The following is a 91,350-nucleotide window of genomic DNA, read 5'->3' on the forward strand; positions in this document are numbered from 1 at the left end:
CCCAGGACCTGGCCGAGGCGGTGCGGCAGCCGGTGGACTTCCAGGGCCAGGCGCTCGCCGTGGGTGTCAGCACGGGCATCGCCTGCAGCCCCCGGGATGGCCACACGCTCACGGCGCTGATGCGCAGCGCCGACCAGGCGATGTACCAGGCCAAGCAAACGCGCAGCGGGTACGCGTTTCAAACGGCCTCCTGAGCCGCCACGCCGCGCCGCTCCGATAGCAAAATCAGGCCCCGGCCCGCTTTACAAACAGGAAATATGTGCGCCGCACAATACCGTGGCGCCCCCAACGACTCCGTACCACTTTCTATGCACGATGCCGCGCCCCCTCCGCTGCGCCCCCACCCGCCCGCGCGGCGCCTCCCGGCCTCACGGCCCCAACGCGGCAAGGGCCGCGCGGCACTGTGCATGCTGCTGCTCGCGGGCGCGCTCGGCGCCTGCTCGAAGCAGGGCGAGGCGCCCGCCCCCGCCGAGGCCGCGCCCGAGGTGGGCGTGGTCACGCTGCAGCAGCAGAACCAGCGGCTCGACACCGCGCTGCCCGGGCGCACGCGCGCCTCGCTGAGCGCCGAGGTGCGCCCCCAGGTCTCGGGCATCCTGCAAAAGCGCCTGTTCACCGAAGGCGCGCTGGTGCGCCAGGGCCAGCCGCTGTACCAGATCGACGATGCCGCGCTGCGCGCCGCCGAGGCCAGCGCCCAGGCCGCGCTGGCCAGGGCCGAGGCCAGCGCGCGCACGCTGGAGGCCACGGCCCGGCGCAACGCGGAGCTGGTGAAGATCGACGCCATCAGCCAGCAGGCGCATGACGAAAGCCAGGCCGCGGCGGCGCAGGCGCGCTCCGACGTGGCGGTGGCCCGTGCCAGCCTGGAGACCGCGCGCATCAACCTCAAGTACAGCCGCATCGAGGCGCCGATCGCCGGCCGCACGGCGCTGTCCGCCGTGACGCCCGGCGCGCTGGTCACGGCCAACCAGGCGGGCGCCCTGACCACCATCGTGCAGCTCGACCCGCTGTACGTGGACTTCACGCAGTCGAGCACCGAGCTGCTGCAGCTGCAGCGCGAGATCGCGGCGGGGCGCTACGCCAGGGTGGACGGCGACAAGATCCCCGTGCGCATCCGCCTGGACGACGGCACCGAATACGCGCACCAGGGCAAGCTGGCGTTCTCGGGCGTGATCGTCAACGACACCATGGGCACCGTCACGCTGCGCGCCGTGGTGCCCAACCCGAAGGGCGAACTCATGCCCGGCATGTACGTGCAGGCGCTGCTGCCCACGGCGCTGGCGCCCGACGCGCTGCTGGTGCCCCAGCAGTCGGTGACGCGCGACCTCACAGGCCGCCCCAGCGTGCTCGTGGTCAAGGCGGGCGACGTGGTCGAGAAGCGCGACGTGGCGCTGGACCGCGCCATCGGCAGCCAGTGGCTGGTGCAGGACGGCCTGAAGACGGGCGAGCGCGTGGTGGTGGAGGGCTTCCAGCGCGTCAAGCCGGGCAGCGCGGTCAGGCCGGTGGAAATGGACATGAGCGCCAAGGCCGAGCGCAAGAGCCCGCCCGGCCAGCCGCCCGCATCCAGCAGCGCGGCCCGGTAGACGAGGTACGGCCATGGCGCAGTTCTTCATCAACCGGCCCATCTTCGCCTGGGTCATTGCCATCGTCATCATGCTCGCCGGGGCCCTGTCGATCAAGACGCTGCCCCTGGAGCAATACCCCGAGATCGCGCCGCCGCGCGTGACCATCGGCACGCAGTACACCGGCGCGTCGGCCGAGACGGTGGAAAACTCGGTCACGCAGATCCTGGAGCAGCAGATCAAGGGCATCGACAACATGCTCTACATGAACTCGACCAGCAATGCCTCGGGCCAGTCGCGCATCACGCTGACCTTCGCGCCAGGCACCAACATCGACGTGGCCCAGGTGCAGGTGCAGAACAAGATCCAGGGCGCGGTCAACCGCCTGCCCGACACCGTCAAGAGCCGGGGGGTGTTCATCAACAAGGGCGGGCAGGACTTCCTCGTTACCTACAGCTTCTATTCGGCCGATCCGGACATGGACGAGGTGGACATCGGCGACTACATCAACAGCAACCTCGTCGATGTGATCGGCCGCATCGAGGGCGTGGGCGACATCAACGTCTTCGGCACCTTCTACGCCATGCGCATCTGGATGGACCCGGCGAAGATGGAGAAGTACCGCCTGATGCCATCGGATCTGGTGAACGCGCTGAACAACCAGAACGCCCAGGTCTCGGCGGGCCAGCTGGGCGCGCTGCCGGCGGTGAAGAACCAGCAGCTCAACGCCACCATCACGGCGCGCACCAAGCTCAAGACGCCCGAGCAGTTCGAGGCCATCGTGCTCAAGACCGCCACCGACGGCGCGGTCGTGACCATCAAGGACGTGGCGCGCGTCGAACTCGCGGCCGACAACCTGTCCATCCAGGCCAAGCTCAACGGCATGCGCGGCGCGGGCATGGGCATCATCCTGGCCGACGGCGCGAACGCCATGGCCGTGTCCGACGCGGTGGCCGCCAAGCTGGCCGAGCTCAAGCCCTACTTCCCGAACAAGATCGACTACTTCGTCAGCTCCGACTCCACGCCCTTCGTGCGCGCGTCCATCCACGAGGTGGCCGTGGCGCTGGCCGAGGCCATGGCGCTGGTGGTGCTGGTGATGTTCCTGTTCCTGCAGAACCTGCGCGCCACGCTGATCCCGGCCATCGCCGTGCCAGTGGTGCTGCTGGGCACCTTCGGCGTGCTGTCGGCGGCGGGCTATTCCATCAACACGCTGACCATGTTCGCCATGGTGCTAGCCATCGGCCTGCTGGTGGACGACGCCATCGTCGTCGTCGAGAACGTGGAGCGCGTGATGCACGACACGGGCCAGTCGGCCAAGGAGGCCACGCGCGCCTCGATGAAGGAGATCACGCCGGCGCTGGTGGGCATCGGCGTCACGCTCTCCGCCGTGTTCGTGCCCATGGCCTTCTTCGGCGGCTCCACGGGGGTGATCTACCGCCAGTTCTCCATCACCATCGTCGCCGCCATGGCGCTGTCGGTGTTCGTGGCGCTCACGCTCACCCCGGCGCTGTGCGCCACCATCCTGAAGCCGCCGGTGGCCCAGGGCCACGGGCCGCTGCGCACCGGGCTGCTGGGCGTGTCGGACCGCTTCTTCCGCTGGTTCAACCACGGCTTCGACGCCACGGCCGCGCGCTACCAGGGCACCGTGGCCTACACGCTGCGCCGCACCAGGCGCATGGTGCTGGTCTTCATCGGCGTGTGCGCGGCGGTGGCACTGCTGATGCACCGGCTGCCCACCTCGTTCCTGCCCGACGAGGACCAGGGCTTCCTGTACGTGAACGTCAACCTGCCCTCCGGCGCCGCCGATGCGCGGCTGCAGGACGTGCTCGACCAGACGCGCGCGTACCTGCTGCGGCAGCCGGAGATCCTGAGCTTCTACCAGGTCTCGGGCCTGAACGGCGACCAGAGCTCGGCGCGCGGCTTCATCCGCCTCAAGCCCTGGAGCGAGCGCCCGCTGGCCGCGCAGTCGGCCGCCGCCGTGGCCCAGCGCGCGACCAAGGAGCTCGGCGCGATCCGCGACGCGCGCGTGATCATCGTGCTGCCGCCCGCCGTGCGCGGCCTGGGCGCGAGCTCGGGCTTCAACTTCATGCTCAAGGACATCAACGCCGTGGGCCACGAGGCGCTGCTGGCCGCGCGCGACCGCGTACTCGACGCCATGCGCCAGCATGGCGAGCTGACCGGCGTGCGCACCACCAACCTGGAGGACGCGACCGAGCTGCGCCTGGACATCGACGACCGCAAGGCCGCGGCCCTGGGCCTGTCGTACAGCGACATCAACAGCGTGCTCTCCAGCGCCATGGGGGGCACCTACGTGAACGACTTCCTGAACAACAGCCGCGTCAAGCGCGTCTACATCCAGGGCGACGCGCCGCACCGCATGCTGCCGCAGGACATCGCCAAATGGACGGTGCGCAACCAGAACGGCGAAATGGTGCCCTTCGGCGCCTTCTCCCGCACCTACTGGGCCTACGGCTCGCCGCAGCTCATGCGCTACAACGGCAGCCCGGCCTACGAGTTCGAGGGCCGCGCCGCGCCCGGCGTCAGCTCGGGCACGGCCATGCAGATCGTGGAAGACATCCTCAAGACCCTGCCGCCCGGCATTGGCTACGAGTGGACCGGCGCCTCGCTGCAGGAGCGCCAGTCGGGCGCGCAGGCACCGCTGCTCTACGCCATCTCGATCCTGTTCGTGTTCCTTTGCCTGGCGGCGCTGTACGAGAGCTGGACCGTGCCGCTGTCGGTGATGCTGGCCGTGCCGCTGGGCGTGGTGGGCGCGCTGCTGTTCACCTCGCTGCGCGGCCTGACCAACGACGTGTACTTCCAGGTGGGCCTGCTGACCACCGTGGGCCTGGCGGCGAAGAACGCCATCCTGATCGTCGAATTCGCCGTGCAGTTGCAGGAGCAGGGCCGGAGCGTGTTCGACGCCACGGTGGCGGCCGTGCGGCTGCGCCTGCGCCCCATCCTGATGACCTCGCTGGCCTTCGGCTTCGGCGTGATTCCGCTGGCCATCGGCACCGGCGCGGGCGCGGGCGGGCGCAACGCCATCGGCACGGCCGTGCTCGGCGGCATGGCCGCCTCCACGGTACTGGGCATCTTCCTGGTGCCGGTGTTCTTCCTGCTGGTGCGCAGCTGGTTCAAGAGCCGCTCGCGCCACGACGACGCACCGGAGAGCGCGGCATGACGGCGAAACCCCTTCTTTGCACGGCAGCGCTGCTGCTCGCGGGCTGCAACCTCGCGCCCACGCACCAGACGCCGCCGCTGCCCGTTCCGGAGACCGTCTCCGCCCAGGACGCGCCCGCGCAGGCGGGCGAAGCCGCCCTGCAGGAAGCCCACGGCATGCAGTGGCTGCAAGCGGCCGAGCTGCGCGAGGTCGTGGCCCTGGCGCTGACGCACAACCGCGACCTGCGCGTGGCGGTGGAAAACATCGAGAAGGCCCGCGCCCAGTACGGCATCACCCGCGCCGACCTGCTGCCCGGCGTCAACGCCCAGGCCCAGGCCAGCCGCGCCCGCACCGCCGCCGACCTGAACGCCAGCGGCAGCGCCACGCTGGCCACGCAGTACACGGCGCAGCTCGGCTTCGCCAGCTACGAGCTCGACCTGTGGGGGCGCGTGCGCAACCTGAACGAAGCGGCGCTGCAGCAATTCCTGCAAAGCCAGGAGAACCAGCGCAACGTGCGCATCGGCCTGGTGGCCGACGTGGCCAATGCCTGGCTCACCCTCGCGGCCGACCAGGCGCGCCTGCAACTGGCCCGCGACACCCTGGCCAGCCGCGCCAAGGCGCTGGAACTGACGCAGCGCATGCACCAGCTCGGCGCCACCTCGGGCCTGGTGCTGGCGCAGAACCAGACCACGGTGGACACCGCGCGCGGCGACGTGGCCAGCACCACCGCCCAGGTCGAGCGCGACCGCAACGTGCTGCAACTGCTGGCGGGCGGACCCGTGCCGGAACGCCTGCTGCCCACCGCCCAAACCCTGGGGCTGCGGGAATCGGCCGACGTGGCCGCGCTGCGCCCCGTGCCAGTCCCGCTGCCCTCCAGCGTGCTGCTGCAGCGCCCCGACGTACAGGCGGCCGAGAGCGCCCTGCGCGCCATGGACGCCAACATCGGCGCGGCGCGCGCGGCACTGCTCCCCACCATCAGCCTCACGGCCAGCATGGGCACGGGCAGCACCGAACTGGAGCGCCTGTTCAGCAGCGGCAACGGCACCTGGAGCTTCGTGCCGCTGGTGCGCCTGCCCCTCTTCGACGCGGGGCGCAACCGCGCCGGCGTGCAGGTGGCCGAAAGCAACCAGCGCATCGCCGTGGCGCAGTACGAGAAAGCGGTGCAGACGGCGTTCCGCGAAACCGCCGACGTGCTGGCCGACCGGGCGCAGTGGAGCGAGCGCCTGGCGGCCCAGGCCAGCATGGTGGCGAATACGCAGAAGGCGTTCGACCTGTCGGACGCGCGCTTCAAGGCCGGGGTGGACAACTACCTCGCGGTGCTGGACGCGCAGCGCAGCCTCTACGCCGCGCAGCAGACGCTGATCGGCCTGCGCCTGTCGGAACAGGTCAACCGCGTGACGCTGTGGAAGGTGCTCGGCGGGGAGTGAACTACCGCGCCATTTTTGAATGAAAATGGCTTCCAGCCCTTGCCAGGCAAGCGCTAGCAGCTATTAAATCAGGAGTTCTTCACCCCGCGCGCTTGTTCAGCAGCGCCACGGCCACGCGCGAGCCGCTCTTGCGGCCGAGGAAATCGCTGATGTACGCGCCCGCATCGACCAGCTTGTCCAGGTCGATGCCGGTCTCGATGCCCATGCCGTGCAGCAGGTACACCAGGTCCTCGGTGGCCACGTTGCCCGTGGCGCCCTTGGCATAGGGGCAGCCGCCCAGGCCCGCCACCGAGGACTGGAAGTTCCACACGCCCAGCTCCAGCGCCGCCAGCGTGTTCGACAGCGCCTGGCCGTAGGTGTCGTGGAAGTGGCCCGACACGGCATCGAGTTCGTAGTGCTGCAGCGCCGCCGCGATGGCGCGCTGCACCTTCAGCGGCGTGCCCACGCCGATGGTGTCGGCCACGTCCACGCGCTGCACGCCGATGCCCTTCATCAGCCCCGCCAGGTAGGCCACGCGCTCGGGCGCGATCTCGCCCTCGTAGGGGCAGCCCACGGTGCAGCTCATGGCGCCGCGCACGGCCACGCCCGCGGCGCGCGCCGCCTCGGCCACCGGCGCGAAGCGCTCGATGCTCTCGGCGATGGAGCAGTTGATGTTTTTCTGGCTGAACGCCTCGCTGGCGGCGCCGAAGACGACGATTTCGTCGGGCCGGTCGGCCACGGCCGCCTCCCAGCCCTTGAGGTTGGGCGTGAGCACGCTGTAGCGCACGCCCGCCCGGCGCGCGATGCCGGACATGACGGCGTGGTTGTCCGCCATCTGCGGCACCCACTTGGGGCTGACGTAGCTGGTCACCTCGATCTCGCGCAGACCGGCGTCCTGCAGGCGCTGCACCAGGCCGATCTTGACGTCGCTGGGCACGGCCTGCTTCTCATTCTGCAGGCCGTCGCGCGGGCCTACGTCGATGATGCGTACGCGGGAGGGGGTGTTCATGGTCGGGCTCCTGGAGGGGGTCAATGCGGCGGCCCGCCCTGGGCGCGCACGTCGCAGGCATCGGCCTGGGCGCGCGCGCGGTAGGGCTGGCCGCCGAGCAGGGGTTCGGGCGCATCCTGCGGTGCGCCCAGCGAGGGGTAGCCGGTGGCGCTGCCGTAGCCCAGCAGGTCGGCCACGGTGGCGGCGAAGACGCGGTTGTCCAGGCGCGGCAGGCCGTCGGGCGCGGGCTGCGCGTGGCGCGCCAGTTGTGCGGCCCAGGCGGGCTGGGCGGCGCGGAAGGCGGCGTTGCTCCAGGCCAGCAGCGGCACCTCGTAGGCGCTGCGCGCGCTGCCGTGGGTGTAGTTGCCGCCGCAGTCGAGCAGGTTCAGGCCGTGGTCGGACAGGTACAGCAGCACCGCGCGGCGGCCCTGGCCCTCGGCCTGCAGCAGGCCGATCCACTGCGCCAGCAGTTCGCTGGCGTAGGCGATGCTGTTGTCGTACACGTCGTCCCAGTGCGCGCGCTCGGGCGGATAGCGCTTGCCGGTGCGCGGGTGGCTGCCGTAGGTGTGCACGGTCACCAGCAGCGGCTGGCTGCTGGCGCGCGCCTCGGCCAGCGCCTGCTGCAGCAGCGGGGTGAGGGCGCCGTCGTACTCGCCGTCGGGCAGGTTCACGTACCAGTCGGAGCGCTGGCGGTAGGCGGCGTGGAAGAACGTCTCCGCGGTGCCCGAAGTGCTCTGGTTGCTGAACGTGGCGACGCGGAAGCCCGCCGCGCGCGCCCAGTCCAGGTAGGTGGGCAGGCCCTGCGGCGGCAGGTGCTCCAGCCCCTGGCCGCTGAGCAGCACGGGCAGCGCGAGCGCGGTGTTGTTGCCGTTGGCCAGCACGGGCAGCGCCTGCACATCCGCCTGCAGGGGGCGCAGGGCGGCGTTGGTGTCGTGCCCGCCGTAGCCCAGCAGCGACCAGCGGTGCGCGCTGGCGCTCTCGCCGATCACCAGCACGATCAGGTCGGCGCGCGCCGGCGCGGCGGGCGCGGCCACGCGCGGCACGGCGAAGATCTGGTGCGACGCCACCTGCTGGCGCGCATAGGACTCGAACATGGCCACGGGGTAGACGCGGTTGATCTTGCGCAGCGTGGCCTCGACGCTGTCGCCCTTGAACGCCGACACCACGCCCCAGGCCACCCAGACCAGCCCCAGCAGCGCCAGCACGCGGCGCCAGGCCTTGCGCCGCACCGGCCGCGCGCGCCGCGCCAGCCACCAGGCCACGGCGGCGGCGGGCGCCAGCCAGGCCAGCAGCCACAGCGCATCGCGCCAGCGCCACGAGGCGGCGTACTCCACCGCCTCCTGCGCATGCGAGCCGAACAGCGTGAACCAGAAGTATTCGTCGGGCGCGGAGCGCACGGCCAGGAAGTAGCCCAGGTACACGGCGCCGATCAGCACCAGCAGCCACGCCGCCGCCTGCCCCGCGCGGCGCCACAGGAACACCGGCGCCAGCACCGCGGCCGACACCACGGTATCGAGCAGGGTGCGCCCGCTGGGCCACATCCACAGCACGGGGCTGCACAGGAACCACCAGGCCAGCGCCAGCCGCCACAGCGGCGGCGCCGGAGAATCGTCCTGGGAGGGAGGGGTCGGGAGTAACTGCATAAACGATCGGCCGCGCCGCGCCGGGCAAAAAAGCAACCCCCGAGCGTACCGCGCCGTCAGAGCGTGTTCACGCTCTCAGGCGGCGCAGAGCTTGAGCAGCTCCGCGCCCTCGGCCACCTGGTCGCCAGGCGCGTAGAGCAGCTCCTGCACCACGCCGTCGGCCGGCGCGGCGATGGTGTGCTCCATCTTCATGGCCTCCATCACGGCCAGCGGCTGGCCCTTGGCCACCTTATCGCCGGCCTGCACGGCGAACGACACCACCTTGCCTGGCATGGGCGCCGTGAGGCGCCCGCCCTCGCCCTGGGCATCGCCCGCGTGGGCCAGCAGGTCGATGGCCTCGATGCGCGTGGCGCCCTGGGGCGTGAACACGTGGTCGGTCTCGCCCTGGGCGTAGACGGTGGCGCGCGTGCGCTGGCCGGCGAACTGCAGGTCGATGGCGCCATCGGCCAGCGGCGCGAACGCCAGCGGGCCGGCCACGGCAGCGTCGCCCTCGCCCACGCGCAAGGCCAGCGCGCCGCCGCGTCCGTAGGTCAGCCACGCCTTGGCGTGCGCGCCGCCGAAGTCGAACTCGAAGCGGCGCGCCAGTTCGGCGTGCGAGTGGAAGCCGTCGCGGCGGCTGAACGGGTCGGCGCTCTCGGCCGCGCGCTCGCGCAGCAGCGTTTGCGCCACGGCGGCGGCCGCCGCCAGCGGCAGGCCCACGCGCTCCTGCTGGAACAGCACGGCCTGCTCGCGCGGGATCAGCGCGGTGTCGAGCCGCCCCTGGGCGAACGAGTCGCTGCGTGCCACCAGGCGCAGGAACTGCACGTTGGTCGCCAGGCCGACGATGTGCGTCTGCGCCAGCGCGTCGTCCAGGCGCGCCAGCGCCTGTTCGCGCGTGTCGCCGTGCACGATGAGCTTGGCCACCATGGAGTCGTAGAACGGGCTGATGGCGTCGCCCTCGCGCACGCCGTCGTCCACGCGCACGGCACCGCGTTCAAAGCTGGTGCAGGCGGGCTTGCGGTAGACGGCCAGCGTGCCGGTGGCGGGCAGGAACTGGTTGTCCGGGTTCTCGGCGCAGATGCGCGCCTCGATGGCGTGGCCGGTGATGCGCAGTTCGTCCTGGCGCAGCGGCAGCGGCTCGCCCGAGGCCACGCGCAGCTGCCACTCCACCAGGTCCAGGCCGGTGATGGCCTCGGTCACCGGGTGCTCCACCTGCAGGCGGGTGTTCATCTCCATGAAGTAGAACTTCATCTGCTCCGGCGCATCGTAGCCGCCGGGCTGCTCGACGATGAACTCCACCGTGCCCGCGCCCACGTAGTTCACGGCCTTGGCGGCGGCCACGGCGGCCTCGCCCATCTGCTGGCGCAGCGCGGGCGTCATGCCGGGGGCGGGGGCTTCTTCGAGCACCTTCTGGTGGCGGCGCTGCACCGAGCAGTCGCGCTCGAACAGGTAGACGCAGTTGCCGTGCGTGTCGCCGAACACCTGGATCTCGATGTGGCGCGGGCGCAGCACGTATTTCTCGACCAGCACGGCATCGTTGCCGAAGCTGTTGATGGCCTCGCGCTTGCACGACTCCAGGGCCGCGGCGAAGTCCTCGGACTTTTCCACCAGGCGCATGCCCTTGCCGCCGCCGCCCGCGCTGGCCTTGATGAGCACGGGGTAGCCGATGCCGTCGGCCTCGCGCTGCAGCAGGGCGGGGTCCTGGTCCTCGCCCTGGTAGCCCGGCACCAGCGGCACGCTGGCCTTGGCCATCAGGCGCTTGGATTCGGCCTTCAGGCCCATGGCGTTGATGGCGCTGGCCGGCGGGCCGATGAACACCAGGCCGGCGTTGGCGCAGGCCTGGGCGAAGTCCTCGTTCTCGCTCAGGAAGCCGTAGCCGGGGTGGATGGCCTGCGCGCCCGTGGCCTTGGCCGCGTCGATGATGCGCTGCCACTGCAGGTAGCTGTCCTTGGGCGCGTTGCCGCCCACGTGCACGGCCTCATCGCACGCCGCCACATGCTTGGCCTGCGCGTCGGCATCGGAATAGACGGCGACGGTCTTGACGCCCATGCGGCGCGCGGTCGCGGCGACACGGCAGGCGATCTCGCCACGGTTCGCAATCAGGATTTTTTTGAACATTTACGCCACCTTGGCAGAAGCAGAAAAGAAAGAGGAAAGACGCCGCACCACGGCGCGCAGGAACTTGAAGAGCACCACCATCAGCAGCACGGACACGGCCACCATCACCACCAGGGCCATGCCAAAGGCCACCGGGTGCTGCGTGGCCAGCCAGACCACGGCCACGACGAGGCCGTCCTCGAAGAACGACAGCCCCCAGTTGGAGAACGGCTCGGGCGAGGTGTTGGCCGCCGCGCGCGTGGTCATCTTGGTGGCCAGCGCCGTGGCCGAGAGCGAGCCGCCCAGCAGCCCTGCGGCCACGGCCATGGCGGCGTTGTCGGCACCGAACACGCCAGCGGCCAGCACCGCCCCGGCCGGCACGCGGATGAAGGCGTGCACGGCGTCCCAGGCGCTGTCGAGCCAGGGCACCTTGTCGGCAAAGAACTCCACCAGCAGCATGCAGCCGCTGGCGATCAGCACCACGGGGCTTTGCAGCACGGCCAGCCCCGGCGGCAACGCGATCCAGCCCGCCACGCCCATCATGCCCACGAGGAACACCACGGCATACAGCCGGAAGCCGCTGGCCCAGCCCAGCGCCGCCGCCAGGGCCAGCAGGCTGGGCATGTCCAGGGCCGCCGTGGCGCGTGCGGCGCCCTCGGCCACGTCACGCGCAGTGCCTGCATCGACGTGCAGGCCCACGGTGTGCAGCCACTGGACGAAGGCGAGCCAGAGCGCGTCCATGGTCAGAGCCAGTTCGGCTTGCGCTTTTGCAGGAAGGACTGCACGCCTTCACGGCCCTCGTCGCTGGCACGGATGTCGGCAATGCCCTCCACCGTGGCGGCGATCAAGGCCGCATCGATCTCGCGCTCCGCCACGTCCTGCACGAGCCGCTTGCACGCGCGCACGGCGTTGGGGCTGGCGCTGGTCAGGGCCTTGAGCAGTTCATCGACCTTGGCGTCGAGCTGGTCCGCCGCCACCACCGCGTGCACGAAGCCGGTGCGCAGCGCCTCGGCGGCATCGAAGCGCTCGGCGGTGAGGAAGTAGCGGTGCGCGGCACGCGCGCCCATGGCGCGGATGACGTAGGGGCTGATGGTGGCGGGAATCAGGCCCAGCTTCACTTCGCTGAGGCAGAAGCCCGCTGTGTCCACCGCCACCGCCATGTCGCACGCGGCCACCAGGCCCATGCCGCCGGCGTACACGTCGCCCTGCACGCGGGCGATGGTCGGCTTGGGGCACGCGTAGATCACGCGCAGCATCTCGGCGAGCTTGCCCGCGTCGGCGAGGTTCTCCTCGCGCGTGTAGTCGGCCATGCGGCGCATCCAGTTGAGGTTGGCGCCAGCGCAGAAGGCCGGGCCTTCGGCCGCGAGCACCACGGCGCGCACGCCGGGGCGCGCGCCTACCTCGATGAAAGCCGCCGTCAGCTCGGCAATGACTTCATCACTGAAAGCGTTGCGGATCTCGGGCTGCGTGAGCGTGATGCGCGCCACGGCGCCGGACTGGGTGATGGAAAGGTTTTGGCTCATGGCGATCTCAGGGCTGCGAGGGGTTCTGCAGGTAGTAGACGAAATCGAGCACCGGGCAGGGCTGGCCCAGTGCGGTGAGCGCCGCCGTGATCTGGCCCCGATGGTGCGTTCCGTGGTTGAACACATGGGCCAGGGTGGCGGCGAATGGCAGCGTGGCAGCGGTTCCACGCGTGGTGGTGTAGCTCAACGTGCCGCTCCAAAGGTCGGCGGAGAAGGTGGCGATCAGCGGCTCCCAGCGCGCCGCGCCCTCGCGCAAGCGGGCGTCGAGCCGGGCACGGTCACTCTCCACCTCGGCATCGAGCGCCAGGCGTGGGGAGACGCCTTCGGCAAAGCGCACGTACCAGATCTGGTGCTCCCCCACCAGCAGGTGATTGAGCGTGCCGTGGATGCTTTGGAAGAACAGGCCCAGGTCGCGGCGGTAGTCTTCTTCTTCCAGGGCGTGCACGGCGTTGAGCAGGCGCGCGGTGGCCCACACGTTGTAGCGGGCAAGCTGGATGAAATGGGCAACGGCGTCCATGGCAGCTCCTGAGACGCCTACATGCGAAAGACGCCGAACTTGGTGTCTTCGATCGGCGCATTGCGCGTGGCCGACAGGCCCAGCGCCAGCACGCGGCGCGTATCGGCGGGGTCGATCACGCCGTCGTCCCACAGGCGCGCGGTGGCGTAGTAGGGGTGGCCCTGCTCCTCGTATTGCTGGCGGATCGGTGCCTTGAAGCTTTCCTCTTCCTCCGCGCTCCAGCTGCCGCCCTTGGACTCGATGCCGTCGCGCTTGACGGTGGCCAGCACGCTGGCGGCCTGCTCGCCGCCCATGACCGAAATGCGCGCGTTCGGCCACATCCACAGGAAGCGCGGGCTGTACGCCCGGCCGCACATGCCGTAGTTGCCGGCGCCGAAGCTGCCGCCGATGATGATGGTGAACTTGGGCACGCTGGCCGTGGCCACGGCCGTGACCAGCTTGGCGCCGTGGCGCGCGATGCCCTCGTTTTCGTACTTGCGGCCGACCATGAAGCCGGTGATGTTCTGCAGGAACACCAGCGGGATCTTGCGCTGGCAGCACAGCTCGATGAAGTGCGCGCCCTTCTGCGCGCTCTCGCTGAACAGGATGCCGTTGTTGGCGATGATGCCGACCTGCATGCCCTCGATGCGCGCGAAGCCGCACACCAGGGTGCTGCCAAAGCGCGCCTTGAATTCGTCGAACGCGCTGCTATCGACGATGCGCGCGATGATCTCGCGCACGTCGAAGGGCTTGCGCGTATCGGTGGGGATCACGCCGTACAGCTCGTCTGCTGCATATTTAGGAGCTGCTGGCGCTTGATCGGCAGGGTTTTGCGCCTTGTTTTTATTCAAATTGGCCACCGCCGCGCGCGCCAGCGCCAGGGCGTGCATGTCGTTCTGCGCCAAGTGGTCCGCCACGCCGGACAGGCGCGTGTGCACGTCACCGCCGCCCAGGTCTTCGGCGCTGACCACCTCGCCCGTGGCGGCCTTCACCAGCGGCGGGCCGCCCAGGAAGATAGTGCCCTGGTTCTTGACGATGATGGATTCGTCGCTCATCGCCGGCACATAGGCGCCGCCAGCCGTGCAACTGCCCATGACCACGGCGATCTGCGCGATGCCCTGGGCACTCATGTTGGCCTGGTTGAAGAAGATGCGGCCGAAGTGGTCGCGGTCGGGGAACACGTCGTCCTGGTTGGGCAGGTTGGCGCCGCCCGAGTCCACCAGGTAGATGCAGGGCAGGCGGTTCTGCGCCGCCACTTCCTGCGCGCGCAGGTGCTTCTTCACCGTCATGGGATAGTAGGTGCCGCCCTTCACCGTGGCGTCGTTGCACACCACCATGCAGTCCACGCCATTCACGCGGCCAATGCCGGCGATGACGCCTGCGCCCAGCGCGTCGTTGTTGTACATGTTCAGCGCCGCCAGCGGGGCCAGCTCCAGGAAGGGCGTGCCGGGGTCGAGCAGCATTTGCACGCGCTCGCGCGGCAGCAGCTTGCCGCGCGCCACGTGCTTGGCGCGCGCGGCCTCGCCGCCGCCCTGGGCCACCTTGGCCAATTGGGCGCGCAGGTCCTCCACCACGGCGCGCATGGCAGCGGCGTTGGCCTGGAAGTCGGCGGAACGGGGGTTGAGTTGGGATTCGAGGATCATGGCGGGTGTCTTCTCAAGCGGTTCTTTCCTCGGCCAGGCCAAGGCTGTTTTTCATTTCGTCGCGGATCTTGAACTTCTGGATCTTGCCCGTGACGGTCATGGGGAAGCCGGGGACGAAGCGGATGTAGCGCGGCACCTTGTAGTGCGCGATCTGGCCCTTGCAGAAGGCGCGGATGTCGTCCTCGGTGGGCTGCGTGCCGGGCTTGGCGATGATCCAGGCGCACAGCTCCTCGCCGTAGCGCGCATCGGGCACGCCCACCACCTGCACGTCCTGCACCTGCGGGTGGCGGTACAGAAACTCCTCGATCTCGCGCGGGTAGATGTTCTCGCCGCCACGGATCACCATGTCCTTGATGCGGCCGACGATGTTCACGTAGCCCTCGGCGTCCATGGTGGCCAGGTCGCCGGTGTGCATCCAGCCGTCTTCGTCGATCGCCTCGCGGGTTTTCTCGGCATCGCCCCAGTAGCCATGCATCACCGAGTAGCCCCGCGTGCACAGCTCGCCGCTTTGCCCCACGGGCACGACCTCGCCGGTTTCGGGGTGCACGATCTTCACCTGCAGGTGCGGCTGCACCTGGCCCACGGTGGCCACGCGCTTTTCCAGCGGCGTCTCGGTGCTGCTCTGGCAGCTCACCGGACTGGTCTCGGTCATGCCGTAGGCAATGGTGATCTGCGACAGGTGCATGTCGCTCACCACGCGCTTCATCACCTCGATCGGGCAGGGCGAGCCGGCCATGATGCCGGTGCGCAGCGTGGAGAGGTCGAACTCGGCGAAGCGCGGATGCTGAAGCTCGGCGATGAACATGGTGGGCACGCCGTGCAGGCCGGTGCAGCGCTCGGCCTGCACCGTCTCCAGCACCAGCAGCGGGTCGAACCCGTCGTTGGGGTAGACGATGGTGGCGCCGTGCGTCACGCAGGCCAGGTTGCCCAGCACCATGCCGAAGCAGTGGTACAGCGGCACGGGAATGCACAGCCGGTCCTCGGGCGTGAGCTGCATGCACTCGCCGATGAAGAAGCCGTTGTTCAGGATGTTGCGGTGCGTCAGCGTGGCGCCCTTGGGAAAGCCCGTGGTGCCGCTGGTGAACTGGATGTTGATCGGGTCGGTGTTGGCCAGCGTGGCGGCCACGGCGTCAATGCGCGCGTCCTGCGCGTCGCCGCGGGCCAGGAGCGCGGAAAAGCGCTGCATGCCGGAAATTTCGTCGCCCTGCCCCGGCGTGTCGATCCAGAAGATGTGCTGCAGCTGCGGCAGCCGCGCGCAGCCCAGCGCCTGCAGCATGCCCGCGTAGTCGCTGGTCTTGAAGCGCGCCATGGTCACCAGCGCCTTGCAGCCCACCTTGTTGAGCGCGTACTCCACCTCGCTGGTGCGGTAGGCCGGGTTGATGTTGACCAGCACCAGGCCCACCTGGGCCGTGGCGAACTGCATCAGCACCCATTCGGCGTTGTTGTGCGACCAGATGCCGATGCGGTCGCCCTTTTCCAGCCCCAGGCCCAGCAGCGCGCTGGCCAGGCGGCGCACCTCGGCGTGCAACTGGGCATAGGTGTAGCGCAGCCCCTGGTGGCGGCACACCAGCGCCTCGCGCGCGCCCTGGCGCACAGCCATGGCATCGAAGAACTGGCCGATGGTCTGCGCGATCAGGGGCGTATCGGTGCGGCCCTGGGCCTGGCTCAAGGAAAGGGGTACGGTCATCCAGCGGTCTCCTGTGCGTGCGGGTGCCATCCCGCCTGGGCGCAGCATACGCCGCCAGGTGCTGCAGATGGGGCCAGCAAGGTTGCAATAATTGCCACCCAAGCCCTCCATCATGTACACGCCCGCCCTGACCTCCCCCACCGCGCACCGGCCCCTGCCGCGCGCCAGCGCCGCCGCCACGCCCATGGCCTTCGTGCAGGCCATCGTGCGCGCCTACGCGCTGCGCGGCATGGATGCCGCAGGCGTGCTGCGGCAGGCACAAATCGCGCCAGAGGAAGTGGCCAACGCCCAGGCCCGCATCACCGCCTGGCAGATGGAGGCGCTGTGCGATGGCGCCATGCGCGAGCTGGACGACGAAGCCCTGGGCTGGTTCGCGCGCCGCCTGCCCTGGGGCAGCTACGGGATGCTGGCGCGCGCCTCCATCACCGCGCCGCACCTGGGCGTGGCGCTGGCGCGCTGGTGCCGCCACCACGGCCTGCTGACCGACAGCATTGCCCTCACCCTGTCCACCGAGGGCGCCACGGCCCAGGTCACGCTGCAGGAGCGCGACCCGCCCGGCGGCGACGGCGCGCTGCGCGAGTTCTGCCTGGTGTCGGTGCTGCGCAACCTGCATGGCGTGGCGTGCTGGCTGATCGACTCGCGCCTGCCGCTGCAGGAGGCGCGCTTTCCGTTCGCGGCGCCCGCGCACGCCGGGGTGTACCCGCTGCTGTTCCCCGGCCCGGTGGCGTTCGGCGCGCCGCACGCCGCCATCCGCTTCGACGCGCGCTACCTGCAACTGCCCCTGGCGCGCGACGAAGCGGCGCTGCGCCAGATGCTGCAGCGCGCCCTGCCGCTGACCGTGCTGCAGTACCGGCGCGACCGCCTGCTGGTGCAGCGCGTGCGCCAGTTGCTGACCAGCGACCCGGCCGCACTGCACAGCGCCGGGCTGATCGCCGAGCGGCTGCACCTGTCGGCGCGCACGCTGCACCGCCAGCTCAAGGAGGAAGGCGCCTCGCTGCAGGCGCTGAAGGACGAAGTGCGCCAGGCGCGCGCCGTGGAGCTGCTGCAGCGCACCGACCGCCCGGTCAAGCAGGTGGCGCAGGCGGCAGGGTTCGGCAACGAAAAGAGCTTCATCCGCGCCTTCCGCGCCTGGACCGGGCAATCGCCCGCCGCGTTCCGGCGGCAATCGCGCCCAGGGTGAGCGAAAAGATTCAGTTTTGATAGCTGCCAGCGCTTGCTGGGCGTGCGTTTGAGGCCGATTTGACCTTTATTTCATACGCCGCGCCAGCCCTGGGCAAGCCCCACGCATTGACGCGGCCCAGCCCAGCAGACGCCGCGCAAGGGCCGCCCCGCCGCGCTGGCGTCGTCCCCCTTCCCGAATGGCGCAGCCATTCGAGAGAAGGGGGAAGCGGCGCAAGCCGCTCAGGGGGATGCCCTCTACCGCACCCGCTGCACATCCTCCAGCGAGCGCAGCAGCCCCTGGTAGTCGGGCGACTGGCGCAGCACGCGGCGGCCAGCCTCGATGAGCTGGGTGACTTCGTCCGGCGCGATGGTGAACGCCGTGGGCACCTGCAGCAGGCGGCGGCGCACGTGCGGGTCGTTCACGTCGCGCAGGTTCACCTGGATCACGTGCAGCTCGGCGTGGGCGGCGAAGGCGTCGGTGCCGTCCTGCGCGGCGCGGGACAGCTCGTTGCGCCACTGCTGCGTGATGTCGCGCAGGAACTCCTGCGTCTCCAGCGTGGCGCGCGCTCCAGCGCCGAACAGCAGTTGGTCCACCACCTGCCAGGTGGTGGGCACGGTGTCCATGCGGTCGATGTTCTCCGACGGGTCGCGCTCCGAGTTGACCACCACCAGCACCAGCTTGCGGATGGCGCCGGGCGGCAGGCCCATGTCGCGCATGCTGGCGCGCAGGCCGCCGTCGGCCAGCGAGCGGTCGAGCAGGCGCACCACGCCCAGGTTGTCGGCCAGGCCGCCATCGACCAGGTGGATGTAGGGGCGCTCGTCCGCGTCCAGGTAGCTGCGCACGTGCGAGCGGAACATGCGCGCGCGGTAGTTGGCGGCGCTGGTGTCGCGCGCCGCGGTGCGCGTGGGCCGCACCAGGTCCACCGGCGGCGGGCACTGCGGCGCGTAGTTGTGCAGCGTGACCGGGCTGAGCAGCAGCGGCACGGCCGACGAGGCCGCCACCGCGAACGACAGCGGCACGCTGCGCAGGTCCGAGCAGATGGGCAGGAACTGGTCCCACGAGAACTCGAACGCCGTGCCGCGCGACAGGTCGGTGGCCGTGACCAGCAGCTGCGGCTGGCGCGGGCGCTTTTCCAGGTCGCCAAAGGTCATGCCGCCGTACAGCGCGTCGAGCTGGCGCGCCAGCAGGTGCGTGCGGCCGAACCAGGGCGAGCTCAGCTCCACCATGTTGGCCGGCAGCAGAGCCAGGTTGACGAGGCCGCGCTGGAAGTCCTGGCGCAGGAAGTCGCGCTCGAAGCGCGGCAGCCCCTCGGCGCCGTGCACGGCGTAGTAGGTGGCGATGATGCTGCCGCCCGACACGCCGCTGACCACGTCGGTGGCTTCCAGCAGGTTCAGGCGGCGGCCGTCCCAGGCGAACTCGGTGTCGCGCAGCTCGCTCAGCACGCCGAAGCCGAAGGCCGCCGCGCGCGCGCCGCCGCCCGAGAGGGTGACGGCCATGAGCATGCTCGGGTCGCGCCCGTCGGCCAGGCGCATGGTGGGAGGCTCGCCGCCGTGCAGCGGCTCGTTGATCCAGGGCCGCAGCGACGAACAGCCCGCCAGCAGCGCGGCGCATGCCAGCAGCGCCGCGCGGCGCAGCCAGGCGCTCAGCACCGCCGCGCCTCCAGCCAGGCGGGCAGGCCGCCCATGTGGGGCAGGATGTCGGCCGCCCCGGCGGCGCGCAGCGCAGCGGGCGAGCCGTGCCCCGCGCCCTCTGCTCCGCCCGGGCTGTAGCCCAGCACCGTGGCGCCGGCGGCCACGCCGGCCGTGACGCCGGTCACCGTGTCCTCGACCACCAGGCAGCGTGCCGGCGCCACGCCCAGCGCCGCGGCGGCAGCCAGGTACACGTCCGGCGCGGGCTTGGTGGCCGGCATTTCGTGCCCGCTGAACACGTACCCGGCGAAGTACGGCGCCATGCCCACCTGGCGCAGCTGCATCTCCACCTTGTGGCGGTCGGCCCCCGAGGCGCAGGCGATGCGCCCCTGCAGCCGCGCGTGCACGGCGCGCACGGCGTCGAGCGCGCCGTCGATGGGCTGCAGCTCGGCCTGCAGGCGCGCGTTGCGGCGCGCGTAGAAGGCGGCCATCCAGTCGTCGGTGAGCGGCCGGCCGGTATGGGCCTCGATGCGCGCGGCCTCGCTGCGCACGGTCTTGCCGATGAACAGCGCCATGCATTCCTGCGCGGACAAGGCCCAGCCCGCCTCGTTGAGCATGGCGCACAGCACGCCGTTGGTAATAGCTTCGCTGTCGACGAGCACGCCGTCGCAGTCGAACAAGATGGCTTCGAATGTCATGCGGGAAGAAAAAAAGAATGCGGTGCCAGGCCCGATTAGAGCGTGATTCTTCCAGGGCGTTGGCGGGGGTTCAGCCAGCGTCTGGCGGCGGCGCGGCCTGCACGTCCGCGCCGTACAGCGCCACGCGGTCGCGCCCGGCCTGCTTGGCGCGGTACAGCGCCTCGTCGGCCTGCTGGAACAGCGTGGTCTGCGCGTGCTCCAGCGGCTGGCCTCCGGCCGGGCGCACGCAGGCCACGCCCACGCTGATGGTGACCAGCGCGCCGCACGGGCTGGCCTGGTGCTCCAGCACCAGCTCGCGCACGGCCTCGCGCAGGCGGTGCGCCACGGCCACGGCGCGCAGTTCGTCGGAGTCGGGCAGCAGCACGGCGAATTCCTCGCCGCCATAGCGCGCCGCCAGTTCGCCCGCGCGCTGCACCGCGCCGGCCAGCGCCTGGGCCACGCGCTGCAGGCAGCGGTCGCCCGCGACGTGGCCGTAGTGGTCGTTGTAGGCCTTGAAATGGTCCACGTCGATCATCAGCAGCGCCAGCGGCATGCCGCGCAGCCGCGCCTGCTCCCACTCGCGCTGCATGGCCTCGCCCAGGGCCAGGCGGTTGGCCACCTGGGTCAGCGGGTCCAGGCGCACGCGCTCCTCCAGCGCGTCGCGGTAGCGCGCCAGCTGCTGCTCGGCCTGCTTGCGCTCGGTGATGTCCTGCACCGTGCCGGTCATGCGCAGCGCATCGGCATCGGCGCCAGAACTGGTGCCCGTGCCGTATTCGCCCCACACCTGAAGCCAGCGCTGCGCGCGGTCGCCGGCGCGCACGATGCGGTACTGCATGCGCAGCGGCGTGCGCGCCGCCATGGCATCGGCGTGCACCCGCAGGACATGCGCGCGGTCCTCGGGGTGCAGCATGTCCATCCACTGCTGCAGCGTCATGCATTCCTGCGGCGGCAGCCCGAAGATGGTGTTGGCGATGCTGGACATGAAGAACTGCCGGTGCTCGGCGTCGTAGGCGAAGTAGCCCGCGCTGGCGGCCTTCTGCGCGCTGTCGAGCCAGCGCATGTTGCGCTCCAGCGCCAGCTTGAGGCCGCGCTCGCGCCGCCAGGCGCGCCATTGCCACGCCGCAGCGGCGCAGCCCCCGGACAGCAGCGCCAGGCTGGCGAGCAGCGCCAGGGCCAGCCACTCGCCACGCTGGGCATCGACGAAGGCCTCGTCCACGTCGAGCTTGGACACCAGCACCCACGGCGAATCGGGCACCGCGCTGGCCATGGCCAGCACCTCCTGGCCGCGGTAGTCGCTGCCGTAGACCACGCCGCGCGCGCCCGCCACGGCCTGCACCACGACGTCGCGCCCCGGCGCCATGGCCTGGCGCAGGCTCAGGGGCGCGTCGCTGCGGTGGCGCAGCGGGCTCAGGTACACCAGTTCGTCGCCATCGCGCTCCACCAGCAGCGATTCGGCCGAGCGGCTGGCGCTGGGCCAGGTCTCGACCTGGGGATAGAGCTGGGTGCGCGCGTCGCTCACCAGCCACACCGCGCCCAGGGGCGTGTCGCCGTCGAACACGGGCGCGAGCACGCCGAAGATGGCGAAGGCGAAGGCCGCGTCCCGGTGCAGCTCCACCGCCGCCGGCTCGGCCGCGGCCAGCGCCTGGCGCAGGGCCTGCCGCTCGGGCGGCGCCAGCGTGCCCTGCAGCGCCCCTTGCGGCCCGAGCCGCAAGGCCCCCTGGAGATCGACCCAGAAAGCCGCGCTGTAGCGTCCATGCTCAACGAAGCTGCGCAGGCGTTCGCGCAGCGGCTCCTGCAGCGCCTCGCCGGGCGCGGCGTGCCAGCGCGCCGCGGCCTGGGCGAACAGGCTGTCGTCGGTCAGGGCGGCGGCATCGGCGATGTGCTGGCGGCGCCAGTCGGCCACGTTGCGCACCTGCAGCAGGCTGATGGCGCGCAGCCCGCCCTCCACCTGGTGGTGGTAGCGCTGCGCGCGCTGGTGGTACAGGCCGCGCACGCCCCAGGCCATGGACAGCAGCAGCCACAGCGCCAGCCCCGCGAACAGCCACCGCGCCCAGCGAAAAGGGCGCAGACGGATCGGAGCGGCAGTCAGGGGCATATGGAGCAAGCCGGCCCCGGGGCCGGAAATGTTTTTTGACTACGATGTAGTTTCATTTTGTCGCAATTTCGGGCCACGCCATGCGCCATTCCGTACTTTCCCGGCCCCTCACGCGCCGCGCCAGCCTGGCGCACACCCTGGCCCTGGCCGCCGTCCCGGGGCTGGCCGGGGCCTCGCAGCGCGCCAGCCAGCGCTGGGTGGTCATCAACCTGTCGCTGGAGCCCGACAGCCTGGACCCGACCATGGCCCCTTCGGCCGCCGTGGGCGAGGTGGTGCACTACAACGTGCTGGAGGGCCTGACGCGCATCGAGGAGAACGGCAGCGTGGCGCCCCTGCTGGCACAGAGCTGGCAGATGGACGCGCGCCAGCGCACCTGCACGCTGCGGCTGCGCCAGGGCGTGCGCTTCCACGACGGCACGCCCTTCGACGCCGCGGCGGTGCGCTTCAGCTTCGAGCGCGCCCGCGCGCCGGGTTCGACCAACAAGGCGCGCAAGACGCTGTTCGACAACATCGCGCACATCGCCACGCCCGACGCGCACACCGTGGTGCTGGGGCTGCACCATGCCGATGCGCACCTGCCCTTCCGCCTGGGCGAGAACACGGCCGTCATCCTCAGCCCGGCAAGCGCCGCCACGGCCGCCGCCGCCCCCGTGGGCACCGGCCCGTACCGCGTGCGGCAATGGCAGCGCGGCCACAGCATCACGCTGGAGCCCGCCAGCACCTACCGCCATGCCCAGACGCTGTACATGCGCGGCGCCACGTTCCGCTTCCTCTACGCGCCCGAGGCGCAGGCCGCGGCGCTGCAGGGCGAGGAGATGGACCTGTTCCTGCACTTCGCCACCAACTCGGTGCGCGGCCTGGTGGCCGACAGCCGCTACCAGCTGCTGCTGGGCACCTCCAGCAGCAAGGGCCTGCTGGCGCTGAACCACCGGCGCGCGCCGCTGGCCGACCGGCGCGTGCGCCGCGCCATCACGCACGCCATCGACCGCGAGGCCTTCATCCGCACCGTGTTCGAGGGGCGCGGCACCGTGATCGGCAGCCATTTTTCGCCGTCCGACCCCGGCTACGTGCACCTGGCCCACCGCTACCCGTACGACCCGGACCGCGCCCGCGCCCTGCTGCGCGAGGCCCTGGGGCCGGCGCCGCTGCGCCTGTCGCTGGCGCTGCCGCCCCCGGCCTACGCGCGCCTGGGCGGCCCGGTGCTGGCGGCCGACCTGGAGCGCGTGGGCATCGCGGTGGAGCCCCAGCCGCTGGAGTGGGCGCAATGGCTGGCGGGCCCGTTCCAGGGCGACTTCGACATGACGCTGATCACCCACGTGGAGCCGCTGGACTACCCCATCTACACCGACCCGGGCTACTACTTCGGCTACGACAGCGCGGCGTTCCGGCAACTGGCGCAGCGCCATGCGCAGGCCGAAAGCCCGCGCGAACGCGCGCGCCTGTTCGCCCAGATGCAGCGCCACCTGGCCGAGGACGCGGTGAATGCCTGGCTGTTCGCCTCGCAGGTCGGCACCGTGGCGCGCAAGGGGCTGCGCGGGGTGTGGATGCACTACCCCATCTTCGTGCACGACATTGCCGCGCTGCGCTGGGAAAGCGAAGAGAAACCGGCCTGAGGTTGCTATTCAATGAATAGCTGCTTGCGCTTGCTGGCAAAGGGCCGGAGGCCGATTTGGCTCAAAACTGATCGCCATCGACGTAGTACCAGCGCCCGCCTTCGCGCACGAAGCGGCTGCGCTCGTGCAGGCGCACGGCGCGCCCGCCGACGCGCCAGCGGGCGACGAACTCGACCTCGGCGCTGTCCGGGCCGGTGGGCTGGTGGCGGCGCACCTCCAGGCCCAGCCACTTCGCGCCCGCGTCGAAGTCGATGGCGGGCGGACGGCGCGACGGGTGCCAGGTGGCGAGCAGGTAGTCGCCGCGCCCGCCCACGAAGGCGCTGTAGCGCGAGCGCATGAGGCGCTCGGCGTCGGGCGCATCCTCGGCGCCCTCCAGGAAGCGCCCGCAGCAACCGGCCAGCGGCGCGCCGCTGCCGCAAGGGCAGGCGGGCGCGGCGGGCGCGCGGCGGTTCATCGCGCGCCGAAGACCTTCTGCAGCAGCGCGCTGCCGGTGCCCACGGGGTCGTTGCGGATCTTGCGCTCTTCCTCGCCGATCATGAAGTACAGGCCATCCAGCGTCTTGCCGGTCACGTACTGCTGCAGGTTGGCGTCCTCGGCCTTGAGCAGGCCGAAGCCCGCGGCCTTGCCGGCGAAGGCGTTGTACTGCTGCGCCAGGCCCACCTTGTCGGTGGCCTGGGTGACCACGGGCAGGAAGCGCTCGCCCAGCGGCGCGCGCGTCTTGCCGGCGAAGAACTGCGTCACGGCCGTGTCGCCGCCGGTGAGGATGTTCTTCGCGTCCTGCACGCTCATGCTCTGCACCGCGCCCACGAGCAGGTCCTTGCCCATGGGCACGGCTGTCTCGGCGGCACGGTTGATGGTGGTGACCAGTTCGTCGATGCGCTGGCCCTGGCCGAAGCGGCGCATGAGCTTGGCCGCGTCTTCGAGCTGCCCCGGCAGGCCGATGCGCACCTGCGGGTTGCCCAGGAAGCCATCGGTGCGCCCCAGCAGGTCCACCGCCACCTCGGCGCCGCGCGCCAGCGCGGCCTTGACGCCGCTGGCCGCGTCGGCATTGGACAACTGCGCCAGCGACACGGCCAGCGCCCGCTGGTGCGCGGCCAGCAGCAGCAGGCCGAGCGCGCTGGCTCGATGGATGAATGCGCGACGAGACGACATGGAAAAGCCCCCCAGGGTTCAGCAAAGGGCGCCATTCTTGCAGAACCGGCGGCGCGGTGCAGGGCTAGCCGTGCGCCCTGCCGACGATCAGCGTGTCGAGCCTGCCAATGGTCTTGAGCGACTTGTTCGCATAGGGCAGCTTGTGCAGCACGTAGCGCATGGCGTTGAGGCGCGCGCGCTTCTTGCAGTCGCTCTTGACCACGGTCCAGGGCGAATCGGCCGTGTCGGTCTCGAAGAACATGGCCTCCTTGGCGCGGGTGTAGTCGTCCCACTTGTCGAGCGAGGCCAGGTCCACGGGGCTGAGCTTCCACTGCTTGAGCGGGTGGACCTCGCGCTCCTTGAAGCGCCGGCGCTGCTCGGCGCGCGTGACGGAGAACCAGAACTTGACCACATGGATGCCGCTGCGCACCAGATGGCGCTCGAACTCGGGCGCCTGGTGCATGAACTCGTGGTACTCGGCGTCGGAGCAAAAGCCCATGACGCGCTCGACGCCCGCGCGGTTGTACCAGCTGCGGTCGAACATCACGATCTCGCCCGCCGTGGGCAGGTGCTGGATGTAGCGCTGGAAGTACCACTGCCCGCGCTCCACCTCGCTGGGCTTTTCCAGCGCCACCACGCGCGCGCCGCGCGGGTTCAGGTGCTCCATGAAGCGCTTGATGGTGCCGCCCTTGCCGGCGGCGTCGCGCCCCTCGAACAGGATCACCACGCGCTGCCCGGTCTCCTTCACCCAGGCCTGCAGCTTGAGCAGCTCCACCTGCAGGTTGTACTTCTGCGTCTCGTAGGTGGCGCGGCGCATCAAGTGCTTGTAGGGGTAGCCGCCCTCGCGCCAGTCGTCGGACAGCTCGTCGTCGGGATGGCCCTTGAACAGCGGCGTCTCATGGCCCTCCTCGTTGTCCAGCAGCACCTGGCGCAGCATCTGGCGGTCGTCCTCGGAGGCGCCCTCGATCAGCGCGCGCAGGGCCGCCGCGCGCTGCTGCGCGGGCAGGGCCTCGCGCTCCAGCAGGGCCTGCACCACCGCCAGGCGGCGCCCCTGCGCCGCCTGGGCGGCCTCGGCCTGGACGTGGCGCGGCACGGCCTTGGGGCTCAGCGTGGGCAGGGTGTCGCCCTGCTGCACGGCGCGCGCGCGCGGCTGGGCACGCTTGCGCCGGGGCGCGGGAGCGGTGGAAGGAGAGGTGGAGGCAGCGGCGGCAGGCGCCACGGAAGGCGATGAAGCGGGGGTGGATGCGGTCATGGTTGAAAGCCCATCTGGGAAATGCATGTCACCATTTTGTCACCGTGGTTTTCGCCGCTCCTATTGCGGCAAACCCACCCGCGCGGCACGGCACAGATAATCCCGGCCATGAGCTTGTTTGCGGAAGGCATTCTCAACACCCACTGGGACCAGTCCGTGCCCGTCAACCTGGCGCATATCGCCAAGGCCATGGGCATCGCCGTGGCCGTGGGCGACACCGGCGCGGCCTGCGCGGTGCTGGAGATCTCGCGCCAGCGCAAGGCGCGCATCACCATCAATGCCTCGCACAGCTTCATGCGCCAGCGCTACGGCGTGGCGCACGCCCTGGGCCACATCGCGCTGCACCACCTGCGCCCCGGCATGCGCCGCGAGATCATGGTGTCGGAGAGCTACCACGTGGACTACGGCCAGCGCATGGAGAGCGAGGCCAACGATTTCGCGCTGCGCCTGCTCATTCCGACGCAGGTGCTGCAGTTCACGCTGACCGAGGGCCACGCCGAAAGCCTGCAGGAGCTGGCGCATCTGTTCGAGGTGCCGGACATCCTGGTCAAGCAGCGCCTGGCCGACCTGGACCTGCGCCTGCCGCAGCCGCTGGTGCGGCAGCTGCGCGCGGAAGCACGCTGGGATGACTGAAACCGCTCCGTGGCACTCATGCATTGGCATCCCGTCGTGCCTTTGTCCGCCATGCCACGTGGCAAGTCCTTGCTACAGCTACAGCGTTGTGGCGCCCAACTGCGCACTGATCTTGCGGGCCACGCCCTGCACCAAGGGAATCACCTCGCGCATGCGCGCCTCATCGGTATAGACGTCGGTGCTGGTAACGCTGATCGAGGCCACGATGGTTCCGCTCGCATCACGCACCGGCGCCCCGACACAGCGGATGCCGGGAATGTTTTCGTCCATGTCAAAGGTGTAGTCCTGTGCTGCATACGTTGCCATCGCCTCCAGCCAGACATCCAACGGCAACGATCCGGCCAGGCCCTTGGCGGCCTCTTGCTCGTAGCGCTTTTTCCAGGCGGCACGCCCCTGGTCGAGAATCAGTGCCTTGCCGACGCTGGTGCAGCACACGGGCTTGCGCCCGCCGATGCGGGTATTGACTTCGATCGGGCGTTTACCGCCGATCTTGTCAAGGTAGATGATGCCTTCATCCTCATCCAGCGCCGCCAGATGCACCGTATCCTGCGTCTGCGCTGCCAGCTCCTCCAGAAACGGACGTGCGGTGGTCATCAGCGGCGACTCACGGTAGGCCATGAAGCCGAGCTCCACCAGCCGACTGCCCAGGCGGTAGCCCTTGCGCGGCTCGAAACGCAGGTAGCGGATTTGCACCAGCGCCGAAGCCAAGCGGTGCGTGGTGCTGAAGGTAATACCCGTCTTGTCGGAGATTTCCTTGACCGTCCGACAGCCATCGGCCACGGCACTCACGATGTCGAGGCCCCGGAACAGCGTCTGGCTGGCGAGCGGCTTGGCGGCTTTTTTGGGGGGGCTGGTCGTTTCGGCTGGGGCGGTCATGGTGAGGGGGAGGGTGCGCGATGAGACCTGCGGTCACCGGCACCCACGCCTCGCACACGCCTCGAGATTACGAATCCAACGGCTGGCCGGTGCGATCCTTGGTGAAGCTGATGGCGATCAGCGATACCAGCGCGCACAGGGCGATGAAGATGGCCACCGGCACATAGCTGCCATGATAGCGGGCCACCAGCGCCGTGGCGATCAGCGGCATGGGACCGCCGACCAGCGCCGCGCCCACCTGATAGCCCAGCGAGATGCCGGTGTAACGCACGTTGGGCGGGAAGCTTTCGGCGAAAAAAGTGCCAAGCACAGAGCCATAAGTGGACCAGATGATGGAGAAGCCGATCACCACGGCAACCGTTGCGACCAACGAGGAGCCCTGGTTCAGCAGCCAGAAATAGGGACCGGCGTAGACGGCGATGGCGACCGTGCCCAGGATGAACAGCTTCTTGCGGCCAATGCGGTCGGACAACGCGCCGAAATACAGCATCACCGGCACCGCAATCAGCGCGGCGATCAGCACCACGTTGAGCGCGTCCACGCGCTTGTAGCCCAGACCCACCAGGTACGAGATGGTGAACGTGGCGAACAGGAAGAAAGTCGAGGTTTCGACGAACTTGGCGCCAATGGCGATCAGCACCGGGCGCCAGTGCTTGGTGAGCGTCTCCATCAGGGGCATCCGCTGGTGCTGCGAGCCCTTGGGATTGGCCTTGGCCTCGGCGGCCACCTTGCGGAACGACGGCGTTTCCTCCACCTTGTTGCGGATCCACATGCCAATCAGCACCAGCACGATGGACAGCACGAACGGAATGCGCCAGCCATAGGACAAGAAGGCCTCCTCCGAGAACACGGTGCTCAGGCCCGAGGTCGCCAGATTGCCCAGCGCCAGGCCGAACAGTGCGCCCGTCTGCGGCACTGCGCCAAAGAAGCCGCGCTTGTTGGCGGGCGAATACTCCACCGCCAGCAACACACCGCCACCCCACTCACCGCCCAGCGCCAGGCCTTGCAGCAGGCGCAGGATGGTCAGCAGAATCGGCGCCCAGACGCCGATCTGGTCGTAGGTGGGCGTCAGGCCGATCAGCACAGTGGACAGGCCCATGATGGACAGCGTGATGACCAGCGTCTTCTTGCGGCCGACCCGGTCGCCGACGTGGGCGAACACGATCCCGCCGATGGGCCGGATCAGGAACGCCAGAGCGAACGAGGCGAGCGCCAGCAACTGGCTGGTGATCGGGTCGCCGGACGGGAAAAATAGCTTGGCAAAAACGATGGACGACATGGTTCCGTAGAGAAAATAGTCGTACCACTCGATGGTGCTGCCCACGGCGCTGCCGAAAAGCGCGCGGCGGCGATCGGCATCGCTGATGGCGGTCTGCGCGCCGTGCGCTTGTGCCGGCTGGCCAAGTTGTTGTGCGGTCATGTTGCTTGTCTCACAGGTGTTTGACCCGGCCGCGAGAGCCACTGCCGGGCCTGCCGAAGCGGCCGCCCACGACACCGCCGGGGCACATCGCAGGGATGTGCCCAGCCAGAATCGCAGGCGCCTGCCCGGCTTCTTAGAGCGTGTCTACGCTCTTGGGGAAAGGTCTCGGCCGCGGCGCTGCTTCAGCAGATCCAACGCCACGTCGACGATCATGTCTTCCTGCCCGCCCACCATGCGCCGGCGGCCCAGTTCCACGAGGATGTCCACCGTCTTGAGGCCGTATTTGGCTGCGGCCGCCTCGCTGTGGCGCAAGAAGCTGCTGTACACGCCGGCGTAGCCCAGTGCCAGCGTCTCGCGGTCCACGCGCACCGGGCGATCCTGCAGCGGGCGCACGATGTCGTCGGCCGCGTCGAGCAGTTTGTAGAGGTCAGTGCCGTGGTTCCAGCCCATGCGGTCGATGGCGGCAATGAATGCCTCCAGCGGCGCATTGCCGGCGCCCGCGCCCATGCCGGCCAGGCTGGCATCCACGCGGTCGCAGCCTTCTTCCACAGCCACGATGGAGTTGGCCACGCCCAAGCTCAGGTTGTGGTGAGCGTGCATGCCCGTCTGGGTTTCCGGCTTGAGCGTGTCTTTGAAGGCCCGGAAGCGCTCGCGCACATCCTGCATGCCCAGCGCACCGCCCGAGTCGACCACGTAGCAGCAGGTGGCGCCATAGCTCTCCATGAGCTTGGCCTGCTGTGCCAGCGCTTGCGGCGTGGTCATGTGACTCATCATGAGGAAACCCACGGCTTCCATGCCGAGGTTGCGGGCGTACTCGATATGCTGCTTGGACACGTCGGCCTCCGTGCAGTGGGTGGCGACCCGCACCACGCGCACGCCGGCGTCGTAGGCGTTCTTCAGGTCGTGCACGGTGCCGATGCCCGGCAGCAGTAGCGTGGCGATCTCCGCGTGCTTGACCACGCTGGCGACAGCCTCGATCCACTCCAGATCGGTATGCGCGCCGAAGCCGTAATTGAAACTGCTGCCTTGCAGGCCGTCTCCGTGGGCGACCTCAATCGAGTCCACGCGGGCTTCGTCCAGCGCACGGGCGATTTGCTGGGCTTGCGCCACGCTGTACTGGTGGCGGATGGCGTGGCTGCCGTCGCGCAGCGTCACGTCGGAGATATAGATCTTCTTGTTGGGGATCATGGCGCAGAGCCTCCTCAAGCGTTTGCGGCGGCCAGCATGCGCGCGGCCATGTGTTCTGCGGTACGCAGGCCGGCGCTGGTCATGATGTCCAGGTTGCCGGCATAGGCTGGCAGGTAGTGCGCGGCCCCTTCGACCTCCAGGAAGATGGAGGTCTTCAGTCCGGTGAGCGCATCGCCCACGCCCGGAATGCGGATAGGCCTGTCGACACGGTCGAACTGCACTTGCTGCTTCAGACGGTAACCAGGCACGTAGGCCTGCACCGCGGCGGCCACCTCTTCCACCGAGCGGGCAATGGCATCTTCGTCGGCCCATGCACTCAGCGTATAGACGGTGTCACGCATGATCAGCGGCGGCTCGGCAGGGTTCAGCACGATGATGGCCTTGCCCTTGCGGGCGCCCCCCACCACCTCGATGGCCTTGGAGGTGGTTTCGGTGAATTCATCGATGTTCGCGCGCGTGCCTGGACCCGCACTCTTGCTGGAAATGGAGGCGACGATCTCACCGTAGTGCACAACAGCCACGCGCGAGACGGCGGCCACCATCGGGATCGTGGCCTGGCCGCCGCAGGTGACCATGTTCACGTTCAGTGCATCGAGGTGTTTCTCACCATTCACCACCGGAATGCAGTAAGGGCCAATGGCCGCTGGCGTGAGGTCGATCATGCGCAGACCGGGCTTGAGGCTGCGCAGGAAGGCATCGTTGTGCACATGCGCGCCCGCACTGGTGGCGTCGAACACGAAGTCGATGTCGTCGAACACCGGCAGGCGCGCCAGCCCCTCCACCCCTTCATGGGTGGTGGCCACGCCCATGCGCGCAGCGCGTGCCAGGCCGTCCGAAGCGGCATCAATCCCGACCATGGCGCCCATTTCGATGTTCTGTCCATGGCGCAGGATCTTGATCATCAAGTCCGTACCGATGTTGCCGCTGCCGATGACCGCGGCCTTGAGTTTCTTGCGAGCGTTTGACACGTCACTCCTGTAGCAGGGCCAAGCCCCGTTTCGACACAGCCGCGAGTGTAGGGAGTTTTTTTCAAAAGTTCAATATATGAATACACATCTCAATAAATGAGAAATAAACACCATAGGCAAAAAAACCGCCAACGCTTGACCGGCAAGCGTTGGCGGCTTCTGCGTCGAAAGCGCCTGGGTACAGCCTCTGCGGCGAGGACGATGCAAAACGCGTGGATGAATCCAGCGTACCGGCTTCTCTTACATAGTCCGTCCTGAACAATTCCGTTCTCAGCCGCAAGCGGGACGGCGATCACCGGATGCGGGGATCAGTGCAACGCTGACCGCCCGCATCGACAGCCCGAATCGGGCGCAACAAAGCAGCAGCGCGGCCAGGATCAGGCGCAGGTCGCGCCCAGCGCCGCACATCACTGCATGCAGCGCATCGCCCAGCGCGCCCTTGAGCGGGTTGCGGGCGAGGCGCCCGTCCATCTTCATGTGCCCGATGGCCGGCTCGATGGCACTGCGCCTCTTGATCATGGCCTTGAGCGTTCGGGTGACGCCTCGCTTCTGGCCTGACATCAGGATGCGCACGCCTTCGATTGCCACGCCCCGGTAGCCCTTGTCCACGATGGCCGTGGCCGCCAGCCTGTCCGTGCCGGTGAGGATGCCCACCGTCTCGGCCAGGGTGTGGCCGTCGTAGGGGTTGCCCGGCATGGAGCGCATGCCCACCACCAGACCTTCCTTCAACGTAGTGGCGATGCTGACCTTCACGCCGAACTCGTACGGGGTCCTGGCCTTGCCTTTGCTGATGCATTCGACCTCGGGCGCGTGCAACGCGTACAGCTTGTTCTTGTCCTTCGTGCGCTGCGCCAGTATGCGGCCAGTGCGCTGCAGCAGATCCTGCACCTTGGCCCTGGCCGCCTCGGGCAGCACGTGCAGTTGGCGAGCCACCTCGCGGTGCACGCGGCCCACGCGGGTGCGCAGCGTGCGCACGGCCCGGCGCATGCGCTTGTACTGCTTGGCGTGCGCGTAGCGCCCGATCTGTGCGGCCAAGCGTACCAGCGGGTGGCGCATGTTGATCTGCTCGTCCTGGCGCGCGCGGAACAACTCGCCGGTCTGGGGCTGGGGAGGCTTTGAGCGCATCGGATTGCTCGGAGATATTTGGGAACCTCTCACAACCCCATGATTGACGGATCCGAATAGGCACAATTGGACGCCAGCCGTTTTGAATGCGCGATGAGGCCTTACGGCGGTCTGCACCTCGTGCATTGAGGGGCCTTGCAGCCCCGATGGCTCAGGCTTTCGCCGTTTGCAGGCGCACCTGTGCCTTGGTGGTCGCCGGTTTGAAGAACGCATCCACGCCTCGCTCAAGGAACGAGGCCAGGCGCTTCATGTTGTAGCAGGCAGCCATCATCGTCATCGCCACCGTGGCCCGCGCCTGCCCGATCGTGCGCACGAACTTGCCGCCCATGTGCCGGATGCCGGCAAACGCATGTTCGACCCGGGCACGCTTGCTGGCAATGCGCTGGTTGCGCCGCTTCTGGCACTCGCTCAGGGGCTGGCCCGGCTGGGCCCTGCGCTGCATCGCATCCACGAATCCCAGCACTTGCAGCATCTGGCGCCTTTGGCGGCTCGGGTAGGCCTTGTCCGCATGCACTGCCCGCCCGGTGTTGTGCATGTCCAGCACCTCGTCGAAGTGGTGTCCGTCGTGCTCGCTGGCCGTGCCCGTGGCGATGCGGCGGATGAAGCCGTGCTTGAGGTCCACGCTCACGCTGAGCTTGTAGCCGAAGTAGCTCTTGCCGTGCTTCTTCGTGTGCGTGGCATCCACATCCCTTTGCCGGCGCTCGGCCTCGCTCCAATCGGGCGTTCTGCCTTCGGCCAGGGCCTCGCGCTCCGGCCTGTCCAGGCGCTGGCGCGGCGCGGGCACCAGCGTCGCATCGATGGCTTGTCCGCCCCGGGCCATGTAGCCATGGCGGTGCAGTTGCGCATCCACTCCCTGGAACAGCACCGTGGCCCCATCCACGCCCAGCCGCTCGCCGAAGCGCCAGATCGTGTTGCGGTCCGGCACGTTCATCGCATCCTGCAGCAGGCAAAAGCGCTGGTAGCTCGCCCGATCCAGCAACTGGTACTCCATCTGCTCATCGGACAGGTTGTACAGCCGCTTCAAGACCAGGATGCGCACCATCACCTCGGTGGGATAGGCCGGCCGGCCACCCCGGCGGCCATCGCCACGCTCGATCAAGGCATCCACCAGCCCGGCCAGGGCTCCGAAGTCGATGTGCCGCGCGATCACCTGCAGCGGATCGCCCACCTCGTCCCTCTTGTGCTGGCGCGAGGCCTCGGCGAACAGGTCAAACTTCAGCGCGCTGCGGGGTGTGATCATGGCAAGGGGCGGGTCAGGCTTCTCGGGTCAGGAAGAGAGCGGATGGGTTTTGAGAGGTTCCCAATTGCAAGAAAACAGGGACTGGCAAAACCATACCTTGCAAATACTGCGCCCTTTAATCAGAAAAACTACGAGTCAGATCAACGGTTTGCAGTTTTTTCAGGGCGGACTATTTACCACAAATCGCTGGGCTGTAAAAACCATCAGAACAAACAAATCGCATCAAAAGTAAAAAACAAGGCACCCAATTCGCAATTTTTTGTAAAAACAATTTGCATCTGAAAACGCCGCCGCCGGCTTTTGACAAGCAATTTTTTTTCATCAAGAATCGCTCGCAAATAATTGCAATCACAAGCCATGACGCATAGAAAAAAGCACGCAAACATGTGCAAATGGGGTGGGAGGATTTCGCAACTGCTGTCATCAGCGTTGCTTTTTTTATTGCTGGGCATGCAATTTCTATTGCCTGCCCATGCCGGCAACTCAGAAACCGCGAGAGGAGTCGCCTGGCTTCAAGGACAGGTATCCGCCAGCGGCGCTGTGGTAACGCGCTCGCGTTTCGCGACATCGGCCCAATCGCAATGCGAAGCGGCACAAACACTGCTTGGCCTTGCAGGCAACAATATGCAGGTCGCGGCCATCATTCATGCGATGCCCGAGACAGGGGATGACGTTCCCACCGAATCCCTCGCCTGCAAGGCCGCACTGCAGCGCCAGCAAGGCAGCGCTCCCGGAGCGGCACTTGCCACACGCTATATTGCCGACAAGGGTTTCGCCACATATGCCGACGAATGGGTTCCTGGCGTGATCGACACCGCCTGGGGTTTCATCGCGACCGAGAATCCATCCGCCATCCAGCGCAAGGGCACGCTTGAATGGCTGGCGTCCAAACAGGCCGCAGGCTTCTTCAAGGTCGGGGGCCATTCCAATATCTACGCCACCGCCATCGTTTTGCGCGCCTTGAACGCCGATGCGCTCAAAAGCGCCACCACCCTGGCACTGGCAAGACCCGCAGCCCAGGCACTGCTCGGCAAACAGAAAGTGGCGGGGAACTGGGCGGACAGCCCCATGCTCACCGCATTGGCATTCGAAGCGGTACATCCCTACACCGCCGCGCTGCCGCAATTGGGGCCTGCAGTCGAGGCCTTTCTGCTCGCACAGCAAAAACCGAATGGCTCCTGGAACGATGACCCCTACACCACCGCTCTGGCCCTGCGGGCCTTGGCGCTCGTCGGCGTGAAGCCCACGGATCCGGAACAGCAGGCCAACTCCGCCATCGTCAAAGGCACGGTTTACGACGAAGCCACGAATTCGCCATTGGCGGGCGCCTCGATCGCCGCGCTCTCCTCGTCCGGCGGAACGCCAGTCGTGGCGCAGTCCGATGCCAACGGCCACTACACGCTGCAGATTTCACCGGCGGGGCAACTCGTCATTTCCGTCACGAAAGACGGCTACAGCCTGGTGACGGCCCATGCATACGTCCCGCCGCAAGAGACGCTATTGTTCTCACCATCGCTGGCGGCAGTCATTGGCAGCGCACCGGGAGGCGGCGCCACACCCACCACCGCCGCACTGTCCGGCAGCGTGACCCAGGCATCCGACGGGCAGCCGCTGGCCGCCGTCCTGATCACCGCGCGCGACAGCAGCACCGGCACGACCTACTCTGCCACCACGGATGCCTTGGGCGCCTTCAGCATCACGGGCATCCCCCCCGGCACGCTGGTCGTTTCCGCTGAAAAAACCGGCTGGCAAACCATCTCGGCATCCGCCACGCTGCAGGCCAACACCACCGGCCTGTTCTCCCCGGCGCTGCAGTTGTCCTCCGCCGCAGGCGCCAGCCCGGTTCCCATCGAAGGCAAGGTGATCGACGCCCAGAGCAAGTCCCCCCTGGAAAGCGTCAAGGTCCGCATCAAGAGCCCGGCGGGCACGATCGACGTCTCCACCGATGCCAACGGCTTCTTCTCCGCCACCACATCGCCGGGTGAAGTTCTCGTCAGCTACAGCAAGGACGGGTACGGCCCAGCCACCCAGTCCGCCTTCGTCACGGCCGGTGCACGCATCGACGCCGGCGTGGTGGAGCTTGCCGCGGCCACACTCATCAGCACGCTGCACGGCCGCGTGCTCGACACCGCCGGCGCGCCGATCGCGTCGGCCACGGTCACCATTGGAGCGCTGAGCGCCACCACGGGCGCAGCGGGCGCCTACGTGCTCGACGGACTTTCCGGCACCCAATGGTCGGTGGAAGTCGCGGCGGCAGGCTATGCAACGCGCACGTTCGAGCTGCGCATCAGCGCGCCTGGCGCCATTGCCCAGGACTTCGTGCTTCCGTCATCCGCCGGCGAGGCCTATCTCGACCTCTCGAACCTGACCGCAAGCCCCTGGTCCGCCACGATCAACCAGGTCATCCAGGCCAGCCTGCGCATCGGCAACACCTCCGCCCTGCCCATGACCAGCAGCGTTGCCATGGAAGTGCAGGCCAGCAGCGGCGCCGTGGTGGCGACGCTACCCGTACTCGACGCCACCGGCATTCCCCACGGGGACGTCACCCTGCAACCCGGCGAGAGCATCGACGTGGCATTCCGCTGGAACACCACCACCAACGCGGCGGGCAGCTACAGCCTGATCGCCAAGCTCATCGAGCCCGGCTCGCGCAGCAAGGACAACCCGACCGGCAACGTCACCGGCAGCTTGCGCACGGCCGTTGCGCTTACCGAAACGGCGCTGTTCGCCGGCGCCGTCAACGCCGACCCGCCCGTGGTGCAAAGCGGCGCCAACACGCCCGTGCGCTTCAGCGCCATTCTCAAGAACACCGGCAACGTCCCATTGCCCGCAGGCGCCTACACCCTCAAGGTCTCCAACGCCACCAGCAACGCACTGGCGCACCAAGCCGCCGTCCAAGTGCCCGCCATCGCGCTCGACGGCTACCAGGAGGTCGATTTCGGCACATGGACGCCCACCAAGGCCGCGAGCCTGAAAGTGGAAGTCGTCGCGGGCCATGCGCCAGGGGCCGCCATCCAGACCACGCTGTACGTCGGCGACCTCGCCAAGGCGGACTTCACGGTGGATAAAACCATCGTCCCCCCGGGCGACCAGACCGCCAAGGGCAAGATCCGCATCACCGGGCTCGACATGGCGTCCGGCAGCAGCACCGACTCGTTCGCGCCGCTCATACGCGACGCCGTGACCAAGGCCGTGCGCTACGGCGACGACTACGCCTACGCCCACCACGTGGCCGACCTCAAATGCTTTGCCTGCCACGTGCAAACGCAGTCCCTCGTGGGTGGCGAGCGAAACCTGCGCTTCGTCCAGCCCCTGGACTGGAACAAGCGCACCGAACTGCTCAACGCCACGCTGCAGGCCATGGACCAGAACGGCGTGGTGCAAAGCTCCACCGGCCCGCAGACCAACACCATGCTCGGCCTCTGGGCCACCAAGGAATGGCACAACCCGCAGGAAGTCGCGTCGAGCAACCGCAAGCTGGCCGAGGCCCTGATGAACTTCGCCAGCAATGGCCGCTGGAACACCGACTACACCGGCTACTGGTGGGGCAGCACCGGCCAGTCCACGGGCATCAACGTCACCACCCTGGTGGACTACGCCCGCCAGGCCAGAAAACACGGCGCGGGCACCGTCAAGACCGTCGCTGCGCAAAGCTTCGCCGACCTCGCGCCCACGGGCGAGAAGCGCCTCGCCGCCCTGGATGACGGCACGCTGTACGTGGCCGACAAGACGAACGGCACGCTCCACGCCATCGCTCCCGGTGCGGCCAGCGCCGTCAAGCTGGCCAGCATGGCGAGCCTGCAAAACGTGCGCGCCATTTCCAGCAACCGCCTGCTCGTGGCCACGCTGGGCGGCGTCTTCCTGCACGACCTCGCCACGGGCACGCAAACCCTGCTCAACGCCCAGCCCAGCACCGACGCACTGGAACTGGCCGACGGCACCTTCCTCGTACGCCCCAACTACCAGGCCAAAGTGCTGGCGGTCACCGCGCAAGGCGTGGCCAGCGATTTCATCAACAACGCCGCCATCGGCACCTCGGGCGGCCAGCTCGAACAGCAGGCCGATGGCGCCCTGCTCGTCACCAACCCCGGGCTCAAGCGCATCCTGCGCTTCGAGCGCAACGGCACCCTGCGCGACACCCCGGCCGCCTACACGGCCGGCACGCCGCTACAGCTGACCCGCTACGGCAGCCAGGGCTACCTGCTGAGTACCGACACCGGCCTCTACTGGTACAACGAGAACTGGGTGGTCGAGCGCCTCACCTTCGGCATGACCCACTCCGCCGTGCGCCTGCCCGACGCCAGCGTCCTGCTCAGCGACAGCGGCGCCATCCGGCGCATGGCGTTCACCCCGGCCGACGCTGCGGCCCTCGCCACGCGCATCGACAACACCCTGGCGCAGTCCGCCACCCTGCTGGCCAGCGGCACCATCTTCAACGCCAGCAACAACATGGACGTGGCCTACCGCATGCAGGCCCTGGCCAAGCTGCGCGAGCACTACCAGGGCACCGCGCGCGCCCAGGAGTTCGACACCCTCATCGACACCCTGGCCCAGACCCTGTGGGCACGCCAGCGCAGCGACGGCGGCTGGGAAGTGCAAAACGGCTGGTACAACCGCAGCGACCCGGTGGTGACCGCCATCGTCGGCGTGGCGCTGGACGCCACCAACCCCTCGCGCAACGACAAACGCCTGCGCGACGCCATCCAGTACATCCTGACCACCCAGCGGCCCGACGGCACCTGGCTCAGCACCAATAACCTCGGCGGCGCGCTGCTGTCGTCCACCTGGATCGAAATCTGGCTGCCCACCATGCTCGACCGCATGGGTGCGCTCGACGCCGACCTCTCCGTCACCTTCGCGCCCGACGTGCTGCCCTCGGCCTTCTCGTACCCGCCCGCCCAGGCGCAGCCCCTGGCCGACGGCAGCACCCGCTACACGTGGTCATTCACCGGGGTGACGCAGGAGGGACGCGAACTCACTTTCGACCTGGCCCTGCAAGGCATGGGCCTGCAGGAAGTGCGCCCCGCCGCCGTGCAGGCCGAGCTGGTGTTCCAGAACAGCTTCGTCGCGGGCGAAGTGGTCAGCCCCCTGGTGGTGCCGCGCATCGCCGCCGACGCCCACACCACCATCGCGGCCCAGACCGACAAGCCCATCTATCAAGACCAGGACACGGCCGAGTTCCTCGCCCCCGTGACCAACGCCGGCGTGGGCGCGATCGACGCGCAAGTGCGCCTGACCGTGCTCGACGCCGACGGCGCCACCGTGGCCGCGCTGCCCCTGCCCGCCCCCTTTGCCCTGCCCGCTGGCGCCACGCAGGCCGCCAGCAGCCCCTGGAACGTGGCAGGCGTGTTCGCGGGCGAATACGTGCTGCGCGCTGAACTGCTGGCCCCCGACGGCGCCGTCTATGGCAGCGCCGAAGCCCCCTTCCAGGTGGTGGGCGGCAGCAGCCAGGGCAACGCCACGCGCATCACCACCAGCCGGGGCGAATACCTGCGCAGCGAAGCCGTCCACGTCACGTCGCGGGCGGGCAACACTTCGTCCATTGCAGTGCAAAGCGACCTGCGCGCCCAAACCACCATCACCGCCGTGGCCACCCCGGGCACGCCCAGCTTCACGCGCACCGAAACCATCGCGCAGTTGCTGCCCGCCAACGTGCGCGAATACGGCTACACCCTGCCCGCAGGCAGCCTGGCGGCGGGCACCTACCAGGCGCAGCTGCAGCTTTTGGACGGCGCGGGCCAGTTGCTCTCCGAAAGCATGGCCAGCTTCCAGGTTCGCGCGGCCCGCAGCGCCTGCGTGCCCGGCCTGCAAGGCACGCTGCACGCCTCGCCCGGCAGTGCCGCCCGGGGCGCCACCGTGCAACTGCACCTAGCCCTGGACAACCCCGCCGCACAGGCCCTGAACGCCGCCACCGTCACGCTGCGCCTGGTGGATCCCGACAGCGGCACCGTGCTGCACCAGGACGCGCACCAGGGCGTGGCCATCGCCGCATCGGGGCAATGGAGCCAGGACTACCCGGTGGCGCTGGCGCAGGACTTCCCGGCACGCGTGCTGGCCATCGCCAGCGTGGACACCGGGGCCTGTGAAGACACCCTGGCCACCACCCACATCAGCGTCACGCAAAGCCCGGCCCCTGACCCGGATCCAGGCCCCGGTCCCGGGCCGGGTTCTGGCCCGGGCTCGGGTCCGGGCTCGGGCCCATCCACCGGCCCAGGCGGCTCCGTCACACCAACCGCCATTCCCGTGGGCGGCGCCTGGTTCGCCCCGCTGCTCGGCGCCGCCCTGGCCCTGGCCGCCACGCTGCGTGCAGGCCGTCGGCGCAAGCGCCAGGCCCATGCACACCCCGGGCCTGGCACGCCCGCTCCGGCACGCGGAAGCGGGCCCGGGTGAAGGCCCCGGCATGCACACGCGGAGCATGCATCAATTCCAATAAAAACAGCCTCCAGCCCTTTACCAGAAAGCGCTGGAAGCTATCAAAACAAAAGCATCGCCAGCCCCATGACGGCCCTGGCACACAAGAGAGAAGAAAGCACCAACATGGCAACGAACCCCTTGCCCGCCTGCTCCACCGAGGGAGGCCGCCCCGAGGCTACCGTACTGCGCGGCCTCAAGGCCATCGTGCGGCCCGTGGCCCGCGTGGTCGTGCTCGCGCACCTGGCCCTGGCGCTGCAGCCGCTGAGCGCACTGGCGCACGACGGAGCCCCCCCTGGCTTCAACCCTGCCGCCACGCAGCAAATGCAGCGCCTGCAGCAATGGAACGCCAAGATGCAGGCGGCCCGCCACGAGCGCCAGCAAAGCGCGCTGGGTGCCAGTGCAGAGCTGGCGCAACTAACGGCACTCGCCAGCAGCCAGGCAAGCGACCTGCTCGCGCAGCAAGGCATGCCGGGCCTGCAGGCCAAGAGTGCCAGCGCCGCCCCGCCCCTCTACGACAGCCAGACCACCGCCGCCCAACTGCACGCCACGCTGCGCCAGATCGCAACCGCAAACGCCGCCGTGCGCGCCGAATTCGCCCCCGCGCGGCAAGCCCTCGAAGCCAAGGGCGTCCCCACGCAAATCCTCGCCCGCCACGACCAGGCAGTGGCCCGCTTCGATACCCGCGTGGCCGCGTTCGACGAAATCGCCACACGCATCCTGCCCGGCGCCAGCGCCTTCACCAAGGCATCGGCCCTGCCGCTGCCCGCCGACCTGCAAGCGCTGCAGGACTTGCTGCACGTGGACCAGCCCGCCAGAAAAGCCTCTGCCACCCCTGCCCGACTGCCCTGGCGCACCCCCGACCCCACCACGCGCGCACCGGCCGCGAGCGCCGCTGCCTGGGCCGAAGCCGTTGCCACCCCCGTGGCCCTGGCCGCCCGGGCCAAGTCCAGCATCGCCGGCCTGGCGTTCGATGTCGATCCGCCCGCCGACGAAGCCCCCACGGCCGACGACCTCGCCGCCACCGACGAAGCCGTGCTCTCCCCCGCCATCCGCGCCAAGGCGCAGGAGCTGGAGCACAACCCGCTGGCCATCCAGAACTGGGTGCGCAACCACATCGAGTGGATGCCCACCTGGGGCGCCGTGCAGAACGCCGACACCGTACTCGCCAGCGGGCGCGGCAACGCCTTCGACATCGCCAGCCTCACCATCGCCCTGCTGCGCGCCTCGGGCATTCCGGCGCGCTACCAGTTCGGCACCATCCAACTGCCCGCCAGCGCCGTGCGCAACTGGACAGGCGGCTTCACCCAGACCCCTGCCGCCCAAGCCTTCATGGGCCAGGGCGGCATCGCCAACCAGGGCCTGACCAGCGCGGGCACCATCACCCACGTGCGCATGGAACACGTATGGGTGCGCGCCTACGTCCACTACGCCGCCAGCCGAGGCGCCGTGAACGCCAGCGACACCCGCCACACCAGCCCCAATGCCCTCCACAACGCCTGGGTGCCGCTGGACGCCAGCTACAAGCAATACACCTACAGCCAGGGCATAGACCTGCAGGCCCAGGTGCCCCTGGATGCCCAGGCCCTGCTCGACGCCGCCCGCCAGGGCGCCAGCGTCAACGAAGCCGAAGGCTGGGTGCAGAACCTCGACCAGAGCGCCGTGCAGGCCCAGCTCGACCAGTACCAGCGCCGGCTCAAGCAGTACATCGACAGCCAGAACCCCAACGCCACCGTCGGCCAGGTCATCGGCAAGAAGATCGTCACCGAGCGCCTGCCCCAAACCCTCAGCGGCCACCTGCCCTACGAAGTGGTCGCCGAAGGCGCCCTGCACACCCGCATACCGGCGCAACTGCAGCACCGCTTCAGCTACAGCCTGAGCAACAGCTGGGGCGATGGACTGCTCACCTACAGCGCCAAGACCAGCGAACTGGTCGGCAAGCGCCTGACCCTGCACTACGCGCCCGCCGACCAGGCCACCGCCGACCTCATCGCCAGCTATCTGCCCAAGCCCCATGCCGACGGCAGCCCCATCCAGCCAAGCGAACTGCCCACCAGCCTGCCCGGCTACCTCATCCGCCTCAAGCCCCAGCTCACCCTGGACGGCCAGACCGTCGCCCAGGGCACCAGCGACATCGGCATGGGCGAAGAGCTGCAGGGCCTGGGCGGCTTCACGCAGTACTACAACCCCAGCCAGTGGGACTACACCACCGACGACAGCCATATTGCCGGACAGGCCACCGCCATCGGCATCAGTGCCGGGGGGATCAACGCCAGGCAATTGGCCGACCTGAAAACCCGGCTGGAAGCCACCAAGAGCCAGCTGCAGGCCAACAACGTGCAAAGCCTGACGGGCGAACAGATATCCGGCGACCTGCTCACCGCCGTGATCTGGAGCTGGTTCGCCGCTGCCGAGAGCCACAACCGCCTGAGCCAGAACCAGGCTGGCATCGTGGAGAACCCGGGGCTGTCCTACGGCCTGTTCCACGCCGTGGCCCGCCCCGCCTACAGCTGGGGCATGGTCTTCAAGGTGACCTTCCCCGGGGTGAACCTGGACATCGGCCATGTGCGCAATATCACCTGGGCCAAGGACAATGACCGGCAGACGTGGATTGGGTACAACAAGCTACGGGGGCAGTACATGAGTGCGCTGGAGCATGCCGTGCCGGAACGGTTCTTCAATGACCCCAACCAGTGCAATGACTATGCAACCCCCAATCCGATCGCGGGGCTCCCGGATTGCCCACGGGGCATCAGCGCCATGAGTGCCCTGGGCATCGCTGCCGCTCAAGGACAGAAAATCTTCGTGATAACTCCAAAGATCTATGCGAATAATCCAAACATTGTAAATAGCGTACTCAATGCCCATTCCTTGGACACAAAACAAAGAGTACAGGAGGCACTACATTTTGGTTATGAAGTAACGATTCATGAACGCCCGATATTGGAGAGCGGATGGAAAGGGGCTGGATATACAAAAATCGATCCAACAACGGGAGCCGGAGGATACATGATAGATGGCGGCAGTAATGGTGCCGCTCTAATTTTGATGGTTACATTGATTTCCTTCCTAATTATCCCACTGGCAATGCTTGTTGCAGGCGCCACTATCACATCCATAGCAACAGCCGGAGCATTCCTAATAATCGCCATAAAGCAATTCATAGAAAAAGTGGATGAGATTCTGAAAAAGGAAAACCTAACAGAATACCAAAAAAATGGGGCAATAGGTCTACTATCCGCCTTAACACTCCTTACCAATGTCTTTGCCATATTTAAAGCTGGATCAACAGCAGCAGTGGTAGCCTCTCTATTCCTACTAAATGTGATGCTTTCTGTTTTCAAGACTGCATTAGACTGGATAATCGCCCTCTATGAAAATTTACCAGAATACAAGAAAAATAATTCATAAATATACCGAAGAAAGCGCAAAATCCCTCACAGAATTAATTTCAATTATATTTTCGGCATTATTTTTGGCAAATACACTAACCGGCCCAGTAGAATTGAAATCAATACTTTCGATCAGCACTATATTTATAGTTATATTCAAAAAAAAAGAAACCGCATGGATTGGCCATGGAATAATAATATCAGGCCTTATTGCCGCAACGATAGACTCCATCGTCAATGGCTGGAAAAATCTATTTATTGATATATTCTGGCTTTCAGCCAAAGATTACTTTGAAATAAACAAGGAATATGCAATATTCTTCACTGCAGCATTTTTTTTTATCTTCTCCCTAAGAAAAATTCTCTTTAATTTCAAAAAACAGCCCAACCCAGATGCTGACTAACCCCCAGGATACGACGTCGGTCAATGCAGGAAAATTGATTGGCGCAATTTTCCTCACATAACTGGACACAGATGGAAATAAAATGAATCTCCTTAGATTCCATTTAATGATTGGCAGCAACAAATTACAAGCAGAAGCCTATAACAAAGAAGCTCATAAAAATGGCATAATTAATAGCAAATTTAGCTACATAAAGAAAGCAGCAGAAACCCCAAAAAAATGCATTCTCCCCACGTCCAATAAAAAAATTGACTCTGGATTCCCCGGCACCGATGGGGATGGCTTTTTCCTATGGCAAACAGAACCCATAGATTACGCCACCAACAAAGAGAAGTTTTACAAACAAAATCATCCGCTACTCAAATCGGAATACACCCAGTTATGGTTAAAAGAAGAAACCGCAATATTTAACTTCCTAGAACACATTCAACCCCGACTGCCGTGCATTACGGAATTTTGCAACGGGGATTTCTTCTCGCTATTGAAATGCATCTATGCAGACATGGGGCACGGCACATCAGTCGCACTCCCATGCTTCTCATCAAAACTAATATCCAAACTAAATGAAATAAATGCAGGATTTGATTGCGACGTAGAATTAGAGGATGTGCACTTTTCCAGAGTTTCAAGCAAATATCAGAAAAAATAGAGCATCGATTTTATTTTGAATAAGTGCCCACCAGCCTGCCCGGCTACCTCATCCGCCTCAAGCCCCAGCTCACCCTGGACGGCCAGACCGTCGCCCAGGGCACCAGCGACATCGGCATGGGCGAAGAGCTGCAGGGCCTGGGCGGCTTCACGCAGTACTACAACCCCAGCCAGTGGGACTACACCACCGACGACAGCCATATTGCCGGACAGGCCACCGCCATCGGCATCAGTGCCGGGGGGATCAACGCCAGGCAATTGGCCGACCTGAAAACCCGGCTGGAAGCCACCAAGAGCCAGCTGCAGGCCAACAACGTGCAAAGCCTGACGGGCGAACAGATATCCGGCGACCTGCTCACCGCCGTGATCTGGAGCTGGTTCGCCGCTGCCGAGAGCCACAACCGCCTGAGCCAGAACCAGGCTGGCATCGTGGAGAACCCGGGGCTGTCCTACGGCCTGTTCCACGCCGTGGCCCGCCCCGCCTACAGCTGGGGCATGGTCTTCAAGGTGACCTTCCCCGGGGTGAACCTGGACATCGGCCATGTGCGCAATATCACCTGGGCCAAGGACAATGACCGGCAAACGTGGATTGGGTACAACAAGCTGCGGGGGCAGTACATGAGTGCGCTGGAGCATGCCGTGCCGGAACGGTTTTTCCATGACCCGGCGCAATGCAACAGCTACGGGACAACAACTCCGATCGCAGGGTTGCCAGACTGCCCACGGGGCATCAGCGCCATGAGCGCCCTGGGTGCGCCACCCCAAACACCCGAAGCCGGGTGCAGCAGGCCTTGGATGCTGGGCACGAGGTGACGATCCACGAGCGGCCCATTATGGAAAGCGGATGGAAAGGGGCTGAATATACGCTGATAGACCCGACCACGGGAGCAGGGGCTTATCTTATTGATGGAGGGAGTAATGGGGGGGGGGCTTTCAGGAGCAACACAAGGAGCCGCATTCTCCTTCGTCGCAATCTCATTTACATTCCTCGCCCCACTAGTTGCGGGGGGGGGCTTGCAATATTCTGGTTTCTTTTTGCCACCATTGTGATAGCAAATATTCTAGCCACAATATATGTACTAACAAACATTAACGATCAAGAAGTGAAAAATTGCCACCTTGGAGGACTGGCGATGGGCTTGGGGCTTGGTGGACTATTCAACATAGCTGCATGGATAGGAAGAATTATGTCCGCCATTGGGCTCTGAATCGGTGGAGTGACCGATGCCACGACCAATCCAACCGCATGCGGAGTATAAATTGAGGCCTAACTGTCCAAAATGCAACACATCACTACCCTTATGGCGAATCTGGCTGGGGTTCAATGTTGAATGCCAGAAATGCCACGTCACATGCACAAAAGTCCTGACGCCTGCCTCTTATTTTTTCGGATGGTCACTCGGATTACTTGCATTTTGGGTAGGATTTGAATTCAAAACCCTCTGGTCATTCTTAATTCTTTTTATCGCCTGGGTTGTCGCGGATCATTTCTCGGAAATTAAAACAATTCCAGAGGAAAATTCATGAATGTTCCACACGCGTCTGGAACACGTCTGGGTACACACCTGCATCCACTACAGGCCAGACCGGGAACCTCTCACAACCCCATGATTGACGGATCCGAATAGGCACGATTGGACGCCAGCCGTTTTGAATGCGCGATGAGGCCTTACGGCGGTCTGCACCTCGTGCATTGAGGGGCCTTGCAGCCCCGATGGCTCAGGCTTTCGCCGTTTGCAGGCGCACCTGTGCCTTGGTGGTCGCCGGTTTGAAGAACGCATCCACGCCTCGCTCAAGGAACGAGGCCAGGCGCTTCATGTTGTAGCAGGCAGCCATCATCGTCATCGCCACCGTGGCCCGCGCCTGCCCGATCGTGCGTACGAACTTGCCGCCCAGGTGCCGGATGCCGGCAAACGCATGTTCGACCCGGGCACGCTTGCTGGCAATGCGCTGGTTGCGCCGCTTCTGGCACTCGCTCAGGGGCTGGCCCGGCTGGGCCCGGCGCTGCATCGCGTCCACGAAGCCCAGCACTTGCAGCATCTGCCGGCGCTGCCGGCTCGCGTAGGCCTTGTCCGTGTGCACGCTGCGCCCGGTGTTGTGCATGTCCAGCACCTCGTCGAAGTGGTGTCCGTCGTGCTCGCTGGCCGTGCCCGTGGCGATGCGGCGGATGAAGCCGTGCTTGAGATCCACGCTCACGCTGAGCTTGTAGCCGAAGTAGCTCTTGCCGTGCTTCTTCGTGTGCGTGGCATCCACATCCCTTTGCCGGCGCTCGGCCTCACTCCAATCGGGCGTTCTGCCTTCGGCCAGGGCCTCGCGCTCCGGCCTGTCCAGGCGCTGGCGCGGCGCGGGCACCAGCGTCGCATCGATGGCTTGTCCGCCCCGGGCCATGTAGCCATGGCGGTGCAGTTGCGCATCCACTCCCTGGAACAGCACCGTGGCCCCATCCACGCCCAGCCGCTCGCCGAAGCGCCAGATCGTGTTGCGGTCCGGCACGTTCATCGCATCCTGCAGCAGGCAAAAGCGCTGGTAGCTCGCCCGATCCAGCAACTGGTACTCCATCTGCTCGTGCGAGAGGTTGTACAGCTGCTTCAAGACCAGGATGCGCACCATCACCTCGGTGGGATAGGCCGGCCGGCCACCCTTGCGGCCATCGCCGCGCTCGATCAAGGCATCCACCAGCCCGGCCAGGGCTCCGAAGTCGATGTGCCGCGCGATCACCTGCAGCGGATCGCCCACCTCATCTCTCTTGTGTTGGCGCGAGGCCTGGGCGAACAGGTCGAACTTCAGCGCGCTGCGGGGTGTGATCATGGCAAGGGGCGGGTCAGGCTTCTCGGGTCAGGAAGAGAGCGGATGGGTTTTGAGAGGTTCCCGACCGTCGCCCAGGGCACCAGCGACATCGGCATGGGCGAAGAGCTGCAGGGCCTGGGCGGCTTCACGCAGTACTACAACGCAAGACGAAGCGCCGCGAACGCCGACGACACCCGTCACACTAGCGCAGGCCTGATGCACACTGCTCGATAGAGCGTTGCTGAAAGGACGTGCCATGCTGGATTTGAGCGTTCCCTGGTGGGAATTCGTCGTGCGCGCGCTGGTGGTCTATGCCTTCCTGCTGGTGTTCCTGCGCGTCACCGGGCGGCGACAGGTAGGGCAGTACGCGCCGTTCGACCTGGTGCTGCTGCTCATCCTCTCGAACGCGGTGCAGAACTCCATGAATGCGGGCGACAACTCGCTGGTGGGCGGGCTGATTTCCGCCGCCACGCTGGTGCTGTGCCACACGCTGATCGCCCGGCTGGGCTACCGCTTTCCGCGCCTGGGGCGCTGGATCGACGGGCGCCCGCGCGTGCTGATAAAGGGCGGCGTGGTGAACGAGCCGGTGATGCGCGCCGAGGCGCTGACCGCCGATGACGTGGCCGCGGCCCTGCGCTCGGCCGGATGCCTGCATGCCCACGAGGTGGAGCGCGCCACCATCGAAACCAACGGCCAAATCACCGTGGTACTGCGCCAGCGCAGCACCGATCACAGCCAAAACGGCCTCTAGCGCCCACCCAGCAAGCGCCAGAAGCTCCTATTTCAAGAGCAAAAACCACTCACGCCAGCGCGCGCTGGATGATGATCTTCTGCACGTCGCTCGTGCCTTCGTATATCTGGCACACGCGCACGTCGCGGTAGATGCGCTCCACCGGGAAGTCGTTCACCACGCCATAGCCGCCCAGCGTCTGGATGGCGGCGCTGCACACGCGCTCGGCCATCTCGCTGGCGAACAGCTTGGCCATGGCGGCTTCCTTCAGGCAGGGCTGGCCGGCGTCGCGCAGGCTGGCGGCGTGCCAGATGAGCTGGCGCGCGGCCTCGATCTGCGTGGCGCACTCGGCCAGGCGAAAGCCCACGGCCTGGTGGTTGAAGATGGGCTGGCCGAAGCTCTCGCGCTCCTTGCTGTATTGCAGCGCGCACTCGAACGCCGCGCGCGCCATGCCCACGCTTTGCGCGGCGATGCCGATGCGCCCGCCCTCGAGCGCCGACAGCGCGATCTTGTAGCCCTCGCCCTCGGCGCCGATCAGGTTGGCGGCGGGAATGCGGCAGTTGTCGAAGTTGATCTGCGCCGTGTCGCTGCTGTGCTGGCCCAGCTTGTCTTCCAGCCGCGCCACCACGTAGCCCGGGGTGTCCGTGGGCACCAGGAAGGCGCTCATGCCCTTCTTGCCCGCGGCCTTGTCGGTCACGGCGATGACGATGGCCACCTGGCCGTTGCGGCCGCTGGTGATGAACTGCTTGACGCCGTTGAGGACGTAGCCGTCGCCCTCCTTCGCCGCCGTGGTGCGCAGCGCGGAGGCGTCCGAGCCGACGTGCGGCTCGGTCAGGCAGAACGCGCCGAGCATTTCGCCGCGCGCCAGCGGCCCGAGCCACGCGGCTTTCTGCGCCTCGCTGCCGTAGCGCATCAGGATGGCGTTGACCGGGCAGTTGGTCACGCTGATGGCGGTGCTGGTGCCGCCGTCGCCCGCGGCGATTTCTTCCAGCACCAGCGCCAGCGTCACGTAGTCCAGCCCGGCGCCGCCGTACTGCTCGGGCACGCAGATGCCGTAGGCGCCGAGCTGCGCCAGGCCCTGGTGCACGTCGCGCGGGAAGTGGTGCTCCTTGTCCCAGCGCGCGGCGTGCGGGGTGATCTGGTCGCGCACGAAGTCGCGCACGGCGTCGCGCACCATGGTCTGGTCCTGCGTCAGCAGCATGGGAGTCTCCTTGGGATTTGTTTTAGGTATAAAAAGCACGCCAGCGCTTTCCTGGCAAGCGCTGGCAGCTATTACTATGGGAGCAAAATCAGAAGCGGGCCAGGGCCTCGGCGCGCGTGGGCTCGACGTTCAGGATGGCCAGGAAGCCGCTGATGTCGAACACCTCGCGCACGTGCGGCTGCATGCCGCACAGCACCAGCAGGCCGCCTTCCTGCTTCAGGCGCTTGGCCACCACCAGCACCATGCGCAGCCCCGCGCTGGAGATGTAGTCCAGCGCCGAGAAGTCGAACACCAGGTTGCGGGCGCCGCCATCGACGATGGCCAGCACCTGCGCTTCCATGGCGGTGGCGTTGGCGCTGTTGATCTGCCCCTGCAGGGACACGATGGTGGCGGAAGCGGTGGTTTCGGTGGCAATCGTCATGGCAAAAAATCTCTGTGGGCGAAGGCGTGGTTTATCGCAGAATGCAAGCCGCCGCGATGATAGCGCGGCGTTTTTACTTTCCACGCCGCCACTGTCCCATGCCCTTGCCCGCCCTGCGCCTGCCTGCCCTGCCCGTGCGGCGCCGCCCGCCCGACCTGGTGTACGCCGCCGGCGAACGCCCGCCCCTGGCCACGCTGCTGGTGCTGGGCGCGCAGCACGCGGCCACGGCCATGGCCTTCATCGCCTACGTGCTGGTCACGGCGCGCATGGCCGGGCTGGACCGCTGGGGCACGCAGTCCATGGTGGCCATGACGCTGCTGGGCATGGCCCTGTGCACCGCGCTGCAGGCCTGGGGCGGGCGCTGGGGCAGCGGCGCGCTGCTGGTGCACATGCCTAACCCGTTCATGATCGCCTTCGGCGCCGCGCTGGTGGCCGCGCACGGCCCGGGCGGCATGGCGGCGGCGGCGCTGGTCTACGGCCTGGTGGCGCTGGCCATGGCGCCGCTGGTGCGCCACATGCGCGCGCTGTTCCCGCCGCCCGTGGTGGGCGTGGTGATCTGCATGGGCGGCATGGCGCTGGTGTCTTCGTCGGTGCGCCACGCCCTGGGCGTGGGCGACGGCCAATGGCACGTGGACGGCGCCAGCGCCCTGGTGGCGGGGGTGACGCTGGGCGGCATCGTGGTGCTGTCGGTGTGGGGCCGGCGCCTGCGCCTCATGGCGCTGCTGCTGGCCATCGGCGCCGGCGTGGCGCTGGCCGCGCTGCTGGGGCGGCTCGAAGGCGCGCAGGCGCTGCAGGGCGTGCCGCTGGTGGCGCTGCCCGCCGTGGCGGCGCCCGTGTTCAGCCTGGACGCCGGGATGATGGTGGCGGTGGCCCTGGTGGCCGTCCTCACGCAGCTGGACATGCTGGGCAGCGTCATCATGCTCGACAAGATGGACGACGCCGACTGGAAGCGCGCCAACATGCAGGCCGTGGCCAGCGGCATCAAGGCCAACGGCCTGGGCGACCTGGCCATGGGCCTGCTGGGCGGCTTTCCCACCTGCGTCAGCTCGGCCAACATCGCGCTGGTGTACGCCACGCGCTCCACGGCGCGCGTGGTGGGCTTCGCCGCCGCGGCGCTGCTGGCGCTGATCGCCTTCCTGCCGCAGCTGACCATGGCGCTGACGCTGATCCCCGAGCCCGTGCTGGGCGCGGTGGGGCTGTACGCGGCGGGCTTTCTGATGGTGTCGGGCATGGAACTGGTGGCCTCGCGCGCCATGGACAGCCGCGCCATCTTCGCCGTGGGCCTGTCGCTCAGCGCCGGGCTGGCGCTGCTGCAGCTGCCGCAGCTGGCCCAGCACGTGCCGCAGTCGCTGCATTTCCTGGTGGGCGACGGCTTCGTGGTCGCGGGCATCCTGGTCATCGTGCTGAACCTGGTGCTGCGCATCGGCACCGGGCAGCGCGCCGCGCAGCCGCTGCAGGCCGGCAGCCCGCAGTTGCACGCCGACATCACCGGCTTCGTCGAGACCCGTGGCGCCGCCTGGGGGGCGCGCCGCGCCGTGGTGCAGCGCGCCGCGCTGGCCGCGCTGGAGGCGGCCGAGGCCATTGCCGCCAGCGCGGGCGGGCCGCGCCAGGTCACCGGCATCCGCGGCAGCTTCGACGAATTCAACCTGGACCTGGAGCTGCTGCACAGCGGCGCCCCGCTGCTTCTGCCCACCGCCACACCCGGCATGCCGGCACCGGCCGGCCTGCTGGACGGCGACGACAGCGCCATCGACGCAGCGCTGGCGCAGATGTCCGGCCTGCTGCTGCGCCACCTGGCCGACGGCGTGAGCGCCAGCGCGGGCAGCGGCGCCGACGCGGGCCAGTCCGTGCTGCGCCTGCACTTCGAACACTGAGCGTGAAAGAACCTGCCATGACCACAGCCCCCACCGACCCGCCGTGGCCGCCCTGGACGGCCGAGCCCGACCGGCTGGCGCCCGGCAGCGGCGCGCCGGCCGTGGCCAGCGCCCTGGCCTGGCTCGAAGCCCTGGGCGCGCAGCACGGCTGGCCGCCCAAGGCCCTGTTCGCGCTCACCCTGTGCGCCGACGAGGCGCTGGCCAACGTCGCCTCCCACGCCCGGCGCGCCGACGGCCAGGACGCCCGGCTGTGGCTGGCCTGCGGCCCGACGCCCGGCGGCCTGGCGCTGCGCATCGAGGACGACGGCGAGGCCTTCGACCCCACGGCCCAGGCCTCGCCGGAGCTGGCCGCGTCGCTGGACGACGCCGAAATCGGCGGCCACGGCCTGCGCCTGATGCGCCACTACCTGCGCCAGCTGCTGTACCGGCGCGAGGGGCAGCGCAACGTGCTGCTGCTGGAGCTGGAGCTGGAGCTGGCCACTTAAAAACATCGCCCCGATTCATCCATTCCCGCCGGCTGCCGTGGCAGCATTCGCACCCGTACCGACCGACCCTTGGAGAAACCATCTTGGCCCATCACGACCATACGCACGCTCCCGGCGCCGCCTGCCGCGACATCAGCCACCTGTTCGAAGGCATCAAGCACTTCCGCCAGCGCTTCTATGAAAAGAACAACGACCTGATGCGCCGCCTGGTCGATCTCGGCCAGGCCCCGCCGGCGCTGGTGATCTCGTGCAGCGACTCGCGCGTGGACCCGACGCTGCTGTCCGACGCCGACCCGGGCCAGCTCTTCGTGGTGCGCAACGTGGCCAACCTGGTGCCACCCTACGACCCCGAGCGCCACTTCGACGGCGCGGGCGCGGCCATCGAATACGCGGTGCTCCACCTGAAGGTGGACCACATCATCGTGCTGGGCCACGCGCACTGCGGCGGCATCAAGGCCATGCTGGGCGCTGCGGGCGGCCAGTTGCTGCAGAGCGACTTCATCGGCAACTGGGTGTCGATGGCGCTGGACGCCAGCCGCCTGCAGTTGTCCGAGAAGGACGCCCAGGGCCAGCCCCTGCTGGCCCCGCTGGAGCGCCTGAAGGACAACCCTGCGCTGGTCGAGCGCGCCTCGGTGGCCGGCTCGCTGAAGAACCTCATGACCTACCCCTGGGTGCGCGAGCGCGTCGAGGCAGGCAACCTGGTGCTGCACGGCTGGTGGTTCGACCTGGACACGGGCGACCTCTGGGCCACCGAGCCCGGCGGCACGCAGCTGATGCCCGTGCTCGACTGACAGAGGTTGGCGCATGAGGCGTCCCGACAACATCGCCTTCGGCGTCAACGACCCGCTGCCCGCCCGGCTGGCGCTGGGGCTGGCGCTGCAGCAGCTCGCCTTCCTGGGCGCGCTCATGGTCATCCCCGACATCTACGCGCGCGCCAGCGGGCTGCCCGAGCCGGGCGGGTTCCTGAACATCGCCTCGGCCACGCTGCTGGTGTCGGCGCTGGTCATCGTGCTGCAGGTGCGGGCGCTGCGCTACCTCGGCGCGGGCTACTACTACCCGCTGCAGACCACGGGCGCAGTGCTGCCGGGCATGTACCTGGTGGCCAGCCTGCCCGGCAGCGGGCTGGACGCGGTGTTCGGCATGGTCTGGGTGGTGGGGCTGACGCAGATCGGCTTCAGCTTCCTCATCCTGCGCATGCGCAACGTCTTCACCACCGAGGTCTCGGGCGTGGCGGTGATGCTCATCGGCCTGGGCCTGGGCGCGCTGGGCCTGCAGCAGATGTTCGGCGCCAGCGCCTACAGCCAGCCGCTGTCGGGCACGTCGCTGCTGGCGGGCGCGCTGGCCCTGGCCACCATGGTGGGCTGCAACGTCTGGGCCAGGGGCCTGCTCAAGCTGCTGGCGCCGCTGGCCGGGCTGCTGATGGGCATGGCCCTGAGCCTGCTGCTGGGCCTGCTGCCCGAGCAGGTGCAGGCCTGGCAGGCGCTGCCCTGGCTGCGCCTGCCGCAGCTGCCGGCGTTCGGCTGGCGCTTCGAGGCCGGGGCCATCGTGCCGTATGCGGTGACCGGGTTCGCGCTGGCGCTCACCTCCATGGGAACGCAGACCATCGTGCAGCGCAGCGCCGACGCCGACTGGGTGCGCCCGCACCTGCGCCCGCTGGCGCGCGGCGTGCGCGCCGAGGGCGTGGCGCACCTGTTCGCCGCGCTGGTCAACGGCCTGCCGCTGGCCGCCAGCGGCGGCGCGGTGAGCCTGGCCGCCGCCTCGGGCAGCGCCAGCCGCTACCTGGGCTACTGGACCGCCGCCCTGCTGCTGCTGGCGGCGCTGGTGCCCAAGCTCATCGGCGCCTGGCTGCTGCTGCCCGCGCCGGTGATGGGCGCGCTGCTGCTGTACCTGGCCACCTTCACCACCCTGAGCGGCCTGCAGCTCATCGCCTCGCGCATGCTGGACAACCGGCGCGTGCTGGCCGTGGGCCTGGGGCTGGTGGTGGGCACGGGCATGCCGGTCATCCAGCCGGCCATCCAGAAGCTCTGGCCCGCGCTGGCCTACGTGGCGCTGTCGGGCCTGGCCGCGGGGGTGTGCGTGACGGTGCTGATGTCCTCGGTGTTCCGCCTGGGCATCCGCCAGGGCACGCGCAAGCGCTTCGTGCTGGCCAGCACCACGCTGGACGACATCACCGAATTCCTCGAAGGCCAGGGCCGGCTCTGGGGCGCGCGCCACGAGCCCGTGCGGCGCGCCGAGCTGGTGGGCTGGCAGGTGGTGGAAGCGCTCACCAGCCACCACCTGGTGGCCGGCCCGCTGAGCGAGATCGAAGTGGAGACGGGCTTCGACGAATACATCTTCACCCTCATCGTGCGCTACCGCGGCGGCCTGCTGCCGCTGGCCAAGCAGCCCCCCTCGGCCGAGGAGCTGATGGCCAGCACCGAGGCCGAGCTGCAGATGGCCGGCTACCTGGTCGGCCAGTCGGCCCACAGCGCCCGCGCCAGCAGCAACGCCGATGGGCTGTGCACGCTGCGGCTGACGTTCGAGAATTGAACCTAGATTCGGCAGTTGAACGCGCTCGTCAGTGCCGTGATCGGCGTGCCAGGCAAGGCGCGACGACGCGGCGGGCTCCTGCCCGCAAGGAGGAGCAACGCCGCATGGCGCGCCGAGCGCGGTGCTGGCGAGTGCGTAGCGCTCTCACCCAACAGGTGAACGCCAGCGAAGCAGCGAAAGTCAGTATCCATACGGCTCTCCTGACGATTGCAAGCGGTCAACTGCCGAATCTAGGTTGAAGCACCCCCTGAGCGGCTGCGCCGCTTCCCCCTCTCTCTGCGCGCTGCGCGCTCCGGGAGGGGGACGCAGCCAGCGGCCTGGCAAAGCCAGCTCCGCGGCTGCCTGGCCTGGGCCGTGCCAGTTTCATACGGCGCTCTCAAAAAAGGAGCTGCCAGCGCTTTCCACGCAAGTCATTCAGACACAAAAGCATCTGAATTCCTTGTACAACAAGCGCTGGCAGCTCCTTATTCAATAGCACCTACAGCAGCTCCTGCGCCCGGTAGGCCGTGAAGACCGCGCTGCGCAGGGCCTCGGCGGCGGGGCCCACGGCGCATACGCGCGCTTCCTCCAGCGTCTGGTTGTTCAGGTACTGCAGGCACAGCGTGGCGGGCCAGGGCATGAAGGGCGTGAGCCCGGCCGCGATGAAGCCCTGCGCCAGCGCCTCGGCGCAGGCCGCGCCGGTGGCGCGCTGGCCCAGGTCCAGGCTCAGGTACACCGCGTCCACGTGCGCGCGGCACAGCTGGCGCAGCGTGCGGCGCAGCACGGGCGCCAGGTCGGCGCCGGCGTGGCGCAGGGTCAGGAAGGCCGCGTTGAGCGCGGCCTCGGCCTGCACCTGCAGGTCGGTGGCGCCCTCCAGCGGCGCCGCGGGCAGGGGCTGGGGCTGCAGCGGCAGGCCGATGTCGTGCGCGCGCGGCAGCACCAGCGGCTGCAGCGCTTCGGGCAGGTACACGGGCTGCGGCGCGGCGGGGCGCAGCAGCTTGCAGGCGTAGTAGACGCTGCCGCGCTCGCCCGTGGGGCGCGCGCCGATGCTGCGAAAGCGCAGGCTGGCCGGCGTGTAGGCCAGCAGCAGCGCCGTGGGCAGGTAGCCCAGGCGGCCGAAGGTTTTCTGCGTGAAGGGGTGCGCCGTGACGGCGTGCACGAAGGCCGCGCGCTCGGGGCGCTGGCGCAGCGCCTCGGTGGCGGTGGACAGCAGCGCGCCCAGCAGCCCGCCGCCGCGCTGCTGCGGCGCCACCACGGCGGCGCCGACTTCGAGCGTGTCGTCGTCGCGGTGCGCCTTCATGAAGGCGATGTGGCCCACGGGAGCCGCCTCGCCGGGCACGGCGGCCACCCAGGAGGTGAGGCGCCCGTCGCCCACGCGCGCCAGGATGCGCTCGGCGATGTACATGTCGGGGTTGACGTAGGAGTAGCCGTAGCTGCGGTACATCAGCCGCGCCAGGTGGATGGCGTCGGGCGCCCGCAGCGGGCGGATCGCGGGCGCCTGGGCCGCGGGCGCGGGCAGCTCCGGCACGTCGGCGCCGTCGCCGGCCAGCGCATCCTCCGCCGCAGCGTCGGGCAGGCGCCAGTGCAGTTCCACGTGGTGGCCCTGCTGCCCCTGGTTAAGCACCTGGCAGCGGTCGGCGAGCTTTTGCATCAGGAAGGCCGCCAGGCCCGCCGCGTCCTCGCGCGCCTGCTCGGGCCGGCGCGGGTTGTAGGACGGCAGCAGGCTCATGTCGTAGGGCAGGCCGTTGTCGCACAGGCGCAGCAGCAGCGCGCCGTCTTCCACGCCCAGGTGCGCCTGCAGCACGTTGTCGGCATCGGCGCTGGCGTCGTGGCTCAGGCGCAGGATGGTGGCCAGGGCCTCGTCGCAGGCGGCGCGCATGCGCTGCTGCGCGACGTGCCCGAAGCCCAGCGCCTGCGCCTGGGCCAGCACCAGCGCCTGCAGCGGGCCGAGCGCCCGCGCGGTGGCGGGCAGGCTCAGATGCAGCCAGGGGGCGATGGCGGCGGGATCAGCCATGGCGCTGGTCCACCACGCGCAGCAGCTTGCCGGTGCGCGGGTTGGTGTGCAGCGCGGACAGCGCCACCCACTGCACCTCCAGCGGATGCACCAGCGCCTGCGCCAGCAGGTCGTGGAACATGGGGCGCGCGGCGTAGATGCCGTCCGCCACGCGCTGGCTCGCGGCCGCGCCATGCGCCTGCGGCTCGGCCACGGCGATGCGCAGGCAGCAGGCGTCGCGCCGGGCGTGGTGCGTGACCACGAGCTGGAAGTCCTTGAGCCCCAGCGGCGTGCCGGAATGCTCCAGCGCGTGCAGCGCCTGGCGCACGTCGTCGATGTACAGCGTCATGGGGCCGATGCGCGCGCCCTCCTCGGTGCGCCCGAGCAGGCGAAAGCGCCGTGCCGGCGTGCCGGGCGGATCGAGCCACTCGCCCTGGTCGCCCACCGGGTAACGCACGATGGGCATGAGCCGGCGGTGCAGGTTGGTGAGCACGATGCGCCCGGGCTGGCCCGTGGCCTCGATGGGCTGGCCGTGCTCGTCCAGCAGTTCCATGACGGTGCTCTCGTCGAAGCAGTGGTGCACGCCCGGCGCGCCGCCGGGGCTGGCCCAGCCGAGCTCGCCGTAGTCCACCCCGGCCACGCCGATGGAGCGCACCTGGCAGCCGGGGAACACAGCCTGCACGGCGGCGATCTGGTCTTCGAACATGGGCTCGCCGCCGTACAGAAAGGTCTGCAGGCGCAGGCGCGCGCGGTCCTCGGGCGTGAGCTGCTCCAGCAGCTTCATGAGCGTGGTCGGCACGCCGGCGAGCACGTTCAGGTCGAACTGGCGCCAGGTGGCGAGGATTTCGTCGAGGTCGTCGCCCGCCACGGGGTAGCAGATGCCCACGCCCGCCGCCTCGATGGAGCGCGCGATGAACAGGAACGACGCGTACAGCTTGCCGGCGTAGAACAGGTTGCCGATGCGGTCGCCGGGCTGCAGCCCGGCGCGGCGCATGCCCTGCCCGAAGGCGTCGGTGAAGCGGCGCCACTCAGCGTGCGTGAACACCGAGTACTTGGGCTGGCCGGTGGTGCCGCCGCTCTTGAAGGTGATGCCTTCGGTGACCGGCGCGGTGAACACCTGGTTGCCCTGCACGGTGTTGGCGGCCCAGAAGCGCTGGCTGTCGAGCACGGGGTAGTCGGCCAGCCGCGTGCTGCCTGGGGGGACAGCCGCGTAGAAGTCTCTATAAAACGGCGAGTGCGCGCGGGCGAAGGCCAGCAGCTCGCCCAAGGCACGGTCGGGGGACAGAGAAGACATGGTTCAGGCTCCGGCGCGGTGGTCGCAGACATGGATGAGCTTGCCGCTGGCCGCGTTGCGCACAAAGTCGGCATCGGGCACGCGGCGGATGCGCAGCACGAACGGCAGCGCGGCCTCGGCCACGCACTGCAGCGGCTCGTAGCTGGCGAACAGCTCGGCCACCACGGCATCGCTGCGGCGGTCGTCCCACAGATCGCTGACCCAGATGTCGAGCAGCGTGCGCGGGCCATCGCTCTGCACGTGCAACTGCACCGCCCCGGCGTAGCCGAAGCGCTGGCCCAGCGTATCGGCGAAATGGCGGTAGTTCATCAGCGGGCCGGCCTTGAACACGTCGCCCAGGCGCCCGAGCAGCTCGAAGCGCGGCTCCTGGCGGCCGCAGGCGCAGGGGCCGCTCACCCAGCGGCCCATGTCGCCGATCTCGTAGCGCTCGATGCGCGGGGCGCTACGCGCCAGCGGCGTGAACAGCAGGCGGCCCACGGCGTCGCCCTGCACCGGGGCGTCGCGCTCCAGCTCGACGATCTCCAGCGTCTGCAGCCGCGTGTGCAGGTGGTGCACGGTGCCGCCGCTGTGCAGGCACTGGTAGCCCATGGGGCCGGCGTCGTTGGAGCCGTAGGCGGCCGAGCGCACCAGCGCCACGCCGCATTCCGCGGTCAAAAAGCGCTCCTGCGCGGCCGACAGCGGCTCGCCGCCGTAGAAGATCTTCTTCACCCCGCCCCAGGCGCGCAGGCGCTCGCCCTGCGCGGTGAACAGCGCCAGCAGGTGCGGCGGCACGCCGACCAGGGTGTTGGCCTGGTGCTCGATGATCTGCTCGGCGATCAGCTCGTAGTCCGGCAGCAGCGCCATGGGCAGCTGCAGCACGCGCAGGTGCTCCAGGATGGTCCAGAAGCTGATGAAGCCGCCGTACAGGTGGCCCGCGGCGAACAGGTTCATCACGCGGTCGGTGGCCGGGTCGAGCCCGGCGGCCACCATGCCGTCGGCGGTGGCGGCCATCTGCGCGTGGTAGTCGGCCCAGCGGAAGCTGGAGTACGCCACCTTGCCGCTGGAGCCGCCGCTGCGCACCACCAGGCCGGCCTGCGGGTCGCGCGCCTCCAGGGACTGGAAGCCGCTCTTGTCCAGGATGGGCCCGCGCGGCGCGGGCAGCCTCTGCGGCGGCTCCAGCGCGTCGAGCTGGCCGAAGTGCTGGAGCACGGGCGGCCCATCGACCGACACGCGCCGCGCCAGTTGCTGCAGGGCGTACACGCCGTCGTGCGGCGCGCCCAGGTAGCTGTCCACCATCTCGCCGGGGCGGGTGATGCGGCTCACGCCCGCCGACAGCAGCACGCGCGCCAGCGGCGCCACGCTGGCCAGGCCCGCGGCCAGCCCGCAGGTCTGCAGCCAGGCGCGCATGGGGCGCAGCAGGGCGGCGAGCTGCGCGCGCTGCACCGGTTTGAGCCAGATGGTGCGAAACAGCGGCGAGGGGCGCAGCCCTGGGCGCGTGTCGAGCACGATGCGCCACTGGCCCTGCGGGTCTTCAGTGACCGCCGTGAGGCCCAGCGGCGCCTCGCAGCGCGCCACACTGAGCACGGTGGTGATCTCGGCCTGCTCGGCGCTGTCGGGCTGCTGGCCGGGAATCTGGGGCGAGACGCGCGCCAGCAGCGCCGCCAGGCGCGCGGCCACGGCGTGCAGGCCGGCCGCGTCGGTCTCCACCATCAGGGTCTGCGGGCTGGAGCAGGCCTGCTGGTCGAGGCGGCAGATGTCGCGCGCGAAGCCCTCCAGCGCGGTGTCGTCGTCCAGGCAGTCGGCCGCCAGATAGCCGAACGAGACCTTGTGCCCCCAGGTCACCAGGCGCGCATGCGCCGGCACCAGCGCGCGCACGGCGGCCACGGCCTTCTCGCCGCCCCAGGCCGAGACCACGTCGGCGCAGGCGAAGAGCTGGCGCAGCGCGCCCTGGTCGCTCGACGGCAGGCGCAGCACGGCCATGTAGGCGGCGAGCTGGCCAGACGGGTCGGCACCGGCCAGCGCGGCGGCGAACAGCGCGGCCACGCGGCCGTCGCGCGCGCTGGTCTTGACCACGTTGACGTTGCCCGCCATCAGCCCCTCGACCAGGCCCATGGCGGCGGCCGTGAAGACGTTGGACGGCGCCACGTGCACCACGCAGCCGCAGGGCGCCCAGGCCTCGTACTGGCGCCCGGGGTAGCGCCGCTGCAGCGCGCCGGGGTGGGCGCTGCCGAGTTCGCTGCGCAGCTTCTCCTGCATGGCGTCGCGCGCCAGCATGGCGGCCATGGCCTGCAGCATGGCGTCGGCGTCCTCGGGCGGGCAGGTGCGGCAGGCTTCCTCGAACAGCGCGGCATGGCAGCCGCTGCGCGCCTGCAATTGCTGCGCCAGGCGGTCGCAGGCGGCCAGCAGCGCCTGCAGCGGGAAGGGCCGGGGCAGCGTGGCGTCGATGTGCGCGCCCAGGCCCTGCAGGGCCTGGGGCAAGGCATCGGCGGCGATCCACTGGCCGAACCAGTAGTGCGTGCCGGTCTCGGGCGTCAAGTCGGTCGTGTGCATGGAATTCCTTTCAGGCCGAGGGCAGCAGATCCGCAGCGGCGGCAGCGCAGCTCTTGTTGCTCGACGTGCCGGCGCGGCCCAGCACCTCGAACCACGGCGTGGGGCAGCCGCAGCCGCAACTGCCGGCAGAGTGGCGCACGGCCAGGTCGCCCATGACCACGCTGTGCGCGGGCACCGAGGTGATGTAGGGCGAGAGGAAGGACAGGAAGCCCGGCTGGCCGTCGGGCACGGGCGCGAGGGTGCGCACGTCGCGCACCAGCACGCGCGACCACATGGGCGCGTGCAGGCGGTGCCGCGTGCAGCCGACGTAGGGAATGCTGTGCTCCACCGCGCCGAAGGTTTCGACGATGCGCTCGGGCGCGATGCCCAGCCAGTGGGTGATGCTGGCGTGCAGCACGTCCTTGGCGATGGCCTGGTCGGCGTGGCCCTTCCAGCCGCCGCCGAAGATCACGCAACTGCCTTCGGGCAGGCGCAGCGGCGCCAGCCCCAGGCGCTGCATGCGCTGCAGCGCGAAGTGCAGGAAGGCCGGGAAGCCGATGATGCGCGCCGGCACGCCGTCCTGCGCATAGTCCTGCAGCGCCGCCAGGGCGCCGAAGGCGTCGAACTCGTGCTGGCCCTCGCCCACGGCGCGCAGCGACCAGAACACCTTGGCCGGCGGCGCGTAGCGCATCAGGTACTGGTTGGTGTTGGAGGTGCCCACGCGCAGGCCCTCGTAGGGCTCGTAGGCGTTGACCAGGTAGTTGGCCGGCGCGCTGCTGGCCACGCCGCGCGCCTGCATCACGTCGTCCACCATGCGGCGCGCGTTGCCGATGGTGAAGGCGTCGAAGAACATCTGCGACTTCTGCCCCGTGGTGCCCGAGGAGGTGAGGTGCAGGGCCACGGCGTCTTCGGGCACCGACAGCGCCTCGTGCTGCTTGAAGAAGTTGGCGTGCACGGGCGGCAGGGCGACGAGGTCGTCCAGCGTGGCCAGCGCGTCCACCCGCACGCCCTGCTGCGCCAGCAGCGCGCGGTACCAGGGCGAGCGCTGCTGGTGCCAGCGCGTGAGGTCGCGCATGGCGGCGATGAAGCCGGCCTCGGTCTGCGCCTCGGGCGCATAGGGCGTGGTGTGGGCGCAAAAGCGCTGCACGCTGTCCGGCGCCGTGGCGGCGCTGTCGCAAGGGTCGCAGGGGATTTTCAAGGCATGTCCTCCAGAGGGCTGGGAAATTCTAGTAACGGGCGCACGCGCCGCCCGGGACGATGTTGGGCGCCTGCGTCCGGGGCGAGGGAACCCGTCCCGCGCTGCCGCGATGCCGTGCCAGCGCAAGGCGCCGCTATTCTTTCAGGAGCTGCTAGCGCTTGATTGGCGGTCACTTCACAATAAAAACACTGTCAAACCATTGCCAATCAAGCGCCAGCAGCTCCTATTTTTGATGACCCAGGTAGCGCAGCGCCACGCAGGTGATGTCGTCGGCCTGGGGCGCGCCGCGCTCGAAGGCGTGCACGTCGGCCAGCACCTGGGCGGCGATGTGCGCGGGCGCGTGGTCGGTGGCGGCCAGCGCGGCGTGCAGGGCCTGGCCCAGGCGCGCGTCGCCGTACTCCTGCCCGTCGGGGTCGAAGGCTTCGGTCACGCCGTCGGTGTAGAGAAAGAGCTGGTCGCCGGCCTGCAGATCCACGCTGCCATGGCGGTAGGCGAAGCCCTCGCTCACCGCCACGGCCACGCCGCCGGTGCGCGCCAGCGGCGCCACGCTGCCGTCGCCGCGCAGCAGGTAGGGCGGGTTGTGCCCGGCGTTGACGTAGCGCACATGCCCGCTCTCCAGGTGCAGCACGCCGTAGAACAGCGTGACGAACATCATCTGGTCGTTCTCCGCCGCCAGCAGGTCGTTGAGCTGCGCCACGCAGCGCGTGGGCTCGGCGATGAACTGCGCCGTGGCCTTGAGCAGCGTGCGCGTGATGGTCATGAACAGCGCCGCCGGCACGCCCTTGCCCGACACGTCGGCGATGACGAAGCCCAGGTGCGCGTCGTCGATGAAGAAGTAGTCGTAGAAGTCGCCCCCGACCTCGCGCGCCGGCGTGATGTGGCAGTGCAACTGCACGCGCGCGTCCTGCGGCGGCTGGCGCGGCAGGATGCTGAGCTGCACCTGCGCAGCGATCTGCAGCTCCTGCTCCAGCCCGGCCAGGCGGTTCTTGGTGATGAGCGCCTCGCGCAGCTCCTGCACCATGCCGGTGAGGCGCTGGTGCTGGTCGATGAGGCGGCCCGACAGCTCGTTCATCACGCCCGCGAGCTGGCGCAGCTGCTCCTCCTCGCTGCGCCCGGCCTCGAAATCGAGCGGCTGGTGCGTGGCCTGGGCCAGCGCCTGCAGCTTGGTGCGCAGCAGGCGCTCCTGGCGGCGGCGCACGCGCTCGCGCAGCGCGCGCGTGGCGGCCAGCTCCTGGGCGTTGCGCCGGAACGTGGCCACGGCCTGCGCGATGCGCCCGATTTCGTCGTTGCCGCTGTAGGGCAGGTGCACGCTGGCGTCGCCCTGCGCCAGGGCCTGCAGCGCGTCGATGGACTTTTCCAGCGGCTGCAGGCTGCGCCGCAGGTACCAGTTCAGCCCCAGCAGCACGGCCAGCACCAGCGCCGCCGTGCCGCCCAGCGCCAGGCGTTCGAGGAAGCGGCTGGCCTCGGCGTCCTGGGTGTGGTCGGCCAGCGTCACCAGCGTGCCCGCCGCATGGCCAGCTAGGTCGTTCACCGGCATGCTGCTGACGGTGTAGCTGCGCGCGTCCAGCTCCAGCTCGGCGTATTGGGCGCCACGCAGCGCCACGTGCGGGGCCGCCGCCTGCCACAGCGCGGCATCGGTGGTGCGCAGCAGGCGCCCGTGCAGGTCGAGCAGGGCCACCGCCGCGCCCGTGCGCCGGGCCATCTGCGCCAGGGCATGGCCGGCGTCGCGCGCCAGCACCAGCACGGCGGCATCGCCCTGCCCCGCCAGGCGGCGCGTGGACAGCACCAGCACCTTGCTGCTGCCGACCAGGCGCAGGCCGTCCACGGCGTCGCCCACGCTGGCGCGCTCCAGGCTGTCGGCGTCGAGCAGGGGGCTGTCCAGCGTCTGCCCCCAGAGCATGGGCGCGCTGCCCATGCCCAGCAGCGCCACCAGGGCCAGCGGCCCGTCCGGCCCGGGCAGCAGCCCTTCGCGCTCCATGGCCTGGGCCAGGTCGTCGCTGTCGCCCAGCCGCACGCCGCGCTGGAACTGGGGCACCAGGAGCAGCTTGTCGGTGGACTCATCGAGCGCGCGGTCCTCGGCGGCCAGCGCCTCGGCCCACAGCGCCGCCTGCGCGCTCTGGGCGGTGGCGGCCAGGCGCTGGCGCAGCAGCTGCTCGTGCAGCAGGCTGCCGCCCAGCAGGCACAGCGCGGAGAACAGCAGCCCGGCCGCGGCGATTCCAGTGATGCGTGTGCGCAGCAGCATGTCAGTTATCCATGGCGCCACGCGCCACCCGCAGCCCATGAAACCGGCGCGGCCCATGCGCGGGCCACCGCGCAAGGGCCGCCCCGCCGCGCTGGTGGCGTCCCCCTGCCCGCATGGCGCAGCCATGCGAGAGCGGGGGGAAGGCGCGAAGCGCCTCAGGGGGGTGTTGTTTCATCTCAGTGTGTCTCCGCGGCCTGGCGCACGATGCGCTCGATGCCCGCACGCATGTGGCCGTCGAAATCCATCGTCAGCAGTTCGTGCGCGTAGGCCTGCAGGGCCTCGTGCGCGGCGCGCTGCTCGTCGTCGCCCTGGGCCAGGGTGTCGAGCACCAGTTGCAGTCCATCGGCGCGCCCCCGCCCTTCGGGCGGCGGCAGGCCGTCGCCGCGGCCCTGCTGCAGCCGTGCCAGGACGGCGCGGCGCTGGGCCTCCAGGCGGGCGCCAGGGCGCAGCGCCGCCCAGAGCGCCGCCGCCAGCGCCGTGCCCAGCACCGCCACGGCGCTGAGCCACAGGGCCTGCCCCTGGCTGCCCGGCAGCGCGGCAGCGCTCTCGGTGCCCGCCACGACGAAGCCCGCGGGCGCGGCGCCCGGTGCGAGCGCCGCGGCGCCGGACACGATGGGCACGCGCACCGCCCCCGGCGCCAGCGGCCGCCCCACGGCGTGCAGGGGGGTGCCGTCGGCCTGCTCCACGGCCAGGGCGCTGAGCACGGGCTGGCGCTTCAAGGTGGCCTCCAGGTAGGGCGGCACGCCGGGCAGCTCGGCCAGCGGAATGCCCAGGCGCACCGCCCGGCCGAGCTGCTGGGCCAGGGTCTGCGCGACGGACTGGGCGATGGCCTGCACGTCCTGGTTCGCGGCGCGCTCGCCGCTGGCGCGCAGCCCGTGCAGCGTCCAGGCGGCGCAGGCGCTGCCCACGCCCGCCAGCACGGCGAACACCCACAGGCCGACGCGCCAGCGCAGGTCCTGCCATGCGCTGTCATGCCTCATGGTCGAGCTCCTCCAGTTGCCGCATGCCCTGCTGGTAGCGCTGGCGCGCCGCGTCCCAGCGCACACGCTGGGCCTGGGCAGCCTGCACCAGGGGCGTGGCCGCGCCCGGCTGCGCGGGCGCGCCCTGCAGCACCCGGGCCGCGTCGCCATACGGCTTGAGCGCCTGCCGCAGCCCGGCGTACAGCAGCGCCGCCACGGCCGCGCACGCCAGCGCCAGCATGGCGAGCCATTGCACCGCCTGCTGGCCGCGCTCGTACCACTGGGCCAGCGTGAGCGGCGCGGCCACGGTGGAGAAGGTGACCACGATGCCCCCGGCCGCCTGGCCCAGGTCGTTCTCGAAGCGGGTGCCGATCTGGCGCTGGCCCGGCGCGGCGCTGTCCCACGGCAGGTCGCGCGCCAGCCAGGCGCGCCAGCCCTCGGGCACCTGGGTGCCGCGGTTGCCCACGTCGGTGCTGTAGAGCACGGTGCCGCCGGCGGCGAACACGTCGATGGCCACCACCCCGGCGAATGCGGCCTGCTCGCGCGCGATGACCTGCTGCAGGACTTCGAGCTGCTCCAGCTGCAGCCCCGTGGCGAGGTAGTTCTCGGCGGCGGTGCGCAGGTTGCGCAGCAAGTGGCCGTCGCGCAGGGCCTGCAGCTCGGCCTGGCGCGTCTGCTGGGCCTGCTGGGCCAGCAGCAGCAGCGCCGCCAGCAGCGCCAGCAGCGCCAGCAGGGCGATGGCGTAGATGCGCGTGAGCAGCTTCATGCGGCCACCTCCGTGGCGGCGTCCTGCCAGGCCGCGCAGCGCGGCGCCAGCCGGGCCGACAGCGCGAGCAGCACGTTCGCGGCCACGCCGGCGGCGGCGGCCAGCGCCTGCACCGGCTGCCGGGCGCCGTACACCTCGGCCCACATGCCGGGCCGCACCTCGCCGGGCGCGCAGGCGCTCACATCCACCGCCACCATGCCCATGGCCACGCCGCCGACGATGGGCACTTGCCGCCCGGCCAGCACGAGGTGCCCGCGGTTCACCAGGCCGAACGGCAGGCCGTCGCCATAGCCCAGGGCCACGGTGGCGATGCGCCGGGGCCCCGGCGTGGTGTAGCTGCCGGCGTAGCCCACCTCGGTGCCCGCGGGCACGTCGGCCACGCGCAGCACGGGCGCATGCAGGCTGGCCACGGGGCGCAGCGCCGGGGCCGCCCGCTGGCTGGCGGGCACGCCCCACAGGGCGCTGCCGACGCGGGCGTGGTCGAAATGCCAGCCGGGCCCGGCGAACACGCTCGACGAGGTGGCAATGCTGCGCAGCGCCGGGGGCAGTTGCGCCGTCCATTGCACAAAGCGCTCGCGCTGCAGCAGGCACTGCGGCGCCTCGGGGTCGTGAAAGCGCCCCAGGTGCGTGACCCAGTGGGTGGCCTGCGCATCGCGCCACAGGGCGCCGTGGGGCTGCAGCGCCTGCAGCTGCGCGGCGCCAAAGCCCAGGCGGGTCAGGCCCGTGTCCAGGTGCACCGCCACCGGCAGGCGCGCGCCGGCGCGCGCGGCGTAGCCCGCCAGCGGCGCCAGCTCGTGGGGGCCGGTGAGCACCGGCGTCAGCCCCTGCGCGGCGAAGTCTTCCGGGCGGGCGCCGGCCAGCCCATTGAGCACCAGGATGCGCGCCGCGCCCGCGGCGCCCTCCTGCAGGCTGCCACGCACGGCCAGCGCCTCGTGCAGCGTGGCCACCCAGAATTCACGGCAGCCCAGCGCCCACAGCCGGGGCACCACGGCGGCCACGCCCAGGCCGTAGGCGTCGTTCTTCACCACGGCGCCGACGGGCTGGCCCGCGCCGGCCGCGCCCACGGTGCGCCAGTTGTGCGCCAGCGCATCGAAGTCCAGGGACAGGCGCGGCCCGTCGTGCGTGGCATTCATGGCTGCCCGCCTCCGGCTGGCGCCGCCAGGCGCAGGCTGCCCGGGGCCTGGCCCGGCGCGATGCCGCGCCAGCCCCGGGCCAGCAGGGCCTCCTGGCGCGGCAGGTCGTCCAGCGGCAGCTCCCGGGCGGGCGCGTCTGGCGCGAGCTCGCCCGGCACCCGCGCCAGCAGGTAGCGCGCATGCCCGCCGTAGCGGTACTGCAGCGCGCGCACCATGAAGCCGCAGGCCAGCAGGCTGCGCCAGCTGGCCACGTTGCCGGGGGCCGCCGTGGCGAACAGCGCCGCATCGCCAGCCCAGGCCACGCGCCGCGCGATCAGCTGGCGCTGCAGGCCCTGGCCGCGCCATGCGGGCGCCACGGCCGCGCCAGCCAGCTTGTACAGCGCGTGGCCGGGCGCCAGGCCGAGCAGCGCGCGCGGATCGTCCTGCGCCAGCAGGTCGTGCTGCAGCACGCCGTAGGCCGCCAGCGCGCCGCCCTGCCAGGCGCCGATGACGCGGCCACGCCCCTGGAGCAGGCCGTGCAGGAATTCGCGCGTTTCGGGCTTGACGGTCTGCGCCGCCATGCCCGCGATGCTGCACAGGTGCAGCGCGTGCATGGCCGGCAGGTCTTCGGGCCGCAGCGGGCGCCAGTCGAGCGCCGCCGGGGAGAGCGAGGGGGAAGGCACGGGGCGGTGGCTCATGACGCGATGGGGGGCGCGTCGCCCACGGCAATGACTTCGGCGTAGTTGAGCATGTCGATCGGCGGGTACAGGCGCAGGCTGTGCGCCACGCGCATGTTCACCAGCAGCGAGAAGCGCTTGAGCCGCTCCACCGGGATGGCGGCGGGCGACTTGCCCCCCACCAGGATCTCGACCGCCTTGGCCCCGGCGAGCTGGCCCACGGAGTAGTAGCGGCTGACCAGCCCGGTGAGCGCGGCGCCCGAGCGCACGGCCAGCTCGGCCGCGCCGAAGCAGGGCAGCCTGGCCTGCAGCGCGGCGGGGGTGACGCGCGCGTAGACCGAGCCCAGGAAGGTGTCGGGCAGCAGGTAGAGCCACTGCGCGCCCTCGGCCTGGAGCTGCGCCACCAGCTCCTCCACGCCGTCGGCCGTGGGCTGGCCCTGGGCGTTGGCGCGGAAGGTGCGCTCCAGCAGCGCCACGCCGCTGTCCTGGCAGGTGCTGCGCGCCACCTCGACGATGGCGCGCGAGTTCGGCTCGGAGCCGGTGTAGAGCACGCCGAGCTTCTGCAGCGGGCGGTAGCGCTGCATCACGCGCAGTTGCACGTCGAACGGCACCACGTGCACGGCACCGGTCACGTTGCGGCCCGGCGCCTCCAGGTTCTCGACGATGCGCGAGCGCACGGGCGCCGCCACGAGGGCGAACACCACGGGAATGTCATGGATGAAGTGCTGCCGGTCGGGATCGTCGTAGGCCCCGACCACGGCCAGGGTGATGGGCGTGCCCCAGACGTAGATGAGATCGGGCGCCAGCGCGCGCGCTTCCTCCAGGATGGCCGGGATGCGGCCCACGTCCTGCTGCACGTCGCGCACGGTGTAGCGCACCTGCAGCCCGGCCTCGGCCAGGTAGGCGCGGAAGCCCTTGTCCACATCGGTCTCGCCCCGGAAGGTGATCATCAGGATGTGCAGGGACTTGCCTGCAGCCGGGGCGGCCGCAGCGGCCAGCGGCGCCAGCAGGGGCAGGCCGGCCCCGTGCAGGCAGTGTCGAAGAAAGCGGCGGCGTGACATGGCGGGCAGTCTCTCACAAGGTTTTGACGGCAAGCCAGGATTTTTTGGCAGCCGCGCGCACCATGCCGTCTGGTTGGGCTGAAGCCGTTCTGGCTTGCTGCCCGCGCAGCCCCGGCAAGGCGGTGCACCGGCGGGCCAGGCAGGAGGGGGCGAGGGGCACGAGAACTCCTTTTTTTATAGCTTCCAGCGCTTTACTGGCAAGGCCTGGAGGCCAAAATCATCCAGAAACCGGATGCCAAGGGAAAGCGATTGTATGGATTCGTGCCCTGTTGCCATATCCCTGAAATTGGGTAATTTGAGGGAGCGAGGTGCAAAAAAGGTCAGGCCGCGCGCCCCGCTGTGCGGGCGCCGCGCAGGCTCCAGCCGTAGGCCAGGCTGCCGCCCAGCACCAGCGCCCCCACCGCCGCCACCGCCGGGCCGAAGCCCAGCACCGGCAGCAGCCACGCGCCCACCGCCGGGCCCAGCGCGCTGCCGCCGCGCTCGGTGAGCCGGAACAGCCCCAGCACCCCGGCCCCCTGGCGCGCGGGCAGGCTGCGCGCCAGGTCGGCGATCAGGGCCGACTGCGGCGTGATGGACAGCGCCTGCCCCAGGCCCAGGCCCAGCAGCACCAGCGCCAGGGGCCACACGCCGCCCCCGCCCGGCCAGGCCAGCAGGGCGCTGCCCCCGGCCAGCAGCCCGCCCAGGAAGACGAAGCGGCTGCGCTGGCCCCAGCGGTCGGCCAGGCGCGCGGCCAGCGGCACCAGCAGCACCATGGTCAGCGGGTAGATGGTCTGCAGCCGGCCGGTGACGGCGCTGCCGTGGCCCATGTCCTGCAAATGCATGGGCAGCAGGTAGAAGCACAGGGCCGCCAGCAGCAGCTTGGCGGGCAGCGCGCAGCCCAGCAGCAACCCGGCCAGCCCGGGCTGGCGCAGCAGGCCGTGCAGGGCCTGCGCGGGCGCAGGCGCGGGCGCCGGGCGGGCGGCGGAGCGCGGCATCTGCCCCCAGGCCACCAGCGCAGCCAGCAGGGCCACGCACGCGGCCAGCGCGAAGGCCGCCGGCGCGCCCCAGCGGTCGGCCGCCAGGCCGCCCAGCGGCGGCCCGCACAGGCCGGCCACCAGGATGGCGCGCACGAACTGCGCCAGGCTGCGCGCGCGGTCCTGCGCCGAGGAGCCGTCGATCACCGCGCCCTGCGCCGACACGAACACCATGGCGAACCCCAGCGCCCCCAGCAGCCGCCCCGCCACGAGCGCGCCGTAGCTGGGCCAGGCCGCCGCCCAGGCCAGCCCAGCGGCACCCAGCAGCGCCCCGAGGACCACGCCCCGGCGCCGCCCGAAGCGTTCGGACCAGGCGGCCAGCGGCCATTGCAGCAGCGCCACCACGGCCAGGAACACCACCAGCGGCAGGCTGGCGAGCATGTTGGGCGACAGGCCCCAGTCCCCCGGCGCCAGCGTGCGCGCCCAGGTGGGCAGGAAGGGGCGCGTCAGTTCCTCGGCCAGCATGAACAGGAACAGCGCGGGGCGCACGGCGGCCGCCCCCACCACGGGGCGCGGCAGGGGCCGGCGCGCCAGGCGGCCGCGCCGCGCCTCCCACGCGGCCAGGGCGCGCGCGCCGCGCGTGCCCAGCCCCAGCGCCACCCACTCCAGGGCCATGAGCAGGCACACGGCGCCGAGGAAGGCCATGTCCAGCAGCGTGGCCTGCAGCTTGCGGGCCAGCACGGTGGGGTCGAGGGTGAGCACCACTTCGGCCTGGGGCACACCCGCCACCAGGGCCGGGGCCGCCACCGTCCAGGCCCCAGGGGCGGGGGCCTGCCCGGCCAGCAGCTGGCCGCCAGGGGTGCGCACCGCCAGGGCCGCGATTTCGGGGCTTTGCGCCTGCAGCGCGGCGGCGTGCGCCGGCACCCCCACCAGTTCCTGCGCGGGCACGCCCACTTCGAGGGCACGGGCGATCAGCGCGGCGCTGGAGCGCGCCACGGCGCGCGCCTTGGCCAACTGGTCGGGCTGGATGCTGGCCTGCCCGGCGGCAGTGGCCTGCCAGCCCACCCAGGCCAGCGCCAGGCCCAGCCCCAGCGCGGCGGCGGCGGCCAGCAGCGCGCGCTCGCCGCCCGGCACGGGCAGCGGCCCGGCATGGCGGCGCAGCCTGCGCACCAGGGCCCAGCACAGCCCGCCCAGGGCGCCGCACCACAGCAGCAGCGCCGGCCACACGGCCTGCCAGACGGCGTCGTGCAGGCGCTGCCGCGCCGTCTGGAGCGCCTGGTCGTCATAGCGCAGCAGGGCCGCGCCCACGGTTTCCCCCAGGTCGTTGCGGATGGGCGCGCGCACCTGGGCCGTGGCCGTGGCCTGCGGCGCGGCAGGCACCGGGGCCGACAGCAGCGGCTGCTCCTGCGCGGACAGGATGGCGAAGGAGCGCATGGCGGGCTCCAGGGCCGCCTCGCGCGCCAGCAGCCCGGCCAGGGGCGAATCGGGCGTGGGCGGCACGCGCAGCGCCAGGGCGTTCTCGGCCGCGGCGGCGGCGCGCTGCGCCATGAGCTGGAAGCGCGCCGTGAAGGCCTCTTGCTGCGCGGCGTGCAGGGTGTTTTCGGTGAGCTGGCCGCTGGCCAGCAAGGTGGCGGCGCCAATGCCGGCCAGCATGGCGGCGAAGCGCCACAGCAGCCGGGCCATGGAAAGGACGGAGGGGGAGCGGGGCATGAAGGGGCGGCGGAAGGCGTGGGAGCGCGCGGCAGGGCGCGCCGCCCGGCGATGCTAACGCCCCGGCCCGGGGTGGGGGAAAGGAAAAATGGCACGCCCCGGCGTGCCACGCCCCACCTGAATTCTCAATAAAAATAGCTGCCAGCCCTTGCACAGCAAGCGCTGGCAGCTATTAAAACAGGAGTTTCCGGGGGTTTTACACCAGTTCGATGGCCATGGCCGTGGCCTCGCCGCCGCCGATGCACAGCGTGGCCAGGCCCTTTTTCTTGCCGCGCGCCTGCAGCGCGTGCAGCAGCGTGACCAGGATGCGCGCGCCGCTGGCGCCGATGGGGTGGCCGAGCGCGCAGGCGCCGCCGTTGACGTTCACTTTCTCGTGCGGCACGTTCAGGTCGTGCATCAGCGCCATGGGGACGACGGCGAAGGCTTCGTTGATTTCCCACAGGTCCACGTCCTCGGCCTTCCAGCCGGCCTTTTTCAGGGCCTTCTCGGTGGCGCCGACGGGGGCGGTGGTGAACCACTCGGGCTCCTGCGCGTGCGTGGCGTGGGCGACGATGCGCGCCAGCGGCGTGCAGCCGAGCTGCTGCGCGGTGGACTGGCGCATGAGCACCAGGGCGGCGGCGCCGTCGTTGATGCTGGAGCTGGCGGCGGCGGTGATGGTGCCGTCCTTCTTGAACGCGGGCTTGAGGGTGGGAATCTTGTCGAGGCGGATCTTCGGCGGGCCTTCGTCCTGCTCGACGGTGACTTCGCCCTTGCGCGTGGTGAAGGTCACGGGGGTGATCTCGGCCTTGAATGCTCCAGATTTAATAGCATCCTGCGCGCGCTGGACGCTGGCCGTGGCGAAGGCGTCCTGCTGCGCGCGCGTGAACTGGTACTTGGCGGCGCAGTCCTCGCCGAAGGTGCCCATGGAGCGGCCAGCCTCGTAGGCGTCCTCCAGGCCGTCGAGCATCATGTGGTCGAAGATCTTGTCGTGGCCCAGCCGGTAGCCGCCGCGGCCTTTCTTGAGCAGGTAGGGGGCATTGGTCATGCTCTCCATGCCGCCGGAGACCATCACGTCGCGGCTGCCGGCGACGAGCTGGTCGTGCGCCAGGATGGTGGCCTCCATGCCGGCGCCGCACATCTTCGACAGCGTCACGGCGCCGGTGCTGCGCGGCAGCCCGCCCTTGAAGCCGGCCTGGCGCGCGGGCGCCTGGCCCTGGCCCGCCATGAGGCAGTTGCCGAAAAGCACTTCATCGACCTTCTCGGGCGCGATGCCAGCGCGCGCGACGGCGGCCTTGATGGCGGCGCCGCCCAGATCGTGCGCCGCGAGGTCGGCGAAGTCGCCCTGGAAGGCGCCCATGGGCGTGCGCGCGGCGCCAACGATGACGATGGGATCTTGCATGTTCATCTCCTGTGCAGTGGTTCAAGTGGTTGGGGAAAGAGGTTCCCGTGCTGAAAAGCGGCGCTCGGCGGGGTAGGGAAAGACGTCGTGGACATGGCCCTGCTGGATGCGCTCCTTGTGCGCCTGCCAGTACTGCGGCGTGAGCAGGTCGGCGTGGTGGCGCATGAAGACCTCGCGCACGGCCGGGTTGCCGAGCAGGAAGGGGGCGAAGGTTTCGGGAAAGACGTCGCGCGGGCCGACCTTCCACCAGACTTCGCCCGACAGCTCGTCCTCCTCGCAGCGCGGCGGCGGCACGGCGCGGAAGTGGCAATCGGTCAGGTATTCGATTTCGTCGTAGTCGTAGAACACCACCTTGCCGCCGCGCGTGACGCCGAAGTTCTTCCACAGCATGTCGCCGGGGAAGATGTTGGCGGCCACGAGGTCCTTGATGGCGTTGCCGTACTCGATGACGCTGCGCTCCATCTGCTGGCGCGCCTGCGGGTCGTCCAGGCCGGCGTCGAAGGCTTCCTGCAGGTACAGGTTCAGCGGCACCATGCGGCGCTCGATGTAGAGGTGGCGGATGATGACTTCCTGCTGGCCGTCGCCGTCGCGGTCGCTGACCTCGATCTGGCCCGGCGCGTGCGCCAGCAGCTCGGCCATCAGCGCGTCGGAAAAGCGCTCGCGCGGCAGCGCCACCAGGCTGTACTCCAGCGTGTCGGCCATGCGCCCCACGCGGTCGTGGCGCTTGACGAGCTGGTATTTCGATTCGACCTGCTCGCGCGTGGTGTCCTTCTGCGGCGGGAACTCGTCCTTGATGAGCTTGAACACGTAGGGGAAGCTGGGCAGGTCGAACACCAGCATGACCATGCCCTTGATGCCGGGGGCGATGCGCAGCTGGTCGCTGGAGTGCTTGAGGTGCCAGAGGAACTCGCGGTAGAACAGCGTCTTGCCCTGCTTGGCCAGGCCCAGCGCGCTGTACAGCTCGGCCAGCGGCTTGCGCGGCATCAGGCCGGCGAGGAACTGCACGTAGGCGCTGGGCACCTCCATGTCCACCATGAAGTAGGCGCGCGCGAAGCTGAACAGCGCGAGCAGGTCGTCCTCGCCGAACAGCGCCGCGTCGATGAACAGCCGGCCGGCCTCGTTGTGCAGGATGGGCAGGGCAAACGGCATGGACGAAAAGCCGTTGATGATCTTGCCGACCAGGTAGGCGCCCTTGTTGCGGAAGAACAGGCTGGAGAGCACCTGGATCTGGAAGTTGGCGCGCAGCTTGAAGCCGGCGATGCGCGGCTGCAGCGCGGCCAGCACGTAGCCGATGTCGCGCTCCAGGTCCTCGAACGGGCGCTGCAATTCAAAGCCCGCGATGACCTGCGCCAGCGTCTCGCGCAGGCTCTCGGGCCGGGGGTAGTAGGCGCGGTAGCTGGGGCGGGCGCCGGGGTCCTGGCTCTCGATGTACTCCGTGCTCACGGCGGGGCGCACGAAGATGAAGTCGTTGTGGAAATGCGTGCGGTGCAGGATCTTGGTGGTGACCGAGTTGAAGAAGGTCTCGGCCAGCTCGGGCTGGCAGTGCGCCACCAGCAGGCCGATGTAGTGCAGCTTGACCTGGTACCACACGTCCATGCCCTGCGCGCCGGCCTGGAACTCCTTTTCGAGCCGGCGCACGCATTCGCGCACGCGCAGGTCGTAGAACTCGATGCGCTCGCGCTGCGCGCGCTGCTGGCCGTGCCAGTCGGCGGTCTCGAAGCGGTGCTTGGCGCGCGCCGACTCGGTGCGGAACAGCCGGTAGTGGCGGTTGAAGCCGTCGAGCATCGCCTTGGCGATGCCGTAGGCCTGGGGGGCGTCGAGGCGCTGGGGGTACATGCCCTGGCCCGTGGCGTGGCGCGCGGCCGTGGTCAGCCGCGTTCGCGCGCGGCCACCATGGCCACGGCCTCGCGGTAGGCCTTGTCCAGCCCGCCCACGTCGGGCACGCTCATGTGCAGGTTGGTGATGAGCCCGTTCTGCAGGCTGTAGCACCAGCCGTGGATCTGCACCTTCTGGCCGCGCGCCCAGGCGTCCTGCATCACGGTGGAGTGGGCGACGTTGAGCACCTGCTCGATGGCGTTGAGCTCGCACAGCGCGTCATGGCGCTTCGGCACGGGCATCTGCTCCAGCAGGGCGGCGTGCTTGTCGCGCACGTCCTTCACGTGGCGGATCCAGTTGTCGGCCAGGCCGATGCGCACGTCCTCCAGCGCCGCCAGCACGCCGCCGCAGCCGTAGTGGCCGACCACCATCAGGTGCTCGACCTTGAGCTGGTCGACGGCGTACTGGATGGTGGACAGGCAGTTCAGGTCGGTGGGCACCACGACGTTGGCGATGTTGCGGTGCACGAACACCTCGCCCGGCTCCAGCCCGGTGATCTGGTTGGCCGGGACGCGGCTGTCGGAGCAGCCGATCCACATGTAGCGGGGCTTCTGCTGGGCCATCAGGCCGGTGAAGAAGCCCGGGCGCTCGCGCTCCATCTCGGACGCCCACGTGCGGTTGTGGGCAAAAAGGTCTTCAATGGAGGTTGTGCTCATGTCGCTTCCTAAAGTCTGTGGGGTGGCGCGGGGGCTCAGCAGGTCTCCGCGAACAGTTCGCGGCCGATCAGCATGCGGCGGATCTCGCTCGTGCCCGCGCCAATTTCGTACAGCTTGGCGTCGCGCCACAAACGGCCCAGGGGGTATTCGTTGATGTAGCCATTGCCGCCAAAGATCTGCACGCCTTCGCCCGCCATCCACGTTGCCTTCTCGGCGCACCACAGGATCACGCTGGCGCAGTCCTTGCGCACCTGGCGCACGTGGTCCGTGCCGAGCATGTCGAGGTTCTTCGCCACGGTGTAGGCGAACGAGCGGCCCGCCTGCAGCACGGTGTACATGTCGGCCACCTTGCCCTGGATGAGCTGGAATTCGCCGATGCTCTGCCCGAACTGCTTGCGGTCATGGATGTAGGGCACCACATTGTCCATCACCGACTGCATGATGCCGAGCGGGCCGCCGGTGAGCACGGCGCGCTCGTAGTCCAGGCCGCTCATCAGCACCTTGGCGCCGCCGTTGACCTGGCCGAGCACGTTCTCGGCCGGCACTTCGACGTTCTCGAACACCAGCTCGCCGGTGTGGCTGCCGCGCATGCCCAGCTTGTCGAGCTTCTGCGCGATGGAGAAGCCCTTCATGCCCTTCTCGATCAGGAAGGCCGTGACGCCGCGCGCGCCCAGCTCGGGCTCGCTCTTGGCGTAGACCACCAGCGTGTCGGCGTCGGGGCCGTTGGTGATCCACATCTTGCTGCCGTTGAGCAGGTAGTAGCCGCCCTTGTCCTCGGCCTTGAGCTTCATGCTGATCACGTCGGAGCCCGCGCCGGGCTCGCTCATGGCCAGCGCGCCGACGTGCTCGCCGCTGATGAGCCTGGGCAGGTACTTGGCCTTCTGCGCGTCATTGCCGTTGCGGTTGATCTGGTTCACGCACAGGTTGCTGTGCGCGCCGTAGGACAGGCCCACCGAGGCGCTGGCGCGCGAGATTTCCTCCATCGCCACCATGTGCGCCAGGTAGCCCATGTCGGCGCCGCCGTACTGCTCGGGCACGGTGATGCCGAGCACGCCCAGCTCGCCCATCTTGCGCCACAGGTCCATCGGGAACTGGTCGGTGCGGTCGATCTCGGCCGCGCGCGGCGCGATCTCGCTCTGGGCGAACTCGCGCACGGCGTCGCGCAGCGCGTCGATGTCCTCGCCCAATTGGAAGTTCAGGCCGGGCAGGGAAGAAAGGCTCATGGTGTGTCTCCTGGGTCAGTGGGTCAAAGAAGGTTCAGCCGCGCAGGCCGTCGCGCCCCTGCACGGCCATCAGGGTGCAGTCCATGGTGGCGACCAGCTTTTCCTGGCCGCCGTCCAGCGCGAAGGCGCGCCCCTGGCTCACGGTGATGGTGCGGCCCGGCTTGAGCACGCGGCCTTCCATGCGGAAGCGCTGCCCCTTGGCGGGCGCGAGCAGGTTGATCTTGAATTCGATGGTGAGCACCGCCGCATCGGCGGGCATGAGGGTGAAGCCGGCGTAGCCGCAGGCCGAATCGAGCGCCGTGGCCACCATGCCTGCGTGCAGGAAGCCGTGCTGCTGCGTCAGCGCCTGGGTCCAGTCCAGCGCGATATCGACGGCGCCCGGCGCCAGCAGGCCCAGCCGCGCGCCCAGCGTGTGCATGGCGCCCTGCAGCGCGAAGCTGTCGCGCACGCGCTGCGCATAGTCAGTGCAGCGCGGCTCGAAGGAAGGCAGGGTCACGGCGGTCTCCAGATTTACGTTTACGTAAACGTCAATTATGCGGGATTTTTCCCCGTCCCGGCCAGCAGGGCGCGCGCCTCTTTCTCGTGTTCCTTGACTTCATCGAGGTTGGCCTGCAGGTCCGCCATCTGTTCCTCCAGCTGCCGGCGGTGCTGTGCCAGCACGTCGAGGAACTTCTGCAGCTGCATGTTGGTATCGCGCGGGCTGTCGTACAGGTCGATGATTTCCTTGGCTTCCGTCAGCGACAGGCCCAGGCGCTTGGCGCGCAGCGTCAGCTTCAGGCGCGTGCGGTCGCGCGGGCTGTAGGTGCGGTTGCGCCCGCCCGGCCCGGTGCGCTCGGGCCGCAGCAGGCCCATGTCCTCGTAGAAGCGCATGGCGCGCGTGGTGAGGTCGAATTCCTTGGCAAGGTCGCTGATGGTGTAGGTGGTGGTGCTGGCCATGGCGTCGCGCGGGCAGTTGCAGGGTTGCATGGATGACAGGGCCGCGGCCCCACCATCCCTACAATCGTTCTCAAAATGACGTTTACGTCAACGTCAATGCTAACCCAAAGCCATTCGCCATGAACCGCTCCACCGCCCCCCTCCACTACCCCCTTGGCGACCAGTTGCCCCCGGCAGGCCACACGCTCGACGTGGCACCCGGCGTGAAGTGGGTGCGCATGCCGCTGCCGTTCGCGCTCGACCACATCAACCTCTGGCTGCTGCGCGACCGCGTCGAGGGCGCGCACGGCCCCGTCGAGGGCTGGACGGTGGTGGACTGCTGTATCGCCTCGGACGCGGCGCGCGGCCATTGGGAGCACCTGTTCGCGCATGCGCTCGACGGCCTGCCCGTCCTGCGCGTGGTCGTCACCCACATGCACCCGGACCACATCGGCCTGGCGGACTGGCTGTGCCAGCGCTGGAACGCGCGGCTGTGGATCAGCGCCACGGACTACTACACCGCCGTCGTCGCCAGCCAGGGTACGCCCGCCTTCAGCAGCGAAACGGCGACGGACTTCTACGCGGCGCACGGCCTGAACGATGCGCCCTTCCTGGATCACGTGCGTGCGCGCGGCAGCTACTACCCCACCCTGGTTCCCAGCCTGCCCCGGCAGTTCCGCCGCCTGCTCGACGGCGACGTGCTGCGCATCGGCGGCCGCGCCTGGCACTGCAGCGCCGGCCACGGCCACGCCCCGGAGCACATGGCGCTGCACTGCCCGGAGCTGGACGTGCTCATCAGCGGCGACATGGTGCTGCCGCGCATCTCGACCAACGTCAGCGTCTATGCCTCCGAGCCCGAGGCGGACCCGCTCACGCTGTTCCTGGCCTCGCTGGACCGCCTGCGCGCGCTGCCGCAGGACACGCTGGTCCTGCCCTCGCACGGCAAGCCGTTCCAGGGCCTGCATGCCCGGATCGAGCAATTGCACGCGCACCATGCCCAGCACCTGGACACGGTGCTGGCGGCCTGCGCGCGGCAGCCGCAGTCGGCCCGGGACATCATGCCGCTGCTCTTCCAGCGCCCGCTCGACGCGCACCAGACCACCTTCGCCATCGGCGAGGCACTGGCGCACCTGCATGCGCTATGGCACCGGGGCGAACTGCGGCGCCAGGTGGAGCGCGATGGCGTGTTCCGCTTCTCCACTGCCCCATAGGCCGCCCAGGGCCTGTTCACCTAAAAACCGGGGATGCGTTGCCCCGCCGTGGGGGCAGGTGCGCGAAGCGCGGCGCGGCCAATAGCCGTAGCTATTGGCAAGCCGTGTGACAAAGCAGATGCCCACACGGCGGGGCAACCCGTAGGGAAGGATGAATGCCGGGCGCATTGCGGCGTTGCGCCACCTCGGCATTCATCCTTCGCACCCCCGGTTTTTAGGTGAACAGGTCCTAGGCCGCCAGCCTGCCGCGCAGTTGCGCCATGGCGCCCTGGATGGCGCCCGCACCGTCGGCCACCAGGGCGATGCCCTGCTCCATCTGTCCGGCGTGCTGCCCCAGCGCGGCATTGCGGGCCAGTTGCTCATGGCTCACGGCTTCGAGCTTGCCGGCCTCGCCCTGCAGGGCGGCGACCGAATCCAGGATGGAGCGCAGCGCCTGCCGGGCCTCGCCAGCGTTGTCCCGCCCCGCCTGCGCCATGCCCTGGCCGTCGCCCAGCAGCCGCGCGGCCTGGTCCACGCTGTCCAGGATCCGGGCCAGCTCGGCGCTGATGGCGGAAGCCGCGTCACCCGCCTCGCCCGCGAGCTGGCGCACGTTGCCGGCGACCACGGCGAAGCCCCGGCCGTGGCCCCCCGCGTGCGTGGCCTCGATCGCGGCGTTGAGCGCCAGGATGTTGGTCTGGAAGGCCAGGCCCTTGATCTTGTCCGCGATCGCGGAAATGTCCTGCGAGCGCGACTGCAGGCCGCGCACCAGCACGTCGGCCCGGCCGATGGCCTCGGCCAGCGCCACGGTGCTGGCAATCGCCTGCCCGACCACGTCGGCGCCGGCCTGCGCGGTGGCGCGGGCATGGGCCGCCTCCGCCGCCAGCGCGGCCGAGGTCTGCTCCACCGCCTGCGCCAGCGCGTTGTTCGATTCGGCGGCGCCGCGCACCGCCCGCGCCTGCTGGCTCTGCGCGTTCAGCGACCGGACCATCGCGTCCACACTCTGGCCCACCTGCGCGCTCTGGCGGCCCACCTCGGCCATCAGCGACTCGATGGTGTCCATCTGCGCCTGGCGCTGGCGGTCGCCCTGCTCCTTGGCAACCTGCGAGCCGATGGCCAGGATGCCGGTGAACGGCAGCAGCCCCAGGTTGCACAGCAGGCCCCACAGGCGCGTGTCCGCGATGGGGTTGGCGGGAAACGCCACCCCCCAGGCCCAGGCCGCCTCGAACCCGCCCAGCACCGCAAGCACCGAGCCCAGCCCCAGCAGGCCGAAAAGCGGCCCGCCCACGAAGGCGGCCATCACCGGCACCACGACGAACCAGGCCGCCACGGACTGCGAGGCATGGCCGCCGGTGCTCCACACCAGGTAGCCGAACAGCAGGTTGAAGGTGACCAGGTTCACCACCTGCGCCGCGCGCAGGCTTTGCAGGCGGCGCAGCGAGAACCAGATCCCCGGCACCAGCCACAGTGTGGCCGCGACGGCCCATGCCGCCCCCGGGTGCCCCAGGTACAGGTACACGCCGATGAACGAGGGCCCGGCGAGCACGGCGGCGAACGTCAGCGCCACCAGGCTCTTGGCGCGCGCCAGGGTGATCTCGTCGGCGCGCAGCACGGTGGGGATATAGAAGGTGAACAGGCGGTCGAGCAGATTCATGGGAGGTGTTCCTGTCGTACCAGCCGCGCCCGTCGCACCAGTCCGGTAGATACAGCGCAAAGACCTGGGTGCCCTCGCTTACCGCCCCAGGCAAAGGGCCTTGACGACCGGCCGGCGCAGCGGCGGCAGCAGCGCGAAGGCCGCCGCCAGCACATGGGTCAGGTAGTGGACCTTCCAGTGGCGCTTGCGGCCGTGCGCGGCCTTCCACACCACTTCGGCCACCTGCTGCGGCTGCACGTTGACGCCGGTGGAGCGCACGCTGTGCGCCTGCGTCGCGGCCGCCGTGACCATGGGTGTGTTGACGTAGGGCGCCATGACGTCGCTCACAGTGATGCCGTAGCGCTCCAGTTCGAGATCCAGCGCCTCCGTCAGCCCATGCACGGCATGCTTGCTGGCGGAATACACCGCCAGCTCCGGCATGCCATAGAGGGCCGAGGTCGAGCACATGGTCACGATGTGCGCGCCCGGCGTGGCGCGCAGCGCCGGCAGCGCGCAATGGATGCCGTTGAGCACGCCCTTGACGTTGATGTCCAGCGTCAGGTGCTGCTGCGCCAGCGGAATGTCCTCGTTGCGGCCCATGCGCAGGATGCCGGCGTTGTTGAAAAGGACATCGAGCCTGCCGCCCGTCCAGCGGGTGAAGGCGTCGATGGCGGCGCGGTACTGCGGAACATCGGTCACGTCGAGCGCCAGCGTGTGGCAGTGGTCCGCGCCGATCTCGCGCGCCAGTTGCGCCAGCCCCTCGGCGTCGATGTCGGCCAGGCCGACGTACCAGCCGCGCGCGGCGAACAGCAGTGCCGTCTGGCGGCCGATGCCGGAGGCGGCGCCGGTGATGAAGATGGATTTCCGCTGCGTCATGACCGTTCCTGTCTGGGTAGCCCGGTGATCCATGGCGCTACAGCGCACGAACCTGGCGCGGCCCAGGCCAGCGGACGCCGCGCAAGGGCCGTCCCGCCGCGCTGGCGTCGTCCCCCTGCCCGCATGGCACCGCCATGCGAGAGCGGGGGGAAGGCCCGCAGGGCCTCAGGGGGGTGTTGCTTCATCTCAGCGCGCGGTGTAGCCGCCATCGATGACCAGCTCCGCACCCGTCATGTAGCGCGACTCGTCCGACGCCATGAACACCAGCGCCGGCGCGATCTCATCGGCCAGCGCGAGGCGGCCCAGCGGAATGCGGCTGACGATGTCGGCCTGCAGCGCCTGCGCTACGTCGGCGGGCATGGCGGCCAGCGCGCCGGTGACCATGGGCGTGGCGATGTAGCCGAGGTGCAGCGAGTTCACGCGGATGCCATAGCCCTGCGCGGCGCAGTGCAGCGCGGCGGATTTGGTCAGCAGGCGCACGCCGCCCTTGCTGGCGTTGTAGGCCGCCAGGTTGGGCTCGCCGACGATGCCTTCGATGGAAGACACGTTGATGATCGAGCCGCCCCGCTCCTTCATGGTGGCGATGGCCTTTTGCGTGCCGAGGAAGACGCCGTCGAGGTTGATCTCCAGCACGGCGCGCCAGTCCTGCAGGCTGGCATCCTCGATGCTGCCCAGCCGCCCCACGCCAGCGTTGTTGACCAGCACGTCCAGCGCCCCCGCCGCAGCGATCACGCGGTCCCAGTCAGCCTCCTGCGTCACGTCATGCGCCAGTGCCACCGCATCGTGGCCCGCCGCGCAGAGGCGCTGGGCCTCGGCCTGCACCCGGGCGTGGTCGATGTCGGTCAGCACGACGCGCGCGCCCTCTTGCGCAAAACATTGCGCGGTGGCCAGGCCCAGGCCGCTGCCCGCGCCGGTGATCAGGGCCGTCTTGCCTTGCAGTCGGTTCATCTTTGTCTCCTTGGGTGTATTGAAGGGGGTTCAGCCTGCGCGCCGGTGCATGGCCTGCGGCTCGCGTTCGAAGGCTTCGAGCAGAAAACGGTCCTGCGGCTTCTCCGACGCGGTCTTTGGAATCTGCGCCAGCACCTGGATGCCATCAGGCACCATGCCCGCCTCCAACTGCTGGCGGCAAATGGCGAAGAGTTGCTGCGCGTCGAACGCCGCCGCGTCCTTGGGCACCACGGCGGCCACGACTTCCTTCTCGCCCGGTGCCAGCCGCGCGCTGGCGATGCCGTAGACGTACACGTCGTCCACCAGGCCGGATTCGGCGATGGCCTTCTCGATGAAGGCGGTGGCGATGAACTCGCCGTTGCGCCGGATGCCGCTGCCCTGGCGGTAGTCGAAGTAGAGCCAGCCCTCGGCGTCCTCGTGCACCACGTCGCCCATGTGCAGCCAGCCGTCGGCGCATTTCTTCGCGGAAGCCTCGGGGTTGCCGAAGTACTCCACGGCAAAGGGCTCGCCGCTGGCATGGCGGAACAGCAGCTCACCCTGCTGGCCGCGCGGCACGTCGTTGCCCGCCTCATCCACGATGCGGTGGCGCAGCGTGGGCGGCGGTTGGCCGATGCTGCCCACCGGGCCCTGGCCGGGATAGTTGAAGGTGAGCCCTCCTTCGGCCGCGCCGTAGAACTCCAGGATCTGCACGCCGAAGCGCTTCTGGAAGTCCTGCCAGATCGCCGCTGGCATGCCCGCCGAGATGACGAAGCGCACCGGGTTGTCGGCATCGCTGGCCTGGGGCGGCTCGGCATAGACCGCCGTGGTCATGCCGCCCAGCAGCGTGAAGCTGGTGGCGCCGTAGCGGCGCGTGATGTCCCACAGGCGCGACTTGGTGAAGCGCCGCGAGAGCACGCAGCGCAGGCGGCAGGCCAGCGCCGCGCCCAGGGTGAGGAGCTGGGCGTTGGCGTGTGTGAGCGACAGGCCGGAGTACAGCACGTCGTCCGCGCGGTAGCCAAACAGGCGCAGCGCCAGCGCCGCCGTTTCGCAGTAGCGCCGGTGCGTCAGCACGATGCCCTTGGGGTCGCCCGTGGTGCCGGAGGTGAAGATGAGTTCGAGCGCACTGTCCGGGTCGGTGGTCAGGATGGGCAGATCGGGCGGGGCCAGCGGCGCGGCGGCCTCCCAATCCACCACGCCGTCCCAGGCGGACAGGGGCCGGTCGCCCTCGTCGGTGGCAAAGGCCATCACCCAGCGCAGGCCGCCCAACCGTGGGCGCAGCGGCTGCAAATGGGGCAGCGCGTAGTCGGCGGCGAAGGCGGCGCTGCACTGGCTGCTCGCCAGCAGGAAGTGCAGCTTGTCGCCCTTGGTGCGCGCGTCGATGGGCACCACGGCGGCGCCCACGATGCTGGCGGCCACCATGGCCTCGACGAACTCGGCGTGGTTGGCCATGAGCAGCGCGATGCGTTCACCGGGCTGGATGCCCAGATCGAGCATGACTTGGGCCATGCGCCGCCCGTTGTCCCAGAGCTGGCGGTAGCTACGCACCTCGTCGGCGCGCGTGCCGCCGCCGCCCTCGATGGTCAGCACCGCGAAGTCCGGCAGCTCGGCGGCGCGGTTGGCCACCATGCCCGCCAGGATGTTGTCTGCGTATGCGGTCATTGGTGTTCCCTCTTCAACGGCCCAGCAGCGTGAGGCAGGCCACGGCCTCCTCCACGCCCGCCAGGCCACCGCCGTTTTCCGCCAGCGCGATGCGCGCGCCCGGCACCTGGCGCGCCCCGGCCTCGCCGCGCAACTGCGTGACCAGTTCAAAGACCTGCCCCAGCCCCGTCGCGCCGATGGGGTGGCCCTTGCTCTCCAGCCCGCCCGAGGGGTTGATGGGGATGCGCCCGCCCAGCGTGGTTTCGCCGCGCTCGGCGGCGGGGCCGCCCTGGCCTGGGGGCACCAGGCCCAGCAGTTCGGACTGCAGGATCTCGCCGATGGCGGTGGCGTCGTGCACCTCGGCCACGCCCACGTCCTGCGGGGCCACGCCCGCCTGTTCGTAGAGCCGGTGCGCGGCCTTGCGCACCAGGTGGTTCTCCAAGTCGGCGGCCTCGCGCTCGCTGCCGGTTTGCAGCACGCAGCCCAGCACGCGGATGGCGCGACGCGCGTCGCCCCGCAGGCGCGCCAGGCCCGCCGCGTTGCAGACGATGGCCGCCGCCGCGCCGTCGCTCACCGGCGAGCACATGGGCAGCGTGAGCGGGTAGCTGATGGGCGGCGCGGCCAGCACCTGCTCGACGTTCATCGCCTCGCGGTACTGCGCCAGCGGGTTGTGCACCGAGTGCGCGTGGTTCTTGGCCGCCACCGCTGCGAACTGCCGCTGCGTGGTGCCGAAGGCGCGCATGTGCAGGCGGCCCATGGCAGCGTAGATGTCCATGAACACGCTGTACGGGCGCGGCGACTGGCTGCCCGGCGGCGGCGCGACGCCCTCGCCCATGGCAAGCAGGCGGGCCTTGCCAGCCTCGGTGTCGTGCACGTCCCAGGCACCGTCGAAGGCGGCGAACATGCGCGCCTTGTCGTCGCTGCACATCTTCTCGGCGCCCACGGCCAGCACCACGTCGGCCGCGCCGCTTTGCACGTGCTGCACGGCCAGGTGCAGCGCCGTGCTGGCGCTGGCGCAGGCGTTCTCCACGTTGACCACGGGGATGCCCCGCACCCCCATGGCGCGCAGCGCGAGCTGGCCGCGCACCATGTGCTGGCCTTCCATGTGGCCCTGCGTGGCGTTGGCGAAGTAGGCGGCCTGGAGCTGGGCGCGCTCGCACCCGGCGTCCCGCAGCGCGGCCTCCACAGCCTGGCGCGTGAGGTCTTTCACGCTCCAGGCCAGGTGGCGGCCGAATGGCGTCATGCCGGCGCCGGCGATGTAGATCGAATCCACGGTGTATTCCAAAAAATATAGGTCAAATCGGCCTCCAGCGCTTATGCATCAAGCGATGGCAGCTATCAATAAGGGAGCATCAGAGGCGCTGGACTTCCCAGGACAGGTAGCCCTCGTCCGCCTGCGCCGCGAGCAGCTGGCGCGCGCCCAGGATGCGCGCGCCCGAGCCGAAGCCCACGGCCTTGAGCCGTTTGCCCAGCACGCGCTGCGCGGCCTCGGCGGCGAACACGCCGGTCTGCGCATAGGCGCAGCCGCCGCGCAGAATCACGCTGACCGCCTGCGTGTTGCCGCGCGCCTGGCACGACACCATGCCGCGGTGGATCTCCGGCGTCTCGCGCGGCGGCTCGGCCTGGGTGATCTGCTGGCCGATGGCGTTGGTCACCAGTTCCTGCGCGGCGGCGTCCAGGTGGCGGTGGTCTTTCTCGAACTGCTGCAGGATGCCCAGCACGGTCATCATCATTTCCTGGTTGCCCAGGGAGAACAGCACCTGGCAGTTCTTCACGCGCGGATCCCCGTGGTACCACACGGGCTCGCCCGCGCCGCCCCAGGGCATCCCCTTGACGATGCGGTGCACGCCGGGCACCACCACGTCATAGGCCTGCGCCCAGGGCCACTGCACCAATTCGCCGCCCTGCAGGTGGTACATGGGCTTGGTACACATGCGCAGGAAGGACATGGTCGAGGCCACGCTGATCTGCGCGTCGCCGTAGTACATCAGGTCCAGCGTGTCGATGCCGGGGGTCTCCAGCGCGATCTCGGCGGCGATGGCGCCCTCGGTCCACATGTACGAATTGGCCGGGCACAGCGCCAGCTCCTTGCGCGCGAACGCGGCGCCGTACTCCTTTTGCAGGAACAGCATCCAGTCCGTCTCGCCCGTGGTGTCGAAGTAGTGGCAGCCCGCGTCCAGCGCCGCCTGCACCACCGGCTCGCCCAGTTGCATGAAGGGGCCGACGATGTTGAGCACCACCTTGCGGCCGCGCAGCAGCTCAGTGAGGCTGGCGCGGTCGTGCGCCACGCCCACGCACTGGTAGTCGTGGCCTTCGAGTTCGGGAATCGCGGCCATCTCGGCTTTCAAACGATCGGCATTGCGCCCGGCCGCGATGAAGGGAATGCCGCGCTCGGCGAGCTTCCAGGCGGCGAGCTTGCCGGTGTAGCCGCTGGCGCCGTAGAGGACGACTTGGTATTGCGTTGTCATGGTGTGGGTCTCCTTGTGGTGTGGCTCAGAGCAGGTCGGGGTCGATGAGGTGGTAGCCGCCCTTGATGGCGAGGATTTCGTTGCACCCGTCCTCGATGAGCGAGGCGCGCGCGTCGCGCAGGATTTTTTCCACCGGGTAGTCGCGCGCCAGGCCATTGCCGCCGTGCATCTGCACCGATTCGCTGGCCACCTCGAACGCCGTCTGCGTGGCCGTCACCTTGGCCGCCATGGCCGCCTGCAGCGCCATCACCGGGGCCTGGAAGTTGTAGTGCAGCACCCGGCGCGAGAGCGCGCACGATGCCTCCACCTTGCGGAACATGTGGAACAGCCGCTGCGCCACCGCCTGGTGGCGGATGATGGGCACGCCGCCGGCCTTGCGCTCGTGCGCGTAGCCCAGCGCCAGGTCGTAGGCCGAGCGCGCGCAGCCGGTGAAGACCGCCGACATCAGCCCGTTGGCCAGCGTGTGCACCAGGTAGGTGGCCTGCTGGTATTGCTCCGGCCCGGCCAGCAAATGTGCCTTGGACAGGCGCACGTTGTCGAAGTAGATCTCGCCCTGGTTGAGCGCGCGTTGGCCCATCTTGTCCAGCGGCTTGCCGCGCGTGATGCCGCGCGCGTCCATGGGCACGATGACCACGGCGCCGTGCTGCGTGTCCGGCCCGCTGCCGCTGTCGCAGGCGGCGTAGAGGATGCCGACCTGGCCGATGGTGCCGTTGGACACCCAGGCGGATTTCTGGCCGGTGATGACCAGCTCGTCGCCCCGGATCGTCACCACGCAGTTGGGCCGCCCGTACGCGCCCTGGGGGTGGAAGATCATGCGCGCCGGGTCCAGCGCGTCGCTGCCGTGGTCGGGCTCGGTGATCATCCAGCAGCCCAGCTTGTCGTCCGTGGCGATGCCGCGGCAGAACGCATTGCCCAGGATGGCGCTGACGATGGCCGGGATCAGCCCCGCGCCGATCGAGATCGCCAAGCCCGAGTCGCCCCAGCCCAGCTCCTCGAACAGGATGGCCATGGTGCGGGCGCGCTCGGCAGGCTCCATGGCCAGCAAATCGTCCACGCCAAAGCCTAACGCGGCGAACTGGGCGTACACGCCCCACAGCGGCGAGCCGGGGGCAATCACCTCCTCGGGCGCCATGCGATCAAGTTCGCGGCCCACGGGGCGCAGCACCTCGCGGGCAAAGCGCCGCGCGGTGGCCTGGACGGCGGCGGCGGTGTCGGAAAAATCGGGCTCGGCGCCCAGCGGTGTCAAGGGAACGTAGGCCATGCATGTCTCCTGTCGTTGTGAGGGATGCCGGCACTGTAGAAACTGCATCCTGCCCGAGCCATCCCCCAGCAGGCGTGGCACTGGAACGCTGGCGGGGGATGGCGCGGGGGATGGCGCGGGGGATACGCCGGGTGATGGGGCAAGCCCTGTCACGGCCACGCCGCAGGCTGGCTAGACTGGCCCGATGCCTAGCAGCGCACCGCCCCCCTTTCTGCGCACCAAGATCAGGGTGATGCGCCCGCCCCCCGGCGCCATCGCGCGGCCGCGCCTGGACGCCGTGCGCGCCCAGGCGCTGCAGGTCCGGCTGGTCACGCTCACAGCCCCCGGCGGCTTCGGCAAGAGCACCCTGGCCGCCACCTGGGTGGCGCATTGGCAGGCCGAGGGGCACCACTGCACCTGGCTGAGCCTGTCGCAGGACGACGACGAACCCGCGCGCTTCCTGCACAGCCTGGCCCAGGCCCTGCAGCGCCTGGGCCAGGGCGTGGGCGGTGCGGCGCTGGCCCTGCTGCAAGGCCGGGCGCTGGCGCCCGCACGCGCCGTGGTGCCGCTGCTGCTCAACGACCTGGAGTCCTTCGACGGCGAGGCCGTCCTGGTGCTGGACGACTACCAGTGGCTGCACGAGAGCGGCATCCACGAGGCGCTGGCGTTCCTCATCGCCCATGCGCCGCCCCAGTTCCACGTCGTCATCACCTCGCGCGTGGTGCCGCCGCTGGCGCTGGCGCGGCTGCGCGCACACGGGCAGTGGCTCGACGTGGACGCCGCCGCGCTGCGCTTCGACGCGGAGGAGACCGCCCGCTTCCTGGCCACGGCCTGCGCCCAGGCGCCCACGCCGGAGCAGGCCGCGCTCTTGCACGCCGGCACCGAGGGCTGGGCCGCCGCCCTGCGCCTGGCCGCGCTCGGCCACAGCCTGGGCGGCGCCTTCGGCACCGGCGGCGCCGGGGGCGGCTCATCGGTCTTCGCCACCCTCTTCGAGGACCTGCTGGAGAGCCTGCCGCCGCCCACCGTGCGCTTCATGGCGCAGACGGCGGTGCTCGAACGCATCCACCCCAGCCTGTGCGACGCCGTGTGCGAGAGCGCGGACAGCGCCGCGCAGATCGACGTGCTGCTGCAGTACCACCTGCTGACCGAGCCCATGGACGGCGAGGGCCGCTGGCTGCGCTACCACCCCCTGCTGCGCGAGCACCTGCTCGGCCGCGTGGCCCAGCGCCTGGGCGTGGACCCGCGCCTGATGCACCGGCGCGCGGCGCACTGGTTCGCCGCGCAGGGCGCGTGGACCGACGCCGTGCGCCACGCCCTGCAGGCGGGCGACAGCCAGCAGGCCATCGCGTGGCTGGCGCACTGCTGCATGGCGCTGGTGAAGTCGGGCGACCTGCTCACGCTGCTGGGCTGGCGCAGGCAACTGCCGCCCGAGCTGCTGCGCACGCAGCCCCAGGTGCAGCTCGCCGTGGCCTGGGGGCTGGCGCTGGCCATGCGCTTCGCCGAGGCCGGCCCCCTGCTGGACGAGATCGAGCGCGCCACGCACCAGGCGCTCGCGGGCCAGGCCCTGCACGACACGCTGGGCGAATGCCTGGCGATCCGCGCCGTCAACACCGCGCTGCAGGACGACACCCTCCAGGCCCACGCCATCGCGCGGCAGTGGCACGAACGCGGCCACGCGGGCGACGCCTTCACACGCAACGCCATGTCCAACGTCATGCGCTACGTGCATTGGAAATCCGGCGACCTGGTGCGGGTGTACGAGCAGCCCTGGGTGGCCACCCCGCCCGGGGACGAGCAGCAGATCGCCTTCTCCACGGTGTACCGGCACACGCTGCTGGGCTGCATCGAGCTGCAGAGGGCACGCCTGGGCCTGGCCGAGCGCCACGCCCGCGAGGCGCTGCGCTGCGCGCACAGCCACGGCGGCGCGCAATCGGTGTCCATGGCGCTGGCCGCGCCGCTGATGGCCCAGTTGCACTACCAGCAGGGCCGGCACGAAGAGGCCGGGGACCTGCTCGCGCCGCTCATGCCGCTGATCGACAACACCGCCATGCACGAGGCCATGGTCCAGGCCTACCAGGTGCTGGCGAACACGGCGTACCGGCAGAGGCGCCACGCCCAGGCCTTCGAGCTGCTGGAGCGCGCCGAGGCCCTGGGCTACAACCGCGGCTGGGACCGGCTGGTGGGCGCCATGCTGCTCGAACGCATCCGCCTGCTGGTCTTCGAGGGGCGGCTCGACGAGGCGCGCGCCACCGCCATCCGCCTGCAGCGCCTGGCGGTCCATGCGCACGCCGAGCCGCCGTGCGCGCGCTCGGACCTGCTGGTGCTGCGCGACATCGCCCTGGCGCGCATGGCGCTGGCCGACCAGCGCATCGGCGAAGCGCGCCAGGCGTTCGCCCGCCTGCTGCAGGCCGCGCAGGACGCGGCGCAGGACCTGCGCGCGCTACAAATCGGCGCCTGCCTGGCCATCGCCCACATGGCCGCGGGCGAGCAGGAGGCGTGCTTCGCCCAACTGCGCGCCACCTTGCAGGATGCACAGCGCAGCGGCGCGTTGCGCAGTGTGCTCGACGAAGGCGATGAACTGCGTGGCCTGCTGGCGCGTTTTCTGGTTTCCAGGGAGTGCAGCGGTGAATGCGTGGACCTCGTACGTCACCTGATGGCCGCCGCGCCCGCCACGGCCGCGGTACAAAGCGCACTCACCGAACGCGAAGCCCGGGTAATCGGACTGGTCGCGCAGGGTTGCTCCAACAAGGAGATCGCACGCGCCCTTGCCATTTCCGCCGAGACTGTCAAAACCCACCTCAAGCACATCTTCGAGAAGCTGGGCGTGCAGCAACGCTCTCAGGCAGTGCTGATGGCGCGCTCGCTGGGCTTGATGGATATCGTTATCCCGCAATAACCAGAGCGCAAAAACGAAAACCCCCCGTAGCTTGGTAGCTGCGGGGGGTTTCACAATATTAGCCTGACGATGACCTACTTTCACACGGGAATCCGCACTATCATCGGCGCGAAGTCGTTTCACTGTCCTGTTCGGGATGGGAAGGAGTGGTTCCAACTTGCTATGGTCATCAGGCTTAAACGGTTGCTTTCCTGGTTTTTGCCAGGAGAGCGAATTCATAGAGACGAATCATTCATTTGATTGCGTGCTTGGCATAACTGTCTGACGGTATGTCAAAGTTATAGGGTCAAGCCGCACGAGCAATTAGTACTGGTTAGCTTAACGCATTACTGCGCTTCCACACCCAGCCTATCAACGTCCTGGTCTAGAACGACTCTTCAGGGGGCTCAAGGCCCCGGCAGATCTCATCTTGAAACGAGTTTCCCGCTTAGATGCTTTCAGCGGTTATCTCTTCCACACTTAGCTACCCTGCGATGCCACTGGCGTGACAACAGGTACACCAGAGGTGTGTCCACTCCGGTCCTCTCGTACTAGGAGCAGGCTTCCTCAAATCTGCAGCGCCCACGGAAGATAGGGACAAAACTGTCTCACGACGTTTTAAACCCAGCTCACGTACCTCTTTAAATGGCGAACAGCCATACCCTTGGGACCGACTACAGCCCCAGGATGAGATGAGCCGACATCGAGGTGCCAAACACCGCCGTCGATATGAACTCTTGGGCGGTATCAGCCTGTTATCCCCAGAGTACCTTTTATCCGTTGAGCGATGGCCCTTCCATACAGAACCACCGGATCACTATGTCCTGCTTTCGCATCTGCTCGACTTGTCAGTCTCGCAGTTAAGCACGCTTATGCCATTGCACTATCGTCACGATGTCCGACCGTAACTAGCGTACCTTCGAACTCCTCCGTTACGCTTTGGGAGGAGACCGCCCCAGTCAAACTGCCTACCATGCACTGTCCCCGATCCAGCTAATGGACCTAGGTTAGAACCTCAAACGCACCAGGGTGGTATTTCAACGTTGGCTCCATGAGATCTAGCGACCTCACTTCAAAGCCTCCCACCTATCCTACACAGATCCGTTCAAAGTCCAATACAAAGCTACAGTAAAGGTTCATGGGGTCTTTCCGTCTTTCCGCGGGGAGATTGCATCATCACAAACATTTCAACTTCGCTGAGTCTGCGGAGGAGACAGTGTGGCCATCGTTACGCCATTCGTGCAGGTCGGAACTTACCCGACAAGGAATTTCGCTACCTTAGGACCGTTATAGTTACGGCCGCCGTTTACTGGGACTTCAATCAAGAGCTTGCACCCCATCATTTAATCTTCCAGCACCGGGCAGGCGTCACACCCTATACGTCCACTTTCGTGTTTGCAGAGTGCTGTGTTTTTATTAAACAGTCGCAGCCACCGATTTTTTGCAACCCCTTTTGGCTCCCTCTGTACGAGTTCACCTACTTGGGGCATACCTTCTCCCGAAGTTACGGTATCAATTTGCCGAGTTCCTTCTCCGCAGTTCTCTCAAGCGCCTTAGAATACTCATCTCGCGCACCAGTGTCGGTTTGCGGTACGGTCGTGTGTAGCTGAAGCTTAGTGGCTTTTCCTGGAAGCAGGGTATTACTCACTTCGTCTGCAAGCAGACTCGTTATCACCCCTCATCTAAGCCCGGCGGATTTGCCTACCGGGCACGACTACAGGCTTGAACCAACATGTCCAACAGTTGGCTGAGCTAACCTTCTCCGTCCCCACATCGCACTACACATCGGTACAGGAATATTGACCTGTTTCCCATCAACTACGCATCTCTGCCTCGCCTTAGGGGCCGACTCACTCTACGCCGATGAACGTTGCGTAGAAAACCTTGCGCTTACGGCGAGGGGGCTTTTCACCCCCTTTAACGCTACTCATGTCAGCATTCG

At 69.0% G+C, this 91,350-nt stretch carries 66 protein-coding genes, 2 rRNA genes and 1 pseudogene (2 of these 69 cut by a window edge); 20 read left to right on the forward strand and 49 right to left on the reverse strand.

Going from position 1 to position 91,350, the window contains the following annotated elements:
- The 4 genes from YS110_12460 to YS110_12475 all read left to right on the forward strand — a co-directional run.
- Nucleotides 1-194: the 3' end of a GGDEF domain-containing protein gene (locus YS110_12460; GenBank protein UJB65507.1), read on the forward strand. The gene continues 1,522 nt to the left of window position 1, outside the view; the window shows 194 of its 1,716 coding nt (coding positions 1,523-1,716); its start codon lies beyond the left edge, outside the window; it ends in the stop codon at nucleotides 192-194.
- Nucleotides 195-407: 213 nt separating this feature from the next.
- Nucleotides 408-1,577 carry an efflux RND transporter periplasmic adaptor subunit gene (locus YS110_12465; GenBank protein ID UJB65508.1) on the forward strand — a complete coding sequence of 390 codons (1,170 nt, stop codon included), beginning with the start codon at nucleotides 408-410 and terminating at the stop codon, nucleotides 1,575-1,577.
- A 13-nt stretch (nucleotides 1,578-1,590) separates the two neighbouring features.
- Nucleotides 1,591-4,734: an efflux RND transporter permease subunit gene (locus tag YS110_12470; protein ID UJB65509.1), complete on the forward strand. Its 3,144-nt coding sequence runs from the start codon at nucleotides 1,591-1,593 to the stop codon at nucleotides 4,732-4,734.
- Nucleotides 4,731-6,140 carry an efflux transporter outer membrane subunit gene (locus YS110_12475; protein ID UJB65510.1) on the forward strand — a complete coding sequence of 470 codons (1,410 nt, stop codon included), beginning with the start codon at nucleotides 4,731-4,733 and terminating at the stop codon, nucleotides 6,138-6,140. Before YS110_12470 ends, YS110_12475 begins: the two co-directional genes overlap by 4 nt.
- 79 nt (nucleotides 6,141-6,219) lie before the next feature.
- On the opposite strand, the gene YS110_12480 is transcribed toward YS110_12475, so the two are convergent.
- The 8 genes from YS110_12480 to YS110_12515 all read right to left on the reverse strand — a co-directional run bounded on the left by YS110_12480 (nucleotide 6,220) and on the right by YS110_12515 (nucleotide 16,175).
- A complete protein-coding gene (locus YS110_12480; protein ID UJB65511.1) occupies nucleotides 6,220-7,128 on the reverse strand; it encodes a hydroxymethylglutaryl-CoA lyase in 909 nt (302 codons plus the stop codon).
- A gap of 20 nt (nucleotides 7,129-7,148) precedes the next feature.
- Nucleotides 7,149-8,750 (reverse strand): phosphoethanolamine transferase, encoded by a 1,602-nt coding sequence (locus tag YS110_12485; protein ID UJB65512.1) that lies wholly within the window; start codon nucleotides 8,748-8,750, stop codon nucleotides 7,149-7,151.
- Between the two features lie 75 nt (nucleotides 8,751-8,825).
- Nucleotides 8,826-10,847, reverse strand: coding sequence for an acetyl/propionyl/methylcrotonyl-CoA carboxylase subunit alpha (locus tag YS110_12490; protein UJB65513.1), 2,022 nt, complete (start codon nucleotides 10,845-10,847; stop codon nucleotides 8,826-8,828).
- Nucleotides 10,848-11,567, reverse strand: coding sequence for a DUF4126 domain-containing protein (locus YS110_12495; GenBank protein UJB65514.1), 720 nt, complete (start codon nucleotides 11,565-11,567; stop codon nucleotides 10,848-10,850).
- 2 nt (nucleotides 11,568-11,569) lie between these two features.
- Nucleotides 11,570-12,349, reverse strand: coding sequence for an enoyl-CoA hydratase/isomerase family protein (locus YS110_12500; GenBank protein UJB65515.1), 780 nt, complete (start codon nucleotides 12,347-12,349; stop codon nucleotides 11,570-11,572).
- A 7-nt stretch (nucleotides 12,350-12,356) separates the two neighbouring features.
- A complete protein-coding gene (locus YS110_12505; GenBank protein ID UJB65516.1) occupies nucleotides 12,357-12,866 on the reverse strand; it encodes a DinB family protein in 510 nt (169 codons plus the stop codon).
- A gap of 17 nt (nucleotides 12,867-12,883) precedes the next feature.
- The gene (locus YS110_12510) at nucleotides 12,884-14,488 is read right to left on the reverse strand and encodes a methylcrotonoyl-CoA carboxylase (protein ID UJB65517.1); all 1,605 of its coding nucleotides are present in this window, start codon (nucleotides 14,486-14,488) and stop codon (nucleotides 12,884-12,886) included.
- Between the two features lie 13 nt (nucleotides 14,489-14,501).
- The gene (locus YS110_12515) at nucleotides 14,502-16,175 is read right to left on the reverse strand and encodes an AMP-binding protein (protein UJB65518.1); all 1,674 of its coding nucleotides are present in this window, start codon (nucleotides 16,173-16,175) and stop codon (nucleotides 14,502-14,504) included.
- Nucleotides 16,176-16,287: 112 nt separating this feature from the next.
- Between YS110_12515 and YS110_12520 the strand changes: the two genes are divergently transcribed.
- Entirely contained in the window at nucleotides 16,288-17,355 is a 1,068-nt protein-coding gene (locus YS110_12520) for an AraC family transcriptional regulator (protein ID UJB65519.1), read from the forward strand.
- Between the two features lie 236 nt (nucleotides 17,356-17,591).
- Here YS110_12520 and YS110_12525 read toward each other — a convergent pair whose 3' ends face one another.
- The 3 genes from YS110_12525 to YS110_12535 form a co-directional block, all read right to left on the reverse strand.
- The gene (locus tag YS110_12525; protein ID UJB67439.1) at nucleotides 17,592-18,869 is read right to left on the reverse strand and encodes a patatin-like phospholipase family protein; all 1,278 of its coding nucleotides are present in this window, start codon (nucleotides 18,867-18,869) and stop codon (nucleotides 17,592-17,594) included.
- Between the two features lie 110 nt (nucleotides 18,870-18,979).
- Nucleotides 18,980-19,663: an HAD family phosphatase gene (locus YS110_12530; protein ID UJB65520.1), complete on the reverse strand. Its 684-nt coding sequence runs from the start codon at nucleotides 19,661-19,663 to the stop codon at nucleotides 18,980-18,982.
- Between the two features lie 70 nt (nucleotides 19,664-19,733).
- Complete coding sequence (locus YS110_12535) at nucleotides 19,734-21,737, reverse strand: sensor domain-containing diguanylate cyclase (GenBank protein ID UJB65521.1); 2,004 nt, start codon at nucleotides 21,735-21,737, stop codon at nucleotides 19,734-19,736.
- Between the two features lie 80 nt (nucleotides 21,738-21,817).
- Between YS110_12535 and YS110_12540 the strand changes: the two genes are divergently transcribed.
- Nucleotides 21,818-23,350 carry an ABC transporter substrate-binding protein gene (locus YS110_12540; GenBank protein UJB65522.1) on the forward strand — a complete coding sequence of 511 codons (1,533 nt, stop codon included), beginning with the start codon at nucleotides 21,818-21,820 and terminating at the stop codon, nucleotides 23,348-23,350.
- Between the two features lie 61 nt (nucleotides 23,351-23,411).
- On the opposite strand, the gene YS110_12545 is transcribed toward YS110_12540, so the two are convergent.
- The 3 genes from YS110_12545 to ppk2 all read right to left on the reverse strand — a co-directional run bounded on the left by YS110_12545 (nucleotide 23,412) and on the right by ppk2 (nucleotide 25,733).
- Complete coding sequence (locus YS110_12545; protein UJB65523.1) at nucleotides 23,412-23,804, reverse strand: hypothetical protein; 393 nt, start codon at nucleotides 23,802-23,804, stop codon at nucleotides 23,412-23,414.
- A complete protein-coding gene (locus tag YS110_12550) occupies nucleotides 23,801-24,502 on the reverse strand; it encodes a DUF4197 domain-containing protein (GenBank protein UJB65524.1) in 702 nt (233 codons plus the stop codon). Before YS110_12550 ends, YS110_12545 begins: the two co-directional genes overlap by 4 nt.
- A 64-nt stretch (nucleotides 24,503-24,566) precedes the next feature.
- Nucleotides 24,567-25,733 (reverse strand): polyphosphate kinase 2, encoded by a 1,167-nt coding sequence (gene ppk2 / locus YS110_12555; protein ID UJB65525.1) that lies wholly within the window; start codon nucleotides 25,731-25,733, stop codon nucleotides 24,567-24,569.
- Nucleotides 25,734-25,841: 108 nt separating this feature from the next.
- Here ppk2 and YS110_12560 point away from each other — a divergent pair, with 108 nt between their 5' ends.
- Entirely contained in the window at nucleotides 25,842-26,366 is a 525-nt protein-coding gene (locus YS110_12560) for an ImmA/IrrE family metallo-endopeptidase (GenBank protein UJB65526.1), read from the forward strand.
- Nucleotides 26,367-26,444: 78 nt separating this feature from the next.
- Here the strand turns inward: YS110_12560 and YS110_12565 are convergent, their stop codons facing one another.
- From YS110_12565 to YS110_12590, 6 genes and pseudogenes are all read right to left on the reverse strand, one after another.
- The gene (locus YS110_12565) at nucleotides 26,445-27,242 is read right to left on the reverse strand and encodes an IclR family transcriptional regulator (protein UJB65527.1); all 798 of its coding nucleotides are present in this window, start codon (nucleotides 27,240-27,242) and stop codon (nucleotides 26,445-26,447) included.
- A gap of 67 nt (nucleotides 27,243-27,309) precedes the next feature.
- Nucleotides 27,310-28,662 (reverse strand): MHS family MFS transporter, encoded by a 1,353-nt coding sequence (locus tag YS110_12570; GenBank protein UJB67440.1) that lies wholly within the window; start codon nucleotides 28,660-28,662, stop codon nucleotides 27,310-27,312.
- Nucleotides 28,663-28,806: 144 nt separating this feature from the next.
- A complete protein-coding gene (gene dmpG / locus YS110_12575) occupies nucleotides 28,807-29,850 on the reverse strand; it encodes a 4-hydroxy-2-oxovalerate aldolase (GenBank protein ID UJB65528.1) in 1,044 nt (347 codons plus the stop codon).
- A 14-nt stretch (nucleotides 29,851-29,864) separates the two neighbouring features.
- Nucleotides 29,865-30,818: an acetaldehyde dehydrogenase (acetylating) gene (locus YS110_12580; protein UJB65529.1), complete on the reverse strand. Its 954-nt coding sequence runs from the start codon at nucleotides 30,816-30,818 to the stop codon at nucleotides 29,865-29,867.
- Between the two features lie 270 nt (nucleotides 30,819-31,088).
- Nucleotides 31,089-31,856 (reverse strand): annotated as a pseudogene (locus YS110_12585) (transposase).
- Nucleotides 31,857-32,094: 238 nt separating this feature from the next.
- The gene (locus YS110_12590; GenBank protein ID UJB67441.1) at nucleotides 32,095-33,180 is read right to left on the reverse strand and encodes an IS5 family transposase; all 1,086 of its coding nucleotides are present in this window, start codon (nucleotides 33,178-33,180) and stop codon (nucleotides 32,095-32,097) included.
- 627 nt (nucleotides 33,181-33,807) lie between these two features.
- Here YS110_12590 and YS110_12595 point away from each other — a divergent pair.
- From YS110_12595 to YS110_12615, 5 genes are all read left to right on the forward strand, one after another.
- Nucleotides 33,808-39,573 carry a carboxypeptidase regulatory-like domain-containing protein gene (locus YS110_12595; GenBank protein UJB65530.1) on the forward strand — a complete coding sequence of 1,922 codons (5,766 nt, stop codon included), beginning with the start codon at nucleotides 33,808-33,810 and terminating at the stop codon, nucleotides 39,571-39,573.
- Between the two features lie 147 nt (nucleotides 39,574-39,720).
- On the forward strand, nucleotides 39,721-43,005 hold the full coding sequence (locus tag YS110_12600; GenBank protein ID UJB65531.1) for a transglutaminase domain-containing protein: 3,285 nt from the start codon (nucleotides 39,721-39,723) through the stop codon (nucleotides 43,003-43,005).
- A complete protein-coding gene (locus YS110_12605; GenBank protein ID UJB65532.1) occupies nucleotides 42,968-43,390 on the forward strand; it encodes a hypothetical protein in 423 nt (140 codons plus the stop codon). Before YS110_12600 ends, YS110_12605 begins: the two co-directional genes overlap by 38 nt.
- 82 nt (nucleotides 43,391-43,472) lie before the next feature.
- Nucleotides 43,473-44,039, forward strand: coding sequence for a hypothetical protein (locus tag YS110_12610; protein UJB65533.1), 567 nt, complete (start codon nucleotides 43,473-43,475; stop codon nucleotides 44,037-44,039).
- A 23-nt stretch (nucleotides 44,040-44,062) separates the two neighbouring features.
- Nucleotides 44,063-44,851 carry a hypothetical protein gene (locus YS110_12615; GenBank protein UJB65534.1) on the forward strand — a complete coding sequence of 263 codons (789 nt, stop codon included), beginning with the start codon at nucleotides 44,063-44,065 and terminating at the stop codon, nucleotides 44,849-44,851.
- A 906-nt stretch (nucleotides 44,852-45,757) separates the two neighbouring features.
- Here YS110_12615 and YS110_12620 read toward each other — a convergent pair.
- The gene (locus YS110_12620; protein ID UJB67442.1) at nucleotides 45,758-46,843 is read right to left on the reverse strand and encodes an IS5 family transposase; all 1,086 of its coding nucleotides are present in this window, start codon (nucleotides 46,841-46,843) and stop codon (nucleotides 45,758-45,760) included.
- Nucleotides 46,844-46,888: 45 nt separating this feature from the next.
- Between YS110_12620 and YS110_12625 the strand changes: the two genes are divergently transcribed.
- Together YS110_12625 and YS110_12630 are read left to right on the forward strand one after the other, a co-directional pair.
- Nucleotides 46,889-47,059, forward strand: a complete 171-nt coding sequence (locus tag YS110_12625; GenBank protein ID UJB65535.1) for a hypothetical protein — start codon at nucleotides 46,889-46,891, stop codon at nucleotides 47,057-47,059.
- Between the two features lie 22 nt (nucleotides 47,060-47,081).
- Entirely contained in the window at nucleotides 47,082-47,576 is a 495-nt protein-coding gene (locus tag YS110_12630; protein UJB65536.1) for a DUF421 domain-containing protein, read from the forward strand.
- A 49-nt stretch (nucleotides 47,577-47,625) separates the two neighbouring features.
- Here the strand turns inward: YS110_12630 and YS110_12635 are convergent, their stop codons facing one another.
- Nucleotides 47,626-48,756: an acyl-CoA dehydrogenase family protein gene (locus YS110_12635; protein ID UJB65537.1), complete on the reverse strand. Its 1,131-nt coding sequence runs from the start codon at nucleotides 48,754-48,756 to the stop codon at nucleotides 47,626-47,628.
- Nucleotides 48,757-48,844: 88 nt separating this feature from the next.
- Nucleotides 48,845-49,177 (reverse strand): STAS domain-containing protein, encoded by a 333-nt coding sequence (locus tag YS110_12640; GenBank protein UJB65538.1) that lies wholly within the window; start codon nucleotides 49,175-49,177, stop codon nucleotides 48,845-48,847.
- Between the two features lie 98 nt (nucleotides 49,178-49,275).
- On the opposite strand from YS110_12640, the gene YS110_12645 reads away from it, so the two are divergent.
- From YS110_12645 to YS110_12660, 4 genes are all read left to right on the forward strand, one after another.
- Nucleotides 49,276-51,051 (forward strand): purine/pyrimidine permease, encoded by a 1,776-nt coding sequence (locus YS110_12645; GenBank protein UJB65539.1) that lies wholly within the window; start codon nucleotides 49,276-49,278, stop codon nucleotides 51,049-51,051.
- A 17-nt stretch (nucleotides 51,052-51,068) separates the two neighbouring features.
- The gene (locus tag YS110_12650; protein ID UJB65540.1) at nucleotides 51,069-51,536 is read left to right on the forward strand and encodes an ATP-binding protein; all 468 of its coding nucleotides are present in this window, start codon (nucleotides 51,069-51,071) and stop codon (nucleotides 51,534-51,536) included.
- Between the two features lie 197 nt (nucleotides 51,537-51,733).
- Nucleotides 51,734-52,327 (forward strand): carbonic anhydrase, encoded by a 594-nt coding sequence (locus YS110_12655; protein ID UJB67443.1) that lies wholly within the window; start codon nucleotides 51,734-51,736, stop codon nucleotides 52,325-52,327.
- Nucleotides 52,328-52,340: 13 nt separating this feature from the next.
- Nucleotides 52,341-54,065, forward strand: a complete 1,725-nt coding sequence (locus YS110_12660) for a purine/pyrimidine permease (protein UJB65541.1) — start codon at nucleotides 52,341-52,343, stop codon at nucleotides 54,063-54,065.
- Between the two features lie 478 nt (nucleotides 54,066-54,543).
- On the opposite strand, the gene YS110_12665 is transcribed toward YS110_12660, so the two are convergent.
- From YS110_12665 to YS110_12745, 17 genes are all read right to left on the reverse strand, one after another.
- Complete coding sequence (locus YS110_12665; protein ID UJB65542.1) at nucleotides 54,544-56,058, reverse strand: ATP-binding protein; 1,515 nt, start codon at nucleotides 56,056-56,058, stop codon at nucleotides 54,544-54,546.
- The gene (locus tag YS110_12670; GenBank protein UJB65543.1) at nucleotides 56,051-57,331 is read right to left on the reverse strand and encodes a phenylacetate--CoA ligase family protein; all 1,281 of its coding nucleotides are present in this window, start codon (nucleotides 57,329-57,331) and stop codon (nucleotides 56,051-56,053) included. The genes YS110_12665 and YS110_12670 overlap by 8 nt, the downstream gene beginning before the upstream one ends.
- 3 nt (nucleotides 57,332-57,334) lie before the next feature.
- On the reverse strand, nucleotides 57,335-59,860 hold the full coding sequence (locus YS110_12675) for a hypothetical protein (GenBank protein ID UJB65544.1): 2,526 nt from the start codon (nucleotides 59,858-59,860) through the stop codon (nucleotides 57,335-57,337).
- A 10-nt stretch (nucleotides 59,861-59,870) separates the two neighbouring features.
- Nucleotides 59,871-60,914, reverse strand: coding sequence for an acyl-protein synthase (locus YS110_12680; protein ID UJB67444.1), 1,044 nt, complete (start codon nucleotides 60,912-60,914; stop codon nucleotides 59,871-59,873).
- Nucleotides 60,915-61,260: 346 nt separating this feature from the next.
- Entirely contained in the window at nucleotides 61,261-63,279 is a 2,019-nt protein-coding gene (locus YS110_12685; protein ID UJB65545.1) for a SpoIIE family protein phosphatase, read from the reverse strand.
- 176 nt (nucleotides 63,280-63,455) lie between these two features.
- Complete coding sequence (locus tag YS110_12690; protein UJB65546.1) at nucleotides 63,456-64,259, reverse strand: hypothetical protein; 804 nt, start codon at nucleotides 64,257-64,259, stop codon at nucleotides 63,456-63,458.
- Nucleotides 64,249-65,004 (reverse strand): hypothetical protein, encoded by a 756-nt coding sequence (locus tag YS110_12695; protein UJB65547.1) that lies wholly within the window; start codon nucleotides 65,002-65,004, stop codon nucleotides 64,249-64,251. Before YS110_12695 ends, YS110_12690 begins: the two co-directional genes overlap by 11 nt.
- The gene (alr, locus tag YS110_12700) at nucleotides 65,001-66,137 is read right to left on the reverse strand and encodes an alanine racemase (protein ID UJB65548.1); all 1,137 of its coding nucleotides are present in this window, start codon (nucleotides 66,135-66,137) and stop codon (nucleotides 65,001-65,003) included. Before alr ends, YS110_12695 begins: the two co-directional genes overlap by 4 nt.
- The gene (locus YS110_12705) at nucleotides 66,134-66,814 is read right to left on the reverse strand and encodes a hypothetical protein (GenBank protein ID UJB65549.1); all 681 of its coding nucleotides are present in this window, start codon (nucleotides 66,812-66,814) and stop codon (nucleotides 66,134-66,136) included. Before YS110_12705 ends, alr begins: the two co-directional genes overlap by 4 nt.
- Entirely contained in the window at nucleotides 66,811-67,854 is a 1,044-nt protein-coding gene (locus YS110_12710; GenBank protein UJB65550.1) for an ABC transporter substrate-binding protein, read from the reverse strand. Before YS110_12710 ends, YS110_12705 begins: the two co-directional genes overlap by 4 nt.
- 320 nt (nucleotides 67,855-68,174) lie before the next feature.
- Nucleotides 68,175-70,517, reverse strand: coding sequence for an MFS transporter (locus YS110_12715; GenBank protein UJB65551.1), 2,343 nt, complete (start codon nucleotides 70,515-70,517; stop codon nucleotides 68,175-68,177).
- Nucleotides 70,518-70,713: 196 nt separating this feature from the next.
- The gene (locus YS110_12720; protein ID UJB65552.1) at nucleotides 70,714-71,895 is read right to left on the reverse strand and encodes an acetyl-CoA C-acyltransferase; all 1,182 of its coding nucleotides are present in this window, start codon (nucleotides 71,893-71,895) and stop codon (nucleotides 70,714-70,716) included.
- A 21-nt stretch (nucleotides 71,896-71,916) separates the two neighbouring features.
- On the reverse strand, nucleotides 71,917-73,731 hold the full coding sequence (aceK, locus tag YS110_12725) for a bifunctional isocitrate dehydrogenase kinase/phosphatase (GenBank protein UJB65553.1): 1,815 nt from the start codon (nucleotides 73,729-73,731) through the stop codon (nucleotides 71,917-71,919).
- A 32-nt stretch (nucleotides 73,732-73,763) separates the two neighbouring features.
- Nucleotides 73,764-74,426, reverse strand: a complete 663-nt coding sequence (gene can, locus YS110_12730; GenBank protein ID UJB65554.1) for a carbonate dehydratase — start codon at nucleotides 74,424-74,426, stop codon at nucleotides 73,764-73,766.
- A gap of 35 nt (nucleotides 74,427-74,461) precedes the next feature.
- Nucleotides 74,462-75,649: an isovaleryl-CoA dehydrogenase gene (locus YS110_12735; GenBank protein UJB65555.1), complete on the reverse strand. Its 1,188-nt coding sequence runs from the start codon at nucleotides 75,647-75,649 to the stop codon at nucleotides 74,462-74,464.
- 34 nt (nucleotides 75,650-75,683) lie between these two features.
- Nucleotides 75,684-76,145: a PaaI family thioesterase gene (locus tag YS110_12740; protein ID UJB65556.1), complete on the reverse strand. Its 462-nt coding sequence runs from the start codon at nucleotides 76,143-76,145 to the stop codon at nucleotides 75,684-75,686.
- A gap of 35 nt (nucleotides 76,146-76,180) precedes the next feature.
- Nucleotides 76,181-76,585, reverse strand: coding sequence for a MerR family DNA-binding transcriptional regulator (locus tag YS110_12745; GenBank protein UJB67445.1), 405 nt, complete (start codon nucleotides 76,583-76,585; stop codon nucleotides 76,181-76,183).
- Between the two features lie 119 nt (nucleotides 76,586-76,704).
- Here YS110_12745 and YS110_12750 point away from each other — a divergent pair, with 119 nt between their 5' ends.
- A complete protein-coding gene (locus YS110_12750; GenBank protein UJB65557.1) occupies nucleotides 76,705-77,775 on the forward strand; it encodes an MBL fold metallo-hydrolase in 1,071 nt (356 codons plus the stop codon).
- A gap of 229 nt (nucleotides 77,776-78,004) precedes the next feature.
- Here the strand turns inward: YS110_12750 and YS110_12755 are convergent, their stop codons facing one another.
- The 7 genes from YS110_12755 to YS110_12785 all read right to left on the reverse strand — a co-directional run bounded on the left by YS110_12755 (nucleotide 78,005) and on the right by YS110_12785 (nucleotide 86,554).
- Complete coding sequence (locus YS110_12755; protein ID UJB65558.1) at nucleotides 78,005-79,405, reverse strand: hypothetical protein; 1,401 nt, start codon at nucleotides 79,403-79,405, stop codon at nucleotides 78,005-78,007.
- A gap of 78 nt (nucleotides 79,406-79,483) precedes the next feature.
- Nucleotides 79,484-80,260, reverse strand: coding sequence for an SDR family oxidoreductase (locus YS110_12760; protein UJB65559.1), 777 nt, complete (start codon nucleotides 80,258-80,260; stop codon nucleotides 79,484-79,486).
- A 186-nt stretch (nucleotides 80,261-80,446) separates the two neighbouring features.
- The gene (locus YS110_12765; protein UJB65560.1) at nucleotides 80,447-81,208 is read right to left on the reverse strand and encodes a glucose 1-dehydrogenase; all 762 of its coding nucleotides are present in this window, start codon (nucleotides 81,206-81,208) and stop codon (nucleotides 80,447-80,449) included.
- Between the two features lie 30 nt (nucleotides 81,209-81,238).
- Nucleotides 81,239-82,846 (reverse strand): AMP-binding protein, encoded by a 1,608-nt coding sequence (locus YS110_12770; protein UJB65561.1) that lies wholly within the window; start codon nucleotides 82,844-82,846, stop codon nucleotides 81,239-81,241.
- A 13-nt stretch (nucleotides 82,847-82,859) separates the two neighbouring features.
- On the reverse strand, nucleotides 82,860-84,098 hold the full coding sequence (locus tag YS110_12775; GenBank protein ID UJB65562.1) for a thiolase family protein: 1,239 nt from the start codon (nucleotides 84,096-84,098) through the stop codon (nucleotides 82,860-82,862).
- Nucleotides 84,099-84,177: 79 nt separating this feature from the next.
- Entirely contained in the window at nucleotides 84,178-85,293 is a 1,116-nt protein-coding gene (locus YS110_12780) for a saccharopine dehydrogenase NADP-binding domain-containing protein (protein UJB65563.1), read from the reverse strand.
- Between the two features lie 25 nt (nucleotides 85,294-85,318).
- Nucleotides 85,319-86,554, reverse strand: a complete 1,236-nt coding sequence (locus tag YS110_12785) for an acyl-CoA dehydrogenase (GenBank protein UJB65564.1) — start codon at nucleotides 86,552-86,554, stop codon at nucleotides 85,319-85,321.
- A 232-nt stretch (nucleotides 86,555-86,786) separates the two neighbouring features.
- On the opposite strand from YS110_12785, the gene YS110_12790 reads away from it, so the two are divergent.
- Nucleotides 86,787-89,429, forward strand: coding sequence for a LuxR family transcriptional regulator (locus YS110_12790; protein UJB65565.1), 2,643 nt, complete (start codon nucleotides 86,787-86,789; stop codon nucleotides 89,427-89,429).
- 61 nt (nucleotides 89,430-89,490) lie between these two features.
- On the opposite strand, the gene rrf is transcribed toward YS110_12790, so the two are convergent.
- A 5S ribosomal RNA gene (rrf, locus tag YS110_12795) occupies nucleotides 89,491-89,603 on the reverse strand.
- Nucleotides 89,604-89,702: 99 nt separating this feature from the next.
- Nucleotides 89,703-91,350, reverse strand: a 23S ribosomal RNA gene (locus YS110_12800) (it continues 1,244 nt past the right edge of the window).

This window comes from Acidovorax sp. YS12 (assembly GCA_021496925.1).
GTDB lineage: Bacteria > Pseudomonadota > Gammaproteobacteria > Burkholderiales > Burkholderiaceae_C > Paenacidovorax.

Excerpts from the sequence above, each read along its gene's own strand:
- YS110_12470 (UJB65509.1), top strand. The coding sequence starts at position 1,591 with ATGGCGCAGTTCTTCATCAACCGGCCCATCTTCGCCTGGGTCATTGCC.
- YS110_12790 (UJB65565.1), top strand. The coding sequence starts at position 86,787 with ATGCGCCCGCCCCCCGGCGCCATCGCGCGGCCGCGCCTGGACGCCGTG.
- YS110_12595 (UJB65530.1), top strand. The coding sequence starts at position 33,808 with ATGCAGGTCGCGGCCATCATTCATGCGATGCCCGAGACAGGGGATGAC.
- YS110_12640 (UJB65538.1), bottom strand. The coding sequence starts at position 49,177 with ATGACGATTGCCACCGAAACCACCGCTTCCGCCACCATCGTGTCCCTG.
- YS110_12645 (UJB65539.1), top strand. The coding sequence starts at position 49,276 with ATGCCCTTGCCCGCCCTGCGCCTGCCTGCCCTGCCCGTGCGGCGCCGC.
- YS110_12695 (UJB65547.1), bottom strand. The coding sequence starts at position 65,004 with ATGAAGCTGCTCACGCGCATCTACGCCATCGCCCTGCTGGCGCTGCTG.
- YS110_12750 (UJB65557.1), top strand. The coding sequence starts at position 76,705 with ATGAACCGCTCCACCGCCCCCCTCCACTACCCCCTTGGCGACCAGTTG.
- YS110_12605 (UJB65532.1), top strand. The coding sequence starts at position 42,968 with ATGAAAATTTACCAGAATACAAGAAAAATAATTCATAAATATACCGAA.
- YS110_12480 (UJB65511.1), bottom strand. The coding sequence starts at position 7,128 with ATGAACACCCCCTCCCGCGTACGCATCATCGACGTAGGCCCGCGCGAC.
- YS110_12520 (UJB65519.1), top strand. The coding sequence starts at position 16,288 with ATGTACACGCCCGCCCTGACCTCCCCCACCGCGCACCGGCCCCTGCCG.
- YS110_12635 (UJB65537.1), bottom strand. The coding sequence starts at position 48,756 with ATGCTGCTGACGCAGGACCAGACCATGGTGCGCGACGCCGTGCGCGAC.
- YS110_12465 (UJB65508.1), top strand. The coding sequence starts at position 408 with ATGCTGCTGCTCGCGGGCGCGCTCGGCGCCTGCTCGAAGCAGGGCGAG.
- YS110_12745 (UJB67445.1), bottom strand. The coding sequence starts at position 76,585 with ATGGCCAGCACCACCACCTACACCATCAGCGACCTTGCCAAGGAATTC.
- YS110_12765 (UJB65560.1), bottom strand. The coding sequence starts at position 81,208 with ATGAACCGACTGCAAGGCAAGACGGCCCTGATCACCGGCGCGGGCAGC.
- dmpG (UJB65528.1), bottom strand. The coding sequence starts at position 29,850 with ATGATCCCCAACAAGAAGATCTATATCTCCGACGTGACGCTGCGCGAC.
- YS110_12610 (UJB65533.1), top strand. The coding sequence starts at position 43,473 with ATGAATCTCCTTAGATTCCATTTAATGATTGGCAGCAACAAATTACAA.
- YS110_12675 (UJB65544.1), bottom strand. The coding sequence starts at position 59,860 with ATGCACACGACCGACTTGACGCCCGAGACCGGCACGCACTACTGGTTC.
- YS110_12485 (UJB65512.1), bottom strand. The coding sequence starts at position 8,750 with ATGCAGTTACTCCCGACCCCTCCCTCCCAGGACGATTCTCCGGCGCCG.
- YS110_12715 (UJB65551.1), bottom strand. The coding sequence starts at position 70,517 with ATGCCCCGCTCCCCCTCCGTCCTTTCCATGGCCCGGCTGCTGTGGCGC.
- YS110_12735 (UJB65555.1), bottom strand. The coding sequence starts at position 75,649 with ATGAGCCTTTCTTCCCTGCCCGGCCTGAACTTCCAATTGGGCGAGGAC.
- YS110_12550 (UJB65524.1), bottom strand. The coding sequence starts at position 24,502 with ATGTCGTCTCGTCGCGCATTCATCCATCGAGCCAGCGCGCTCGGCCTG.
- YS110_12710 (UJB65550.1), bottom strand. The coding sequence starts at position 67,854 with ATGTCACGCCGCCGCTTTCTTCGACACTGCCTGCACGGGGCCGGCCTG.
- YS110_12475 (UJB65510.1), top strand. The coding sequence starts at position 4,731 with ATGACGGCGAAACCCCTTCTTTGCACGGCAGCGCTGCTGCTCGCGGGC.
- YS110_12680 (UJB67444.1), bottom strand. The coding sequence starts at position 60,914 with ATGCGCGACCTCACGCGCTGGCACCAGCAGCGCTCGCCCTGGTACCGC.
- YS110_12570 (UJB67440.1), bottom strand. The coding sequence starts at position 28,662 with ATGACCGCACAACAACTTGGCCAGCCGGCACAAGCGCACGGCGCGCAG.
- YS110_12770 (UJB65561.1), bottom strand. The coding sequence starts at position 82,846 with ATGACCGCATACGCAGACAACATCCTGGCGGGCATGGTGGCCAACCGC.
- YS110_12600 (UJB65531.1), top strand. The coding sequence starts at position 39,721 with ATGGCAACGAACCCCTTGCCCGCCTGCTCCACCGAGGGAGGCCGCCCC.
- YS110_12560 (UJB65526.1), top strand. The coding sequence starts at position 25,842 with ATGAGCTTGTTTGCGGAAGGCATTCTCAACACCCACTGGGACCAGTCC.
- YS110_12525 (UJB67439.1), bottom strand. The coding sequence starts at position 18,869 with ATGCGCCTGGCCGACGGGCGCGACCCGAGCATGCTCATGGCCGTCACC.
- YS110_12545 (UJB65523.1), bottom strand. The coding sequence starts at position 23,804 with ATGAACCGCCGCGCGCCCGCCGCGCCCGCCTGCCCTTGCGGCAGCGGC.
- YS110_12530 (UJB65520.1), bottom strand. The coding sequence starts at position 19,663 with ATGACATTCGAAGCCATCTTGTTCGACTGCGACGGCGTGCTCGTCGAC.
- YS110_12670 (UJB65543.1), bottom strand. The coding sequence starts at position 57,331 with ATGTCTTCTCTGTCCCCCGACCGTGCCTTGGGCGAGCTGCTGGCCTTC.
- can (UJB65554.1), bottom strand. The coding sequence starts at position 74,426 with ATGAGCACAACCTCCATTGAAGACCTTTTTGCCCACAACCGCACGTGG.
- alr (UJB65548.1), bottom strand. The coding sequence starts at position 66,137 with ATGAATGCCACGCACGACGGGCCGCGCCTGTCCCTGGACTTCGATGCG.
- YS110_12780 (UJB65563.1), bottom strand. The coding sequence starts at position 85,293 with ATGACAACGCAATACCAAGTCGTCCTCTACGGCGCCAGCGGCTACACC.
- YS110_12510 (UJB65517.1), bottom strand. The coding sequence starts at position 14,488 with ATGATCCTCGAATCCCAACTCAACCCCCGTTCCGCCGACTTCCAGGCC.
- YS110_12490 (UJB65513.1), bottom strand. The coding sequence starts at position 10,847 with ATGTTCAAAAAAATCCTGATTGCGAACCGTGGCGAGATCGCCTGCCGT.
- YS110_12630 (UJB65536.1), top strand. The coding sequence starts at position 47,082 with ATGCTGGATTTGAGCGTTCCCTGGTGGGAATTCGTCGTGCGCGCGCTG.
- YS110_12660 (UJB65541.1), top strand. The coding sequence starts at position 52,341 with ATGAGGCGTCCCGACAACATCGCCTTCGGCGTCAACGACCCGCTGCCC.
- YS110_12650 (UJB65540.1), top strand. The coding sequence starts at position 51,069 with ATGACCACAGCCCCCACCGACCCGCCGTGGCCGCCCTGGACGGCCGAG.
- YS110_12665 (UJB65542.1), bottom strand. The coding sequence starts at position 56,058 with ATGGCTGATCCCGCCGCCATCGCCCCCTGGCTGCATCTGAGCCTGCCC.
- YS110_12505 (UJB65516.1), bottom strand. The coding sequence starts at position 12,866 with ATGGACGCCGTTGCCCATTTCATCCAGCTTGCCCGCTACAACGTGTGG.
- YS110_12500 (UJB65515.1), bottom strand. The coding sequence starts at position 12,349 with ATGAGCCAAAACCTTTCCATCACCCAGTCCGGCGCCGTGGCGCGCATC.
- aceK (UJB65553.1), bottom strand. The coding sequence starts at position 73,731 with ATGTACCCCCAGCGCCTCGACGCCCCCCAGGCCTACGGCATCGCCAAG.
- YS110_12540 (UJB65522.1), top strand. The coding sequence starts at position 21,818 with ATGCGCCATTCCGTACTTTCCCGGCCCCTCACGCGCCGCGCCAGCCTG.
- YS110_12535 (UJB65521.1), bottom strand. The coding sequence starts at position 21,737 with ATGCCCCTGACTGCCGCTCCGATCCGTCTGCGCCCTTTTCGCTGGGCG.
- YS110_12495 (UJB65514.1), bottom strand. The coding sequence starts at position 11,567 with ATGGACGCGCTCTGGCTCGCCTTCGTCCAGTGGCTGCACACCGTGGGC.
- YS110_12720 (UJB65552.1), bottom strand. The coding sequence starts at position 71,895 with ATGCAAGATCCCATCGTCATCGTTGGCGCCGCGCGCACGCCCATGGGC.
- YS110_12755 (UJB65558.1), bottom strand. The coding sequence starts at position 79,405 with ATGAATCTGCTCGACCGCCTGTTCACCTTCTATATCCCCACCGTGCTG.
- YS110_12690 (UJB65546.1), bottom strand. The coding sequence starts at position 64,259 with ATGAGGCATGACAGCGCATGGCAGGACCTGCGCTGGCGCGTCGGCCTG.
- YS110_12785 (UJB65564.1), bottom strand. The coding sequence starts at position 86,554 with ATGGCCTACGTTCCCTTGACACCGCTGGGCGCCGAGCCCGATTTTTCC.
- YS110_12515 (UJB65518.1), bottom strand. The coding sequence starts at position 16,175 with ATGACCGTACCCCTTTCCTTGAGCCAGGCCCAGGGCCGCACCGATACG.
- YS110_12705 (UJB65549.1), bottom strand. The coding sequence starts at position 66,814 with ATGAGCCACCGCCCCGTGCCTTCCCCCTCGCTCTCCCCGGCGGCGCTC.
- YS110_12565 (UJB65527.1), bottom strand. The coding sequence starts at position 27,242 with ATGACCGCCCCAGCCGAAACGACCAGCCCCCCCAAAAAAGCCGCCAAG.
- YS110_12760 (UJB65559.1), bottom strand. The coding sequence starts at position 80,260 with ATGACGCAGCGGAAATCCATCTTCATCACCGGCGCCGCCTCCGGCATC.
- YS110_12625 (UJB65535.1), top strand. The coding sequence starts at position 46,889 with ATGGGTTTTGAGAGGTTCCCGACCGTCGCCCAGGGCACCAGCGACATC.
- YS110_12655 (UJB67443.1), top strand. The coding sequence starts at position 51,734 with ATGCGCCGCCTGGTCGATCTCGGCCAGGCCCCGCCGGCGCTGGTGATC.
- YS110_12685 (UJB65545.1), bottom strand. The coding sequence starts at position 63,279 with ATGCTGCTGCGCACACGCATCACTGGAATCGCCGCGGCCGGGCTGCTG.
- ppk2 (UJB65525.1), bottom strand. The coding sequence starts at position 25,733 with ATGACCGCATCCACCCCCGCTTCATCGCCTTCCGTGGCGCCTGCCGCC.